Source organism: Wolbachia endosymbiont of Tribolium confusum, from assembly GCF_020405475.1.
In the GTDB taxonomy this organism is placed as follows: Bacteria; Pseudomonadota; Alphaproteobacteria; order Rickettsiales; family Anaplasmataceae; genus Wolbachia.
This window is the reverse complement of sequence record NZ_JAIZNT010000007.1, coordinates 1-107,816: the sequence shown is the minus strand read 5'-3', so window position 1 is coordinate 107,816 and position 107,816 is coordinate 1. Positions and strand designations below refer to the sequence as shown.

General features: G+C 34.2%; 84 protein-coding genes, 1 tRNA gene and 7 pseudogenes. 46 read left to right on the top strand and 46 right to left on the bottom strand.

The window, feature by feature from the left end; genetic code table 11:
• Positions 1-1,416: reverse transcriptase domain-containing protein (locus LEM02_RS05345; RefSeq protein WP_226080370.1), on the top strand; the 1,416-nt coding region annotated here is incomplete at its 5' end.
• A 95-nt stretch (positions 1,417-1,511) separates the two neighbouring features.
• Positions 1,512-1,841 (top strand): annotated as a pseudogene (locus LEM02_RS05340) (nuclease/transposase family protein); the annotation flags it as partial.
• A 385-nt stretch (positions 1,842-2,226) separates the two neighbouring features.
• Here LEM02_RS05340 and LEM02_RS05335 read toward each other — a convergent pair.
• On the bottom strand, positions 2,227-2,982 hold the full coding sequence (locus LEM02_RS05335) for an ankyrin repeat domain-containing protein (protein ID WP_226080363.1): 756 nt from the start codon (positions 2,980-2,982) through the stop codon (positions 2,227-2,229).
• 122 nt (positions 2,983-3,104) lie between these two features.
• Positions 3,105-3,905 carry a CAF17-like 4Fe-4S cluster assembly/insertion protein YgfZ gene (gene ygfZ / locus LEM02_RS05330; RefSeq protein WP_226080361.1) on the bottom strand — a complete coding sequence of 267 codons (801 nt, stop codon included), beginning with the start codon at positions 3,903-3,905 and terminating at the stop codon, positions 3,105-3,107.
• A gap of 113 nt (positions 3,906-4,018) precedes the next feature.
• On the opposite strand from ygfZ, the gene LEM02_RS05325 reads away from it, so the two are divergent.
• The 5 genes from LEM02_RS05325 (at position 4,019) to LEM02_RS05305 (ending at position 10,938) form a co-directional block, all read left to right on the top strand.
• Entirely contained in the window at positions 4,019-4,309 is a 291-nt protein-coding gene (locus tag LEM02_RS05325; protein ID WP_007302813.1) for a co-chaperone GroES, read from the top strand.
• 89 nt (positions 4,310-4,398) lie between these two features.
• Entirely contained in the window at positions 4,399-6,057 is a 1,659-nt protein-coding gene (gene groL / locus LEM02_RS05320; RefSeq protein ID WP_226080359.1) for a chaperonin GroEL, read from the top strand.
• 287 nt (positions 6,058-6,344) lie between these two features.
• Positions 6,345-6,848 carry a protein-disulfide reductase DsbD domain-containing protein gene (locus LEM02_RS05315; RefSeq protein WP_226080357.1) on the top strand — a complete coding sequence of 168 codons (504 nt, stop codon included), beginning with the start codon at positions 6,345-6,347 and terminating at the stop codon, positions 6,846-6,848.
• Between the two features lie 108 nt (positions 6,849-6,956).
• Positions 6,957-8,294, top strand: a complete 1,338-nt coding sequence (locus LEM02_RS05310) for an alanine:cation symporter family protein (RefSeq protein WP_226080354.1) — start codon at positions 6,957-6,959, stop codon at positions 8,292-8,294.
• A 379-nt stretch (positions 8,295-8,673) separates the two neighbouring features.
• Positions 8,674-10,938 carry a hypothetical protein gene (locus LEM02_RS05305; RefSeq protein WP_226080352.1) on the top strand — a complete coding sequence of 755 codons (2,265 nt, stop codon included), beginning with the start codon at positions 8,674-8,676 and terminating at the stop codon, positions 10,936-10,938.
• 19 nt (positions 10,939-10,957) lie between these two features.
• Here the strand turns inward: LEM02_RS05305 and LEM02_RS05300 are convergent.
• A pseudogene (locus LEM02_RS05300) lies at positions 10,958-11,125 on the bottom strand (IS256 family transposase); the annotation flags it as partial.
• Between the two features lie 30 nt (positions 11,126-11,155).
• Positions 11,156-12,388 carry an IS256 family transposase gene (locus LEM02_RS05295; protein WP_226079221.1) on the bottom strand — a complete coding sequence of 411 codons (1,233 nt, stop codon included), beginning with the start codon at positions 12,386-12,388 and terminating at the stop codon, positions 11,156-11,158.
• 111 nt (positions 12,389-12,499) lie between these two features.
• On the opposite strand from LEM02_RS05295, the pseudogene LEM02_RS05290 reads away from it, so the two are divergent.
• Together LEM02_RS05290 and LEM02_RS05285 are read left to right on the top strand one after the other, a co-directional pair.
• Positions 12,500-13,058, top strand: a pseudogene (locus LEM02_RS05290) (IS6 family transposase); the annotation flags it as partial.
• Positions 13,059-13,198: 140 nt separating this feature from the next.
• Positions 13,199-14,326 carry an ankyrin repeat domain-containing protein gene (locus LEM02_RS05285; protein ID WP_226080350.1) on the top strand — a complete coding sequence of 376 codons (1,128 nt, stop codon included), beginning with the start codon at positions 13,199-13,201 and terminating at the stop codon, positions 14,324-14,326.
• 470 nt (positions 14,327-14,796) lie between these two features.
• On the opposite strand, the gene LEM02_RS05280 is transcribed toward LEM02_RS05285, so the two are convergent.
• Together LEM02_RS05280 and LEM02_RS06815 are read right to left on the bottom strand one after the other, a co-directional pair.
• Positions 14,797-14,940 carry a hypothetical protein gene (locus tag LEM02_RS05280; protein ID WP_226080348.1) on the bottom strand — a complete coding sequence of 48 codons (144 nt, stop codon included), beginning with the start codon at positions 14,938-14,940 and terminating at the stop codon, positions 14,797-14,799.
• 42 nt (positions 14,941-14,982) lie between these two features.
• Positions 14,983-15,117, bottom strand: a pseudogene (locus LEM02_RS06815) (group II intron maturase-specific domain-containing protein); the annotation flags it as partial.
• A gap of 335 nt (positions 15,118-15,452) precedes the next feature.
• Here LEM02_RS06815 and LEM02_RS05270 point away from each other — a divergent pair.
• A pseudogene (locus tag LEM02_RS05270) lies at positions 15,453-15,644 on the top strand (IS110 family transposase); the annotation flags it as partial.
• Positions 15,645-16,095: 451 nt separating this feature from the next.
• On the opposite strand, the gene LEM02_RS05265 reads toward LEM02_RS05270, so the two are convergent.
• Both LEM02_RS05265 and mgtE read right to left on the bottom strand, forming a co-directional pair.
• On the bottom strand, positions 16,096-20,466 hold the full coding sequence (locus LEM02_RS05265) for an ankyrin repeat domain-containing protein (protein WP_226080347.1): 4,371 nt from the start codon (positions 20,464-20,466) through the stop codon (positions 16,096-16,098).
• Positions 20,467-20,965: 499 nt separating this feature from the next.
• Positions 20,966-22,336, bottom strand: coding sequence for a magnesium transporter (gene mgtE / locus LEM02_RS05260; protein WP_226080346.1), 1,371 nt, complete (start codon positions 22,334-22,336; stop codon positions 20,966-20,968).
• Between the two features lie 155 nt (positions 22,337-22,491).
• Between mgtE and prfB the strand changes: the two genes are divergently transcribed.
• Both prfB and LEM02_RS05250 read left to right on the top strand, forming a co-directional pair.
• Positions 22,492-23,593 (top strand): peptide chain release factor 2 gene (prfB, locus tag LEM02_RS05255; protein ID WP_226080344.1). Its coding sequence is split into 2 segments (ribosomal slippage): positions 22,492-22,557 and positions 22,559-23,593, totalling 1,101 coding nucleotides; the frame shifts between segments, so codons are not numbered across the junction.
• Between the two features lie 936 nt (positions 23,594-24,529).
• On the top strand, positions 24,530-24,679 hold the full coding sequence (locus tag LEM02_RS05250; RefSeq protein WP_226080342.1) for a hypothetical protein: 150 nt from the start codon (positions 24,530-24,532) through the stop codon (positions 24,677-24,679).
• A gap of 445 nt (positions 24,680-25,124) precedes the next feature.
• Here LEM02_RS05250 and LEM02_RS05245 read toward each other — a convergent pair whose 3' ends face one another.
• Positions 25,125-26,411, bottom strand: a complete 1,287-nt coding sequence (locus tag LEM02_RS05245) for a Na+/H+ antiporter NhaC family protein (protein ID WP_226080340.1) — start codon at positions 26,409-26,411, stop codon at positions 25,125-25,127.
• 173 nt (positions 26,412-26,584) lie between these two features.
• On the opposite strand from LEM02_RS05245, the gene LEM02_RS05240 reads away from it, so the two are divergent.
• Entirely contained in the window at positions 26,585-29,041 is a 2,457-nt protein-coding gene (locus LEM02_RS05240; protein ID WP_410543382.1) for an ankyrin repeat domain-containing protein, read from the top strand.
• A gap of 150 nt (positions 29,042-29,191) precedes the next feature.
• Positions 29,192-30,115, top strand: coding sequence for an RluA family pseudouridine synthase (locus LEM02_RS05235; RefSeq protein ID WP_226080373.1), 924 nt, complete (start codon positions 29,192-29,194; stop codon positions 30,113-30,115).
• A gap of 7 nt (positions 30,116-30,122) precedes the next feature.
• Here the strand turns inward: LEM02_RS05235 and LEM02_RS05230 are convergent, their stop codons facing one another.
• The gene (locus LEM02_RS05230; RefSeq protein WP_226080329.1) at positions 30,123-31,385 is read right to left on the bottom strand and encodes an MFS transporter; all 1,263 of its coding nucleotides are present in this window, start codon (positions 31,383-31,385) and stop codon (positions 30,123-30,125) included.
• A 35-nt stretch (positions 31,386-31,420) separates the two neighbouring features.
• A complete protein-coding gene (aspS, locus tag LEM02_RS05225) occupies positions 31,421-33,223 on the bottom strand; it encodes an aspartate--tRNA ligase (RefSeq protein ID WP_226080327.1) in 1,803 nt (600 codons plus the stop codon).
• Positions 33,224-33,355: 132 nt separating this feature from the next.
• Between aspS and LEM02_RS05220 the strand changes: the two genes are divergently transcribed.
• Positions 33,356-34,555, top strand: a complete 1,200-nt coding sequence (locus LEM02_RS05220; RefSeq protein WP_226080325.1) for an ankyrin repeat domain-containing protein — start codon at positions 33,356-33,358, stop codon at positions 34,553-34,555.
• Positions 34,556-34,617: 62 nt separating this feature from the next.
• Here the strand turns inward: LEM02_RS05220 and mutS are convergent, their stop codons facing one another.
• The gene (gene mutS / locus LEM02_RS05215; RefSeq protein ID WP_226080323.1) at positions 34,618-37,128 is read right to left on the bottom strand and encodes a DNA mismatch repair protein MutS; all 2,511 of its coding nucleotides are present in this window, start codon (positions 37,126-37,128) and stop codon (positions 34,618-34,620) included.
• A gap of 113 nt (positions 37,129-37,241) precedes the next feature.
• Between mutS and LEM02_RS05210 the strand changes: the two genes are divergently transcribed.
• A complete protein-coding gene (locus LEM02_RS05210) occupies positions 37,242-39,776 on the top strand; it encodes an ankyrin repeat domain-containing protein (RefSeq protein ID WP_226080321.1) in 2,535 nt (844 codons plus the stop codon).
• 41 nt (positions 39,777-39,817) lie between these two features.
• Here the strand turns inward: LEM02_RS05210 and LEM02_RS05205 are convergent, their stop codons facing one another.
• Positions 39,818-41,902: a cytochrome c-type biogenesis CcmF C-terminal domain-containing protein gene (locus LEM02_RS05205; protein ID WP_458695373.1), complete on the bottom strand. Its 2,085-nt coding sequence runs from the start codon at positions 41,900-41,902 to the stop codon at positions 39,818-39,820.
• A gap of 155 nt (positions 41,903-42,057) precedes the next feature.
• Here LEM02_RS05205 and LEM02_RS05200 point away from each other — a divergent pair, with 155 nt between their 5' ends.
• Positions 42,058-43,299 carry a hypothetical protein gene (locus tag LEM02_RS05200; protein WP_226080317.1) on the top strand — a complete coding sequence of 414 codons (1,242 nt, stop codon included), beginning with the start codon at positions 42,058-42,060 and terminating at the stop codon, positions 43,297-43,299.
• Between the two features lie 214 nt (positions 43,300-43,513).
• On the opposite strand, the gene radC is transcribed toward LEM02_RS05200, so the two are convergent.
• Positions 43,514-44,194 carry a RadC family protein gene (gene radC / locus LEM02_RS05195; RefSeq protein WP_226080314.1) on the bottom strand — a complete coding sequence of 227 codons (681 nt, stop codon included), beginning with the start codon at positions 44,192-44,194 and terminating at the stop codon, positions 43,514-43,516.
• Positions 44,195-45,049: 855 nt separating this feature from the next.
• On the opposite strand from radC, the gene LEM02_RS05190 reads away from it, so the two are divergent.
• Positions 45,050-46,156: a D-alanyl-D-alanine carboxypeptidase family protein gene (locus LEM02_RS05190; protein WP_226080312.1), complete on the top strand. Its 1,107-nt coding sequence runs from the start codon at positions 45,050-45,052 to the stop codon at positions 46,154-46,156.
• A 378-nt stretch (positions 46,157-46,534) separates the two neighbouring features.
• Here LEM02_RS05190 and LEM02_RS05185 read toward each other — a convergent pair whose 3' ends face one another.
• The 7 genes from LEM02_RS05185 to LEM02_RS05155 all read right to left on the bottom strand — a co-directional run bounded on the left by LEM02_RS05185 (position 46,535) and on the right by LEM02_RS05155 (position 53,791).
• Positions 46,535-47,875, bottom strand: a complete 1,341-nt coding sequence (locus LEM02_RS05185) for a DNA recombination protein RmuC (RefSeq protein WP_226080311.1) — start codon at positions 47,873-47,875, stop codon at positions 46,535-46,537.
• Positions 47,876-48,138: 263 nt separating this feature from the next.
• Positions 48,139-49,305, bottom strand: a complete 1,167-nt coding sequence (locus LEM02_RS05180) for a porin (protein WP_226080301.1) — start codon at positions 49,303-49,305, stop codon at positions 48,139-48,141.
• A 621-nt stretch (positions 49,306-49,926) separates the two neighbouring features.
• Complete coding sequence (locus LEM02_RS06810) at positions 49,927-50,016, bottom strand: hypothetical protein (protein ID WP_226080372.1); 90 nt, start codon at positions 50,014-50,016, stop codon at positions 49,927-49,929.
• Positions 50,017-50,261: 245 nt separating this feature from the next.
• Positions 50,262-50,513, bottom strand: coding sequence for an RNA-dependent RNA polymerase family protein (locus LEM02_RS05170; protein ID WP_226080298.1), 252 nt, complete (start codon positions 50,511-50,513; stop codon positions 50,262-50,264).
• Positions 50,514-50,943: 430 nt separating this feature from the next.
• Positions 50,944-51,180, bottom strand: a complete 237-nt coding sequence (locus tag LEM02_RS06805; RefSeq protein ID WP_226080296.1) for a reverse transcriptase N-terminal domain-containing protein — start codon at positions 51,178-51,180, stop codon at positions 50,944-50,946.
• Positions 51,181-52,050: 870 nt separating this feature from the next.
• Positions 52,051-52,980, bottom strand: a complete 930-nt coding sequence (locus tag LEM02_RS05160) for an AEC family transporter (protein ID WP_015588425.1) — start codon at positions 52,978-52,980, stop codon at positions 52,051-52,053.
• A gap of 253 nt (positions 52,981-53,233) precedes the next feature.
• A complete protein-coding gene (locus LEM02_RS05155) occupies positions 53,234-53,791 on the bottom strand; it encodes a GNAT family N-acetyltransferase (RefSeq protein ID WP_226080294.1) in 558 nt (185 codons plus the stop codon).
• A 16-nt stretch (positions 53,792-53,807) separates the two neighbouring features.
• Between LEM02_RS05155 and LEM02_RS05150 the strand changes: the two genes are divergently transcribed.
• Positions 53,808-54,857, top strand: coding sequence for an MFS transporter (locus LEM02_RS05150; protein ID WP_226080292.1), 1,050 nt, complete (start codon positions 53,808-53,810; stop codon positions 54,855-54,857).
• Positions 54,858-55,407: 550 nt separating this feature from the next.
• On the opposite strand, the pseudogene LEM02_RS05145 reads toward LEM02_RS05150, so the two are convergent.
• A pseudogene (locus LEM02_RS05145) lies at positions 55,408-56,236 on the bottom strand (Mur ligase domain-containing protein); the annotation flags it as partial.
• A 26-nt stretch (positions 56,237-56,262) separates the two neighbouring features.
• On the opposite strand from LEM02_RS05145, the gene LEM02_RS05140 reads away from it, so the two are divergent.
• Positions 56,263-56,931, top strand: coding sequence for a septal ring lytic transglycosylase RlpA family protein (locus LEM02_RS05140; protein ID WP_369409602.1), 669 nt, complete (start codon positions 56,263-56,265; stop codon positions 56,929-56,931).
• Between the two features lie 166 nt (positions 56,932-57,097).
• Here LEM02_RS05140 and LEM02_RS05135 read toward each other — a convergent pair whose 3' ends face one another.
• The 3 genes from LEM02_RS05135 to LEM02_RS05125 all read right to left on the bottom strand — a co-directional run bounded on the left by LEM02_RS05135 (position 57,098) and on the right by LEM02_RS05125 (position 59,095).
• On the bottom strand, positions 57,098-58,330 hold the full coding sequence (locus LEM02_RS05135; protein WP_226079221.1) for an IS256 family transposase: 1,233 nt from the start codon (positions 58,328-58,330) through the stop codon (positions 57,098-57,100).
• A 268-nt stretch (positions 58,331-58,598) separates the two neighbouring features.
• Positions 58,599-58,787 carry a hypothetical protein gene (locus tag LEM02_RS05130; protein WP_226080281.1) on the bottom strand — a complete coding sequence of 63 codons (189 nt, stop codon included), beginning with the start codon at positions 58,785-58,787 and terminating at the stop codon, positions 58,599-58,601.
• Positions 58,788-58,951: 164 nt separating this feature from the next.
• Entirely contained in the window at positions 58,952-59,095 is a 144-nt protein-coding gene (locus LEM02_RS05125) for a hypothetical protein (protein WP_226080279.1), read from the bottom strand.
• A 260-nt stretch (positions 59,096-59,355) separates the two neighbouring features.
• Between LEM02_RS05125 and LEM02_RS05120 the strand changes: the two genes are divergently transcribed.
• Complete coding sequence (locus LEM02_RS05120; RefSeq protein WP_226080276.1) at positions 59,356-59,739, top strand: transposase; 384 nt, start codon at positions 59,356-59,358, stop codon at positions 59,737-59,739.
• Between the two features lie 177 nt (positions 59,740-59,916).
• On the opposite strand, the gene tatC is transcribed toward LEM02_RS05120, so the two are convergent.
• The gene (gene tatC, locus LEM02_RS05115; RefSeq protein ID WP_226080274.1) at positions 59,917-60,675 is read right to left on the bottom strand and encodes a twin-arginine translocase subunit TatC; all 759 of its coding nucleotides are present in this window, start codon (positions 60,673-60,675) and stop codon (positions 59,917-59,919) included.
• A gap of 3 nt (positions 60,676-60,678) precedes the next feature.
• Positions 60,679-61,650, bottom strand: a complete 972-nt coding sequence (gap, locus tag LEM02_RS05110) for a type I glyceraldehyde-3-phosphate dehydrogenase (RefSeq protein ID WP_226080272.1) — start codon at positions 61,648-61,650, stop codon at positions 60,679-60,681.
• A 151-nt stretch (positions 61,651-61,801) separates the two neighbouring features.
• Here gap and LEM02_RS05105 point away from each other — a divergent pair, with 151 nt between their 5' ends.
• Complete coding sequence (locus LEM02_RS05105; protein ID WP_226080270.1) at positions 61,802-62,161, top strand: hypothetical protein; 360 nt, start codon at positions 61,802-61,804, stop codon at positions 62,159-62,161.
• Between the two features lie 218 nt (positions 62,162-62,379).
• On the top strand, positions 62,380-62,721 hold the full coding sequence (locus LEM02_RS05100) for a hypothetical protein (protein WP_226080267.1): 342 nt from the start codon (positions 62,380-62,382) through the stop codon (positions 62,719-62,721).
• Positions 62,722-62,780: 59 nt separating this feature from the next.
• On the opposite strand, the gene LEM02_RS05095 is transcribed toward LEM02_RS05100, so the two are convergent.
• Positions 62,781-62,924, bottom strand: a complete 144-nt coding sequence (locus LEM02_RS05095; protein WP_226080265.1) for a hypothetical protein — start codon at positions 62,922-62,924, stop codon at positions 62,781-62,783.
• Between the two features lie 391 nt (positions 62,925-63,315).
• Between LEM02_RS05095 and LEM02_RS05090 the strand changes: the two genes are divergently transcribed.
• Positions 63,316-64,092 (top strand): enoyl-ACP reductase FabI, encoded by a 777-nt coding sequence (locus LEM02_RS05090; RefSeq protein WP_226080263.1) that lies wholly within the window; start codon positions 63,316-63,318, stop codon positions 64,090-64,092.
• 394 nt (positions 64,093-64,486) lie between these two features.
• Here LEM02_RS05090 and LEM02_RS05085 read toward each other — a convergent pair whose 3' ends face one another.
• Positions 64,487-65,689 (bottom strand): hypothetical protein, encoded by a 1,203-nt coding sequence (locus LEM02_RS05085; RefSeq protein WP_226080261.1) that lies wholly within the window; start codon positions 65,687-65,689, stop codon positions 64,487-64,489.
• 92 nt (positions 65,690-65,781) lie between these two features.
• Here LEM02_RS05085 and ychF point away from each other — a divergent pair, with 92 nt between their 5' ends.
• Positions 65,782-66,876, top strand: coding sequence for a redox-regulated ATPase YchF (ychF, locus tag LEM02_RS05080; protein ID WP_226080259.1), 1,095 nt, complete (start codon positions 65,782-65,784; stop codon positions 66,874-66,876).
• A 5-nt stretch (positions 66,877-66,881) separates the two neighbouring features.
• Here the strand turns inward: ychF and LEM02_RS05075 are convergent, their stop codons facing one another.
• The 3 genes from LEM02_RS05075 to glpX form a co-directional block, all read right to left on the bottom strand.
• Entirely contained in the window at positions 66,882-67,265 is a 384-nt protein-coding gene (locus LEM02_RS05075; protein ID WP_226080257.1) for a hypothetical protein, read from the bottom strand.
• Positions 67,262-68,329: a hypothetical protein gene (locus LEM02_RS05070; RefSeq protein ID WP_226080255.1), complete on the bottom strand. Its 1,068-nt coding sequence runs from the start codon at positions 68,327-68,329 to the stop codon at positions 67,262-67,264. The genes LEM02_RS05075 and LEM02_RS05070 overlap by 4 nt, the downstream gene beginning before the upstream one ends.
• A 143-nt stretch (positions 68,330-68,472) precedes the next feature.
• Positions 68,473-69,396: a class II fructose-bisphosphatase gene (gene glpX / locus LEM02_RS05065; RefSeq protein WP_007302771.1), complete on the bottom strand. Its 924-nt coding sequence runs from the start codon at positions 69,394-69,396 to the stop codon at positions 68,473-68,475.
• Positions 69,397-69,515: 119 nt separating this feature from the next.
• Here glpX and LEM02_RS05060 point away from each other — a divergent pair, with 119 nt between their 5' ends.
• A complete protein-coding gene (locus LEM02_RS05060; RefSeq protein WP_226080253.1) occupies positions 69,516-71,336 on the top strand; it encodes an ankyrin repeat domain-containing protein in 1,821 nt (606 codons plus the stop codon).
• A 66-nt stretch (positions 71,337-71,402) separates the two neighbouring features.
• On the opposite strand, the gene LEM02_RS05055 is transcribed toward LEM02_RS05060, so the two are convergent.
• Positions 71,403-71,476, bottom strand: a tRNA-Arg gene (locus LEM02_RS05055).
• 151 nt (positions 71,477-71,627) lie between these two features.
• Here LEM02_RS05055 and LEM02_RS05050 point away from each other — a divergent pair.
• The 6 genes and pseudogenes from LEM02_RS05050 (at position 71,628) to LEM02_RS06800 (ending at position 75,981) form a co-directional block, all read left to right on the top strand.
• On the top strand, positions 71,628-72,371 hold the full coding sequence (locus tag LEM02_RS05050; protein ID WP_226080251.1) for an ABC transporter ATP-binding protein: 744 nt from the start codon (positions 71,628-71,630) through the stop codon (positions 72,369-72,371).
• 135 nt (positions 72,372-72,506) lie between these two features.
• Entirely contained in the window at positions 72,507-72,674 is a 168-nt protein-coding gene (gene tatA / locus LEM02_RS05045; RefSeq protein WP_006013840.1) for a twin-arginine translocase TatA, read from the top strand.
• 107 nt (positions 72,675-72,781) lie between these two features.
• A pseudogene (locus tag LEM02_RS05040) lies at positions 72,782-73,460 on the top strand (exopolysaccharide biosynthesis protein).
• A gap of 95 nt (positions 73,461-73,555) precedes the next feature.
• Complete coding sequence (locus LEM02_RS05035; RefSeq protein WP_226080248.1) at positions 73,556-74,212, top strand: exopolysaccharide biosynthesis protein; 657 nt, start codon at positions 73,556-73,558, stop codon at positions 74,210-74,212.
• The gene (gene cysS, locus LEM02_RS05030) at positions 74,205-75,599 is read left to right on the top strand and encodes a cysteine--tRNA ligase (protein WP_226080246.1); all 1,395 of its coding nucleotides are present in this window, start codon (positions 74,205-74,207) and stop codon (positions 75,597-75,599) included. The genes LEM02_RS05035 and cysS overlap by 8 nt, the downstream gene beginning before the upstream one ends.
• Positions 75,568-75,981, top strand: coding sequence for a YqaA family protein (locus LEM02_RS06800; RefSeq protein ID WP_369409601.1), 414 nt, complete (start codon positions 75,568-75,570; stop codon positions 75,979-75,981). The genes cysS and LEM02_RS06800 overlap by 32 nt, the downstream gene beginning before the upstream one ends.
• Before the next feature lie 30 nt (positions 75,982-76,011).
• Here LEM02_RS06800 and LEM02_RS05025 read toward each other — a convergent pair whose 3' ends face one another.
• From LEM02_RS05025 to hemJ, 7 genes are all read right to left on the bottom strand, one after another.
• Positions 76,012-78,948: a YhdP family protein gene (locus LEM02_RS05025; RefSeq protein ID WP_226080244.1), complete on the bottom strand. Its 2,937-nt coding sequence runs from the start codon at positions 78,946-78,948 to the stop codon at positions 76,012-76,014.
• Complete coding sequence (gene rnhA, locus LEM02_RS05020) at positions 78,941-79,378, bottom strand: ribonuclease HI (RefSeq protein WP_226080233.1); 438 nt, start codon at positions 79,376-79,378, stop codon at positions 78,941-78,943. Before rnhA ends, LEM02_RS05025 begins: the two co-directional genes overlap by 8 nt.
• 175 nt (positions 79,379-79,553) lie before the next feature.
• Complete coding sequence (locus LEM02_RS05015) at positions 79,554-80,441, bottom strand: heme o synthase (protein WP_226080231.1); 888 nt, start codon at positions 80,439-80,441, stop codon at positions 79,554-79,556.
• 1 nt (position 80,442) lies between these two features.
• Entirely contained in the window at positions 80,443-81,993 is a 1,551-nt protein-coding gene (gene ctaD / locus LEM02_RS05010; protein WP_226080229.1) for a cytochrome c oxidase subunit I, read from the bottom strand.
• A gap of 15 nt (positions 81,994-82,008) precedes the next feature.
• Complete coding sequence (gene coxB / locus LEM02_RS05005; protein ID WP_226080227.1) at positions 82,009-82,773, bottom strand: cytochrome c oxidase subunit II; 765 nt, start codon at positions 82,771-82,773, stop codon at positions 82,009-82,011.
• Positions 82,774-83,318: 545 nt separating this feature from the next.
• Positions 83,319-84,830 carry an HlyD family type I secretion periplasmic adaptor subunit gene (locus LEM02_RS05000; RefSeq protein WP_226080225.1) on the bottom strand — a complete coding sequence of 504 codons (1,512 nt, stop codon included), beginning with the start codon at positions 84,828-84,830 and terminating at the stop codon, positions 83,319-83,321.
• A gap of 154 nt (positions 84,831-84,984) precedes the next feature.
• A complete protein-coding gene (hemJ, locus tag LEM02_RS04995) occupies positions 84,985-85,413 on the bottom strand; it encodes a protoporphyrinogen oxidase HemJ (protein ID WP_226080371.1) in 429 nt (142 codons plus the stop codon).
• A 65-nt stretch (positions 85,414-85,478) separates the two neighbouring features.
• Between hemJ and pdhA the strand changes: the two genes are divergently transcribed.
• Both pdhA and gatB read left to right on the top strand, forming a co-directional pair.
• Entirely contained in the window at positions 85,479-86,459 is a 981-nt protein-coding gene (gene pdhA / locus LEM02_RS04990; RefSeq protein WP_226080223.1) for a pyruvate dehydrogenase (acetyl-transferring) E1 component subunit alpha, read from the top strand.
• Between the two features lie 205 nt (positions 86,460-86,664).
• Positions 86,665-88,095, top strand: a complete 1,431-nt coding sequence (gene gatB / locus LEM02_RS04985) for an Asp-tRNA(Asn)/Glu-tRNA(Gln) amidotransferase subunit GatB (protein WP_226080221.1) — start codon at positions 86,665-86,667, stop codon at positions 88,093-88,095.
• A gap of 213 nt (positions 88,096-88,308) precedes the next feature.
• Here the strand turns inward: gatB and LEM02_RS04980 are convergent, their stop codons facing one another.
• Genes LEM02_RS04980 through LEM02_RS04970 form a run of 3 tightly spaced genes read right to left on the bottom strand, consistent with a single transcriptional unit; the run spans position 88,309 to position 91,713 of the window.
• Complete coding sequence (locus LEM02_RS04980; RefSeq protein ID WP_010401376.1) at positions 88,309-89,229, bottom strand: tyrosine-type recombinase/integrase; 921 nt, start codon at positions 89,227-89,229, stop codon at positions 88,309-88,311.
• A gap of 2 nt (positions 89,230-89,231) precedes the next feature.
• Positions 89,232-90,611 carry a dihydrolipoyl dehydrogenase gene (gene lpdA, locus LEM02_RS04975; protein WP_226080219.1) on the bottom strand — a complete coding sequence of 460 codons (1,380 nt, stop codon included), beginning with the start codon at positions 90,609-90,611 and terminating at the stop codon, positions 89,232-89,234.
• On the bottom strand, positions 90,604-91,713 hold the full coding sequence (locus tag LEM02_RS04970) for an outer membrane protein assembly factor BamB family protein (RefSeq protein ID WP_226080217.1): 1,110 nt from the start codon (positions 91,711-91,713) through the stop codon (positions 90,604-90,606). The genes lpdA and LEM02_RS04970 overlap by 8 nt, the downstream gene beginning before the upstream one ends.
• Positions 91,714-92,035: 322 nt before the next feature.
• Between LEM02_RS04970 and LEM02_RS04965 the strand changes: the two genes are divergently transcribed.
• A complete protein-coding gene (locus LEM02_RS04965; protein ID WP_226080215.1) occupies positions 92,036-93,328 on the top strand; it encodes a cbb3-type cytochrome c oxidase subunit I in 1,293 nt (430 codons plus the stop codon).
• A gap of 112 nt (positions 93,329-93,440) precedes the next feature.
• Here LEM02_RS04965 and LEM02_RS04960 read toward each other — a convergent pair whose 3' ends face one another.
• On the bottom strand, positions 93,441-94,022 hold the full coding sequence (locus LEM02_RS04960; protein ID WP_226080213.1) for a hypothetical protein: 582 nt from the start codon (positions 94,020-94,022) through the stop codon (positions 93,441-93,443).
• A 146-nt stretch (positions 94,023-94,168) separates the two neighbouring features.
• Between LEM02_RS04960 and LEM02_RS04955 the strand changes: the two genes are divergently transcribed.
• From LEM02_RS04955 to LEM02_RS04920, 9 genes are all read left to right on the top strand, one after another.
• Complete coding sequence (locus LEM02_RS04955) at positions 94,169-96,631, top strand: valine--tRNA ligase (protein WP_226080211.1); 2,463 nt, start codon at positions 94,169-94,171, stop codon at positions 96,629-96,631.
• A gap of 299 nt (positions 96,632-96,930) precedes the next feature.
• The gene (locus LEM02_RS04950; RefSeq protein WP_226080208.1) at positions 96,931-97,947 is read left to right on the top strand and encodes a hypothetical protein; all 1,017 of its coding nucleotides are present in this window, start codon (positions 96,931-96,933) and stop codon (positions 97,945-97,947) included.
• Positions 97,948-97,983: 36 nt separating this feature from the next.
• A complete protein-coding gene (gene pyrF / locus LEM02_RS04945; RefSeq protein WP_226080206.1) occupies positions 97,984-98,664 on the top strand; it encodes an orotidine-5'-phosphate decarboxylase in 681 nt (226 codons plus the stop codon).
• Positions 98,665-99,469: 805 nt separating this feature from the next.
• A complete protein-coding gene (locus LEM02_RS04940) occupies positions 99,470-100,642 on the top strand; it encodes a phage major capsid protein (RefSeq protein ID WP_226080204.1) in 1,173 nt (390 codons plus the stop codon).
• 80 nt (positions 100,643-100,722) lie between these two features.
• Positions 100,723-100,920: a hypothetical protein gene (locus LEM02_RS04935; protein ID WP_226080203.1), complete on the top strand. Its 198-nt coding sequence runs from the start codon at positions 100,723-100,725 to the stop codon at positions 100,918-100,920.
• 64 nt (positions 100,921-100,984) lie between these two features.
• On the top strand, positions 100,985-101,119 hold the full coding sequence (locus tag LEM02_RS06720; RefSeq protein WP_255586168.1) for a hypothetical protein: 135 nt from the start codon (positions 100,985-100,987) through the stop codon (positions 101,117-101,119).
• A gap of 256 nt (positions 101,120-101,375) precedes the next feature.
• Positions 101,376-102,170 (top strand): 4-hydroxy-tetrahydrodipicolinate reductase, encoded by a 795-nt coding sequence (gene dapB, locus LEM02_RS04930; protein WP_226080202.1) that lies wholly within the window; start codon positions 101,376-101,378, stop codon positions 102,168-102,170.
• Positions 102,167-102,925: a phosphate ABC transporter ATP-binding protein PstB gene (gene pstB, locus LEM02_RS04925; protein ID WP_226080201.1), complete on the top strand. Its 759-nt coding sequence runs from the start codon at positions 102,167-102,169 to the stop codon at positions 102,923-102,925. The genes dapB and pstB overlap by 4 nt, the downstream gene beginning before the upstream one ends.
• Positions 102,926-102,993: 68 nt before the next feature.
• Positions 102,994-103,899: an ankyrin repeat domain-containing protein gene (locus tag LEM02_RS04920; protein WP_226080198.1), complete on the top strand. Its 906-nt coding sequence runs from the start codon at positions 102,994-102,996 to the stop codon at positions 103,897-103,899.
• Positions 103,900-104,192: 293 nt separating this feature from the next.
• Here LEM02_RS04920 and dxr read toward each other — a convergent pair whose 3' ends face one another.
• Both dxr and LEM02_RS04910 read right to left on the bottom strand, forming a co-directional pair.
• Complete coding sequence (gene dxr, locus LEM02_RS04915; RefSeq protein ID WP_226080197.1) at positions 104,193-105,368, bottom strand: 1-deoxy-D-xylulose-5-phosphate reductoisomerase; 1,176 nt, start codon at positions 105,366-105,368, stop codon at positions 104,193-104,195.
• Between the two features lie 27 nt (positions 105,369-105,395).
• On the bottom strand, positions 105,396-105,890 hold the full coding sequence (locus tag LEM02_RS04910; protein WP_226080195.1) for a hypothetical protein: 495 nt from the start codon (positions 105,888-105,890) through the stop codon (positions 105,396-105,398).
• A 282-nt stretch (positions 105,891-106,172) separates the two neighbouring features.
• On the opposite strand from LEM02_RS04910, the gene proS reads away from it, so the two are divergent.
• Both proS and LEM02_RS04900 read left to right on the top strand, forming a co-directional pair.
• Entirely contained in the window at positions 106,173-107,432 is a 1,260-nt protein-coding gene (gene proS, locus LEM02_RS04905) for a proline--tRNA ligase (RefSeq protein WP_226080193.1), read from the top strand.
• On the top strand, positions 107,429-107,803 hold the full coding sequence (locus tag LEM02_RS04900; RefSeq protein ID WP_226080190.1) for a holo-[acyl-carrier-protein] synthase: 375 nt from the start codon (positions 107,429-107,431) through the stop codon (positions 107,801-107,803). Before proS ends, LEM02_RS04900 begins: the two co-directional genes overlap by 4 nt.
• Positions 107,804-107,816 lie beyond the last annotated feature (13 nt).

The following is a 107,816-nucleotide window of genomic DNA, read 5'->3' as shown; positions in this document are numbered from 1 at the left end:
TATTCTTTAGATATAAAAGAAAAAGCAAAGCCATCAAGACGTGTCTGGATTCCAAAATCTGGTAAGCCATCGGAGCATCGCCCGCTTGGTATACCCACTATATCGTGTCGAGCAAAACAAACACTTGTAAAAATGGCTTTAGAACCAGAATGGGAGGCAAAACTTGAGCCAAACACTTATGGTTTTAGACCTGGTAGATCATGTCATGATGCAATTGAAGCCATATTTGATGTGCTAAAACAGAAAACAGCATATGTATTAGATGCTGATATTGCTGGAGGCTTTGACAATATTAACCATAATAAACTGCTTGAAAAGCTCAATACCACACCAACGTTAAAGAAAATCATAAGAGGATGGTTAGGAGCGGGTATTATGGAAGATGGAAAGCTTCAATCCACAAAACGTGGTACAATTCAAGGAGGGACGATCTCACCGTTGCTAGCTTGTGTTGCATTACACGGATTAGAGCAACATGTCAAAAAAGCTTTAACAAACGAACTCTTTCAGTGCATGAAAAGAAAATATGGTAAGATATCGCATAAAAACGCACAAAAGTCTATTAGTGTAATTTTCTACTGTGATGATTTTGTCATAATACATGAAAATGAAGAGATTATTCTTAAAGCAAAAATTTTAGTTGAAGAATGGTTAGAAACCATTGGACTAAAATTAAAGCCCTCTAAAACAAGAGTTTCTCATACATTAAGAACCATTGACGAAACAAAACCAGGATTTGATTTTCTTGGTTTTTCAATAAGACAATATCCAATAAAAGAAAGTAAGAAAGGTTACAAGTTATTAATCAAACCAAGTCGTAATTCTATAAAACAACATACACTAGCTATTAAACATAAGCTCAGAGAAATGCGTGGAGCACCACAAGAACGGGTGATAAAGGATCTCAATCCAATAAACAGAGGATGGAGTCAATATTACTCCTCGGTAGTTTCATGTAAAATCTTTAGCTCATTGGATAATATTATGCATAGAAAACTCTGGAAGTGGGCAGTTTTTAGGCACCCAAACAAAGGGAGATGCTGGATAAAAAGAAGGTACCTTAAGAAATATAATAACGAAAACTGGCGCTTTATGACAAGTAACAAGATACGTCTTACTATATACAGCGATCATGCTATTAAACGACATATCAAAGTGCAAAAAACCAGATCCCCATATAATGGTGATTGGGTATATTGGGGTAAACGTCTGAGAAAAATACCAGATAAGCCACTAGGAGTAATAAAATTATTGAGGTTGCAACAAAGTAAATGCGATAATTGTAGACTATGGTTTAAAAGTAATGATACAATAGAAATACATCACAAAGACCGGAATAGGCGTAATAATATGATCAAAAACTTATCTTTGTTGCATAGACATTGTCATGATGAATTACACAGGAGGTGTGCATGAAAAGCACCAAATTGGAGAGAAGCCGTATGAGCCGCAAAGTCTCACGTACGGTTTTGCAGTCGAGTGAGGAGGGGCAACCTTCTTCACTTAGACAACGATATGCAGATGAAACTAGTGAAGAAGAGCTAGAGAGAATAATAGGAAGTGATCTAATAATTAAAAGAGCGTATGAAGAACTAAATAGGTTCAACTGGTCTGAAAAAGAATTTATAGCTTATGAGCAAGAAATAAAGCGTATTCGTGATGAAAAGGCTGTTCTCGCTCAAAAACTTGATGATGCTAAACTAGAAGGTAGAGAGGAAGGCAAAAAGACAAGAGAAGTTGAAATAGCAAAAAACCTACTTAAAGCTGGTGTATCTATTGAATTAATAGCTAAATCCACTGGTCTTGCAATTGATGAGATTGAAAAGCTAATACTGAATTGAAGTTATTCACTTTCAGAAAAATTCATGTAAACATAAAATTATGCTTCACATAGTATTAACTCGTATTAAACTTACCATATGGAAATGGATTGGAAATCATATTTATTATAGATCTCCAAAGTACTCAGAAATATAAAATTATGTACTCTACTAGGTTATCAACTTAGTTATTAACAATTCTGTGAATAACTAAAACAAGAAAAAGGGGCTTCTAATCAAATGGAAATAGTGTCATTCTTTAAAGAACGACGCTAAAAACATTGTTTCTGTTCGAGCAATGGTTACACCTATTATCAGATCTAGGTACCCTGAATAGGATTAAGGGTACCTAACGAAGTAAAAAATTTGGAGAAAAGGAAGAAGTCTTTTCTTCCTTTTACTTAATTTAGTGAAGCAAAACTTGTTGTTCTCCTACCAATCTTGATGTGTCAGGATTTTCTATCTTACTAGATATTACATATGTAATACCACCAGCAACAAGTCCTGTTACTATAGCAGCAGCTACAGCTATGCCAATTAGAGCCAGTATTGGTAATTGAGCACCAGCAGCAAAACATCCACCACCAACTGCTAATGCAGCTATAATGCCACAAACACTACCAACTTTCATTGCTTTAGTGGCAATCGACTTTTTCTTTTTAGTTACTTTTTCAGTAGCTATTTCTTCAGTTTCGTCATCATTACCCCTTAATGAAGTAGCACCTCTTGCTAATAGAGCTTCTTTTATCTCTGCTCCATAATCAGCATAATGTAAAGGAGTTCTTCCATGATCATCTTTCGCATTAACATTAGCCCCTTTATTTAATAGAGCGTCTACTGCCCATACTTTACGCATAGCAGCATAATGTAAAGGAGTTCTTCCATGATCATCTTTCGCATTAACATTAGCCCCTTTATTTAATAGGGCGTCTACTACACTTTGACCAGCATATATAATTGCTAAATGTAACAATGTTACTTTACTATAAGAGCTACAGTCGAATTGGCAATTTATGTCAAATCCTTTCTTCTCCCACTCTTGATACACATCTGAGTCTATTGTTTGTAGCTTCTCTTTTATTTTTTCAACTACGTTATTACCATTTAAATCACTGCCATCATTTATCGTATTTAATATCTGCTCCCACTGTTTTAAATCCATATCAAACTTTCCTATTAAAAATATACTTTAATTATTATACATTTAAGCAAGAAAATCAAGAATTTAATTAAGTATCACAAACACTCAAGCAAGAAAAAGGGGCTTTTGCTAGAACAGATATTTTATAACGTCTTAATGCTAACTCCACCGACATATAAATTTGCGTGGCTTTTTCCAGTATTAAGCAATGCAAGTCCAATATTGTCGACACTAGAGCGTAGTTCTCCTACTTCTTCATTATGTTCACTGATTACTTTAGTGCCAATATTTGGAAGTGCATTTTTTCCCTCAACAAGGTAAAGTTTCCTTCTGAATTTTTCTTGTCTGCTCATTCGATTTACAACTTCCTGACCTATATAGCATCCTTTATTAAAGCTTATACCATTTATCTTATCGATTAAATATTGCAGCGGAAATGATGAATTTTGCACCATATCTTTTGCTCCATCTGGGACAAGGTTTTTAATTCTAACTTTTTCATACTGAATAAAATCTCCAACCGGTTCTTTTATTTCATCTTCATGTATGATCCTCATTCCTAGCAGCTTGTGCCTTGGGTCTTGAAAAATAACTTGTGACTTCTTACTACTACACTCCGCCAACTTAGCATCAAACAAAACTCCAACCTTATATAGTGCACTAATGTCTTTAATCCTCACTCTAAGGTAAGTTTTAAGCAAGTCTAATTTTTCAATTATTTGCTGTAGATGGGCATTTTCACACTCCAAATAAATATATTTATCATGCTCAATGAGGAAAAAATCGTACAGATATTTTCCCTGAGGGTTGAGTAATAAAGAGTAAATTGCCTGCTGGCTACTTAGTTTATTAATATCATTTGTTATAACACTCTGAAGAAAATCTCTCGTATCTGGTCCGTATAAAGATATTAGACTACGGTTTGCTAGCGGTATGTAACCCATAAAACTTCTGTTCAAACCTTAAATTATACACTTTTACTAACTCCAACCCTTGAAATGTAACCTTTAGATGACTACATAGAATTGTAGGTTAATCTATTAATGAGGAAACATAAATGTCAAGTGTAAATTTAAATGTATTAGATGATAACGTGCTAATAAAGCCTATTACTGAAGAAAAACAAGGTGGAATTGTACTACCATCAAGTGCTGAGAAGAAGCCTACTAAAGGTGAAGTTATAGCAATTGGTAGTGGTTCACGCAACTCAAGCGGAGAGCGTATAGCTTTAACTGTAAAAACTGGTGATAAGGTTTTCTACAGGCAGTGGGCTGGAACAGAAGTAGAGCATGATAATGAAAAGTATGTCGTGATGAAGGAGTCAGACCTACTTGCTGTTATCAAGTAGGTATTCCTATTTTACTAAACTAATGCGCTATATAGTGCATTATGTACTTTAATATTCTAAATTTTTTATTAATTTAAGGAGTGATAAAAATGGCTAACATAGTAGTATCAGGCGAACAGTTACAAGAAGCCTTTCGTGAAGTTGCAGCAATGGTTGACTCAACGGTGGGAGCAACTGCAGGGCCTAGGGGAAATACAATAGGAATTAGCAAGCCATATGGTGGACCAGAGGTCACAAAGGATGGCTATAAGGTAATGAAAGGTATAAAGCCTGAAAAACCATTACACTCTGCGATAGTAAGCACCATCGCTCAAAGTGCTTCCCAGTGTAATGACAAAGTTGGTGATGGTACCACGACATGCTCAATACTGACTAGCAATATGATAATGGAAGCTTCAAAGTCAATTGCAGCTGGAAATGATCGTATTTGTATCAAAAATGGAATACAGAAGGCAAAAGATGTGATATTAAAGGAAATTACATCAATGTCTCGCACAATTTCTTTAGAGAAAATGGATGAAGTTGCACAAGTTGCAATAATTTCTGCAAATGGTGATAAAGATATTGGTAATAGCATTGCTGATGCTGTTAAAAAGGTTGGAAAAGAAGGCGTCATCACTGTTGAAGAGAGTAAGGGTTCAAAAGAATTAGAAGTTGAACTTACAACTGGTATGCAGTTTGACCGTGGTTATCTCTCTCCATACTTTGTTACAAATAATGAAAAGATGAGTGTGGAGCTTGATGATCCATATTTGCTGATTACAGAAAAAAAACTTAATATTATTCAACCTTTACTTCCTATTCTTGAGGCTATTTTTAAGTCTGGTAAACCTTTGTTTATCATTGCAGAAGATGTTGAAGGTGAAGCATTAAGCACTTTAGTGATCAACAAATTGCGTGGTCTAAAAGTTGCTGCAGTAAAAGCTCCAGGTTTTGGTGATAGGAGAAAGGAGATGCTCGAAGATATAGCAGCTTTAACAGGTGCTAAGTATGTCATAAAAGATGAGCTTGGAATCAAGATGGAAGATTTGACTCTTGAAGATCTTGGTACTGCTAAAAATGTTAAAATCACTAAAGACAATACCACAATTGTTAGTGAAGACAGCGACTGTGACAAACAAAACAGAGTAAATGCTAGAATTAACCAGATTAAATCTCAGATTGAAACTTCAACCTCTGATTATGACAAAGAAAAGCTAAGAGAGCGTTTAGCAAAATTATCAGGCGGTGTTGCTGTACTCAAAGTTGGTGGAGCAACTGAAGTAGAGGTAAAAGAACGTAGAGATAGAGTAGAAGATGCACTTCATGCAACAAGAGCTGCAATTGAAGAAGGGATAGTTCCAGGTGGAGGAGTTGCACTTCTTTACGCTGCATCTGCTCTTGATAAGCTAAAAGCTTCAAGCGATGAAGAGCAAATAGGTATCAACATTGTCAAAAAAGTTCTCAGTGCTCCAATCAAAAGATTGGTTAAAAATGCTGGTCTTGAATCTGCTGTTATAATTGACTATTTGATTAAGCAGAATGATAAAGAGCTTATATACAACGTTGAGGCTATGAACTACGCTAATGCATCAACAGCTGGTGTAATTGATCCGGCAAAAGTAGTTCGTATTGCTTTTGAAACGGCAGTGTCTGTAGCAAGCGCACTTATTACTACTGAATCTATGATAGTTGATCTACCAAACAGAGAAGAAAATGCTTCATCACCTATGGGTGCAGGAGCAATGGGCGGAATGGGTGGATTCTAAGTAAACAAGAGCCTTGGAGCAAGTTGCTCCAAGGTATCTTTCTAGTTCTAAAAAGTCTTACATTTATAAAGGAAATAAATTTGTGATTTTCTATGCAAAGCCACTACTATTTATATTTGTTACGTCTCTTTAATATTATAACTGCTTAAAAATAAAAAAATAATATATGAAAGTTATACTTGCTAGTATATTTGTATTAGCATAATATTATATTAACAAATGATTTATATAATATTTTTATTATAATAGATAGAACTTAAATTATTTTCTTCATAAATAGAGTATTTATGAAAATACGTATATACTCAATCCTACTTTTACTTTTTTCTTGCACTCAATTGTGCGCTGAAGAAGAAGTTGCAAAATTTGATCTGCTCATTGGTAAGGTAAATAAAGCAAACCTTACCATTGAAGGCGCAATAAAGGTTGCAATAAAACCAGGTTGGCATATATATTACAAAGACCCTGGAGATTTTGGCCTTCCTACTTCCTTTGACTGTCAGGGTAACATATCAAATATAGATATTCATTGGCCTACTCCCAAGGAACATGAAGATAAAGTTGGGGAAGTTACATTTGTTAGTAACATATATGAAGATATGGTGTTATTTCCCTTTAAAACCAATATCATTCCAAATCAGGAATACGCTGATATTAACTTTCATATAAAGTACGCAATATGTAAAGATAGGTGTATCCCTAAAAATGCCGAGATAAAAACCAGTCAACAACTAAAGGATTTTATAGATTCTGATATCAATAAACTCATAAATGAGTGGTATGAAAAATAGGATTTTAGCAGGCTTACTATAGCTTTTATAGTGTTACTTCTCATAAACAATAAGTTAGGTATTTTTCAATTTTTGCTATATACTCAAATAAAAATCTCTCTTTTACAGATGGGTACAGTAAAGTTTGTTTTATTACTGCCAACAATACTACTCATACTAGTTGCTGGTGTTTACCTATCGGTTAAACTAAAATGGTTGCAGATATTTAGACTACCGTATGCCGTTTCACTTATTGGAGCTAAAAGAGGAGAAAATAAATTTTCTTCTATAGCCGCCCTGTTTACAATCTTAGGAGGAAACTTAGGAGTAGGAAACGTTTCAGGCACTGCTGTTGCTCTAAAAACCGGAGGACCAGGATCCATTTTATGGATGGCAATAATTATTGTTGTTACTTCTGTGATAAAATATGTTACTTGTTACCTAAGTATAAAAACCAGAAAAGAAAAAAATGGACGGTTTATAGGTGGACCTGTAGCCTACATGACTGATGCATTTAATTCTAGAAAAGCTACAGTTGTGTTTCTAGTTATTATGATGATGGTTTCAATAACAGTTGGTAACCTTGTTCAGGTAAATTCTCTATCAATACCACTCAGCATGGTAGACATACCTGTAGTCATTGGTGGCATTGTAATGGCCATAATATTTTTTGTTGTTGCAGCTCTCAGCTTAAAAAAAATTAAAATTTTTATATCGGCTATGATACCGATAATGACGGTAAGTTACCTCACACTTTGCGGTATCATATTATTTAAGTTTAGTGAAAATATTCTTCCTTCTCTAAAACTAATAACAAGCAATTTTTTTACAACTAGTAGCTTTAACTCTGGCTTATCTTTAGGTTTAATTTTAGAAATGTTGACTATTATTCAAGTAGGAACTCTGCGAGGTATTTTTGCAACAGATATAGGACTTGGCCTCGAAGGAATTGTACATTCCTCGATTACTCCTAAAAAAAATAACAATAAATTTATCATTGAACAGAGTCTAATCACAATAATATCTCCTTTTATAGTTGCACTCATAGTATTCATTACAGCAATGGTACTGCTTGTCACAGATTCTTGGATTACTGATTTAGAGAGCACTAACATGTGCATTTTTGCTTTTAGAAAAGCTATGAATTGGCCCTATACTGACTATTTAATTATGGCCATAATGTTTTGTTTTGCCTTTACTACTATCTTTACTTGGTTTTTTTGTTCAAAACAAACAATACGCTATGTATCTATGGATAATAAATACACTAAAATCTGGACTGTAGTTTTTACCTTAATTATTCCACTTGGTGCAATCGGTGGAGTTAAATTACTCTGGGATATCGCTGATATTTCAATTGCTGCTTTGCTGCTCATAAACATACTTGCTATACTCAAGCTCACTTCTCAAGATCCAGAAGTATTTACTATGAGTAGCAAATACTTGAAGTTGCAAAAACAGAGCTAAAGCAATATTTTAAGTTGTCATCCCAGTCTGGAATCCAGCCTTTCATGAACTTCATCAAAAATGTTATGTTTTAACATAATACTTTTATGCTCACTAACTAAGTGCCACTGAATCCCAGTGTCAGCTACTTGAATGACATACTTTTTGGTGAAAATTACTCTTATATTACAACGTTTGTAGTTATGAATTTGACTATAGGATCAAGTCTAGAAAAATCTAGATTCTAGACTGGAATGACAACTTAATTGCTTAATGTGAACATAAAATAGCTCATGTCATCACGTTAGCAATACAACTTCTTTAATAAAAACTAAATCAATTCCCGTAATAATTGTACTAGCTAAGGCTAAAAGGCAGAGGGTTATTAGTGAGGGAAAATATGAATACTCAAAGCACACAACAATATCATGAATTCATTCGAGGATTTTTTACTTTATTCGATGAAATAAAAAAGGAAGACGACCCAATTTATAATTCCAGAGTTGGTTTTAATGCAGTAAAGTTTCTAATAAAGCACCCCATCTGGAATTTGGAAACAGATGAAGAGAAAAATAAAGCTTATGAAGTTATTCTTCCAGAGCAGAACAAGATAAAGAAAGCCGAACAAAAGCTTGAAAGTGAAGTTAAAGCAAGGTTAAAAGAGTATGTTGATGATATCGCAGGAGTTTCAATATATGGCGATCACGCAAGTATTACACTGGGAGATGACAAAAAAGAGTTTAAAATCAGCGAGTTTTTAAATAGTGACTTTTGTCAGAAGAAAGGAATTTCGGGATTTTCAACGCTGCATAGTGATGGAAAGAGCGGAATGCACGGTTTTGTTGCCGAAGAAGGAGAGAAAAGAATAAGGCATTATGTTGTAACCGATGGTTCATATGAAATGACTTTGAATTGGCATGACAAAAATGGAAAAAAATGTACTATCAAAATCAAGATTGATAAAGACGGTGTAGATCTCACTGAACGTAATGGTGTTACTGAGGAACAATTAAAAGCAAACACAGATGTAAAAATAGGTGGCTTATTCCTATATCAAATACAATTCAAGGAGAAAGGACAAGAACAAGAGAATCAACAATCATCTGAAACTTTCATAGAAAGTGATATTAGTAAAGGTATTGGCGTTCAAGCTGCTCAAGATCAAGAAGTTGAGTTTAAGCATGCAACGACTAGCACTACAAATTCTAATAACGCATCTGCTAAAAAGATTCCACCGTCACTGCCACCTAGAGCTAGTTCATTACCTAATAATCAGAAAAAAGATGAGTATCAGCCAATACGGATTAATAGTAGAAATAACTACAATTCTCCATATTCTGATGCTTCTTCAAGCAGTACTATTTTTACCAAGTCTGTAACCTACAATCAAGATAATACACAAGAGGATGAACGGTATGACAATCCTACATTTGCTACATTTGGACATGTTGTACCTGGAAGCCGAAAATCAGATGAAAGTGAGCAAATATCTAATAATCGGCAAAAAGGTGCAATTTTTGATCCTACAACTACTGAAAGCGCTGCACCAGCACAAGACGTTGCATTCAAAAAAGTTAAAGAGGCATTTAAGTATGAAAACGCTAAAGAATCACGCAATACTGGAAATAAACAACCACTAAATGATGTAGCTTCGATTCTTGCATGGAAAGCAAAAAATGAGTTATTACGTAGTGAAAGTGAGTATGATGAAGAATTTTCTGACTTCGAAGATGGTTGGAGCGATAACGAAGATGAGTATATAACGCTTTCAAATTCTCAATCAGATTATAAACAAGAAAAAGATTATCTTAGCACTAAGGAAAACGAAGAAAGAGGAAACGATAAACAAAAAGAAACCGAACAAGAAAATGAATCGCTAGAATACAGCTCAACAGACATAAAAACAAACGATTCGGGCTATTCATCTCCAACTCACTCTAATCATGAAAAATCTCGAGTAAATTCTGGACAGTTAAAAGCGAGCCTAATGAATGTTGAACAAAGAGATGATACCCTACTTACGGAATTTACCAGTAAGTTGGATAAGGAAACTCAGAAATTCCTGCTAAAACCAGTAAATCAAAAGAAAATGAGTGAGCAAACAAAAGAACATTTATTAGCAGCTGGATTGCTAAAAGACAATGCAGCGGAGAAAGAAATAAACGACTCAGGTTACTCATCTCCAACTTACACTAGCCACGATAATTTTCAGGTAAATCCTGAACAATTAGAGAGGAAATTAGAAACCATTGAACCAAAAGATACATTGGAAAATTTGAATAAAGGATTGAGAGAACCTTCACACCAGGCTACTAAAGATTTATTCTCAGAAAGTATGTTGGAAAAGATAAAAGAAGGTAAAAAATATGACCCTGTGCGTAAGTTGTTAGAAAGAAAAGTGGCAGAACAAGAAAATGATAATACTAATCTGACTATAGACAAAAATAGCGAACTATATAAATTGTTAGAAAAAGATGCAGCACAACTGAAAGCTGGAATAGTAGAAGAGGAAAGAAAAGATACTTTAACAGAACGCAATGATAGTCCTGATCGCAATAGAATTGCATTAGCAAACAAGAATAAAAAATTACTTTGGATTAAACGTATTGCTGAGCAACAGGAAAAAGATGATGGTATTTTATTTGTTACAGGGAGTGTTAAATAAACTGTGTCAAACCACATTTTTAGCTCAACTGAATTTTCAATCTGTTGGGAAAGAAAATATCGAGCTGAGATATAGTTAATGCCCAATTAGGCAAAGCCATTACCCATTTTTGCTCTACTTTTTTTATAGCACAATATACCTGTTTGTACAAGGCGTTTGTGTTGGTAAATGAGCCCTTGGTTTGGGAGTGTTAAATAAACTGTGTCAAACCACATTTTTAGCTCAACTGAATTTTCAATCTGTTGGGAAAGAAAATATCGAGCTGAGATATAGTTAATGCCCAATTAGGCAAAGCCATTACCCATTTTTGCTCTACTTTTTTTATAGCACAATATACCTGTTTGTACAAGGCGTTTGTGTTGGTAAATGAGCCCTTGGTTTTGGTGAATTTCCTAATTTGCCTATGTAGCCCCTCTATGGGATTAGTAGTATAGATTATCCTCCTAACTGGATCGGAATACTTAAAATAACCAGATAGGTTTTCCCAATTATTCTGCCAAGATTTTATAACCATAGGGTACTTTGTGCCCCATTTTTCATCTAATTCCAACAGATAATTCTCGGCAATTTCCTTACTTGAAGCTTGATATACCTTCTTTAAATCACTCAAAAAACTCTTTGCATCTTTACTAGCTACATACTTCAGTGAGTTACGTATCTGATGCACTATACACATCTGCACTTCTGCATTAGGGAACACACCGTTTATTGCTGCAGGAAAGCTTTTTAGCCCATCTACACATGCAATTAGAATATCTTCCACTCCTCTCTCTTTGAGATCATTTAGTACTCCCAACCAGAAGTTAGCTCCTTCACTTTCAGCTAAATAAAAACCTAATACTTCTTTTCTGCCATTTTGATCTATACCTAATATATTATACATACATTTACTTACACAATGCCCGTCCTCCTTGACTTTAAAAAATATTCCGTCCATGAAAACTATCGGATATACAGACTGCAGCGGACGACTACGCCATTCGTTGATTACTGGTAGCAGTTTGTCAGTAATACTTGATATCTCTGCCGCCGATATTTTGTGATCGTAAATTTCCTCAATATGTGACGCTATATCTCTGTATCCCATGCCACTGGCAAATGTGCTTAAGACCTTTGCTTCAAGTTCTGGATGTAGGCTTGTTTGTCTTTTTCTAACTATTTGGGGTTCAAAGCTTCCTTCCCTGTCTCTAGGTGTTAACAACTCAAATGAGCCTCCACTCGTGCGTAAAGTTTTTGCGTTTCTCCCATTTCTTCGGTTATTTTCTTCACTTTTAGCTGACATGTGGCTTTCTATTTCACCTTCCAGACTTGCCTCTAGCAACCTTTTTATAAACGGTGTTAATGCTCCATCTCTTCCCGTCAGCGGCCTTCCTTCTCTTATCGATGATAGAATATTTGCTTCCAGTTCTTTATAGTCTACCAAACCGGTAGTTCTGTTTACTTGACTCATGTCAAACCTCCATTTTTTTATATCAATTATATTTTTATTTCTTGGTTTGACACAGTTTATTTAACACTCCCAAGGATTTAGCTTTTCAGCGGATGTTATCTGTATACATGATTCTCTTTGAGCTATCGAGATTTGGATGAGTATAAGGGGAGCAAAATGCTACGTTACAAAGGTAGATTTGTACCACTGATAGATGAGGCAGTAAGGAAAAGAAAGAAGCAGGTTGGTAGTAGTTGGAGAGACTTACATTAAATTAAACGGTAAATGGGTTTATTTATATAGAGCACTATTGGTAATACTGTAGACTTCCTCTTGTGTGTTAGTAGAGACAAGTCTGCAGCACTTGCATTCTTTCGTAAAGCCTTCAGGAGTAACTATCTTCCTGAGAAAATTGTGATTGATAAAAGCGGCAGTAATACTGCTGCTCTTGATGATTTGAATGCGGAAATTTCTGAAGATTACAGTTCTTCAAATAAAATATCTAAATAATATTGTTGATAGGTTTATCAAGAAACGAACAAAGCCTATGCTTAGTTTTAAAAATTTTCATTCCGCAAAGATTACTATTACAGGTATAGAAAATGTTCGCATGATTCAGAAAAAACAAATTATCGGAGCTAATGACAATGTTTCTACTTTTGAGAATTTTGCTATGTTAATGGCTTCATAACTCCTACATTTAATGATCTTCTTTCCTATGGTTTATAGATGCAACAGAACCATTTCTTTTCATTTTTTTTTTGTAAATTTTACTTGTGCGTACTAAATTGTGTGATATAAAGTCGAAAATGTTATTTTTTTGGATGAGTTATGTTAACAAATACGAAATTTGAGAAATTGAAAAATGATCTACGCTCTGCAGTAAGGGAAGAAAATTTTCAGAAAGTTAAAGAATATGTTAAAAAAACAAGAATAGCAGAGGCTTATATTCTTAAATCCAATGTCATTATTAATTCTAAAGATCAGAATGGTAACTCACCTTTGTCAATTGCTGTTAATAAAAAAAATTTAGGAATAACGAAGTTTTTGATTGTGAATGGTGCTGATGTTAACATTAGGGATTATTTTAACCTTCCTCCTATATATTATGCTGTCAGGCACTGCACTATAAAAATGATAGAGCTTCTAATCGATGAGGGGGCTGGAATTGGTGACTATTTTTTATGTGCTGAAGAGGCGCGCACTCTTGTAGGTTGGGCTATATATGACAATAGTCTGGAAAAAGTGGAGGTCTTACTTAAGCGTAGTGCTAGTCCAAATAGCAAATTTGATCTTTATGATGATTCGCAAGATACATGTTTACATGCTGCTGTTCGAAAAAATCACTTAAAAATAGTTGAGCTTCTTGTTAAATATCATGCTGATATCAATGTTCAAAATGAACAGGGGAACACACCTATGCATTTGGCTATTAGTTTCCAACATACTCAGATAATAAAACTGTTATACGATAATAATGCTGATATTAATATTAAAAATAAAGAAGGCAAAACACCTTTAGATCTTGATAAATATTATTACAAAGATGATGCTACGCAATCTACATCTGTACCAAGCAGTGCTGTCAGACCTTCTTCTTTTATTAACAGTGCGGTTAGTCATTTGAAAGATTCAACTACTACTGTAGTTAATGGCTTATGCAAAAGCATTATTTCTGCACAGCAACATGTTGCCTACTCAGCTGGAGGCTCGATTAGTTCTTCACAAGTTAATGGAACGGTTCTGCTAGTTGATGTAATAGTCAAGATGTTTACGGGAGAAAAAATATTCAGAACCGGTCCGTTTTTGACAAGAAAAGAAAGAGAGATTAGTGCTGTAGAAAGAGACTTAAATGAGGCAATAAGTAAGTTTGAAAAACTCAATCAGTGTCCTGGAAGTTTGCTAAATAACGCAACAATATCTAAAAGCATAGATCATCAAAAATTCTTTAATAAATAAATGAAAAAATATTGTACCCTCTTACGTACCATAATGAATCATCTTCTGTTATATTTTAGGTGTAGTATTATTTCCACTTTTAAAACTTGTCAATCCCTATTTAGAAGTTTTTTTTGATAATCTTTAATGAAAGTTCTCAACGAATTAATACTAACTTAATAGTATATATTACTAATAACTTAGACAACACAATCACTTCCAACCAAAACCAGCTATTGTGTTATTTAAGTGGAGAAAGTCACCTCTTCCCACTCGACTTCAAAACCGGACTTCCCATCATTCGGCTTCTCTCTAATTTGGTTCTTGTCATGCATACTTCCATGTAATTGATCGTGGCAGTGCTTATGAAGCAAGGATAGATTTTTCATATTATTATTGCGTCTATTGTGGTCTTGATGATGTACATGTGTTAAACCTAAACCAAAGATAACAATAATTACATTTACCTTGCTGTAACTTCAGTAGTTTTATTACTCGTGATCTGGTAATTTGCTTAAACGGGTTCTCCAGTATGGCCAATCCCCATCATATGGAGATCTATTTCCATTTACTTTGATACGTCGTTTAATAGCATGATCTCTATGTCTAATAAGATATAGCTTGTTACTTACCATATACCTCCAATTGTCGTTACCATACTTTTTAAAGTATTTTCTTTTAACCCAACACCTTCTTTTGTCATGGTGTCTATAGACAGCCCATTTCCAAAGTTTGTTATGCATAGAGTAGTCTAATAAGTTAAAGACTTTACTTGATACTACCGAGGTGTAATATTGGCTCCATCCCTTTATTATTGGATTAAGTTATTACAGCTTCTTGTGGTGCTGCCCGCAACTCTTTAAGCTTATGTTTAATAGATAACAAGTGTTGACTTATAGATTTACGATTTGGTTTAATCAATAACTTTGTATCTTGAAAAAAGCATCTAGTGTTTTAAGCTTAAACATTAGGCGGAGAAGGGAAAACTTTGTCAATAACTTTAGATATAAAACCTGTGGTACAGGAAAGAGTCCCTTCTCAAAAGTTATAGGCTGGACGGTATCTTAGAAAGACCAAATGGTTCTAATTCTGTATTCACAAGGTTAGCCTTACTTTTCATTTTTAATGGTAACATATGGGGTTATATATGATCAACAACTTTTTAGGTATAGATGTTTCAAAAGAACATTTTGACGTTTCTCTCTCATTCATAAGCAAAAAAGGAAAACGTGAAACTAGGAAAAGGAAATTTAAAAATGATGATACTGGGTTTCAAAGTCTGCTGAACTTTCTACAAAAACATAACGTAGAAGAAGTAAAAGCTTGCATGGAAGCCACTTAATATTTGCTGTCTGTTAGGTGATGATATATCTTCACTTATCAAACTAAGTTGATCAGGTGTTTACTGAAAAAAGCCTAGATTTTTCTCTGCACGATTTACAGAACATGATGCGTTGAACATAATAACCCCAGTATTGGTTATATTGAATATTGCTACATTATGGTCAATAAAATCAGCAGAACAAGAACTTTTTTAGCATTTTATTTTAGTTTGTATTTTTAAAACTAAAGCCAGTGCTTGCAAAAACACTTCTATTTTTTTTACTGCAATGTACTAAATGATATGACTACTTTCAGTACCCAAAATCATCTAGTGAGAGAAGAGTTTTTCTTGGAATGGGTTGGTCTACCGCTTGATTCGTGTGAACTTTTCTTTATATCAATGCATTATTTTATTTCTCGGGTTTTTTAAATATTTCCCTCATAAAATTAAATAGCTTATCATAAAACTAGTCTACTTGTAAGTTCTTGTTATTCACAGGTTCTACAGTAACTCTGTTAAATGAAGACATAAGTGTTCTATTAGTTACACTTTCCATTTTACCCAAAAGACCTTCAAATTGCATTGATATATCTAACGGTAGATTCTGACTACCTTGAAGCAGTTGTATATTTGATGCATTTTCCTCTCTCATATTTTCTAATTTGCCTTTTTTAGATAGTGTATGTTCATCAAATACCTTCTGCCGCTTTTTATATGATTGTGTTTTTAAGTCTGAAGCTAAATATTGCTCTTTAAGGAGGCGCATAATATTTGAGTAACCATTGAAATTAGCATAAATATATAAAAAATCCTTACTTTTTTGACTCATCTTAGCTCCTCGCTCTAAGAGGTGCTCAGCAATATCTAAGTTACCAACGATAACAGCATAGTCCAAAGGAGTATTATTATAATTATTTTTGAGATTCATTTTAGTTCCTTGCTTAAAAAGATACTCAGCGATGTCTAAGTGACCATTAAAAATAGCATAGTACACAGGACTCATGCCATTGTCGTCCTGTAGATCCATATTGCCCTCTTTCTCTACAAGGTATTTAATGATATCTAAGTGACCACCTTTAGCAGCCCAGTGCATAGAACTCATACTATCTTCGTCCTGTAGATCTATACTACCCCCTTTCTCTACAAGGTATTTAATGATATCTAAGTGACCACCTTTAGCAGTCCAGTGCATAGAACTCATACCATCTTCGTCCTGTAGATTTATACTACTCCCTTTCTCTACAAGGTACTTAACAATGCCTAAGTGACCATTTTTAGCAGCCCAGTGCATAGGACTCATACCATCTAAGTCCTGTAAATTTATATTAGCCACTTTTTCTACAAGGTATTTAACAATGTCTAAGTGACCATTTTCAGCAGCCCAGTGTATAGCATCTAAGTCCTGTATATTCACACTATCCCCTTTATCTACAAAGTACTCAACGATACTTAAGTGGCCGTGCTTGACAGCATAGTATAAAGGAACATTACTCTCTTCACTTGACTGATAAAACTCGTTATCAATAAAAAACTTAACTATTTCTAATTGACCGTATATAGCAGCCCAGTTTAGAGGAGTAAGTTCATCATTATTATCATACAAACGACTCCCTTTCTCTATAAAATATTTAACTATCTCTAAGTGACCGTACATGGCAGCATAATCTAAAGCAGTAAGATCCTCTTCATCAACAGCATTAATAATCTTACTTAATTTATTAAGATCTATTTTCTCCAATATAAGCCTAATAACTTCTTTATTACCATCTTTTGCTAGTAAATGTAAGATAGTACTACCTTCATCATAAATAGAATCGATAAAATCATTAACTAACTTGCCATATTTACTTACATGACTCCAAATAGATGTAATATGATTTACATTTGTAAGGCAAAATGATGTCATAATTCCTCTTAAAGTTTCTTCTTCTGTTCCCGCTAGCTCTTCCTCTACTCTTATTGTTTTTTGTATCCCCCTATGAACTTTTGCTGTTGATTCCTCTAATTCAATTACTGAAAATTTATTAAGCAAATCAAAAATATCCAAGACCTGTTGCTTATCTTTCTCTGATTTCTTTCGGAGGAAAATTTCTGTTGTATCAATTTGATCAGGACTCAAATAAGCCATATAGGTCAAAAAATTATGTGATTGCTTTCCAACATGTTTTTCTCCTCTTATTTGATCAAAGGTAACTTTCAAAGTTGTAAATAATTCTTTAGGGATACCTTGTGCCACAAAAAAATCAAAATTTGATTTTTGGACTGCTTCATTATAGCGCTCTAGATACTCACTAATACTGAGCTTTTCTTGTTTAATATGTGCTACTGCTTGTTTTAAGGCTAATGGAAGGTATTTTAATACTTTTGCTAGTTTTATCAGATCTTCATCATATAACCTACCATCTATACCTAAGTATTTTTCTACAAATTTTACAGCTTCATGTAGGAGAAATCCTTCATCCAACTCCATCTTTTCTATTCTTTCTTCCCAATTCTTGCTACGAGAAGTAATTAAAACGTAAGGCTTTTCTCCACCAAAAAACAAATCAGAAAAATTGGATGGTAAGAATTTTTCAACCTCCTTATACTCACTGGCGTTATCAAAAATAACAAGACTTTTCACATCTCGAAAATTCTCATATACATCCTTGATAACAGATTCAATTTCTCTATCTCGGTAATCTACTACATTCTCCATAGAAATCTTTAGTTTTTTAGCTAAATCACAAAATGAAGATGAAAGAGTGTCGTATGTTTCAGCATTTATCCATACAACTTTTGTCCAAATATTACTACCATCACTCTCTTTACTATGCGCATAACTTCTAGCCAATTCACTTTTTCCTGTTCCATATTTTCCATGAATTAAGATCATTCGTGACATTTCTACTTCTTGATTTTTACTACTTAACTTCTTTTCTAATTCGTTTAACACCTCTTCTCTTTTAATAAAGAACTCTGGTAAGTGGCCAAAATTAAAGGAAAATATATTTTTATCTTTGTTTTCACTATATACGTGCAATTTCTCGATCTTTTCATTCAGTTTTTCTATATCTTTTTTTCTCACTGGATCGTTTCCATTAATCTCTTTCAATATATTACTAACTAACTTTTTCTTTTTTTCCTCATCTAAGATATACACATATTCTTCTTTAGGTGGGTCAGCGGGCATATATCTTTCGCTTACCTTCCACCATTCTTCTAATTCCCACGTAAAGGGAAGCCGATAGCCGTATTTTTCCTGCTCATTCAATTGATAATACTTAGTAGCATTACCTTCTATTTTTTTTATTCCTACATTTTCATATAATGCTGAAGTTAGCAAAATTTCACCACTTTGCTTATCTTGTACTCGAAACCCAGGTTGAAATACTTCTGAATCTAAAGATTTCGCTGGTTTACATAAATATTGCTTAGCAAGTGTGTCACTTTTTGATTTACCTAAAACAACACCTTTAGTTATGCAAGAAACGGGAAGCTCTCCTTTCTCATTACTAGCTGAAATGTAATTTATTGCTCTAGATGCAGCATCTATTGCTAACTTCTCAACTCCCCTCTTCCAAAAAGAGGAATCGGCATCCACAATTCCAGTTAATTGCTTCTCAAATTTTTGAAAAATTTCCAAGCTAGACTCTACTAAAACCTCTCTTAGTTGATCTCCTAAAGGCATACATGATGCAGAAACCTTTTTCGCTCCTTTCTTATGTTTTTTTGCAGCAAAAAGACCTATAGCTTCACTTGTTTTACAAATACTTAGTCTCAATATACTTGGTGGAATGGCATTATTCACAATAGAGTTGATATGGGTTAACATTTTGCCTGGTTTTCGTGTTTTTGAATCTGGTTTTACTTCCTCAGAATATTCAAATACCTTTTTCTCGAATTTTTTAACAAAAGTCTCAACAAAAAAAGTTGCTTTTTTCATTACTTCATCACTTGCAGCATCATCCAAAGCGCTATACCATGTACCATCGCTAATATCCTCAGATAATCTATCTTCATAATCAACTACTGTTGACTCAGCAGGCAATACCTCTACATCAGTTTGATAGTCGATTTGATTATCTGCTGCATCATTTTGGGAATTTTGTTGAAGTTGAACGGACTTACTATCTGGATTTTCTTCACTGCTAATCATAATGTTATGGCCATGAGATAACGTTTGCTTTCTTAAGATTAGTTCAAAATGAGAAGCTCCTTTATTTATTATATGTATAGTATTTTCTTCATCATAATCTACACAATCTATAGATCTAGATGTTAGTTCATTAATAAGCTGGTGTGAGTATCCTGAATTGGGCAAGTTTTCAATAATATGTAGCTTAACATTATATTTACTACAAATCATTTTTCCCTCAATATTAGGCCTACCCCAGATAGGAACCAGTAACGTACTTCCATACTTTAAGTTAGTTAACGCTTTATACAAGTGTGGTTCTTGTGTTTCCATTCCTTTCATATCTTCAGCAGTGTATTCTATACCAGCCAAGTAAGCTTTCCATAACTCATCATCATTAATAGTATGGCATGAAGGTATTATTGTAGGATCATGGAAGCTTTTAGCATCTGCTACAATCTGTTTTTTCAATTGTTGATCACTTAAAGCTAGATTCTTACAAATCTGACGTAGAGACTTAATAGTAAATTCCATATCAGGTTTAAGCTGTTTAAGTCCCTGTGCAACTGAATCAAAAAAACAATCCCCTCCATCAATTGCTTTTTTTACTTCAAAACCTTCTGGCAGCTTTAATATTTGCTGACTATTAGGTAGCAGCGTGCCCTCTCTGTTAGATTGATTACCTGCCATCTGTTTCCCTGTATTTTCTTTACTTAACATAAAGCCTCCTATATTTTAACATTCATACTTTGATTGTTTTATCGTAAACTTCTTCTCTGAAGATTGGTTTCAATATCTAATTCATTTGATTCTTATACAGCTGTACTAAACTGCTCTACAAATTTACTGTAGAAACCTCATGGTAATCCTAAGTAACTTTGATTACAGTGTGCCTTTCTTTTGATTTCTTACTAGATTAGGTATTTACTTAAAAAAGTCAGAATTGCTTTTTGAATGATGTACATAATACAATGCATCTAACGCAACACTCCATGTATTCATTACGTTAGACTGTGTTGTAGCTAAAAAGATCTAGCAAAGCAAGAACTTTTTTGCATACTTTAGCATTTTACTTTAGTTTTTACTTTAAAACTAAAGCAGCTCAGTTTCATGTACTTTTACTTCTTTATCGACTGTTATTTTTCTTCTTCAATGTACCTGTGAGTAATGATAACGTGGCCGGTAAAGCTTGTAAAGCAATTTTTTTATATAGCAAGATTCAGCTATTTAATAAAAATATTGTGGCTAGACCAAAAAATATAAGAGCTGAGAGAATGTCAGTTGTTGCTGATGTTAAGATTGAAGAGGAAACAGCAGGATCGGACTTTAAGCGATGGAGCATTATAGGAATGAAAGTGCCGATAAATGTTGCAATAATTGACATCATAATCATGGAGACCACAAAAATCATCTCCACTTTGAAATTGTGAAATCTAATTACTAATACTACGAGTGAAATGGTAGATAAAATTATCCCGTTTATCATACCTATTAAAAATTCTTTTATAAGTATTCTTTTCGCATTTTGCTCAGTTAGATATTTTGTTGCGATTGCCCGGATAGTTAGTGTTACTGTTTGGGATCCTGCATTTCCGCTCATTGATGCAATTATTGGCATAATTATTGGTAGTACTATAAAACTTTCTATTACGTTATCGAAAAAGCCAACTACTATAGAACATATTGTTGCAGCTAAGAGGTTAAATAATAACCAAGGTAGCCTTTTAATTATAGTTTTATGTATAGGAGCATTTATATCAGATTTAGATGATACACCGCTTATTTTAAGTACATCCTCTTCTGCTTCTTGCTGAACAATTTTAATTACATCTTCAATAAGGATTACACCGATAATTTTACCACTCTTATTTACTACTGGAGCTGATAATAGAGAGTAATCTTTAAATATTCTTGCTACTTCTTCTTGGTCCATTCCAGTTTTAATTATTTTCATATCTTGACTCATTATCTCTTTTATTATTGTTTCTCCTGAGTGAGATATTACCTTATTTAAGTTGAAACTACCTATAGGTTCTAATTTCGAGTTAATGATGAAGATTTGGTAAAATGTTTCTGGTATTTTTTTATAATTGCGCAAGAATTCCATTAGCTGACTTATCGTCCAATAATACGGAGCTATAACCATATTTTTATGTATCAACCTTCCTGCACTTTCTTCTGGGTATGATAACAATTCCTCTACTAATTTTTGAGTTGCATTGGGTAAGTAGTTAAGTATGTTTTCTATAGACTTTCTATCCAAATCTTTCACTATGGCTACTATATCTTCTACATCAAGAAGCATTAGTAACTTTGCTGTATTTTCTATTCCCAATATTTCTATGATCTCTAATTGTAAATCTGGTACTACATGTACTAAGGCATTACTTAACAAATGTTGATCGAGGATATTAACTAATTTCTCCCTGTGATCACTGATTGAAGTAGATAAAAAATAAGCTAACTGAACGCTATCTATCGTTTTGACAATATTACGAACACTTTCTAATTCTTGATTATCGAGAGACTCTATTAAATCATCAATAGCCTTTTTGTCTAAACCATAATGAGAACTTGTTTTAATATTCATTACTTTACCTTATTTTTTTAATAAATATACACACTTGATTTTATTGAACATTCAAGTATAATAAAATTATTTTGAATTAACTATTATATGGTTAAATTTCTATTTTGTTTGCTGTTATTGTTAGTGATAATAAATATATTAAAGTCTAAAGTATAATGAAAACCCATCCAGAAATCCTTGAATACTTTCAAGGCTTAAATAAAAGTATTTCTCTTATCAGGAGGTGTCTTTGACATAGAAAAATTGAAGTTGCGTCTTGAAGAGCTGGATTCTCAAGCGTCGAATGATAATCTGTGGCAAGACAATCAAAAAGCACAAGAAATTTTAAAAGAACGCTCTAAAATTAAGCATGAAATAGAATCGTTTTCAAAGCTAGAAAGCGATTACACCGATGCTATCAGCTTGATGAAATCTGCTATTGATGAGAATGATGAAGAATTTTTTTCTGAAGTTAAAGGTGAGTTAGTAAAGCTAGAGAAATTAATCAAACTTAAAGAGACAGAATCCTTATTTACTGGTGAAGCAGATAACAATAACTGCTTTTTAGAAATCCACTCAGGAGCTGGTGGAACAGAGAGCAATGATTGGACTGAGATGCTCATGCGCATGTATACAAGATGGGCAGAAATTTATCACAATTTTAAAGTTGAAGTTGTAGAAAAATTAGATGGTGATGCAGTTGGTATAAAATCTACAACAATAAAGATCATCGGAGAAAAAGCTTACGGGTGGGCAAAAAGCGAAAGTGGAGTTCATAGATTGGTTAGAATATCACCATTTGATGCAAATGGTAAACGTCATACCAGTTTTGCAAGTGTAGGAGTAACTCCAGTGATTGAAGATTCAATAGATATTGTTGTGGATGAAAAGGATTTAAAGATCGACACTTACCGTGCTTCTGGAGCAGGTGGTCAGCATGTAAATAAGACTGAAAGCGCGGTACGTATTACGCATATTCCAACAGGCGTTGTAGCTCAATGCCAAAATGGTCGTTCTCAACATAAAAATAAAGATGAAGCACTTAAACTACTTAAAGGACGTTTATATCAAATTGAATTGGAAAAAAAAGAACAGAAAATGGCCGAAGAATATGGCAAGAAATGCGATATAGGTTGGGGCAGTCAGATCAGATCGTATGTTATGCATCCGTATCAAATGGTAAAGGATTTAAGGACTGGACATGAAGTTGGCAATATAAATTCCGTTTTTGATGGCAATATAGATTGTTTCATAGTTAGTGTATTGGAGTTAAAATGAGATTTATTAAAAAGCTAAGTTTTATGCTCTGCTAATAAGGGAAAAAGAAAACCTATTGAGAAGAATGGAACAATTTTATCAATAGATTTCTTATCCAAGTAGCTCATGGAAACGGCAACTCGTTTCTTATGGGCACATACTGTAATTGCTGTTGAATGATGGAGAGACATACTCCATTATTTTAACACGAAGTAACGAATTCAGTAGAATAAGTTCTTCAAAAACAATTTAAACTTTTACAGTAGAATTAGTCTCATGAAATATTACTTATAACGGATTAGATGTCTCCTCAAAACTTTCATTAGTATCGTTGATGAGAAGAAAAATTAATTAAAGAGGAGTTGTTGCAGAAGCGAAAGCAAGGCAATAGCAGAACTTGCTTGAACAAGGCCAAAAATTACAGGGAAACTATAGGAGGAGTAGAAAAGTGGGATATTTCATGTAAAAAATTAAAGGAGTTTTGGCTTGCCAGTAGTTTGTGTAGATACCCCATATGAAAGCGGCAGCTTTGTCTGCAAGAATCAATAAAACGTAAAATGATACAGAGTATAAACAAATGATGAGGGGCTGAACTATATAAAGAAGTACTGAAATAAATCAGTGAATCTTGTCAAATTAAAATAGCACTTGGAAGTAAGACAGTTAACATGCAGCTACCAGCAGATTGTTGGGACAATAAGAGGGTTATTAAAATATACGGGATAAAGCTCGGTCAAGGGTCAAAATTTGAAAGCTTGTCTTTAAGAATAAACAATTAAGATTTGGATGAAATGGTGAACTTCAATTGAACATTGGTTTATGGTTTAGAGGCAATAAGTCATTGGAGAAAAACGACAGTGCTCTTAGAACAAAACAAAAGATAGAGAGTTAATGGGGTATTAACTACTGCTCAGGTGTTGGTACTATGTTAGCAATGACATATAAAGCAACTTTTGAATGGATAGATTTGAAGATACAGTACAGTTGGGGCGTATGGGGTTACCTGAGACAATATGCTTCTGGAGGGTGATCGGCATGGTAGTATATCAAAATAGGGCCATGGAATGTCAGTATGTTATATGGGCTGCACAGTGCCACCCAAGTTAGTAGAAAAATTTTTAAGTTGAAAAGCTGGGGGTTAAAACTTGCAAGGAAAAAAAGGGATGAAAGAAAGCAATTGTAGCAGTAGCAAGAGAAAAATTGGCTGTAATTATGCACAGGATGTTGGTCAATAAAACAGAATTTTGTTATTACAATTAAGAGGAGTATAAACAATAATTTTTACTCGAGGTAATGCCGATGGAAGGATAAGCAAGAAAAACGAAGCCTAGACTTCGTTGGGCACATGTTGCCGTCCACTTCCACCTAACAAGTATAGTGCGGCTTGACAAGTTTGTTGTCTATCGGACCGCGGAAGAACCATGGAAGCACACTGCTCTTGTATGTAAAATTAAAATGCTCTTGAAATATGTTGGCTGGTTTATATAAAAATTATTGTTGACTTATGTGCAATTAGAGAACAAAATGTAATATGAAGAGAAATCTTCGTACATTAAGTTGTAGCCGCGCAACGTCTGCCATTGATGATTATTTCACCTACTGTAACTGCTGCTAAAATAAAGCAGTAATACACTTGTGTTAACAAAGAAATAGGTGAGACAGAAGCAATGCTACCTGCTAGCAGCAGCTGGGAACCATAAGGCAAAATGCCTTTTGTAACGCAAGCAAAAATGTCTAACAAGTATGCACTACGGTATGACGGAATATTATGCTTTTGCGCGAGCCTTTTTGCAATATCGCCACTTAATAAAATAGCAATGGTATTATTAGCAACTAAAACAGTAAACATAGATGCTATGCCCGCTATTACAAATTCAGCTTTAGTTTTTGTGATATTGCTTTCATCGATAAGTTTGTGTAATGCCTTTTGACCCTGCTTGTACATTATATGACTCAATCCGCCAATAAATAGAGCAAATATCACTATCTCGTTTACTTTTTTGAAACCGTCATATATGTCATGAGAGAGTTGAATGATAGTATAGTCAAAAAAAGTCATCCCTAGTACACTAGCAACAATTATATTTACGGTTATTGTTACTAAAGTAGTAACTTCAAATAACCCCATGATTATTAAAGAAATATAAGGAATAATCTTTATTACTGATAAATAATCTAAATTTGATGTAGGAATAATTTTTGTACTATCTGCCATAACTGCTAGATAGACAAGTGTTATAATGCTGGCAACAAATGCTACTTTAGAATTTACTTTAAGTTTATCCTTTATCGTAGCCCCCTGTGAAGAAACAGATGCAATAGTAGTGTCAGATATCATTGAAAGGTTATCACCAAATACGGCACCTCCAACTACAGTCGCAGTTCCTATTTCAAGACCAAAAGCTCCACTTTTTGCTAAGTTAACAGCTATTGGTACCATCAATACAACAACTCCCATAGATGTACCAATCGCAGTTGATATAAAAGCGGAAGCCAAAAATACTCCAGGCAGTAGTAATCTTGCTGGAAGAAAATTGAGAATTAAATTAGCAACAGTATCTGCACTACCAATTGATTGAGTCACCACAGAAAATGCTCCAGAAAATAGAAAAATTAAACACATAGTAAGGGTATTTTTGTCACCCATACCCTCGATAACAGTATCAACGTTACGTTGAACTTTACCTGCATTGCGTGCAACAGCAAAAAATAGCGCCGGTAGTAGGCAAATTACCGGCGAAATTTGGCGAAGCGGATTATCAATTCCAATAAAGGAAAAATAGACACCACTTCCAAGGTATAAGATTAAAAAAATAACCAAAGGAAAAAAAGCTGTCATTTTACTGCCTTAAAACCTATGATTATAATCAATTAAGTGGTTTCAGGCAAGCTTGGTTTTCTGTAAGTTAATAACAGTCCTTTTAGACTCTCAAGTTACGCTATGGAAAATGTGTTGACTATTCTACTATAATATATAGCATCAAAAAATATTCTATAGTATGAGGTAAAGCTATGGTAATGACATATGAACAGTGGAACATAATATTAGGTGTAATTGATCAAGAGGTAAATTTAAGTAAAGACAATGTAATTGAAAGAATAAAAGAGCGATTAAAGGAAGCAAAGATACTAGGGCAAGCAGAAACATCAAGAATGTTAGAAGAGATATCGCATGGATTAGAAGTATCAAGCGAGAGTACAAGAGTACAAGAGACACAAGAGCCATTAAAAAAGAGGCTAAAGGTAGTAAATGTACTGCAGACAAAAGAAAAAGCAAAAAAGAGACTAAAGGAGTCAAGGGTACCAAATGCGCAACAGATGGTAAAAAGAATGCTAAAAAAGTTAGGTGTACAAGAGACATCAGAAGAACCAAAAGCAGTGGCGCTAGAGGATGTGCTAAATGCACGAAAGATCTCAGAAAGGGTACCAGTGATGCTAGACGCACGAAGGATGCTAGAGACACTAGAGGCACTAAAGAGAGCAAGTGGAAATGTGTATAGAGAGTGGGAGGAAGATGAGTTTGATATAAATCATTGGTTTACAGTGAATTGTTTTAATGAATGTTTTCCATACACGTTATTGTATTTAGCTATTGATTTTAAGCTCAACAATGTAATAAATGCTATGCTTGAAGTAAAAGAAATCAATATTAACGCAAAAGGTCCATTTTCTGCATGGAGTGCTTTACATTGGGCTGCTGAAACAGGCAATATAGAAGTAACACTCAAGCTACTACAAAAAGGGGCAAATGTTGATCAATTGGATTCATCTGAACGAACTGCCTTACATTGGGCTACTGAAAAAGGCGATATAGAAATAACAGAGATCTTAGTAAAAAATAAAGCAGATGTTAATGCGGAGGATCTAGCAAAGTTGACTGCTTTATATGAGGCTGCCAGGAATGGCCATAAAGAAGTAGTAAAGATCTTAATGGCTAATGGAGCAGATGCTAAGAGGAATGGGACACTTAAACTTACTCCTTTACATATTGCTGTCGCAAATAACAATGAAGAAATGGTGGTGTGCTTAATAAAAATGGATAAAAATATTAGCGAAAATATTGAGGCAGTGGATGTATTTGGATGGACTCCTTTATATTGGGCTGCTGCAAAGAATGATACATTAATATTATTTATTGTATTAGAGGCCATGTTAAAATGTGGTGCAAATGTTAATATAGAGGATAATTTAATTGGGCGATCTCCTTTACATATTGCTGCTGTAAATGGTAATGTGGAAGCAGTGAAGCTTTTAATATACTATGGAGCAGAGGTTAACTATAAGGATGCATGGGGATGGACTCCTTTTAATTGTGCTGCTGCAAGAGGCAATATAGAAATAATAAATTGTCTAATAGCCAATGGAGCAAATATTGAGACGAATGATCTACAGAAAATATCACTTTCTATTTGTCCATATAATTATCTAGAAGCAGCAACTACTATAATACAACTTGGAATATGGAAGGATGTGATGAAATTGATGGGAGCTGAGTTTTTACGTTGTGCTGCCGGACATGGTGATACACTAATGGTACATGCTCTATTAGAAGCTGGAGTAAAGGCTAATACAGGTGATGATTTAGGATCAACTGCTTTACATAAAGCTGCCAAGTATAACCATCCGGAAGTAGTAAGGATCTTAATTTTATATGGAGCAAATGTTAATGCGCAGAATGGTTCAAGGGAATCTCCTTTAACTTATGCTGTCGAACGTAGAAACTGGATAGTAGTAATAACCTTACTATGCTATGGCGCAAATCCTTCATTGCCTGATAATTGTTATGAAACTGTAAGAGATTTAGCTGAACGTCAAGGTATAAGTAATCTTCTAGTGGAAGCAGAACAAATAGCACTAGCTATACGTACACAGCTTGACTTAGAATCAAGTATATTCAGAAACAGATCATTACTGATAGTGCAACACATATCATCATATATGTTGAGAGTAATAGAATTACATCTATCTATCAGCTTTGAATTTATGGTAAGAGGTCAAGCTAATCAAATTGAACAATTACAGTATAACGCTAAACTTAATGAAAAAGGAGTAACACTTATAACTGACCGCATTCAATGTATGCAGTTAGAAACTAACACTAAAGCGTGTCCAGCTGAAATGGATGGAGTAAAAGAACAAATATTACATAGTCCTTGCAGGTGGTCATATCGCACTAAAAATGTTAATGTAGGAAGAGTAACACCTTTGGCTAATGGCATTGCGCGTATGCAGTTAGAGCCTAGTACCAAAATGAATAGAATAAAAAAACAAAGATATAGTCCTTACAGGCGGACATATCACACTACAAATGTTAATGTAGAAAAAGCAACACCTTTAGCTAACAACATTGAGTATACGAAATTAGAGCCTAACACTGAAGCGTGTTCAGGCCCTAATACTCATCTTTCTAATATAGAAAAACTATTATTAATGGATTCAAGACCTTCCCCGATTATAGCAAAGTATTAGAATATTATAGGATTTTCTTTAGATCGATTTAACCAATCACGCTCGAATGATAGATGTAGAGGTAACTGATACTGAAAGTACATTAGGTAGAATTGTGTGTTATTAGATTTCGGTGTACGCTACTTTCATTATAAAATTTCTGTAGTTAAGATGTCAGAAGGTATCAAAACCATATTAGTAAAAGACAATAACGTTAGGCTTGATAGGTACATTAGAAGAATTTTTCCCAATCTAAAGCAATCTACAATCGAAAAGTCTTTAAGGAAAGGATTAATCAAGGTCGATAACTGCAAGGCAAAATCCAGCGATAAAGTGAATTCTGGGCAAACTATAACGATAAGATACTTAGATTATATAGAAAACACTAATTCTGATCGTAAATATAATGAAAAGTTAGTGAATCTACTAAGAGAGACCATATTATATGAAGATGAGTACATATTAGCTATAAATAAACCCGCAGGAGTAATCGTTCAAGGTGGCATAAAGGTAAAAATTAGTATTAGTGATTTGCTTAACCAAATAAGAGAAGGGGAAGTATTTAAAATTGTCCATAGACTTGATAGAGATACAAGCGGAGTAATAATATTCGCGCGCAATGCCAGTGTTGCAAGATACCTTATGGAAGAATTTAAAGGACGTAGAATAAAAAAAATTTACCTAGCATTAACTTCTGGTATACCGAGCAAAGATAATGGAATAATAGACTACCCATTGGTGAAAAAATATATTTCAGGGCAAGAAAAAGTAGTTATTGATGAAGACTCACCTCAAAATGCCACTACGCATTTTTCAATTATATCAAGATTAAAACATAATGTTGCTTATTTAAAATTACAACCAATTACCGGCAGAACACATCAGTTACGTGCACATTTAGCTCATATAAATTGCCCTATTCTTGGTGACGGTAAATATGGTGGTAAAAAAGCTTTTATCGATGGGGTAGTAAATCAGATCCACCTTCATTCGCATTCTTTATCTTTAAAATTGCCAAATAATAAAGAAATCACTATTACTGCTCCTATCCCTAGGCACATCGAAAAATCTATTGAAGTGCTATCTTTCAACTGAAACGATTTCACCAATCAACTTTTCTATCTTTGGCTTTAATTTGAAGTACAGATATTAGGCTAATTAGTGCGCAGGCAGTAAGATAAATACCTGCTGCAAATTTTGTTTGAGTTTTTTCTATAAGAAACATGCATATCGATGGAGAAAGGCCGCCAAAAATACCTGCAGATATGTTATGTGCTAAGCTGAAGCCAGTGCATCTAACTTTCGTTGGAAATAACTCGCAGGCGAGAGAATTATATATTCCAAAAGATGCACCTATCGGTATGCTCATCAACAGAAAAGTGAATGTTATAATATAGTGATTAGCATATGATAATAGCGAAAGTACCGGCAAGCTAACACAAGCTAAAGTTACTAATGTAGGAATTATCACATTTTTTCTTCCAATTTTATCAGAAAGTATTGCAAACAGCACTGCAGACGTTCCAAATGTGATTTCAACCATGATCCTTACTAGATTTTTAATATCAATGCCTGAAAGAATAAGCTCTTTTACAGATATGTTGTAAAACATGATTACTGAATAAACAATTGCGTTTTGAGCAATGCCAAGTCCAATTGCTATCACAAATGCTCTTTTATAATTCTTGATTAATTCTAAAAAGGGAGAGTTAGATAAGCTTTTATTTTGGTCATGAGTTTTATATGCTAGACTCTCTTCCATTATGTATCTTATTAAAAAACCTATAATGCCCATAACAGAGCAGAAATAGAAAAGCAACCTCCAGCCCCAAATCTCATAATTTTCACCTGTAAACTTTTTGCAAATAGCTATCATTACAAAACATGTAATAGAACCAAGAGCACCACTAAAAGCTTTTATGCTACCTAAAAAGCCTAAATTCTTTTTATCGCTTGAATGCTCTATTAAAAAGGCTGAGTTAATGCTCGTTTCCCCTCCTGTTGCCATTCCTTGTATTATTCTACAAAGCAGAAGCAATATAGGAGAAAATATTCCTATTTCTCTAAAACTTGGTATAATTGCAATTGCAGTAGACGATATTGAAGCTAATATTACGGAAGTCAGTAAAATTTTTCTCCTGCCATACTTATCTCCAATGTAACCAAAAATAAACGCACCAAGTGGTCTAAATCCAAAGCCAATTGCAAAACTGCCAAGAAATTTGATTGTGCTCAAATAATTATTTTCTGAAGGAAAAAAAACGTTGCTTATTATATGAGTTAAAACTCCAAACAGAGTTACTTCATACCATATAATCATATTGCAGATTATGCTTGATAGTATTGCTTTTTGAATATCGTTCATGACTTCCAGCTTACCACACTCCGCTATAAAAATTTTTATTCAATAACATTTAAAGACAACTCACGTAAATGTTTATTGTCCACTTTAGAAGGAGCACCCATTAGAACATCTTCTCCTTGCTGATTCATAGGAAAACAGATTACTTCACGAATGTTTGGTTCATCGGCAAGTAGCATAACCATTCTATCAACCCCCGGTGCTATTCCACCATGAGGAGGAGCACCGAATCTGAATGCACGCACAAGTGCGCCGAATTTTGTATCAACTTCTTCTTTGCTATAACCTGCAATAGCAAAAGCCTTATACATAATATCCAACTTGTTATTACGAATCGCCCCACTTGACAGCTCTATTCCATTGCAAACAAGATCATACTGGTAAGCAAGGATGTCCAGCGGATCTTTTTCTTCTAAATCTTTCAAGCCACCATGTAGCATGGAAAATGGGTTATGAAAGAAATCTATTTTTTTGCTTTTATCGTCATACGCAAAGTAAGGAAAATCAATCACCCAACAGAATTTGAAGATATTGTCATCTATAAGACCTAGTTCTGATCCCAAAAGAATACGCACTTTCCCTGCAATTATTGCTGCCTCATTTTCCTTATCAGAAGCAAAAAATACACTATCTCCAGGTTCTATATTTGTTATTTCTTTTATGGAATTTAACCTATTGTCATCAAGGAATTTAGCAATTGGTCCTTTTGCAATTCCATCTTTATCGAACGTTATATATCCAAGACCTTTAGCACCGAATTCTTTTTGTGTATGTTCTATTTTTTTATCAAAAAAGCTACGAGGTTCTTCTGCTGTTTTAGGAGCAGGAATGGCTCTCACTACCATACCACGCTCGATATTGCTTTTGAAAATATTGAACTCTGAATCACGGAAAATTTCTGTTACATCACTAATCAATAGTGGATTGCGCAGATCTGGTTTATCAGAACCGTATTTGAGCATTGCTTCTTTGTATGTAATACGTGGAAAATCTTTATCGACAGACTTGCGAGAAAATTTCGCGAACACTTTATATAAAGTAGATTCAATAACCTGAAATATATCCTCTTGAGTCACGAAAGACATTTCAAGGTCTAGCTGATAAAACTCCCCAGGAGAACGGTCAGCCCTTGCGTCCTCATCACGAAAACAAGGTGCAATTTGAAAATATTTATCAAACCCCGAAACCATAAGCAACTGCTTAAAAATCTGCGGAGCTTGTGGTAATGCATAGAATTTACCAGGATTTAGTCTGCTTGGCACTAAGTAGTCACGTGCACCTTCAGGAGAAGAGGCAGTAAGTATTGGAGTTTGAATTTCCAAAAATCCTTGCTCTATCATGAGCCTCCTGAGCTCTGAAATGAGCTGTGAACGCAGAATAATGTTATTACGAACCTTTTCACGTCTTAAATCAAGAAAACGGTATTTAAATCTCATGTTTTCTGGGTATTCTTGCTCGCCGGCGATACTTGCTAATATACTCCTTTCTTCTTTTGCTATTTCTTCATCACAGTGGAACTCAACTTCCGATTCAACTTGTAAATTACTAACTATAACTTCAATTTCTCCTGTGGAAATAGAGCTATTTACCGTATCTTCAGTTCTAGCTTTGACTATTCCTGTGACAGCAATCACACTTTCTGATTTTAAATTTGAAATTTCATCAAAAAAGTCTTTATCATTATTGAATACCAGTTGAGTAATTCCATAAAAATCTCTTAAATCAACAAAGATTAGGTTACCATGGTCACGTTTACGGTACAGCCACCCAGAGAGAGTAACTTCCTTTCCTACATCATTCTTCCTCAGTTCATTACACGTGTGAGTTTTATATCGGTTCATTTAATTCAAATTTCTAGAATACAGAAAGATTATAAAATAAATTAGTCTTTGGGCAAGTAATACAAGTAAATGCTTGCTCCATTTAATTTGAATCTGTTATACTAACACAGGTATGATAATGGGGTTGAGGTTATGAGCAAAGAAAATTTAGTAAAAAGTGTTTTTGAGGCAATTGAAAATAAAAATCTAGCAAAGTTAAAAGAAATCTTTGAACCACTTCCTTATAAAGTAAAAAGGGAAGTCTTAAATGGCAAGTCTAGTTCTATTACATTACTGGAATATGCTATTCAACCTCACTTTTTTTCTGATGAGATAGTTGAGTATTTGATAAAGCAAGGAGCAGATCCTAATAAAATGCTTGATAATCAATGCTTCTTGCTGCACATCGCAGTCCTAAAAGGCAATCTTAAGAGTGCGAAAGCGCTAATCGATCACGGTGCAGATATAAATGTGAAAAATCAAGGTTTTGAAGCATTAGAGAATATGAAGCTTTCAAATGGGATAAATGGTCGAACTGCGTTGCACTTTGCTATTCAACTATACAATGAGTATAAGGTGAAAGTTGAAGTATATCATGAAAGTAAAGCAGAGTTTGATAAGAAGGTAGAAACTGGTGGCTTATCAAAAATAGATAGCAAGTATGAAGCAAAGCTCAATGAAATTAAAGAGCTTCAGAAAGATGAAGAAAAGACCTTTAAAGCACAATTACAAAAAGCAAAGGATGAGGCGAATTTGAAAACGTCTTGTAGATTACAAAAAGAACTATATGCTGCTCATAATCCTAAGATGGAAATGTTTCCTAATCAAAGAAAAGAAGCTGAAAACAGTAAAAAGGAAGAAATTAACAAATATACAAAACTTGAAGAGGATGCAAAAAAATATGATGAGTATTTAGCAAAAACTGATGAAGCTATCGAATTTGTAAAGTTTTTAGTCAGTAAGGATGCAGATTTAACTGCTCAGGATGAAGTGGGAAAAACTTCTCTTGATCTTGCAAAGACAAGATCTGACAATCAAGAACTGGTAAAATTTCTAGAAAATGCTTTTGTTTTTCAGGAAAAGAAAAAAGATGATCCAATAAACAAACAACAGCCTAGTAATATACAAATAGGTCTTTGCCTAAGAAAATTCGCTGTTATAAGTGTAACTGCAATAACTTGTGCTTTAGCGTTATATCTTCTTGCCCCATTGATAATCGGCTCCTCCGCCGGAGTTGGTACTCAATTGGCATTGGGGGCTGTAGGTGCAGTTGTAGGTGCTGGAATTGGACACTTGACCAATGTGGCAATAGATCAATGCTACGTTAATTCAGCTACTCAGAAAGCTGACTAAAATTAAAGCGCCATAGATTGCTAAAACTCCATAATTGTGGAGTAATATAAATGTTACTTTCCTCAAGCCTTTAGCTCCTCAAATACTTCTCTTGCTCTGTTTAAAACAGAATCAGGAAAACCAGCAAGTTTTGCTACATGTATTCCATATGACTCATCTGCAATGCCTTCAATTACTTCATGTAAAAAGATGACTTCTCCTTTCCATTCTTTTATTTTCATACAAAAACATTTCACATTTTCTAAGTATTCACCTACTTTAGTCAATTCATGATAATGAGTTGCAAAAATGGCGCGGCACTTATTTATGTTGTGAATGTGTTCAATCACCGCCTGTGCAATAGATAATCCATCATATACCCCTGTGCCCCTACCAATTTCATCAAGTATCACCAAGGAACGATCTGTTGCCTGATTTACTATCGTTGCTGTTTCGATCATCTCTACCATGAAGGTGGAATAACCAGCTGTTATATTATCTGTTGCACCAACCCTGCTAAATATCTTGTCAATCACTCCAATATGCGCACTCTCTGCTGGCACAAATGACCCCATGTGAGCTAAAACTGCAATGAGAGCGTTTTGCCTCAAGAAAGTGCTTTTTCCAGCCATATTAGGACCAGTAATTAGATGTATACCAACTAAATTTATGCTATTTGCAATAAATTTATCGTTAACTTCAACCACTGGATGTCTTCCGCTACAGATATTGAACTCTTTACTGTCATCAATAATGGGTTTTATGTAATTATTTTGCACTGCAAGCTCTGCAAACGCGGTTCTAATATCAAGTTTTGCCAAAGCATTTGCAGCAAGAGCAATTTTTTCAGATTCTTTAGCGACTTCACTACACAGTTCACTAAAAATTTTCACTTCTAAGCCGATTGCAGCATCACGTGCCGTAAGAATTTTATTTTCTAGTTCTTTCAATTCATTAGTAGTGTAGCGCATGCTATTTGCTAAGCTTTGCCTATGAATAAATATGTCCGAAGTTATTTTGTGATTTGCTGACACTTCAACGTAATAACCAAGTATATTGTTGTGTAATATTTTGAGTGCGGCAATGCCAGTTAGGTCGCGATAAGACTCACGGAGTTTGGTTATTAGTTTATTACTATTATTTAATATGTAGGATAACTCAGATAGTTCCTGGTTATATTTTGGATTGATAAATCCTCCTTCTTTCACGGAACTGAGGTTATTATTAAGTATAGCACTATTTAACAGTTCAAATAGGTCTTTATGATTGCCAAGACTTTTATGTATTGTGCTGAGTTCACTCTCGTCACTATTTATCACCTGAGTGGTAGACACTGACTCTTTTTCTCTAGTCAAGCACTGGAATGACATCTGAGAGTTAGCTGCTGGTTCTTCACTTAAACAATAATTATGCAAGATAGACAAAAGCTCAGATAACTCCGAAGTTTTTCCTAGGCCTATTTTTAATAGGTTCATATCCTTTGGTGAACCACGTCCTAGTATTAAGCGCGACAATGACCTCTCAATGTCTGGAATGTTAGATAATATCTCTCGTGTTTTTCTGCGTGGCTCATGATTATTTACAAAAAATTGAGCGGTGCTGAGCCTCAAATTAATTGCCTTAGAGCAAGCAAGTGGTGAAGCGAGCATTTGTTTGAGCAGGCGTCCACCAGAGGCTGTAACTGTGTGATCAATAACTGAAATTAGTGAACCTTTCTTTTCACCAAATTGAGTTGAAAACAACTCAAGATTTCTCCTTGCTGAAGCATCAATAAGCATGAAATTTTGTTGCTTATAGGTTTTTGGGAATTCAAGCCTTGGAATGGAGCCCCTTTGTGTTACTCTGACATATTCAAGCAGTGCACCGCATGCCATGATTTCTATTTTGCTGAAATTTCCTATACCCCCAAGTTCCCTGATTTTATAAAACTCGCATAACGTTCTGTGAGATTTACTATATTCAAAAAAACTCTGTGCGTGTTGTGTAATTGATATTTTATAATTTTTTAAAATCGATCTAATTTTTTCGTCCTCAGTGAATTTTTCAGAAATTAATAATTCTCTTGGTGATATACGCAATAAATCACTATCTAGAGCCTTCAAACTCGTTAAAGTGTGAAAAAATTTTCCCGTCGATAATTCAAGCCAACTAATAGCATATTCGTCATTTTGTTCAACTATGGATGCGAGATAATTATTGCTTTTATCCTCCAGTAGTGAATCTTCTATAATTGTACCTGGAGTTACAACTCGCACTACATCACGTTTTACTATGGATTTATAGCCCCTCTTTTTTGCTTCATCAGCAGTTTCTAATTGGTCACAGATTGCTACTTTGAATCCTAAATCTATTAGCTTGTGCAGGTAAGACTCACTACTGTGTGCTGGCACTCCACACATTGGTATTTCTTGCCCATTTGAATTGCCCCTCTTGGTTAGCACTATATTCAGCAATTTCGCAGCTTTAATAGCATCATCGAAAAACAATTCATAAAAATCGCCCAGTCTATAAAACAATAAATGATCCGTGTATTGAGCTTTCAAATTTAAATATTGCTCCATTACAGGAGTATTTTTTTCTCTTATTAAGTTCATAACATTTTTAAATATGTTAGCAGCAAACCACTTACTCTGGTGTTGGTTGTTTTACTATGGATAAATAATTTTTCTTAGCTATAGTACAAAAACAAATAGTTTGAGGTAGAATTATGGAATATGAACAGTTGTTAAAAATATCAAGGACAATAAGTGACTTAAATGAGAACAATATAATCGAAAGGGTAAAAGAGGAATTGGAAAAAGAAGATCCAGACACGTATAAAAAGTGGCAAGATAATGGATTTAACATAAATTATACATTCGATGATCAAAGTACATTGTTACATATAGCTGCTAGAAATGATCTTGTAAAGATAGCAGAGCTTTTAATAAAAAAAGGGGGTAATGTTAATACAGCAGATCAAGATGGATGGAATCCTTTACACTTTGCTGCTGCAAGTGGCAGTATAGGAGTGGTAGAAATTCTCATAGCAAACGGGGCTAATGTTAATGCAGCAGATCAAGATGGGTGTACTCCTTTGCATTGTGCTGCTCACAATGGACATAAAGAGATAGTAGAACTCCTGTTAGACAAAGGGGCTAATATTGATGCAGTAGATAAAGTTAAGATAACTCCTTTACACGCCGCTGTTCACTTTAGTTATACAGAGGTAATAAAAGTTCTCATAGCAAAATGGGCTAATGTTAATACAGCAGATCAAAATGGGTGTACTCCTTTACATTGTGCTGCTGTCAATGGACATGAAGAAATAGTAGAACTCCTATTAGACACGGGAGCTAATGTTGATGCAGTAAGTCAGGCTGAGAGTACTGCATTACATCATGCTGTTTCTGCTGAAAATTGCAAAACGGAAATAGTAAAAAAACTCATAGAAAAGGAAGCTAATGTTGACGTAGCGGATGAATACGGGCGTACTCCGTTATGCTGGGCTATTAGAAATGGCTATTCAGAAGTAGCAAGAATTCTACTTGAAAACAAAGCAGATCCTTTATTGGGACATAAGAGTTTTAACACATTAAAACTCTTGATTGAATTAATAAAAAATGATTTTAAGCACTCTAAGAAAGCAGAAGAAACACAGCAACAAGAAGATGATGAATATGAATTGATTAAATACTCGTTGCTACTTCGCAATGACTGCTCCTTAACGGATGTTGTCGAAAGAAGTGCATTTGGCAAGCTGATATCTACGTGGCTTGTTGACATGTCCAACTTAACAGAGAGTCAGAAGGAGTTGAATAAAAAATTCTTAAGTATTTTTAAAGACTTTCCACATGTTACTTATAAGGATTATAAGAACGATGTTAAAAAAATTAAAAAATTTTTATTGGATCATAAAAGTAATCAAGATCTAAAAACCATTCTCAACCTTAAAAGAGGAGAATCTAAACTGACAATACTGCATGTGCTATCAACTATGGAATGTAGCAATGCGGGAGAATTCATGGATTTACTTTTAGAGGCAGGGGCTGATCCTAATGAAAAGGATGGTACAGGAAGAACGCCTTTGCATTATGCTACTCGTTCTGGTCATTGTGATACAATTATCAAATTGCTTCTAAGGAAAGGAGCTAATCTTGATATAAAGGATAAAAAAGGTAAAACCCCAATAGAATTTGCAGTTAATAATCCCAACCTTAATATTAAAGAGCACTTTTTAACTGATGATGTTATTTATGAAACTCTTCGTAAAAAAACACAAATTGACCTTAATGGAAAAGATGAATGTATAAATTTATGGAGTGATTTCACGCTAGATAACCAAAACCCATTGAAATATTTAGATTCATTAAATGAAGCTCAAGATATAAATCAGCTAGAACAGATTGTAAATGAAGCTATAAAATCTGGTGTAAGGCTCAATTTTACTTATAAGGGAAATATATATGAAAATACTTATGAGAGTAAGTATAATTTTACAGATTATGTAATAAGAAGAATTAGTGAATTAAAGATTTTTCAAGTTGAAAGGGACATAGAAGTTGCTAGTCGCATAGTATGTAATTTGGTAAAAAGAGGTGCAGTATTTGAAACTTTAAGTAGTATAATTGTAATTGATAAACTAGAGAAGTTTAAAGACCACAAAGCTAATCTGAAAGAAGCACGTAAAAGCTATATACATTATTCTCTAAGGTTTTTGGAAGCTGCAAAAAATGCAACTACTGGTAAGGTAAAAGAGGCAAAAATGGACAGCTTCACTTTCTACTGGAAATACTCAAAGAATAGTGTAGTCGAGGTTGCAAAAGTCACAAATGGAACAGATGAAAGTACAGAATTGCGAAGAGACGTGATAGCAATTGGTAAAAACGAGGTAGAAATTATAACGAAAGGTAGGGTAAGAAATTATACTGACCTTATAGGTAATATAGTACTGACTTTTCATACTGATTTGTTGGGAAAAGTAGATGTCAGATTGTATTCTGATGTGCAAGATGAAGGAAAAATTATAGTAGAAGTGAGTAACAAGGAGGAAATATTGGAAAAGTTTAAAAATTATAAAGAAGAGTTAGGTGAGAACTGCTCGCTTGGTGGTTCTCCTGTCTACGACGCTATTAAGCAGGGATATTTTAAAAGGCCTGAGGAAGTTTCAGAAAAAGATCATGTAAGTTCTTCATTAGAAAATATATTTTTATTTCCTATTGTACAACAGAACATAGAGAAAATTCGCTCGCAAGGTTATTAGTGTTGCTTAGCTTAAGTTTAAATTGCCAAAAAATGCAAACTTTATGATGCTGAAGGAACTACTTTTTTGCTAGAAGAAAAAGCAGCAAGTAGTGAACCAAAGGCAATGAGAAAAGATCCAAGCCAAACTATAGACATTCCTGGTTTATAGTGTACTTTGGCTGCGATTTTGCTTTTATTTTTGTCAATTTCACCAATAACAACATAGATATCAGAAAATAAATTGTGATAAATGCTGCTTTCAACATTTTTTTGACCTTCTGCAAGGTAAAATCTATATTCAGGAGTTACATCACCTATTACCTTACTATTAAGCAAATTCCTGATATCCATTGTACCTCTTACTGCATGGAAGTTTTTTTCTTTTATAAATTCAATGTTTCGTAAAGTGACTTTGAATTTATTGACTGTTATGCTGTCTCCTATTCCCAAGTAGTTTTCTTTTTTTTCCTGCCAACCTACTGAGCAGGCTATACCAAGCACAAGGATTGCCACTCCAGCATGAGCAAGCATCATTGCATAGTAGGATTTAGAAACTCTTCTTGCTAATAAAATTGATTCGCTTTTAAATAAACGAATTCTTTTACTGTATGCTTCTAAAACAAAGATTAATAATGCTATGGAGATAGTAATTGATAGCACAATTATTAGCTCCATGTGAAAGATAAACGGCAAAATAGCTGCAGCACTGCAGAATGAAAATCTATATTCGTGGAATATTGGTAATAGACTATTTCCCTGCCAACGGCAGTATTGCCCGATTATGGTGAGCACTAGAATAGTGAGTGCAATAGGATTAAGTAAAGAATTGTAATATGGTGCTCCAACTGAAATTAATTCACCGGTTAAATACTCAAGCACTGTAGGGTATAAAGTGCCAACGAACACGATGAAAAAAGCTGTAATAAATAATAGGTTGTTTATTAACATCACTGTGAAGCGTGAGAAGAATCTTCCACTTTCCACTACCTGAATAGCTTGACTGCTCATTTCTTTTTTTCTGGATTCCAGTGTCAAGCACTGGAATGACACCAAAGATGCACAATTCTTTCTCGTAAATACTATGAATATTACTAAGCTACCAATTGTAATTACACCAAGTAGAGCTAATATATATAGCCCATACCTTGAGTCATCTGCAAACGTGTGCACTGAGGTGAGTATTCCTGAGCGGACTAGAAATGTTCCAGTTACACTCAATATAAAAGTTGTAAGCGTAAGTAAAATAGCGAAATTCCTTAAAGTATTGAAATTTCGTACAACAAGCAACAAATGTGTCAGCGCCACTGCAATTAGCCACGGCATCAAAGAAACGTTTTCCACTGGATCCCAGAACCAAAATCCACCCCAACCGAGTTCACGATATGCCCACCAGCTACCCAAGCTGATGCCCAAAGTGAGCAGCGACCAAGAAATAAGTACCCAAGGTCTGACAATTTTAGCCCAAACATTTCCTTCAGTATTTAAAATTAATCCAGCTATAGAGAGCGAAAAAGGAACGCTAAATCCAAGGTACCCCAAATATAATATCGGTGGATGAATAGCAAGGCCTATATCCTGCAATATTGGATTAAAACCAAGACCATCTGTTTCGATGCCTGGCATTTTAGTGAAGGGGTTTGATTCAAGTAAAGTGAACAGTAAAAAACAAAAGCAAATCAGCCCATGAGTGATAAGAGATATTTTTTTTAATTTACTACCATTAGTTCGTTCTGGTGTCATGCAAGTAGCTGACACTGAAATCCAGTCTTTATTACACTGCCATTTGATGTACTCATTTGCAATTAAATTACAGTGTCTGGGCACTGGGATGACAGAAGGTATATAAATATCCATTAGTAATAAATACATGACAAGCACTAAGGTCCAAAGCAACATAGACCCTTCTTTATTTCCCCAAACACCACAAATCTTATAGATCAAAGGTTTTGTTGTGTGTGAGTGGTAATATACGTTTTCAAGTGAGAAATCATTTTTAATGTGGCAGTAGATCAAAATAGCCATTGATGCTGACACACAAAAAAATATGGCAGAGGAGACGAATCGGTAAGAACTAAACGGTAGAAACAAATACGTTAAAGATAACAAACAGGCTACCAATAACAATATATTCCCAAATTCAGGCATAAGATTCATATAATGATATTACTAATAATAAATTGGGAGTTAAAGTTTTAATATAGGAACAAAGTTAATCTTCAATTATATTAATAGTAAGTAAAAATTAAACATTAAGCTTTTATACTTTATATTATATAATATTAATATTGTGAGGTAATATTATGGGCACAACTAAGATTAGTGAATTTCTATTCAATATAAAAGGTAAAGTGGCAAAACAACATGCTGAACCAATAATTGAAAAAAATCTCTATACTATTTTAGGATTCAAAGATGTAGAAGATTTAGAACATAAGACAAGTAAGTCTGTTAACAAAAAAATTTGGCAGCTATTTATTGATTGCTTTACAAAGGAAATAGATTATGTAGCAACTAAGCAAGTTGTAAAAAACGTTGTTTGTAATATTGCCAAAAGTGCCCAAGGCAATGCTTTTACTGAAGCTGAAAGCTTAATCTTAAACGGAAAACAAGATAATAAAAAGAGAGAAAGAGCGATTAAAAAAGCTACTAGTATTTTAAAAAAAATCAATCCAGAAAAAGCCTTCAATGAACTTTCAGTAATAAAAAAACAAGCCGAAGATTTTTTACAAACCGATTTTTATAAGGCGCAGAGCAAACCACTGCCAGGATTTGCTACATCTGGTGCGCAGCTTTTTGCGGAAACTTTGAAATATATAGAAACACTAGAAAAATTATCAGAAGTTAAAAAGGAGGATTTAACTAAGAGTTTCCTATTAAATTATATTAGTTCACTGAACAAAAAGTATCCTAAATCACAAGGTAAAAGGGAAGATGCTATACGAATACTATCAAGCGATGAGTTGAAGAATTTTTATAATAAAGGTGTAGAAGAAGGAATACTACAACCGCTGTTATCATATAAAGAATGCAGAAATCTGTATGATAAAATGAGCCAAACAAAGAATGAATGTATAATCAAAAAAGAAGAGCAGGAGAAAGCAAGTAAGTCAATAACCAGTATAATTAGTGACATAAAAAAATGTAGAGAAGCAGTCCTTAGTTGCAAAAATTTTCAGAGCTCCTACATAAAGGAAAAAGCAGAACACCCATTTAGAGGCACCTCATGTCAAAAAATGATTGATATATATCAAGAGAGAATTGCTGGATATCAGGAAAAAATTCGTCAAAACCTAAACCAAATAAGAACAATATTAAAAGATACGCCGCAAGATGTGGAAGAATTTAAGGAAATAATCAATTGTGTGAATGAAGCAGAGCAGTATGATAAAATTTTTGATTCGGTTTTAATTTGTTTACCGAACATACAGAATAAGCTAGATATTCAACCAGAAAATCCCCTAACAGAACTCAGAGCTTCACAAATTAACGTTGAAATTGAGCTAACTAGGCTCTGTGAACAAAATATTAGAGTAAGCATGTGAGTGCTTCAACAAAATTCAAAAAACCAATAAAGACCTCATAAGTCTTATCAAAACAGGAGGTTTCTAATAGTGGCAAATACCATGTATTTCTTTCAATTTGCCACTACCTAAATCACACATTGTCTTCCAGAAGGAAAATTTTTGTTCCACTGGCAACCACCTCATGTATAGATTTACTTCCATAATAAGAAAAATGGCAAAAGTAATTTTAGATCTACTCTAATAAAAGCCTATTTTCCTTGAAACTAAAATAGCTACTAAATGTGATAATAATGTGATCTATTAATTCTATCCCTACGCTTTTGCAAGCTTCTGCAAGCTGTCTAGTGAGAAACATATCGCTGCTTGAAGGCTGTATATCTCCACTTGGGTGATTGTGGGATATTACAATCGATGTTGAGCCAATCAAAAGAGCGCGTTTTATGATCTCTCTAACATAGAGAGGAGTTTGATCTATTGTACCAAAGTTTTGTAGATCTTCTGCTATTAGACGATATCTTTTATTCATATAGATAACACGAAAATTTTCTTTATTAAGGCTTCCTATACTTGCTTTTAAATAATCAAGCAATTTTTTCCAATTATTGATTATAGGTAAGTCCTTTATTTCTTCTCGTGCAGAACGAACAAAAGCCTGTTTCACACAAAAGATAGCAGATATGGCTGCATTATTCACTCCTTCAATATTCTGCAGTACTTCTAAATCGGCATTAAAAACTTTATTTAAACTGCCAAAATTTTCTATCAAACTCTTTGCTACTGGCTTTACATCAATTCTACTGTATGCTGAATATAAAATGTGTTCTAAAATCTCATAGTCAAGTAATGATTGTCCATTATCTAAAATAATTCTCTCTCTTAAGCACTTTCTATGCCCTTTTTTGTAATCTTTCATTATTCATGAATTGCTTATCTCTTATAATAAGAAATTGAATTTTTAAGTAAAATATTTAATAAAACACATGAAGCATAATTGTAAATTTTTGAAGACAGCAAATGAAAGTAGCCCCTCTCTTGTCATCTCCTGCTCCCTCCTTCTTGTCATTCAAGTAGCCTCTATCCCAGTGTCCCTTCTATATATCATCCCAGTGCTCCTTCTATGTCATCCCAGTGCTTGACACTGGTTTCTTACCAACAAAAACCTAGCATAACTTTTGTGCTCAAAAAATTTCCAGCATCAAGTGCTGGAATGACATAGTAGAATGTCATGCAAATAGCCCCTTTGATATCATTCCAGTGCTTGACACTAGAATCCAGACTTTAATTGTTATACTTGTAAATAACTCTGGTAAGAACAAATGTTCATCTCAAATGCAGTATTTTTGTTGAAATAGCTCAACTGGATCCCAGTGTCAAGCACTGGGATGACACCTCAAATATTAATAAATTTACTAGTTATAAAAAAGGCAAAAAATCCCCGTGTAACGAGTTGTTGACCCTATAATAATGTAAATTGGCGCTGTAATAATGTGCTAACGCTTAAAATAAGCGCGTTTTGGCTGAATGTAGAAAAAATAAAAAAGACATGCAGCTGCTATAATTTTTATGTAATTTGCCAATAAATATCTGAGTTTTTTACTGAATTTTTGTTGTTGAACCCGCGCGGATCGAAAACAAGGATAAATACTCTTATTGTCATAAGAAGGGGGCTGGCGCAGTTTGTCAAGGAAGTTTTATGCGAGAGATCTATTGAAATGCTCGTGCAAAATCATACTATTAATTAGTACACTATAAATTTAAAATTATAAATATGTTAAGCAAATTAGTAACTTTGCTATTAATTTTTATACTCCCTTTTAATTCGTACTCATATCAGTTTAGAACTAAAGCAAAGCAAGCAGTTGTTTTAGATTTAGCTTCAGACTCTTTCATTTTTGACCATAATTCCAGTGAAAAAATGGCCCCATCTTCAATGAGCAAGTTAATGACTTTATATGTAGCTTTTGACTACCTAAAAGCTGGAATAATAAAAATGGAAGATAAATTTCGAGTAAGTAGAAAAGCATGGGAAAGGAAAGGCTCTTCTATGTTTTTGAAAGAAGGTCAATTTGTTACGGTAAAAGAACTACTTGAAGGAGTTACAATTGCCTCAGGTAATGATGCATGCATAGCGCTAGCCGAGGGTATTGCAGGATCAGAGGAGAATTTTGTTGCTGAAATGAATGAAGTTGCACAAGATTTAAATCTTAATGATAGTCATTTTGTTAACTCAAGCGGGTGGCCAGATGAAAACCACTTTATGAGCGCAAAAGACTTGGTAACACTGGCAAAAAGGATTTTTACTGATTTTCCTGAATACTATGATCTATTCTCTGAACAATATTTGACATACAACGATATTGTACAAAAAAATAAAAATCTTTTACTTTTCCATGATATTGGAGTTGATGGTCTAAAGACAGGTCATACAAGTGCTGGTGGTTATGGCATTATAGCATCTGCAAAACGGAACGATAGAAGAATTTTTGCTGTCGTGAATGGTTTGGACACCGAGAAAGAGCGAATAGAGGAAGCAAAAAGACTAATACAATATTCCTTAAATCATTTTAATACCAAGAAAATATTTGCTAAGGATAGCGTAGTTGAAGAAATAAATATTGTTTATGGAAAAGATAAAAAAGTGCCCGTTACAGTTGCAAACGATGTTACCATAACTTATAACCGCAGATTACATGATAAAATTAAAGTGCGTATTGAGTATAAAGATATGGTACCCGCACCAATTAAAAAAGGTCAAGAAGTGGGCAAAATTTTTGTAGAAATACCTGGTACTGAGCAACAAACTATACCTGTTTATGCAGCAAATGATGTGCAGGAATTGAGCTATATAAAAAAAATTTTTAGAAAGTTATTTTAATCAGCAAACATAAGTTAAGGAGACCAGAAAGAATATCTAAGTGACAGCTAGGTACCCGTTCAGATGCATGGCAAATATTGAAACCCGTGCTTCTTTTCTTGTCACCTAAGTAGCCTCTATTCAAGTAGCCCTTTTGTTGTCATTCCAGTGCTTTGACACTGGGATCCAAGAAAATTCACAAGCAAGCTATTCGGTAAGCTTATGCTAAATTTGATGAGCTTAAATGGAAAAATGGATCTCAGTGTCAAGTTCTGGTTAATGTTCGTACAGTTGTGTGCTTAACGCTGGGATATTTGTTCCTATTTTCTCGTCTATCTTATTTTGCCACTCTGCTGAACAGATACAGTTAAAGAGACCAGAAAGAATATTTAAATGAAGCTAGTCTACTTTCAACCCCTCAGCATGTAAACTGCGTGGTAAAGATTCCAACTCTTTTGCAGCAGTGAGTTCTTTATTTTTTGCATGTATACCAAGCTTATTGAATTCTCGGGCAGCAGGAAACACTCTTGCCTCAAGCGAACCAGCAGTTTTATTGTAATGATCAACAGCACTTTTTAAGCTTCTGCGTAAATTATCAAAATTTTCGCCCATTGTGCAGATTCGCTCATATAAAATATGGCCTAGTTCACTTATTTTCTTTGCATTTTCAGCTATCATCTCTTGCTTCCATCCATAGGCTACTGCCCTAAGTAGCGCGATTAAAGTGATTGGTGTTGCAATAATTACTTTTTTTTCTATTCCAATTTCTATCAAAGCTGGTTCACATTCTAGTGCTGCGCTGAAAACCCCTTCTCCTGTTAAAAAAAGCACCACAAGCTCTGGCGTATTTTCAAATTGGTTCCAATATTCCTTTCTGCCTAGATCATTTATATGTTTTTTTATTGCCAGAGAATGATTCTTCAATTTTTCCTTTTGTATCTGTAAATCATTTTGCGACATAGCATCCATGTAAGAATCAAGTGGTACTTTAGCATCTATTATTATTTGCTTTCCTGATGGCATTTTTACTATTAAATCAGGACGTAACAAATTGTCCTCATTTTTATCAATTACTGAGGCTTGAGTAAAAAAATCGCAATATTCAATCATTCCCGCCATCTCTATCACTCTTTTGAGCTGCATTTCACCCCACTTACCTCTAATGTGAGGTTTCCTCAAGGCGTTAGCAAGGCTAGAAGTTTGGTTCATTAATGCTCCAATTTGCTCCCTTAAACCTTCGTAGGCCCCTACCCTCTCTTTCTCTAGCTCACGTATTTCACTGTCGAATTTTTCTAATTTTTCTTTTATTGGAGTGATAACTTCGTTGATCGTTGCTTGCCTTTTTTTGAAGTCACTTTCTGTTTCTTTTAGCTTATTATCGATCACTTCTTTTGCTAAGTTCAGAAAATTATTATTGTTTACCTGAAGAGCATCAAGAGAAAGTGCTTTAAAAGTGTTCGTAAGCCTCTCCTCTGCTTTTGTTAGTAATTCTATTTCCTTTTTCTTTTCTTCACGCTCTTTTTGAAGAATTACTTCAAGTTCTGCGTTCCTCACTTTCAAATCAACTATTTCCCTATTTTTATCTACTAAAGCCTGTTTTGCCTCTTGAAGTTCATGTTCTACTTTAAGTAAATTCTTCTCAAGATTCTCACTAAATTTTCTGTTCTTTCTTACAACAATATAGAGAAATAGTAGTAAAAAAAGGAAATTCAATACAAAAGCTATAGAATTGAAAAGCATCAGAACACAGAAAAAACCGCACTCACAATACTATCTAATTTTTTTATATATAAAAAAGAAAAAAAGAGCACCTGAAGAGATGCGCTTACTGAAGGGCTTGATTTGCTAATTAATAACCGTTTTCTCCTACACTTGGATTAGTAACAGAATGTCTTTTTATTGAAAATCTTGTGTAATAGTTATTTTTATAATATCAAATAGCACATATATTAACAACTCAATTTTACTCTCATTATTACAATACTTACATACCAGTTACTTCACTAAAAACTTAGCTTCAGCCCAGCCAAAAGCACATACCCGGAGTTATTACTTTCGATTTCAGGTTCTTTGGTACTAAATTTTACAATATCGAAGTAGTATGAAGTGCCAAGAGCTAATGGATATTCAAGACTGAAAGCCTGTGATGTTAATTCGTTTGTACCTTTGCCTACAATATCCCTGCTACTACTAAAATATGTTAAGCTCACTTTACGAGAATCAGAATGATAAGCAACACCTGCATTTATATAATGCATATTACTTGTTTCAGGACTACGTTTCTCACCAGATTTACCGCCATTACCGTACGAAAAAATGCAATCAAGTTCAAAAAGTTTTAGCTTCAAGCCAAAATTCCAGTGTAGCAATTGATTACGGCATTTATAATTTTCAGAAGTCCCACCTTCGCAATCAGTTAAATTTTCCCTTGCAAATTCACCAGTCAAAGCAGTAGTAAAATTTATTTCATCTGATAAGCCATTTTTATAGGAAAGACTAGCGGCTATTAGATTATTATATTGTAAATTATTTTTTCCTGGAACATAACTGAATCCAAGTTGAAAGTTATAGATTTCAGGAGAAATATAGTTTATTGTTGGTTGTTTTAACTTCAGCTCTAGTCCATTATAGTCGCTGTAAACATTGGGTTTTACCCAAAATACCTTGTCCTTATCATACCCAGAGTCATCATCTTTTTTTCCATTACCGCGCAGATTTGCATAGTTTGTCCAATGACCATTTATTCCTCCAGCAGCTGTATAAATTTTTGAAGTGTTAATTAACATACTCTGACTAACTAAACTTCCTTTACCATATTCAAATGATCCAAACTCCTGATTCTTTATGATAAAATACCACTTCTCCATTTCTAACTTTTCTATGTCTAGTGCCTTTAAGTTTGCAATACCAGAAACTCCTACTCCTGCCTTAACATCAAAACCCATTTTAGTATTTGGATAAACTTGCTGTAAATAAAGCAAGCGCAGGTCTGAATAACTTGAGGTCTTGTCTTTGGTAGAGCTAAAAGAATCTCTATTGAAAGCGTAGCCAAATCTTAAATCTACTTTTCCATCTAGTTCTACATAAAACATCTCCTTATCCAGAATTACCCTAGCATTAGCACTTCCTCCCACGAGTAATGATAAAAATAGTGTGATTAGTAACCTCATAGGTAAGCTTAAATTCTTAATATAAGCTTAACAGAAATAAAAAACAATCCTTATATTGTGTAGAACTTAGATACTACAAACCAATTAATGACAAAAGCGTTTAAGCATTCTTCACAGTTATCTAAGTGAGGAAAGTCACCTCTCCTCACTCGACTTCAGAACCGTACTTGAAACTTTCACCTCATACGGCTCCTCTGTAATTTGGTGCTTGTCATGCACACTTCTTATGTACTTGACGACACGCCCATGTAACAAAGATAAATTTCTCTATATTATTGTTATTTCTACTTATCTTGATGATGTACTTCTATAATATCATCATACCCAAAAGTAGTTGACAATGCTTACATTTCATTTTGTTGTATCTTTCAGTAATTTTAGTTTTGGTGATTTTCTCGAGATTCTACTTAGCCGTTTTCCCCTAATATAACCAATCTCCATCATATGGCGACTTGTCTTGCAAGACTTTGATGTGCCGTTTAATAGCATGGTCTCCGTGATTAATAAGATACATTCCGTTATTTGACATAAACCTCCAGTTATCATGTTCTTATACCTTTAAAGTATTTATCTTTGATCCAGAACTTTCCTTTGTTATTGTGCCTAAATACCGCCCATATTTCAAAGTTTGTTAAACATAATATTATCCAAAGATTTAAAGATCTTACTTGATACTACTGAATTGTAATAATATCGACACCATCCACCGATGACCGATTAAGATGCCTTATTACAGCTTCTTGAGTTATTCCTAAGCATTCTTTGAGTCTTTGTTATCATTCCACGTATGCTGTTTCACAGATTTACAACTTGGGTTTATTATTAACTTGTATGGTCTCTTTATGCCGTTTTCTTTGATAATGTCGTATTGTAAACTGAGAAAATCAAAACCTGGTTTCTCATATTCAGGGATTTAATGCTGCTTACTTTTGCTTTGATAGGTTCAATTTTAATCCCTATGGTTTTAACCATTTTCCAGCTAAACCTTTGCCTTCAAAAACAACTTTCACCTCATGTAAAATTACAAAATCATCAGCATACGTACTATGCTTATTGTTTTTGTGCATTTTATATGATAAGTGACCATATTTCATTTTTGCAAATTGGAAAAGTTCTTCCTTAAGTTTTTCTTTGATGTGCTGTCCCAACCCATGTAATGCAACATTTGGTAAGTAACGGAGAATTGTCCCTCCTTGAATTGTACCCACATTTAGTGGGTTCAAACTTTCTATCTTCCATAACTCCTGCTCTCAGCCATCCTTTTATTATTTTCTTTCAAAGTTGGTGTGGTATTGAGTTTAGCAGTGTTATGATCAATGCTATCAAAGCAACTAGAAATACCAGCATCAAGTATGTATGCTGTTTTCCTTCCAAGTGCGATGAATATACTTTATCGCATCCTGACATGATCTACCAGGTCTTAAACCATAAGTGTTTACTAAATTCTTGCCTCCCATTCTGGTTCTATTTTTTCGCCATCTTAACAAGTGTTTGCTTTGCTCGATCTGCTATTGTGGGTATCCTGCGGACGTTGCTCCAGCGGTTTGCTAGGTTTTGGAATCCAGACTCGTCTTGATGGTTTTGCTTTTTCCAATATCTAAAGAATGTGCTAGTTGCAGCCTTTTCTTTTGATTGAGATTATTTTCCGTCAATACCTGCAGTCTTTTTTTCCCTATTGTCTTGGGTTACTTTTCTGACAGCGAGCATTCTTGTACTTGTTGATTTTAGTAATAACCTTTTGAAGATTGTGCATCTTTTGATATTGTTACATTTTGAAGCTCGGTAAATTCGCTTTTGTAGCTTAAACGAAGATTTCTCTAGCTTGGTGCCAGGGGGTTTCCTGTTCCATTCATACCTAACATTTTGTTGGTTCATAACATATTAACCACTACTTAGCAACTTTACCTCTTCCAAACTATAGTGTCCATGTCAGCATCCTAAGTATTACCTAGGCATTGGCTTTTGGACAATCCTTTCACATAGAAGCTATGGTTAGCTACCTGCTCATTACACTAAAAGTGATAATAAGAACTTTTATGTGATTACCCGTTCCATAAAACCGTTTCATGTTAGACTTAGTTCTTACTTTTGCCGGGAGACAAGTTATTATCTTGATCAATCGCATAAACATTGGATCACCTATTTTCTCCGTACCTTTGGTTTATCAACCTTTTCGCATATTCGATAACGACAATTCAAACATAAGTTCCTTTTCGTAACCTTATCTAACTCTTCTTGAAGGGATTTCACTATTGGGTTTGGTATTACCCTTTAACCCATGCTTGCATCCTAAAGGTTGCCAATCTTTAAAATATGGGTTACAATTTCAACCAGATGTTATGGTGGATGGAATTTAACCATCACGATTTCATGACTCCCAGGTCGCACTTATGCTTCCAAATCTTATTAAGTTTAGTTTTCCCTTTAGTATTACTAATGATAACAAAGATATGGAAATGTCAAACGAATACCTATTCGGTTAATAGCATCATATAGAAAAAGGCAAGTTACATTTATTTGTTGCTGCTCATAGAACATCCAAATTCAACTATAGACCTGCTAAAAGGTGTAGGAAATCTTACTGCTATTGACATTATTGCGAAAATTCCATCAATTGATAACTTCCTATTCTGTGTGAAAAAATAAGAAAGGAGAGGAAAAAAAGGATTAGTTTCTTTTATGATTATCCAAGAAGTCTAGTCTAAATTCAAGTTTTGTGAATAGGCCTAGCGCTTAAATTTTTGATCAAAAAGGGACAAGTTTAGTAAAAAATAATGATATTATAAGTGGAACATAAAATAGTCCCACTGCAGTACTAATTAGGAGCAATAAAGTAGCTTTATCTGGTTGGTAATTTAAAATATTAGCAAGTATTATACTGGATCCAGAAATCGGAATAATAGCCAGTAACATCAGTGCTTTATAGATGCTTTCATCGTATATACCTGTAACATGCTTGTCTAGCAAGACAATTCCCAAAACAAATAACGGCCAGAATATGTACTTTGCTACAATAGTGGTCAAGGCAAGCTTCCAATCTACTTTAAAATTTGTAATTTGTGCAATACTTACTCCAAGCAGCACCATTCCTAATGTGATAAATGTACTTCTGATATTTATCATAACATCCGTCAAAAAAGTGGGTATTTGTATATCATATATACTTAAAAAGAAACCCAGAATCATTGCATATAATGAGGGAAGTTTGAGTAACTTTAATACGCATTCTTTTGCAGTATAGATACCATTTGCAGCTATATAAAATCCCAAGCTATTTTCAAATAGTGCCATTCCTATGTAACAGACAACATACACAGACACTGAATCTTCATCAAATAAAGCCATGGCAATCGGTAGACCAAAATAACCCATACTTGTGCTGCCCGAGCTAAACGCTAATATATTTCTCGTGTTGTCCTTAAATAAAAAAGAAGAAAGATAATACACTGATAAGGACATAGTACTACCTATAAACCATATCAAAATCGGCAGAGAAATTACTTTTAAATTAACTTCTGTATGAGATACTCCGTATAAAATCACTATTGGATTAGCTATATAAAAGAGTATTTGAGATATAGTATTTCTATCAATTTTAAGATATCTTCCTGCTAAGTAACCAATAAGTATTGTAATGTAAATAGGTAATATTTTGAGGAAAAGAGTAAAGAACATACTAGCCTATTGTGATATCTTTGCTGATAAAGTGATATTAGATTTTAAGGTATTGTAAAAGTAAGTAAAATTTATTTTCCAATTAATCAAGTTCATAGTTAGTTAAAAAAGATTCACTGAGTGCCAAAATTTGTTCTTATATAGGACTTAATAATGATATTTTTATGATTAAATTATGTTAAGTTTGTATAAAGCTCCTTGTATATTTTTATAAACCACTTGTAGTAATTTAGGTAGATTGTTGAAAAAACACTCATCTTGAATGGTTGTCAGGAATTCTTGCCTTAATCATTAAAATTGCACTATTACTTTCCATAATTTTTTTAAAGCCAACTTTTTCGTAAACACGGATTGCACAAACATTTGCTATACCTGGGTCGACAAAGGCATTCTCATAAACTTTAAAGACAAATTTGTTTAAAAATGTATTCAAAGCTTGTGAACCAACTCCTTTACCTACATAATTCAGCTCTCCGATATACCAGTCTATAGCAGCACAACTTTCTGGAAGTTCTAAAGTGTTATAGACCTGTTCAGGTGGGAAATCATGTTTGTTGTAATATTGAATATAACCAATATCAACTCCATCACAATTAATAATGAATGCGTGCATTGGTTTTTCAATAATTTGTGTCTTAGATTTCAAACGTTTGAATCCTTTAACGTAGTTGCTATATTTTTTCTCAATTAACTTTGGTGTCCAATTTATATCCGCATCCCACCACTTCTTTATATGGGGCGTTTCTACCCATTTTAATAATAGTGAAAAATGTTCTTCTTTCAACGCTTTAAATGTGATATTTTTATTCATTAATTAAAGATTTTAAGTGTTACTACCGTTTTTATTAATTCTATCTCTAATTGCTAAGTTCATTGAAATTGATATTTCTGTACCTAGTTTTCCTGATATAGTACGCTATTTTAACGTACCAGAAGGCACAATTCAATTAACTATTGCTTATAATTTTTTAGGCTTTTGCATAGGAGGGTTGTTTTTTGGTCCATTATCCGAATGTTATGGTAGAAGGAGAATGATGATCATAGGTAATACTTTTCTATTAATTGGTGCTGTTGGTTGTGTTGTTGCACCGTCAGTTTTTTATCTTCTAATTTCCCGATTTATTCAAGGCATTGGTGCAAGCGCATCTGTGGTTGTGTTTGCAATTATTGCAGACAGCTATAAAGGTGAAGAAGCGGTGAAGTTTATCGGTATCATGAATTCTGTTCTAACAATTATCATGGCAATTGCACCAGTGTTAGGCAGTTTCATCAACGAAATTGTTGGGTGGCGTGGCAATTATGCAAGTGTTGCAATACTTTGTTTTATTTCTTGGGTTTTGCTGATTTTTCTGTTACCAGAAACAAAAAAGGACCGCGATGTTTTTAGTCTAAAAAAAATGATGAAAGATTACAAAAAATTATTATCGAGTTCAAAATTTATGGTTCTGTCTTTGCAGCAGAGCCTCTTCTCTGCTGCTTATATGTCATTCATTACTTGCGGACCTTTTTTGTATATGGAAACTTTTGGCTTATCCAGTACTATTTATGCACTACATCAAGGTGCAATAGTTGGGTCCTTCTCACTAATTAGCCTATTTTTCATTAAGATCCTCAAAAAATTTGGAGCAGTATGGTGTGTAATTTCTGGTACGAGCGTGGGTGCTATCGGATCTCTATTGCTTGTAATACTCAGTGTAATTATGCCTCATTCTTTCTACTTAGTAACACTATCTATGATTATTTTTTCTATTGGTTGTGCAATATGCCAGCCAGTGGTTTTTAACGCATCAATAAACGTTTTTCTGAAATTAAAGGTACGGCTTCTTCTGCACTCTCGTTCATTAGAGCTTTTGTTATGGCTATTTTTATCGGCTTAACAAGCTACGTTTACAACGGTCAAGCAATCAGTGCAGCTATTCTTGTTTTTTCTTCAGTAGCTCTAATTTACTGTCTACTTATTGTTTTCAAGGTTTGGAAAAATCTATAATCACCATATAGATCCTTCTCATTTCTAGTTATTGCGGTAATATGTATTGTAACTTTGCCGGCTGCTCTAGATGTATCTCTTCCAAATCACCTAATCTATATTAGTTAAAGAGTATTATCTTGCTCATGCATCTAAAGTTTGAGAGCCAATTTTCAGCAATCCAATCAAATTCCAATTTTTTTCAAACAACTGTTTCTTGCTATTTTTGTACCTTAAAAAATTTAGCTTACTTTTTCGCTAGCTTGTTCAAATAGCATTAGTACGATTTACTTTTTTTGAATGTAGAGATTTTCTAGGGATTGTCCTCTTAAATTCTATAGTATCTTGTTTAACATTGAAACGAGAATCCAGTTTCAAGCATTGAGGTGATGAAGAAAGGGCTGCTTTTATTCCACCCCCCTCAACTACTCGAGTAGTGGACAATGGAATACGATTACTTTCGTTTATACTAATCAGCACGTCAAATTCTATGCTATTATTGTGTTGTTTGATGTTGCTAGCTCTAATTTTACCATTTCCGAACCCAAACGTTATAGAATTACTCGCATCATGATTGATGTTTGCAGAATCAGGCAAAATAGCAAAATTCGCGTTGTTTACAAATCGAGAAAACGCATTTTTGATGTCGTTAAATGTACCGTAATGGTCTATATGGTCGTCATTAATACTTGTTACAACAGCAATATCTGCAGGAATTTTTAACATAGTTCCATCAGACTCATCAGCCTCAATTAAGAAAATGTCACTTTTGCCAAGTTTTGCATTACTCTGATAGGAATTTAATATTCCTCCAACAATTACAGTGACGTCAGCACCAGAATGATCAAAAATGGAAGCAATCATAGCTGTCGTCGTCGTCTTGCCACTTGAACCTGAAACTGCTATCACATATTTACCTTTCATAATTTTAGCCAGCATGTCTGACCTATGCAAAACGGTTTTATTGTTATTTCTTGCTGCAACTAGCTCCACATTATCAGGTTTTATTGCGGAAGAATGTACAACTATTTGAGCTTGTCTAATACTACTTGCATCGTGACCAATATAGACCTCTATACCTAATTTTTGTAACCTGTCTATATTGTCGTTTGATCGCGTATCACTACCTTGAATTTTATAACTGGAATTATGAAGAATTTCAGCAATTGCGCTCATTCCAATTCCACCTATACCGATTATATGTATTACTTCTTTTTTAGTGCTGTGCATATTTGGCAGTAGACGTTTACTTATTACTAAATTTATTATAGTATAATTTAAAATCCTCATGGTATCGAACCATTTCACTAAGTACAATGATAAAAAAACTAGCCTTTCTATGTCTAATATTCGTTTTGATGAGTAGTTGTAGTTCTAGCAATAGGTGTAATCACACTGCAGGTCATTATAAAATTGGCAATAGCTATACAATAAATGGTATCACCTACCACCCAAAATACTGTAGCTGTTACGAAGAAGTAGGAATAGCATCGTGGTATGGAATAGAAGATCATGGCACAATTACAGCCAACGGTGAAGTGTTTAATCGTCACTTGATTTCTGCAGCACATAAGACCTTGCCCCTACCCTGCTTCGTTCGTGTTACTAATTTAGAAAACGGAAGAAAGCTTGTTGTAAGAGTGAACGATAGGGGGCCGTTTGTTGAAGGTAGAATAATAGATCTATCAGAAAAGGCAGCACAAGTTTTAGGATTTCATAAATCTGGGCTTGCAAAGGTAAAAGTAGAGTACTTAAGAAAAAGGTCTGAACAATTGATACAAAGTACTCCTCACTACAAAAGGCAATATGAAAAAGAAATGCAGAAACGTTACCCAAAACAAAACAGTGCAGAAAGCAAGGGATATGTTGCATTTTTTGTAAACGCTCAGGCAGCTAAATCAGCTGCATCAAAGCTTCGTAATCAAGGAATAAAAAATGTTAGATTGCTTTTCAAGAATGATCAATATTGCGTAAAAGTAAGTTAAAACCTGCATTACAGATTGTGTAGCATGCCAGAAACTATTTGACAAATGAGAATGTTCCAAAAGCATGTGCGTCAAGTTGAGAAATTACCGTGAAATATAGCAATATTTAAGATTGGTATTTTATTTGTTACAGGGAGTGTTAAATAAACTGTGTCAAACCACATTTTTAGCTCAACTGAATTTTCAATCTGTTGGGAAAGAAAATATCGAGCTGAGATATAGTTAATGCCCAATTAGGCAAAGCCATTACCCATTTTTGCTCTACTTTTTTTATAGCACAATATACCTGTTTGTACAAGGCGTTTGTGTTGGTAAATGAGCCCTTGGTTTTGGTGAATTTCCTAATTTGCCTATGTAGCCCCTCTATGGGATTAGTAGTATAGATTATCCTCCTAACTGGATCGGAATACTTAAAATAACCAGATAGGTTTTCCCAATTATTCTGCCAAGATTTTATAACCATAGGGTACTTTGTGCCCCATTTTTCATCTAATTCCAACAGATAATTCTCGGCAATTTCCTTACTTGAAGCTTGATATACCTTCTTTAAATCACTCAAAAAACTCTTTGCATCTTTACTAGCTACATACTTCAGTGAGTTACGTATCTGATGCACTATACACATCTGCACTTCTGCATTAGGGAACACACCGTTTATTGCTGCAGGAAAGCTTTTTAGCCCATCTACACATGCAATTAGAATATCTTCCACTCCTCTCTCTTTGAGATCATTTAGTACTCCCAACCAGAAGTTAGCTCCTTCACTTTCAGCTAAATAAAAACCTAATACTTCTTTTCTGCCATTTTGATCTATACCTAATATATTATACATACATTTACTTACACAATGCCCGTCCTCCTTGACTTTAAAAAATATTCCGTCCATGAAAACTATCGGATATACAGACTGCAGCGGACGACTACGCCATTCGTTGATTACTGGTAGCAGTTTGTCAGTAATACTTGATATCTCTGCCGCCGATATTTTGTGATCGTAAATTTCCTCAATATGTGACGCTATATCTCTGTATCCCATGCCACTGGCAAATGTGCTTAAGACCTTTGCTTCAAGTTCTGGATGTAGGCTTGTTTGTCTTTTTCTAACTATTTGGGGTTCAAAGCTTCCTTCCCTGTCTCTAGGTGTTAACAACTCAAATGAGCCTCCACTCGTGCGTAAAGTTTTTGCGTTTCTCCCATTTCTTCGGTTATTTTCTTCACTTTTAGCTGACATGTGGCTTTCTATTTCACCTTCCAGACTTGCCTCTAGCAACCTTTTTATAAACGGTGTTAATGCTCCATCTCTTCCCGTCAGCGGCCTTCCTTCTCTTATCGATGATAGAATATTTGCTTCCAGTTCTTTATAGTCTACCAAACCGGTAGTTCTGTTTACTTGACTCATGTCAAACCTCCATTTTTTTATATCAATTATATTTTTATTTCTTGGTTTGACACAGTTTATTTAACACTCCCGTATGAGGCGCAAAGTCTCACGTACGGTTTTGCAGTCGAGTGAGGAGGGGCAACCTTCTTCACTTAGACAACTACTATCTACTAGAGTTTTAAGCTTCTCATCTAGGTTTTCTCCGTAAGCTTCTACTGTCACCTGGTCTATACCGCAAGCCTTGTTGCGCTTTAGTTCCTTATAACACTCCGCCAGATTTTCTGCATTAATTAGATGCACCAGCGATGTAAATTTTAACCGCTTGTCTCGCTTTGTTCTTATCGCTATCTGGTTTAGTTTCTTTTGCATATTCCTCCAATCTCTGTTGTATTAGTCTTGCAATCCCTATCCCAGTTGCTATATTGCTGATCGCTTCCCCTTGTATGTGGCTTTCCCACACTCTGAGTATTATCAATCAGTCCGACTTCCTTTGTATCTTTCGCCAGTCCTCGCCTTTGTTGGCTTGTTCTAACGTACCTAAATAGGAATACAAAGGATCTCCCAAGTTCATTTAGAACCCATCTCAATACATGATACGGCCTTAGATCCCGATAGAGTGAGTGATAACTTGCCTTATCGTTATCCTTCATGCTGTCTTCCACTAAAATGCACAATGTCGACCTCTATGATGTCGGAAATTTCGGGACTCAATACCTTCACTTTCGTTGCACCCTGTATTGTCCGTTCCATTAGCTTTACTACGTTCGTTACCTTACGCAGCATAATGGTTCGTTTTAGGCTGTTGGCTAGACTTTGCCTAAGTTGGATTTTCACCAACTGTTCTCTAAACGCTTCTCTTGGCGCACGCATTTTGCTCCCCTTATACTCATCCAAATCTCGATAGCTCAAAGAGAATCATGTATACAGATAACATCCGCTGAAAAGCTAAATCCTTTGAAATATGGCAACAATTTTTGATTGATACGAAACATCTTTGCTTTTTTTTAGACAATTATATCTTTCTTCTTTCTACTTCCCTACAAATGCGACAGAACCAGATTAAGCCTCTTTGTGCAGATGGAGCTTATGATACAACAAGTTTATATAAATTATGCAATAAATATAATTTGAAACCAATTATAAAGCCAAGAAAGAATGCAAAAATCTGTGACAATATAGACCACTTCTCGGAAAGAAATAACAACATTAATATAAGAAAAAGATGCAATTTAACTCAATGGAAAAGGCAGACAGGGTATGGAATACGGTCACGTATTGAGAGTTTTTTCTTTAGACTCAAAAAAACATTTGGATTTAGTTTTAAGAATAAATCTGAGATAAACCGCTCTCAAGAGATGCTCTTAAAATGCTACTTGATTAACAAATTTTCTGATATCGGTATGCCTATTTTCGAACTTATCTCATAAATCTCTTCCATCACTCTTTCACATTAGTAGCCATGCAACAAAGCCGCCATGCCCTTCACAGATTCAGTAGTGTTTAGTCGTTTGCCAGTGTCAGTTTGCAGTTTACATAATTCCACTTTAATGTTCAAGAAAAAGCGCTCCGGTGCTCATTCTTTGTTTATAAATAATATTCTTGATTTAATCCTTTACTTTCTTCTCAATATATCTACATATCAGAATAGACAGCTCATATAATACCAGCATTGGAATTGCAAGCCCTACCTGGCTTAGTACATCAGGTGGAGTTAAGATTGCAGCAATAATGAAAATTACCACTATCGCAATTCTACGTTTATTTGACAAACTTTGTGCAGTGATTAGCCCTACTCTCACCATTAAGGTTAGTATGACTGGAATTTGAAATGCAGTACCAAACGCAAACATGAATTGAAGAACAAGGTCTAAATATTCACTAACTGATGGCATAAACTCTATTGGTATACCGAAAGATTTACCACTATGTTCAAAAGCAATAAAAAATTTCCAGGCTAGGGGAAATATGTAGTAGTAAACTACAGCGGCTCCCGTTACAAACAAAACCGGTGTTGCAATTAAGTATGGCAATAACACTGCCCTTTCTCTTTTATATAAGCCAGGTGCTAGAAATATATAGAATTGCCATGCAAACACAGGAAAAGAAAACAACAGTGCACTCATTATTGCAACCCTGAGATATACAAAAAACGCTTCTGTTAAGTCTGTATAGATTAGAGAAAAATCATTGCTATCTTTTGTAACTTCTATTAAAGGTGCAAGTAAAAAGCGGTATATATTTTCTTTAAAGTAGTAACAAAACCCGAAGGTAACACAAAAAAATAGAAAGCAAAAAATAACCCTTTTTCTAAGCTCCGCAAAGTGCTCATAAAATGAAGCATATTTTTGTGAGTTTTCGTTCATACTTTACAATAACGCTATGTCTAACATTCTCAGTGAAAAAGCCCATTCATTATCGTACCACGCTGCAACTCTACAGATATCACCTGTGACATATGTACCAGCTAAATCCACAATTGCACTATAAGGGTTATGGACAAAGTCTATTGAAACTAAAGGCTCATTACATACGGAAAGCACATGATTTGCTGAATTCTTAAATATTTCGTTTATTTCCTTAGTTGTTGCTCTCTTATCAGCTAAAAATTTAAAATCAACCATAGAAACGTTGCTAACCGGAACTCTAATAGCAGTACCATCTAGCTTACCCTTTAACTCAGGAATAACAGAACCAATTGTTTTTGCCGCTCCGGTTGTAGTTGGCACCATAGAAAGGCCACAAGCTCTTGCCCTACGTAAGTCTCTATGGTTGCCATCAAGAATATTTTGATCATTTGTATAGGCATGTATAGTGGTCATAAAACCGCTTTTTATACCTAAATTGGAGTGTAAAATGTGTACAATCGGAGCCAGACAGTTTGTAGTACAAGAACCTGCTGAGATCACTTTATGCTCCTTTTTGAGCATATCATTATTTACGCCGTAAACTATAGTCACATCAACATCTGAAACTGGAGCAGAGACAATTACTCTCTCTGCATTATGTTTTGCTGCTTCCGCACGCTTGTTGAATGCACCAGTGCATTCAAGTACTACATCAACATTCCAAGGAATATTTTCAGGACCACGTTCTCTATATAAAGAAAATTTCCTGCCATTTATAGATAGCCAATTTTCAGACTCGTTAAAATCAATATCACCACTGAATTTACCATGAACAGAGTCATATTTAATCAAATGTGCATGCTGCTCAGCACTGAGCGACCCATTTACCGCCACAACTTCTATTTGCTCGCTATAGTTTTCTACTTCAAAAATAGCACGCAATACACTTCTGCCTATTCTACCAAGACCATTAATTCCTACACGAATTGTCATTTTTCCATCTTAAAAGTTTAATTATAGAGAATATTGCCTGATATTTCATTCTATTCTTTCAACTGTTAATTCTAATGTTATAATATATTGATTGACTAAAGAAACTGTATCACTTAATTAATAATATCTAAATTTTAACTTGGAGTAGGTTATGCATGGATTACCAATGACAAATTCAGATAATCAGTATCAGCAAAGAAAAATAGAAGCATTGCAAAAAGAAAATAAAGGACTGTCAGAAAAAGTGAAAACACTACAGAAAATGTCAGTGCTGCAAAATGAAATGCTAGTAGTGATACAATGGAAAGCAATGACAGAGAAACTGCGCATAGAAATATTAAAAACACTGCTAGAAGCACCTCAAGGAGCAACAGCATTACAATTAGAAGAAAGAGATGAAGATCAGCAAGTGATAGAAGACATACTGGATCTGCAAGAAGAACTTGAATCTTTACAAAATTTGGAAAGTACTACTATTGAACAAACAAATATTCAAGGACAGAGCATATAAACTTGTAATAGTTTCAAACTATTACATATAACTTTCCCTACTTCCTTCTTTATCGTTGCCCAGTGTTGTGGCACTGGGTGCTCCGCTATTTTTGTATTTTACGACTAAGGAAAGGATATTATTTTTTAGTACTTATTTTTTAATATATTAATATATATCTTGGTTAAGTAATCATGTTACTATATTGTTTAATTATATATATATTAATGTTAATTATTATGGACTTAGAACAATTAAAAAAATTACAACAAGAGTTGCTTGGAATAATTTTTCTCATACTTGCACCAGATAGTGCAGAAGAGGAAAAAGATATGAAAGATCAAGCATTAGAGATTATAGGTATATTAAAAGATCATATTAATGATGATATAGAAATGAATAATCTGAGAATGACAATTTTAGATCGGATTATCTTTTGTGATAGTCAAGATAACGTAAGGTTAAATAACAGATCATTGTTAGACTTAGAAGATACCGTTAAAAGTATTGGAGGGCTTTTACAACAATTCGATAACGTAAAGACTCTGAGTTATCAGTTTTATAACCTTACGTTATCTTGACTATCACGTTGTAGCTTGCTGAGATGAATAAGATCCTGTCTATCTTCTTCTAAGGTAAATCAATGTGTTGCCTTGTGGTTTTCCAAAAAAATAAGCTCCCATGAATCTTTAATAATAATTAATGCTGAATCCTCAATAATCCTTTTTCCATTGTATAATTCTTGTTTTTGCTCTTGACTTAATATAATAATCTCAACCTTCATCCTCACCTTCCTTATCGACAAGGTTTCCTTCCGCATCACGCTTCATTTTGTGATGTTTAACAACCATGCGAATAGCGCCAGTTGTTTTTATTAGCTATAAATTAAAGGTCAAGTATCTGGAATTCTGGACATAAAATCCTCCTGTGTAAAAAAAGTTAGAAAAAAATGCAGTGCATATACGACAGATATACACTGAAGAATATATTTTTTAATAAGTTTGATTAAAAAGTCTGCAGACTAAAGATAGATTTTGAGCTCTTAAAATATCTCTAATTGTAATTATAATGAGGTTGGAAATATGCGGAAGTAATTTTTATACGTTAGCTACAGTTAAAACATAATTGACTTTGCCTAGTTAATATTTCAAATTATAAAAAAGGCAAATAATTCTATGATATTGCAGGGCAAAAAAGGGTTAATAACCGGAATAATAAATAAGAGGTCAATAGCATATGGTATAGCAAAGACCCTCTCAGAACATGGAGCTGAGCTTGCAATCACTTATCAAAATGAACCAATAAAAGAGAAATTATTACCAATAGCAAGTGAATTAAATGTAGAATTAATATTGCACTGTAATGTTTCAAATGAGGAAACTATAGATAATGCTTTTAAGGAAATAAAGGGGAAGTGGGGTGCTATTGATTTTTTGGTACATGCAATAGCATTCTCCGATAAAAATGAGCTAAATGGTAAATATGTCAATACTTCACTAAACAACTTTATTAATGCAATGCATATATCGTGCTATTCTTTTACTGCTTTAGCGCAAAGAGCGGAAAGAATGATGTTAAATGGCGGTAGTTTACTTACTTTATCTTACTATGGTGCTGAAAAAGTTATGCCAAATTATAATGTGATGGGTTTATGTAAAGCAGCACTTGAAGCAAGTGTAAAATATATAGCATGTGATCTCGGACCACAGAACATCAGAGTAAATGCAATTTCTGCTGGTCCAATCAGAACTTTGGCATCTTCTGGAATAAGTGACTTTCACTCCATATCGGAATGGAATAGAAGTAATTCTCCACTTAGACGCAATGTTACAATAGAAGATGTTGGCAAGGCAGCACTATACTTATTAAGCGACCTGAGTAGTGGTACAACTGGAGAAATTTTACATGTTGATTCAGGGTATAATGTTGTGGGAATGAAGATAGTAGACTAATACAGTACTGCAGATGCATGTGAAGCCTGTGTTTTTTTGTTATCCGAGTAATTGACATTGGAGCCTAGTATCAGCTACTAGAATGACAACATTTTTTACTTAAATCTTCGCATATTAACCATAGAGTTATTATTTTACAAGTATTTGTTGCCGCTGATCTTCTATTTTTACTTCTTCCATTTGGGTTAAGAGATTGTGCGTGAGGGTTGCTCTTGAAGTTGCCTTGCAAGGAAAAAGTCTTTTTCCTCCCGATCTTGGAGTTGCTTTGCAAGCAGGAAATCCTATTGTTCTTATGTTTGTTTTGCTAAGACTTTATTCTTATTAAGCAGTGGTTAAAATGAGCATAGCTTTTATTATAGAATGCTCCCTATAGAAGTATATAGACTATGAAGACTTATCTTACAGGTTGTGGTACTTGTTGTTGATAAAATGTTTTTTCTACACGTGCTTCTTCCACACTGCACCTTCTTGATAAGACTGGCTCCTCAAGGCATTTTATACGTTGCTGTACATCATTAATGCACTGCCCTATAACATCACCAATTTTTCCATCAGCATTTTTTGCCAATAACTCATCAAATCTCTTCTCAACTTCTGCTCTCTCAGAAATATTTTTTGGAATATTACAATATTCTAAAATCTCATCTATCTGAAACCGTTTTGCTAATAGGAAGTCTTCTTGTTCTTGAATTTCCTTAGTTTTAGCTCTAGAGTAGTGATTTCCTTCAAGATATATTGTTTCTCTCTCTTTACTACCCCATAACTCGTCATTTAATTTATAACTCTCACGATTCAAGAATTCATTTAGTTGATCATTGTTTATCATTTCAGGATTTGGTTCAAACTTTTGTTGTTCCTCTCTACCATCCACTTCACAATGGACATTAATTTCAATATTAGCTAAAGAAGCTAATACCTGAACTTCTTCAATGAAAATAAAATAATTTGGGCTTTCTATTGCCTTAAGGTAAGCTTGGTAAAGTTTAGATTCATTAAGAAATGAGCGTGTAATAAATTCACTGTTATATTGGTCATCGTACTCATCTTCACTATGGTTATTAAGAGCCTCCGCATATTCTCTTAAATTAAGCATAGCTTGATCACGCGGTATATTAAGTTTGCTAACAGCTTTATTCACTAACCTCTTCACATTATCTTCAACATTTTCAATTTTCCTTTTTGTTTGCTCAACCAACTCCTTTATTTTATCAGACTCGCCAGTTAAATCTCCTGGCTTGTTTAAAAACATATAAAAAACTTTTTCTAGCTGACTCCTTAAAGAATCTGGCATATTGTGATCATCTAAAGACGTAAATTGACTTAAGAATTTGTGCCATTCCATTCTCATATCTTGTGCTCTTTCAGCTTTATATGGACCGGAACTATTATCACCAAACACTGCATGGAAAAAGCAATTGCCATCACCTGTAGTACTATATTTAACTACTTGACTGCTAGAGAGTTTTTGCTCCACATCGCTAACAGATCGCCCTATAACAGGATAAGGAGTTATTTCTTGTCCTGAATTTTTGAATCTTTTTAGACTTTGAACATCAGAAAAATCATTTGGTAATTTTCGTTCTCTAAATTCAACCATACTTTTACCTTCACTTAAGCTAAGCAAGTAAATAATTTAAAGTATAGCAAAATTTTTAAATTATGCAATAATTATTGCTTTAAATAGTAAACATGAGCTTTAACTGTGGCATAGTTGGACTGCCAAATATAGGAAAATCAACCTTATTTAATGCACTTACAGAGTCAAGTGCAGCCGAAGCTGCAAACTATCCTTTCTGTACAATCGAGCCAAATGTTGGCAAAGTGCCAATACGAGATCAGCGTTTGAAACAAATTGCCGCGATTGCTCACTCAGGGAAAATAATCTACAATCAACTGGAAGTTGTCGATATTGCCGGCTTGGTTAAGGGTGCAAGCAAGGGTGAAGGACTAGGAAATAAATTTTTGAGTCATATCAGAGAAGTTGATGCCATTGTTCATCTGCTCAGATGCTTTACGGATGACGATATCAGCCATGTAAACAGTAAAATAGATCCAATATCAGATGCTGAAATAGTGGAAATGGAGTTAATTCTAGCTGATATTGATAGCATAGAAAAAAGGCTTCCTCAATTGGAAAAGAAAGCAAAGCAAGGTGATAAAGAGCTAAAGAGACAACTTGAATTAATGCAAGAGGTATTAGCTACTTTAAAATTAGGTAAACCGGCAAGAAGCTTGGAGAATATCGATGGAGATGAGATGAAGTTGCTTCAATTGCTAACAACAAAGCCTGTTATGTACGTCTGTAATGTTGAAGATACTAATATCATAACTGGTAATGAACTATCTAAAAGGGTGGAAAAAATGGCGGAAGAAAACAAAAGCAAATTTTATTGTATTTCAGCAAAACTTGAAGCAGATATTGCAAATCTTGATAGTGAAGAGGAAAAACAGAATTTTTTATCAGAATTTGGCTTACAAGAATCAGGACTTGATGGAGTAGCACGTATTATGTATGAAGTGTTAAGTATGATAACCTTTTTTACTGTGGGACCCAAAGAAGCACGTGCATGGCCAATAAAGATAGGATCAACAGCTGACAAAGCAGCAGGTGTAATTCACACTGATTTTGAAAAGGGCTTTATAAAAGCAGAAACCATAAGCTTTGAAGACTATATAAAATATGGAAGCGAATTAGCTTGCAAAGATGCCGGGAAAATTCGCTTCGAAGGCAGAGATTATATCGTGCAAGATGGCAATATAATGCACTTTAGGTTTAATGTCTAATTAGTCTAGCACCTTCCTGATGCAGCCCATGAATTTTCATATTCTCTTCTCTCTTCTTCCTCTATCTCCTCTTCAGATAAAGGAGAGAAAGGGAACCGCCCTATCTCCAGATTATCAAGTTTAGTTCCAGGAGTTTCATCACATCTCTTTATTATCTCTTCCTGTGATTGTACATCTTGCTCCAGATATCCTTCTAAAAATTCATGTAAAGCTTTACCTTCCATAAGTACATCCTTATTTTGCCTAGCTAATTCTAAAATTTCCTTTACTTGAACAGCTTTACCATTAATAATTGCCTGATCAACCTCAATTTTAGGATTTGCATTTAAACTAATAAAGCAGTCAACAGAATTACCTTTCTCATCTTCTACACTCCACCTAATTTTCATGTTGCATCTTTTGCAAAGCGGTAATTTCTTTTTCCATTATCATTCTTCTCAACCGTTGCTATTCTTTTATCGTTACTGTATATTTCTACTATCTTTACCTCATTTTTATTTCTTTCCATCCCTTCAATTTTGTCAGTGAAAAGACGGCTGATTTCTAAGCTACACCCAGGCTTAGAAATATTAATACTAAGATGATCATAATGATTAAGAGAACGTTTTGCATATGCGCATGGCACATAACATCCATCAAAAAAGGCAACTGCACTATCAGTTTTGAGAAATTCCTGTCCGTTACTCATCCCTTCTTCGACTCGAAGAAGATATCTACCCAACCTCTTTTTAAAATTCTTTCGCTTGTCTTCAGGAATAGACTTTTCATTCAATATACTTATTATTTCTTTTTGCTTACTTAATACTACATAATTAAAAAGGAAAATGTTCTTATTCCATCGATAATAATTCGCTATTTTGTCAAATGGATCTGCAGGCCAGCCTTTATTATAATTTACGTTATCCTTATCATCTTTACACAAATTATCCTTAAGGCCAAAATTCAATTTTCTAAAATCTGATAATACTTCTTCTACCCTATCTTCAAAAAATTGAAGTTTATTTTGAAATTCTTTCCCATAATTCATTTTCTCATTTATTTTAAGAAGATATTCACTAAATTTCTTCCTAAAATTTTCTTGATCTTTGTGGGCAAGCCTCTGATCTAATATATCTGTTATGTATTTTCGCTTATTCAATATTACGTAGTTAAAAAGGTCACTTTTTTTCCTCCTTTCATAATCTTCTGCTATTTCGTTAAAACACTCATTACTGTTCTTAAAATCCAATTTTTCGAAGTCTTGGAGCACGTTTTTTACATCATCCTCACTAAATTGAAGATTTGTTTGAGGAGACGCGTCAGTTCTACTTTGATCATCAAGTTGAGGATTTTTTTTAGTAGATTGGACTAATAAACTTTCTGTGCTGTTAGAGAAAGAATGATTATTTTCTTCAGATTGAGAACTTTTCTTTTTAGACGTATTAGTAAAAAAATTAGTTAGTGAACTAAACATTAAGCACCTCTTAGTATTACTATTTAACTATAACTTAATGCCAAATATTGTAAAGCTAAAATTAATATATAAATTCATTTTTTTAAGACAATTATAAGTATCTTCCTTCTATAAAAATTTTATAATCAGCATATGACAAATGTTTAAGATATTGATTTTGTTTGTATTTTTATTACTTTACCAGGCAATATTATTAATGAATTAGTCAGACAAATATCTTGGCCAAACTTTACTCCATCCACAAACTCTCCATTTGTTACTCCAGTTGCAATGAACACTGATTCACTTCTTGCCATGTCTTTCACGGTGTAGATTTTTTCTGGGTCAGTGATATTCAAATTTTTTGCTCTTTCTTTTAATTGATCCGTGTCAAATATTAATCTTCCTTCTATCTGCCCACCGATTGAGCTTAGCGCTGCTGCTGCAAGCACTCCTTCTGGAGCTCCTCCTGTGCCGATATACATATCGTGATTGCCATTTATTAGCGAAACTATGGCTGCAACATCACCATCATCTATTAATTTCACTTTTGCTCCTAGCTTCCTAATTTTTGCTATTAATTCATCATGTCTTTCACGTTTAAGTACAGTTACTATAAGATCACTTGCTTTACATCCTTTTGCCTTGGCTAAATTGTCCAGATTCTTCTCAATCCTATTTTTTAGTGAGACTACACCCTCTGGGAGATTTTTTCCCACTGCTATCTTTTCCATATAAACATCAGGTGCATGTAAAAAATTACCTTTTTTTGTTGCAGCAAGAACAGACATTGCCCCTTGTTTATAATGAGCGCAAATCGTAGTGCCTTCAAGTGGATCAACAGCAATGTCAATCTCAGGGCCACTTCCTGTGCCAACTTTTTCTCCGATATATAGCATCGGTGCTTCGTCCCTCTCCCCTTCCCCAATCACAATTGTACCATTTATTTCCATTGAGTTTAGCACCGTACGCATTGCATCAACTGCAACCTGATCGGCCTTTTTTTCATTACCAAGGCCTGCCAATTTATATGCAGCAAGTGCTGCAGCTTCGGTTACTTTCACTAACTTATAGGCTAAATCTTCTATCATTTGCTCGAGAATCATAAATCAATATATATCATGCCATTTGATACTGCAAGATTACTTGACTGAATAATGAAAAAGTTGATATAATAAGCGTATAGCAATAATAGTAAGATTTGAATATGATCGGTAATTTAACTTATGAAGATGTAAAGAAATTTGTAACTGATAATCCTAATATAGCTGCTCAGGAATTTGGTGAGAAGCTAAAACAAAGTGGGCCAACAGATGCAAAGATTTGTGATTTGTTTATGGATATTCTCCGCTCAGGGAAAAGCAGTATTTTAAATGATTATGATACATTTCTAAAAATTGTTGAATTGCTCGCAAAGTCAAATATTAAAATTGATATTGGAGATACTACTTCTAAAACTGTATTAGATTACGCTGTGTCAGGTGAAAAACCTAACGTTATAAAGATATTTTTGGATAGCGATAAATTTGATCAAGAAAGAAAATCGAATGCTTTGTTGACCGCCGTTAATGAAGGTAAAGTTCAAGAGTTTGAGATATTTTTAGATTACATAGATCATACGAAAATACTAGAGGTTCTTAACACAGCTCCTCACAATGAGAGCACTGAAGTTATGAAGATACTCTTGAATAACAAAAGATTTACTGGAGAAGAGAAAGTTCAGGCTTTGAGTCATGCCTCTATAGATGGTGAACTAACAAAAGTTAGGTTACTTTTAAAGTATATGAAAGGCGTACCAGAAGATGGCATAAGAAATCTTTTAGAAATAATTGAAGAGAAAAAATTATCACTTAGAAAAGAACTTCAAATAGATTCTGAATTTAAAGTCGATTTCAGCAATTCTGATCACAATAAATATCTCTCAAGCTGTGTAATAATTGCACTGCTTAGATCAGCAATAAACAAGAAGCAAAACACACCTGATGGAGCGGAGTCCAATGTCAGTAATACAAGCACTGGTCTCACGCTAAATAATGATGACATTAGGAATCTGTGTCTTGATATAGATAGGGTTACAAAACAGGATAGCACAGTTACTAGTTTTGAAGATTTGCAAAAAAGGTTAAAAAGGAAGGGAATTAATCTTCAGAGCAAATGTGAAAAAAATGCTGTACTAGAATATGCAATTAAAGATCAAAATTTGAACGTTATAAAATTTCTCTTACAAAATGGAATGACCATCATCAATGCAATCGGTCAAGAAGGAAGGTATTACGTTAGCAAAATTGAAGAAGACAAATCTATATTATGCTCTGTTGTTCATTATACTGATAACAGTAATGCTGAGATTCTAGGCACGCTACTGCGAAATATTAATGCAGAGCAATCAAAGTTAAATCCTGAAGATGAATTGTACAGATTATACCAACAATTAAAAGATGATGCATTCTGCACTGCTTTTGCAGAAAAGAATTCTGTAGCAGCGACAGCACTGATACAAAATGATCGAGAAATAATTGTGCCGCATGGATCAGCAACAAATAAGGAACAAGAAACATTCCACATAGAAACAAATAGTGTATCCAATAGTAATAGAAATGTTATTAGTAGACCTGTAGCAACAGCGCCTCCAGTTAGTACTAATGGTAATAATAACAAAAATGAAGCACCTGTATCAACAAGGACTGGCCCAACTGTCACACCAAATAATGATAAGAAAGCTAACGGCTTTGTAGAGGCTCAATTTTCTCCACCACATGAAAAAGAAACTAAATACAAAAAAAGTAAGGAGAGTTTTTACGCCTCATTAAGGAGTGATGTTGTTGGAGTTGTTATTGCAGGATTGTTTGTTGCTGCTGCTGTGACGGTTCCATCTTTAGCTGGTGCATTAGTTTGCAGTGTCCTAGCTATTTTAGTTGTAATGGTAACTGGATTACATGTAAAAAATTTTACACTTCCAAGTTACAGCGAAATGAGAGAAAATAAGGTTGAACCTGTAAATTCAAGTTTGAGAAACCATGCAATCTAGCTCCTAGAATCACTTTTCAAACCAATTATAATTTCTTGATTGTTAAACCACTTTATCAAAATTAAGTGGGACTAGTGCGATTCGAACGCACGGCCTTCGGATTAGGAATCCAACGCTCTATCCTACTGAGCTATAGTCCCATGTCTTATGCTATTTATGCAAAATTATAGCAAAAAGTCTCGCATTTTTCTAGGCACCCTGTACAATTAATTCACAATAATAAAAAATATTTCTGTATTTCTTGAATGTAATACTGTTATATTTAATAATACGATTCCAATTGAAAGATTAATGCTAGTTAACAATATTAGTTACTTTTATAGCAATCAAGATGGCTTTGCTTTAAGCAACATCAACATTCAAGTGAAGAAAGGAAGTGTTGCCTGTTTACTAGGTCATTCTGGCTGTGGCAAGTCAACAATTCTAAAATTAATCGCAGGAATAGAAAATCCAAAATCTGGAACCATTGTTATAAATGATAAATTAGTTGCAAGTAACAAAGTGTCAATTGCTATAGAGCGTAGAAATATCGGATTGATTTTTCAGCATTCTGCATTATTTCCTCATAAAACAGTAATAGAAAATATAACTTTTGCTATTTGCAGTACTTCTAAGAAAGAAAAATACCTTACTGCATTGGAAATCTTAAAGCTATTTAATATAGAAAAATATGAAAACATGTACCCTCATGCTTTATCAGGAGGACAGCAACAATTAGTTGCAATAGCAAGAGTAATGGCGCAAAATCCTGATGTTGTTTTGCTCGATGAACCATTTTCTAATTTAGATATACTGCTCAAATATCGAATAAGGCACCATATATTGTCACTTTTTAGAAGCAAAAATATTCCTGTACTCATGGTAACTCATGATCCGCAAGAAGCGTTGAAAGTTGCAGATTTTATTTACGTGATGAAAAATGGTAAAATTATTCAATCAGGAGTTCCTAGCTACATATACCACAGACCTAAAGATGATACGTTAGCAAAATTTTTCAATGATCTTCCTCCTACTTTACAGTTAAACGAAACCTAGTCTCTTCAAGCTAGCATGAAACTGTTACAAAATAGATCAAAAATTTTGACCTATAATAAAATAAAGGTGATATAATTTATGCATTACCTGGCTCTTTGTCAGGTTTTAATATATAAAAGTTCAATGGAGGTACAAATGAGTTTAGGACCATGGCAACTGTTTCTAGTCTTAATAATAATCTTAGTTCTGTTTGGTGCAGGTAGATTACCACAAGTTATGGGTGATTTAGGAAAAGGCATTAAAAACCTTAAACAAGAACTTAAGGATTCAGAGAAACTATCATCTAACGAACCAGATCGTTAGCGTCCTTATGTTTCGTGACACGCACTCTAGTGCGTGTCATTTATTTAAACAAGGCTAAAGAATTGAATAGGTATAACTGAAATATATTAATAATTACGTTAGTTAGAATGTTATTAAAGGGCAATTATGCAAAAAAGTGTGAAACTGTGAGCGAAGATAAAAAATTGGCTTCTGATATTCTCAAAGAGGTTGCAGATACCAATAACAACGATAGTGACAAAGTAACATTGTTCGACATCAAAACAGCTTTACATGAGCGCGGTTTTGGTATTTTAATAAATCATCTTCTCTTTACCGCTATCAGTACCTATACCTGTTCCACCTGGCTATACAAGCATTCTTTCTATACCTTTAATCTTATTTTCACTGCAGCTTCTATTTGGGTTTGATTCTCCTTGGATGCCTAATTGGCTAGAAAGGAAATCTTTTCAACGTTCAACACTAGCTCTCGTGGTAGAGAAAACTTCACCTATATTAAAAAAAATAGAAAAGTTCATGAAACCAAGAATGTCTTTTATTTTTCTTGGTCCGGGTGAAAAGATTCTAGCTTTTATGATGTTGCTTTGTGCAATAATAATAGCTCTTCCATTACCTTTTACTCACTTCCTTTCTGCAATTGGTATAACTCTTATTTCACTCGGCATTATGGGTAAAGATGGATTTTTATCTACGTTAGGAGTGTTAGTTTCATTCTGTGCGTTATTGGTTACCCTTCTTGTAATAACCAAAGGACTAAAACTTATAACCGTAACACTTTCTCTTCTTAAAAGCTTTACAACACTTTAATAAAAGAATGAAGTACAGCATGAAATGAATAATAGATATTGAAATATAGCAATAACTATGTTAGTTAGAAGTTATATTGTTATTAAAGGGTAACTGTGGAAAAAAGTGAGAAATTGACTGAAGATAAAAAATTGGCTTCTGATATTCTCAAAGAGGTTGCAGATACCAATAACAACAATAGTGATAAAGTAACATTGTTCGACATCAAAACAGCTTTACATGAGCGCGGTTTTGGTATTTTAATAATCATCTTCTCCTTGCCGCTGTCGATACCTATACCTGTTCCACCTGGCTACACAACTATTCTTTCTATACCTTTAATCTTATTTTCACTGCAGCTTCTATTTGGGTTTGATTCTCCTTGGATGCCTAATTGGCTAGAAAGAAAATCTTTTCAACGTTCAACACTAGCTCTTGTGGTAGAAAAAACTTCACCTGCATTAAAAAAAATAGAAAAGTTCATGAAACCAAGAATGTCTTTCATTTTTTACGGGCCTGGTGAAAAAATTCTAGCTTTTATAATGCTGCTTTGTGCGTTATCAATAGCTCTTCCACTACCTCTTACTAACTTTATTCCCGCAATTGGCACAACTCTCATTTCACTTGGTCTTATGAGCAAAGATGGACTTCTCTCTATACTGGGAGTCTTATTATCTTTATGTGGGATATTACTCACCCTTGTTGTGATAGTTAAAGGACCACAGCTTATACTTGGAGCATTTTCTTTTCTTAAAAGCTTCATATATGGTTAGATTCTACAATACTTTAACAAAAAAAAAAGAGCCCTTTACACCGATCAATAAAGATCATATAAAAATGTACGTCTGCGGACCAACGGTATACGACACGGCACATATAGGCAATGCACGTTCTATTGTTGTTTACGATGTGTTATTTCGGTTACTTAAATTTTGTTATGGCAAAGTTACTTATGTGCGTAATATAACCGATATTGATGACAAAATAGTCAATGCAGCAAATGAGAAGAGTAGTAATATAGAAAGCATCAGCACATATTACACCAAGACTTTTCATGAAGATATGAGAAGCATAAATTGTGCAGAACCAACATATGAACCAAAAGCAACAGAAAACATAAATAACATTATCAAGTTAATTGAGTCTTTACTGCAATCTGGTCATGCTTATGAATCCAATAAACACGTATATTTCAGTATAGAGTCTTACCCTGAATACGGTGTGCTATCAGGAAAAAAAGTTGATGAATTGGATCATGGCAGTAGAGTGGAAGTTGATGAAAGTAAAAGACATCCAGGAGATTTCGTACTGTGGAAACCTGCAAACGATACTGACTATAGACTTTCAAGTTACTGGAATAGTCCATGGGGAGAGGGAAGACCAGGATGGCATATAGAATGTTCAGCAATGTCATATGCTTATCTTGGCAAGGATTTTGACATTCATGGTGGCGGTATAGACTTGCAATTTCCTCATCATGAGAATGAAATTGCACAAAACAAATCTGCATTTCCCGAGTCAATATTTGCAAAATATTGGATACATAACGGTTTCCTTACGGTAAATGAAGAGAAAATGAGTAAATCCTTGTTTAATATAGTTAAAGTAAGGGATTTGCTAGATAGTGGAATAAAGGGTGAAGTAATACGTTATGCGATGCTTAAAACTCACTACAGAAAACCGCTTGATTGGACAGAAAGTATTATCTCTGAGTCGCAAGAAACTTTAAATAAGTTTTATCGGTTATTACGTGGTACATGTGTTAAAGAAAGTGATGCAGAAGTCTCTAAAGACTTTATAGAGGCTTTGAAAAATGATTTAAATATTCCTGAAGCTTTAGCTACATTACATGAAATGGCTACAGCAATCAACAAGACTAGTAATGAATGTGAGAAACTTAAATTAACTGAGAGCTTCGTTAAAAGCGCAAGGTTCATCGGTCTTCTTGAATCAAGTTATCAAGAGTGGTTTGCAAGTAGTGTAAGTCATCAAGAAATAGAAAGGTTGATAGACTTGAGAAGAGCAGCAAAACAAAATAAAGATTATGATACTGCAGATAACATAAGGGAGCAGTTGAAACAAATGGGGGTTACAATTTCTGACAATGAAGACGGGACAACAACTTGGTATGGAAAATTATCTCCTGTTATTCACAGATAGCCTAGTATCATCGCTTATCTTACCCATACATCAAGGTTTTGTACTTCACACTATGTTATGCTTTAGATCACATTACAATCCACTACTTATATTAATTTTTGGAGTATTGGGATCTAGTCTTGGTGGAATAGCTAACTGGTATTTAGGTAGAATAACAATTTTTACCAGGAGGTTATACCACAAATTAGAGAACGAAGATAAAACATCAAAAACCGTAAAGAATTTACTGATTTGTGCAGTTATGTTGCTTTCTTGGGTACCAGCGTTTGGAAGTGTGATTGAGGTTTTATCCGGTTACTTCAAGTTAAACCTTTATATTCTTGTTCCCTTAATTATTTTATCTAACTTCCTCTGTTTATTGTATCTAATATTTGTCATCTAACTAAACATTAATAAACAACTTTCCTTCCAGTCATATCGAGCTAAATTTCTTCTTCACACTACCTTTTGAAATGCTTTCATTAGTTTTTGTCATAATACGATCAAATATTCCTAATAACCTCTTAAATAAGCTTGGAGTTAGCGAAGAGATAGGATTAACAGATACGTTATTGTTCTTATCATCACCATTTGCTTTGTAGTCTATTGAAATAATCCCCCTACTTTTTCCACCAGTCAGAAGTTTCCCGATTATAGGGATTTTCAACAAAGATTTGTTAATTGAGTATGCTGGTATTACTTGTCCTTCAACCTGGAATTTATAATCTTTAATATCGAGCCTACCACTAGTGCTAATGCCCAGTTCCGCTCCTTCAAGCCAAGACTCTTCAATTTCAACAGTGCCATCTTTATATGAAAAAGGTGCATTACACTTATGAAAATGCACACCTTCGTTCTTGATGGCATTTACAATACCAGGCAGTGAAGACATCGATAGTAAAGTAGTAAGCAGTGAAGCATCTTTGATATAGAAATTGCTAATAGATAACATGCCGTAATGCTCCCCATTTTCTCTCTGAGAAGATAGATAAAAAGATAACTTGCCGTTTTTAATTGATTTACCAATACCTAAAGAACGCAAAAGCATACCTGAATTATCTGCATATACTTCTAGCCCTATTTCACTGTATTCTGCTAGTACACTACTATTATCCTCTGAAAACTTTCCTGTAAATTGACTTCCACTACAATCACCTTTAGTACATGTTACATTCAGCTTAGCATTTTTGATCACAATGCCCTCTTTCATAATTACATTGTCAACATTCATAGTAACTTCTACGTTGTTATTTAATCCATTACTATCTTTGCCAAGTAAACCTAAAACATCACTTAAGTTGATTTTTTCACCGTGAATAGTTATGGCATTTTTCTCCTTACCTGATTCAATTTCTATACTAAAATTATTATCAGGTAATTTAAAGTTGCTAGAATTTAGATATAAATTTCCATTTTCTACTCTTCCACTGAACTTTATATCTAAGTCGTTTCCCACAACGTCTAGTTTGTCTATTAATAACTCACTTACTCCTTTTAACCTTGTAGAAAATAAAACTTTATTGTGATCTTCAAAATGGTTTCTCCACCCTAAGTAGCTTGAACGTGACTTAAGCTCTGATAAATCTATATTACCATTAATATATCCCATCTTATCTTGATTTACCACTGATTCTATATTTACATTGATGTAACCATCACCGAAATTAAGCATTTGAGCAGGCAAATCTCCAGTCAAACTCCAGGCAAAATTTTCATTTTTATTTCTACTTTTTAGATCAAATAATAGCTGTGTATTATTCACCATACCACTGCCATTTAAATCAACGAAACCTTCACCAAAATTAAGTTTAATATTATATTTACCAAGACTTTCATTATATACGACCAAATTATCAATTTCAGAATAGAAATTTGCTGAGAAGTCCACTTTTTTACTATCACCATTTAGATTAAAAATACGAAAATTGAATATAGAATTTGCTATTCCACCTACTTTATCTCTTTCAAATTTTACCACATCATCCAGCTTAAATTTTATAGGCTCATATAACCCATAAGCATCACTTACAGCCTGACCATTAATGGTAAGAACAGAATCCTCCCTACTGAGAGAGTTCATTTCAATACCACCACTATCGATAGTGAAATTCTGAAACTTAGCGCTATTTACAGTAATTGTGAGGTTGTTATTTTTGAGAATTAGATTACCATTTAATTCTCTCACTTGCTCAAAATCTTTATCAAATTTTACGCTGCTATTTTCTATATCAGCAGCTATCACAATACCTGAGAAATCATTATCAACTAAATTGTTAATTTTGCCGTTGAAGCTTATGATTGTATTTACAATATCCCCATCAATATTATCACAATACCATTTTTTAAATCTATTGTTCACTATACCACCTGGTACATAAGTACATAAATCCTTCGCGGCAAACTTACTAATGTTGACCCTAAGCAGAGTATGATTTGTACTAAAGTTCATTTTGCCAATCAAAGAAAGGTACATACCATTTAACTTAAAATGAAAGTTTTTTACGCTGATGATTTCATCATTATATGTCAAATTTACATTTACATTAGTTAAAGCTAAGTTTTTGTCCGAATAATTCTCTGTATTTAATACATATATGTTTCCATCTACAACTTCATCCTGTCTATTAATTCTCATTGAGAAGTTCCCTTTGAATCCTATTTCCTTGTCCAAATTGTAACTTTTAACTAGTGTGGAAAACTCGTTAAACAGCCCCAACTTTAGGTTATAAAATGTTCCATACAAATTTAACAAATTATTGCGATTTTTTATCGTGATAGATAAATCATCTAGAAACCCTTTATCTTCTTTTGTATGGATACGAATATCCAAAACATTGAAATCTTCCCCCTTCCCTGCATATACTTTATCAATCAAGAATTCACCTTCCGTATTTTTATTAATGGCAATATTAGTAATTTCAATCCTTGAGTCTGCATTGAAGTAGAAAAAAATTTTTCTTATTGCCTTCAGCAGATTTTTTGTACTACTTGCCTTGTCTGTCATTACAGATGTTGTTATCCCTTTGCTCTCCTCCATTTTGATATATACGTGTACATTATCAGCTAAAACCTGAGAGAATTTTCTGGAGCTTAACTTAAAGTGTACGAGAAGCTCAGGGACTTCTATGGTAAAATCAGTATTTTTTATTTTTAAATCTGTAATGACTAGTTTGCCATCTTTCTGCCAAATAACCGAGGTACTCTCCATGTTGACATCTGAATTGGCAAATATTTTCGATATTTTTTTCTTTATATAAAAATTAATATAACTAATATTGATTTCTAAAGGACCCTCGCCTTTAAAAAAGATAAAGAAGCAGAATATAAATAATAAAATTATAGAAAATGATATAGCGACTTTTTTAAGCATCGATTATTGCTTTTCTTGCTAAACTGTCGGCTTCTTCATTGTATTTATCACCATTATGCGCTTTCACCCACTTCCAGTTAATCTCATGTTGCAAAGCAATATCGTCTAATTCTTTCCATAATTCTATATTTTTTACTGACTTCTTATTACTTGTCTTCCAGCCGTTCATTTTCCACTTATTTATCCATTCTGTTATACCGTATTTAACATAGAGGCTATCCGTATACAAACTGATATTACAAGGAAATTTTAATACCTTCAGTCCATTGATCACTGCTGTTAACTCCATTTTATTATTTGTAGTATTTTCTTCTCTACCACAGATGTTCTTTCTATGATTTTGAAATAATATGATTGCTGCCCATCCCCCTAAACCAGGGTTACCAAGGCATGCTCCATCTGTATATATTGTCACTTCCTTTTTATTCATCTTTACTATAGTGAATGAATTAAAGTATACCGTTACTTTTATGAAAATACTATTTTTATAGATATAGAGGCAATTTAAGCCACACCTTTAAATTTTATTATGGAAATAAAAAAAAGTGCTATAACGAGTATTATTAGAAGAGAAAGTAAAAGATAGTTTTTATGTTCTTTCATAATTAAAACAAGTCAATAGAACAAAAAATAATACTAGCAAACAGAGAAAATAGATAAGAAATTGAGTAAGAAAACATTTTTTTCTGCGAGCTATGACTCTTAAGCCTTATAATTGATATAGCATACCAAATAAAAACGCAACCTTCAATCATTGCCATACTGAGGTACAATAGAGGCTTTTTCAAAAATAGTGCTGGAAGTAAGCTAGTTAACACCAATAATACACTATAAATTAATATATGTTTTCTTGTCTTTTCCGGACCATGGATAATATTAAACATTGGAATTGATGCTTTTACATAGTCCTTAGAACTATTTAAAGATAGAGCCCAAAAATGTGGCGGAGTCCACATAAAGATTATTAAAAATAGAATAAAACTTTCCCAACTTACAGAGTTAGTCACAACCGCCCAGCCAATCATTGGAGGAAAAGCTCCTGCTGCACCACCAATAACGATATTCTGCGGAGTACGCCTTTTAAGCCCAATTGTATATACGAAAACATAAAATAATATACTAATTGCAAGCAAAACAGCAGAAACATAGTTCACCGCTATTGCCATGATAAATACTGATAATACCCCAAGAGTTATACCAAACTCAAGCGCACTTTCTGCAGAAACTCTACCTGAAGGTATAGGGCGGTTTTTTGTCCGCTCCATAAGCAAGTCTATATCTCTGTCATACCACATATTTATTGCACCTGCAGATCCTGAGCCAAGAGCAATACATATCAGAGATATTAGTGCAAGAAAAGGATGAATGCTACCCGGCGCAGCAATCATTCCAGCAACTGCAGTAAACACTACAAGGTACATTATCCTTGGCTTTAGCAAATGCCAAAAATCCAGTATTGTTGATTCAACATTTAGCAAAACACTTGTGTACATTCTATTTTATCACTGGTGGTTTTTCAAAAGTATGAAAAGGCGGCGGTGAAGATACCGTCCATTCTAAAGTATCACCTTCCCAAGGATTATCTACAGCTTTTTTGCCCCATTTGAAGAGATGTATAACTATAAACACAAAAAACATAACTGAAACAAATGACATATATGAGCCAATTGAGGATATATAATTCCAAGGAATAAATGCGTCAGGATAATCAGGTATACGCCTTGGCATGCCAGCTAACCCCAAGAAATGCTGAGGTAAGAAAGTAACATTGGTGCTAATAAAAGTGAGCCAAAAGTGTATCTTTCCTAAACACTCGTTATATTGCTTACCTGACATTTTACCTATCCAATAATAAAAACCAGCAAAGGCCCCAAATAATGCAGCAAGCGACATGACGTAGTGAAAGTGAGCAACGACATAATAGGTATCGTGCAAAAGCTTATCTATTCCACCGTGAGAAAGAATTATCCCTGTTATACCCCCACCAACAAACATAAAAATAAAACCCAGTGCAAATAGCATAGGGGTTTTAAATTCAATCGCCCCACCCCACATAGTTGCAATCCAACTAAAGACTTTTACACCAGTTATAACGCCAATAAAAATTGTTGTAGTGCTGAAAAATACAGCAGCATCTTCGCTAAGTCCAACAGTAAACATATGGTGAGCCCAAACCATAAAACCAAATGCTGCTATACCTATCATGGCATAAACCATTCCCTTATAACCAAAAACTGGCCTATGGGAAAAAGTTGACACGACTTGGCTTATAATGCCAAATGCAGGAAAAATAATTATGTAAACTTCTGGATGACCAAAAAACCAAAACAGGTGTTGAAATAACACAGGATCACCGCCACCAGCAGGATCAAAAAAGGAAGTACCAATATTGCGATCTGTTAGCAGCATAGTTATAGCACCAGCAAGTACCGGTAAGGCAACAATTAACATAAATGACGTTAGTAAAACAGACCAAACAAATAGTGGCATCTTAGTGAGCGACATACCTTTTGCACGCATATTGAATATAGTGACTATAAAGTTGATCGCCCCAACAATTGATGACATACCAGCAACATGAAGTGCAAGTATAGCAAGATCAACTCCTACACTTGGGTGAGACATGATTTGCGATAGAGGTGGGTATAAAGTCCATCCTGTCCCAGGACCTTCGCCAGCAAACACCGAGAGAATGAGCAAAATAAAAGACGATACTAATAACCAAAAACTTAAATTATTCATACGAGGAAATGCCATATCTGGTGAACCAATCATGAGAGGTACGAACCAATTACCAAATCCTCCCATTAAGGCTGGCATTATCATAAAAAACACCATTATTACCGCATGCCCTGTAATCATTACGTTATATAGCTGGTAATTATTGTTAAGTATATTAATGTGCATTAGCTGAGTACGAATAACTACCGATAATAATCCACCAATAATTCCAGCTAATATGGAAAAAATAATGTATAGTGTCCCTATATCTTTGTGATTAGTAGAAAACAGCCAACGTCTTATACCTTTTGGTACATCACTCATATCTATACTCCAAACTTAACTTACTAATTTTTTATCTTCAATCCACTTATTAAAATCTTCTTTACTCACTGCTTCAACAACAATTGGCATAAATCCATGACCTTGACCACATAGTTCATAACATTGCCCATAATAAATACCGGACTTTGTAACGTTAAACCATGCTTCATTCAGCCTACCTGGTATTGCATCAATTTTTATACCAAAAGCCGGTATTCCCCAGCTATGTATTACATCTCCTGCTGTCACTTGTAAACGAATATTAGTATTGATAGGTAAAATAACGTTATTATCAACAGAGAATAGTTTTAAATCTCTTTCGGTAAAGTCTTCTTTTCCTTTTATATAGCTGTCAAATGAAATACCTTGATATTCTGGGTACTGGTAACTCCAATACCATTGATGACCAACAACTTTTAGTGTTATGTCAGCTTTTGGCACTTTCTCCTGTAGTTTAATTAATTCAGCATTTTTAAAAGCCAATACCCCAACAATAATCGTTGGTATAACAAACCAGATAATTTCTACAAAGGTATTATGAGTTATTTTACTGACATTTTTCACTTTACCCTTACGAAAGCGAAACACTACATAAGCAAGCAGGGCCCATACAAAAAGCATAATTGCAATCATTACACTCACCACAAACGAATGTGACTTAACTACAACCTCCATTATCTCAGTTGCAGGCGCAGGAAATCCAAATTGCCAAGAAGTAGGAGCAGAAGCAATTGATATGTTTGAGTAAAACATTATCAATAATGCAAATAACTTCACCATATTTTTTGCTGTAAAACTAACTGTATAATAATATATATAAACTTACTATGCAAACAGAGATTATAAAATGTACACAAGTGTTTTGCTAAATATTGAATCAAAAGTAAATGATGATTAATGTTTTTTTAGCATTTAATAAATATAATAATACGATACTAACTTGAGGAAAAAGCATTTACATGAATCTATTTTAAGTTAAAATATTATAATATTTTAAGTTAAGTATTTACTTTAAGGAAGTTCTATAATAAGTTTAATAGTGTCTGTTATTGCTAATAACCCTCTAGCCTCACACCTAAAAGCAGTAACAGACACTATTAAACTTTAGGTAAGTTTACCTATTTATAATTCATTGAGGTAAAAATCTTACTAATTCCTTTAATTCTATTATACAGCTGAGTTTACTAATTAACCTTTAATGTTTACGTTAGCATTTGCATCTTAAATCAAAGATTTACATATTATAGAAAATAATACACTACTTGTGTGTAAATTTTTTTGCATATCAAACTCTGTAAACAAATTTTTTAGAAAAGCCAAATAAATTATCTCTCTATGAAAGATCTATCGAATGTTGCAATTATAGGTGTAAACAAGAACGATAAAAGAGTGCGGGATTGAGTAACTATATATACTTCTACCGGCATACCAGGATATAGGTATACGTTTTTAAATTGAGCAAGTTCTGATTTTGGTATCACCACTCGCACTGAATAATAACGCCCCATCCTTGGATCATCAAGAGCATCAGGGGAAATATGGTTTACTATACCGTTAATTAAACTTAAGCGACGTGCACTATAAGCGCTCAGCCTTACTTTAACTTTCAGCCCTTCTAGTCCGTCGATAGAGACTATATTGCTATCTTTCTTGCTTGCTGACAGTATCTCTTCTATGTTTCTGGTTAGAACTTTAGCATCTATTATTAGATCATCATCTGATGGTACTATACTCATGATTGGAACTCCAGATTGTATAACACCACCTTCAGTGTGGTATCTTATATCTGTAACTATACCATCTTGAGGTGATTTAATTATTGTACGTGCTAACGAATCTTCAGCAACCATCAGCCTCTCTTTTAAGTCTGCAATAGATGTATTAACTTCCTTAAGCTCAGCATTTGCTCTTTCTTGAGCATCATTCTTCACATTTATAATCTCTAACTCATTTTCTCCAATCTTTTGCTGTACTTGAGATATTGCAGAACGGTAATGTCCAACTCTACCCTCAACTTCAGCAAACTGTTTTTCTAAAGCTAAAATGTGTGGTTTGCTTATATGGCCACTATCAAGCAATTGTCTTTTTGTTTCTAACTCCTCAGTTATCAAGTCATATTGCTTATGGGCTGCATTTAGTTGAAAATTTAGCCCTGCTAATTCAGCATTTAACTGCTTTATACGTTGTTGCAGTATGTCAGTTTTTCCTAATATACTCTTTCTCTGAGAGTTGAACAACTTTACCTGATTCTTTATCGCTTTATTTACAAGTTCATCGTTAGATAATCTTTTAACCTCATCAGAAAATTCTAGCGTATCTAAGTCTCCCCTAATTGCAATAAGTCTTGCTTCAGTTGCCAAAAGTGATAAGAGTTTTTCTTTAATTATACTCAAATTTGCCTTTTCGTTAACATCACTTAATAAAACTAAAGGCTCATCTTTTTTAACTGTTTGACCTTCTTTTACTAAAATTTTGCTTATTATTCCCCCACCCAAGTGTTGCACTATTTTTCTATTTGAAGAGACAATAACTTCTCCACTTGCATGCACTGCTCCGTCAATTGGAGCTATAGCAGACCAAATACCACCTATTCCAAAAAAGATGAACATCACCACTAAACCAAAAAACAGTGGCCCCCATGTGACTTTTAGGACTTCATTTGCGTTATTACTCTCACGTTTAAAAATAAAATTTATCATCGCATTAATCCATGCGAACGTCTTATCCAAAAATTGATATTTCTTCTTTCTATTTCCTGCCCTTTGCATATCTATATCATCACTACCAATCAGGCCTGTCAAAGAAAGTCCAGCACTAAGCTTTTTTAACTTACTCATTATAATACTATTGCGAATTCTTGTTAATCAGGATAACACACAAAAACAAAGAATCTATATCTTAAGTACTCTACTTAGACTATGGAACATCAGAATAAACTATTTAGTAACAATTCTTATACTCTATTGAATGGTTCAGCATTAGGCTAGAAAATCAAAAAGGTTTTACAATAACCATAATAACTATAATTATTATTAACACTGTTACTGCTTCGTTTAAAACACGAAAATAAACGTGAGTTTTCTTATTCAAGCCCACTACAAAATTTTTCCTATGCTTTGCAAGTAGGACATGAATAGCAAACATTAAGAATAATGCTAGCGCTTTTACATGAAACCACCCTTCGTGATATGGTTCCCTAATAATCATTAGCATAATTCCAAAACTAAGGGAGAAAAGCATTGCAGGGTTTATGATATATCTAAGGAGTCTCTTCTCCATTATTTGAAGTAAGCTGTCATTTTCTGACCCTGGTTTTACAGATGCATGGTAAACATAAAGCCTTGGCAAATAGAGCATACCTGCCACCCACATAATTACAGAGATAACGTGAAAAGCTTCAAACCAGTGATAGTAGTCCATATAGATAGTATTATAAAATGTTAAAAATTTCTGGTATGATCTCAATTTAATAAAAGAAAGTCAATATGAAAGCAGAAAATTTCACTAAAGAACAGGTGATTGGATTCTACAGAAAAATGCTTCTCATACGCAGATTTGAGGAAAAAGCAGGACAATTATACGGAATGGGATTAATAGGCGGATTCTGTCACTTATCAATAGGGCAAGAAGCAGTTGCAGTTGGAACTCAAGCTGCATCAAAATCTGGTGATGCTTTTATCACAAGCTATAGAGACCATGGCTTAATGCTTGCATGTAATTCTGATCCGAATGTTGTGATGGCAGAACTAACCGGCAAAGAAACAGGGTGTTCAAAAGGCAAAGGTGGCTCCATGCACATATTTGATGTTGAAAAAAATTTCTTTGGTGGACATGGAATAGTAGGTGCACAAGTCCCAATTGGTACAGGAATAGCATTTGCTAATAAATACAAGAAAAAAGATAACGTTGTATTCACATATTTTGGTGACGGTGCTGCAAATCAAGGACAAGTATATGAATCATTTAATATGGCATCTTTGTGGAAGTTACCTGTGGTTTATATCATAGAAAATAACGAATACGCAATGGGAACTTCTGTGCAAAGATCAACTTTAGTAACTGAACTATATAAAAGAGGAGAGAGTTTTGGTATTTCTGGAAAACAAGTTGATGGAATGGATTTTTTCTCTGTCTATGAGGTAACAAGTGAAATAGCTGAGCACGTACGTGGGGGAAAAGGACCTCTCTTGCTTGAAATGAAGACATATAGATATCGTGGCCATTCGATGTCAGATCCTGCTACTTATCGCTCAAAAGAAGAAGTTGAAGATATGAAGCAAAATCATGATCCTATAAGCACCTTAAAGCAGTATATAACAGACAATAAAATCGCTTCTGATGAAGAATGCAAAGCTATTGATAAGGAAATACGAGATTTAGTAAAAAAGTCAGAAGATTTTGCTAAAAATAGTAAAGAGCCAGGCATTGATGAACTATATACTGATGTTTATAAATTTGTTAGCTAATCAGTTGCCATCAAAATTATGTTTTGGCCTACTATAGATATTTTTTGGCAGCACTTAACTTTATTATATAACATCCTAGTCAATAGAAACTGTAGTAACTCTTATATTATTGATATACACCGCTCTTGGATCATAGGTTAAATGAGTTTTATTTGACTTTTTGCGCTAGTTTGCAGAATATAAAGTTATTAATTGAATAAAATACATGACAAAAGAAAACTGGGAAACAGTAATTGGACTTGAGGTACACGCTCAGGTTTCTTCTAAGACAAAGCTATTTTCTAGTTCACTAACGGAATTTGGCACTGAGCACAATACTCAAGTTTCTCTAGTTGATGCAGCAATGCCAGGTACACTACCAGTATTAAATTATAGCTGCATAGAGCAAGCAATATGCACCGGACTTGCAATTTCTGCAGAAATTAATAAATGCTCTTACTTTGACCGGAAAAATTATTTTTATCCCGATTTACCACAAGGTTATCAAATAACCCAGTTCTTTGAGCCAATAGTTAAAAATGGCAAAGTTTTTATCAATAATAATGAAAAAGAAATAAGAATCGCAAGAATTCACTTAGAGCAAGATGCAGGAAAGAGTATTCATGAAGAAAGCAAAACTTACATAGATTTAAATCGTGCAGGTGTTGCTTTAATGGAAATTGTTTCAGAGCCAGATCTTCGTTCATCTGCAGAAGCTGCAGAATTCATGAAAAAATTGAGGCAGATTTTGCGTTATATCGGTTCATGTGATGGTGATATGGAAAAGGGATCACTTCGCTGTGATGCAAATGTTTCCATTCGCCCAAAGGGTAGTAGCGTATTTGGCACTCGCTGTGAAATAAAAAATTTAAATTCAATACGTTATATTGTACAAGCTATAGATTATGAAGCACAAAGGCAAATCAAAATTCTGGAAAGCGGAGGAGAAATAAGTCAAGATACCTTATTGTTTGATGTCACTTTAGGAAAAACAAAAGTGATGAGAAGCAAAGAAGATTCAAGTGACTATAGATATTTCCCTGAACCTGATTTGCTACCTATTGAAATAAGCCAAGACAAAATTGATTCTATTAAATCATCTTTACCCGAGTTACCAGATCAAAAAAAACTGCGGTACATTAATGAATTAGGTATAAATGAATACGATGCAGATGTTATCACTTCTGATAAAGAAATTGCCGATTATTTTGAAAAATTGGTAAGAAAGCACGATTCAAAGATTGCAGTTACCTGGCTAACCGTCGAGCTTTTCGGTCGTTTAAACAAAGCAAATATTGATATTGTTAGCTCCCCAATTAAAGCAGATGCTTTATCCAAGCTCCTCGACTTTATCGTCGATGGAACGATCTCTGCTAAACTTGGTAAACAAGTTTTTGATATTATGTTTGAAACTGGAAAGCCTGCATCCGTTATTATAGAAGAGCAGGATCTCAAGCAAATAACTGACACATATCAAATCTCAGAGGTAATAGATAAAATCATCAATGACAACCAAGATAAAGTTCAAGAATATAAGGGTGGTAAAACAAGATTGTATGGGTTCTTTGTTGGTGAAGTCATGAAATCCACCAAAGGAAAAGCCAGCCCTGATGTCGTAAACTTGGTTTTGAGTGAAAAATTAAAATTGAGTGCCTAGGTGTACGGTCCCAGATCTTTTGCTATTTGCTTGACTTGTTTCTTTACATAGATTCTAATTTAAATTCTGCTTTCTATTCTCTTTCATTCACAACCTTTTGCAAAACGTTTTTGCTTTTTCCTCTGCTGGTCACTATTGCTTATATAAAGCAAGTACAGTACTGAATGATGTTGCAAGCACTCAGTTCGGCAATATTATCGATTTAAGACGAAGTTAAGATTTCGATTTTTTATTCAAACTCTTCTGAAAGTTTTTATACATATTAAAGACATCTTGATAATTTAGGTGAGTGTAAACTTGAGTAGTTTCAAGGCTTGAGTGGCCAAGCAGCTGTTGTATTGATCTTATGTCAATATCTTCCTGAAGCAAATGAGTAGCAAAACTATGGCGAAATGCATGTGGAGATAAAATTTCTGGTAAGTTTAAAAATCTTCTTATTTTTTGCAAACGATTAGCAACATAAGTTCTTCCCAATTTTTTTCCTCTTACCCCCACAAAAAGATGTCCCGCTTCGTCAAAGTGGGGACAAGCTTTTATATATTTTTGTATACACTTTTTTACTACTGGAAGAATAAATACCTGCCTTTGTTTATCTCCCTTACCTGTTACTATTAAACTTTCATTGCTAATATCACTAACCTTAAGATTCAATGCTTCAGTGATTCTTAAACCCGTACCATATAGCAGAACGACAATTGCAATTTCTCTTTTTACCACCCAAGGCTCGCCTAGATCAGGCAATTTCATTTCTTTCAATAGAGTTTCTATGTTAGATATTGAAAGTGCTTTAGGTAGAGTTCTTCTCTGAATTGGCCTTGATAAAGAAAATACCGCTTCATTATTTATTTCATAATTGTTTTTTATATATTTGAAAAAATTTCTGATTACTGACAATGCGCGAGTGTTAGATCTCGCATTTACACCTCTTGCATAACGAGAGGTAAACCAACTTCTCAGTTCAGGTATGCTTAATTTTTCTAAAGAGCCAACATTTACTTCTTCACCAATGTGAGTATTTAGGAAACTTATAAGATCCTTGAGGTCCCTCATGTATGACTCCAAAGTGTTTGGTGAGTAAGACCTGTTGTACTTTAGCCAATCATACCATTTTTCAATGATTGAACCGAGGTCCACAGTTACTTTTTAAAGAAAGCATCAATGCACGCATCCCTAAAGGCTTCATTTATATCAGGATGAGAGTGACAAATTCTGTATATATCCTCTGCTGCTGCACCATATGCCATTGCAACCGCTGCTTCATTGATTAGCGTATCAGCATATGCTCCTATGATATGTACACCGAGTATTGTATCTGCTTTGCTATAAGTCAGAACTTTCACGAATCCCTCGGCATCGTCAGTGACTTTTGCTCTACCGTTTGCAGCAAATTGACATTTACCAACTTTATACTTTCGACCAGCACTTTTTAGTTCTTCTTCAGTTTTACCGATTGAAGAAACTGCAGGGTGGGTGTAAATGACTGACGGTATGATTTCATAATCAACGTGAGGCAATTGCCTTGCTAGTATCTCTGCAACTGCCACCCCTTCTTCCTCAGCTTTGTGAGCAAGCATTGCTCCGCCAATGACATCACCAATAGCAAATATTCCTTTTACATTGGTTTCATACCTACTATTGACTTTAATAAAGCCACGACTGTCTTTTTCTATTTTTTCAAGACCCTCAGAGCATGGTTTGCGTCCTACTGCAACCAATACCTTATCCGCCTCTATAGTGTTTGTTTGATTATCTTTTACAGAGCAAACTTTCACACTCAAAGAGTTACTACTTTGTTTTATCTCTTCAACTTTTGTGCTGAGTAAAAATTTTATTCCCTGCTTTTGTAGACTAGAAAGTAAAGACTTACTTAGTTCGCCATCCACTGCTGCAGCGATTCTATCAAAAAACTCTATTACAGTAACTTCAGACCCTAGCCTATTCCACACAGAAGACATTTCAAGTCCTATTGCCCCGGCTCCAATTACAACAAGTTTTTTTGGCACTTCAGTAAGAGATAATGCGCCAGTCGATGAAATAATATTCTTCTCATCGATGTCAATTCCTGGAAGAGAACTAACATCAGAACCAGTTGCAATTACTATATTTTTTGTCTTCAGTACCTTACCTTCAACTGAAATTTCAAGATTGCCTTGATCAAAAGAAGTAATTTTTCCAAGGCCATTGATTTTAGTGATTTTATGAAGGTTAAACAGATATTCTATGCCTTTTCCAAGTTCCTGAACTCTAGCATCTTTATAATCTAGCATTTCTTTTAGATCAAAACTTACATCCTTAACTTTTACACCAAGCTTTGATAGATTATTTTTCGCGCTAGCATACTGATAAGAGGAATGGAGTAATGCTTTTGATGGTATACACCCAACTCGCAAACACGTGCCACCAAAAATGCTATTTTTGTCTATACAAGCAACTTTGAGTCCAAGTTTTACAGCAGCAATAGCGCATTTGTAACCACCTGGACCACCACCTATAACAATCAAATCGTAATCAGTCATAAAAAACAAACCTATTTTCTAAAGAATAAACACCATTTCCTTCAGTTGTTATGTATATCTTATCGTGAGTAAACACTGGAGTGTGAAACACATTACCAGGTATTTTAATTACCTTTCTTGTACTTTCAGATCCAGGAAAAGCAAATATTGAACCTTTATTACTTGTTACCCAAAGCGTATGAGCATACATAATTGGAGCAAACAATTGCACATTTTCTATTAAATCAGACGTCCAGACTGTTTTTCCACTTTGTATATCGATGCCGATTATTTTATTATCTTTAGTCACTATAAAAATTCTTCCGCCTTCTTTTTGTTTCTCTGCAGGAATAAGAGGGCTATAATATGACTCTATGTCTGATACACTTTTTACTTGCAGTGGTTTTGACCATAAGATATTTCCTGATTTTACATCAATGCCATAAATATAAGAATTACTCGTAGCTATTAAGATGTTATCGTGTACTCTAGGTGTAGTAGTTACATCTGTAAGCTGTGTATCTAAAAGATTTGTAGCTAATTTTTGGCTCCATAATTTTTTACCTTCTTCATTAAAAGCTATTAACTCACCATTTGAAAATGGTGCTATTATTTTATCATTAGAGATTGCTGGTGAGATGGAATATAAACCTCGAACCTCATTTATACCATTTTGATAAGCCCAAATGGGACTGCCATCTTTTATATAAAATGCATGCAGATAGTTATCAATAGTCAATACTACCAACTTATTGTTTATTACTATTGCTTTCCCTCTTGCCGGAGCCCTCAATTCTTTTTCCCATTGAATCTCCCCTGTCTTTGCGTCTATTGTGTGTAGAATGTTATTCACTACAAAGAAAACATTTTTTTTGTAGCTCGATAGACTCATATTACCAATTTTTTTTCTACTTGAGAGGTATAATTTCCAATTTATAACTCTTGGGTTATCGATATCAAAGGAATATAAGGTACCGTGCTTGTCTGGTAAAATAATGCTATTTTCTGTAAGTATTGGAGCTACATATCCTTGAGATGATTTTTTATCTATTAAACTTATTCGTTCGCTTGCCATTGTATAGTTACTATACAATAACATTATCATGACAATTATTATTTTCATTATTTAGTGAAAACAAGATTCATTAATATACATACTAGAAACCTAAATCACAACGAAAATGTTCTTAATTGTGGATCAAAAGCATTAACGTAATGTCATGCCATTATGTAAAGATGCTCTTACTATAATAATTTTTATCAAGTATTGATTAAAACACATTCGATAGCCCAGACTAACGCTGTCAGTAATACTACCACAATATGAAATGGAAATGGACGCAGCATTTTCAGGATGAAAGATATTGTTGTAATGTCATTCATTTAAACTATGCATATCAATTTGAAAAATGTACACTGTCTTATGCTATAGTACCTAAAAGTAAATGCTCAACATACAAGATAACGCTCCACTTTGTAGGCAATGGGTATTCTTGGCAGTATGTGCCCTTGCTTGCTCTGGTTTGCTATCAATAATTGTTATCTTTCTACGATTGCCTTTCATTTCCTCTCTCATTCCCTCCGCACAATATATTTTTGATAATGCACTGGTGATACATGTGAATTTGTCAATTTTGGTGTGGATGTGCTCTATAATATCTCTGCTCTTTGTTATAAACCTACAAAATACCAGTAAATGGCTCAATTTTTTATGGGCTCTATCAACCCTTTCTATGCTGCTGATGTTTATATCCGCATTTGTTCCAAACACTGAAGTTATCAAAAGTAACTATATTCCCGTATTACAAAACAAATTATTTTTACTTGGACTCAGTCTTTTCATTACCAGCATATTGATAAATGCAGCCCTAGCCTACATATCAAATAAACAAGACTCATATCTTTCAATCGGACAAATTGGCTTGGTCATTATACTTGTGTCATCATTTCTTTGTGTTGTTTTAGCACATAAAAATATGCCTCCAGGTCTATATCATTCAAACAAGAATTTATTTTATGAATATCTCTTTTGGGGAGGCGGACATTTACTGCAGTTTGCTTTTGCTCAAGCAATGTTTTTAGTTTATTTGACCATACTGAATGCTCGTTATATTAGTCTAAATAAAATTACCATTTTACCACTATCTATAAACACAGTTTTGGCCGTAGGTGCGCCGTTTATATACTTTATTTATTCGGTAGATAGTGCTGAATTGATACAGTTTTTTACCTGGCATATGAGAATTGCTGGAGCAGTTCTGCCGTGCTTTTTAACAATATTAGTGTATTGCAACATAAAAACTCTGCTCAATGATAAGGGCAGTTATCTGCTCCTCTCGTTTGTATTGTTTATTTATGGAGGTGTACTTGGAGTGCTAACTATTGAAGGAAATGTTATCATTCCTGCGCATTATCACGGTTCTGTGGTTGGTATTACTATAGCTTTTATGAATTTTGTCTACTGGCTGTTACCAAAATTGGACTGTGAAGAAATAAAAAGCTCCATAGTAAGATTACAGATTTATGCATATAGCTTGGGACATTTTTTCCACATTACTGGACTTGTTTGGCTTGGTGGGTATGGTGCCTTAAGAAAAGTTGCAGATCTGCCAAGTATTTCATCAATGTTGGCACGTGCTTGTTTTATTACGGGTGGAGCTATATCAGTTATTGGTGGAATGTTATTCGTAATAATTGTGATTTTACATCTTCTTAAAGGCAAGGCTCGTACCAACTAACCCACAGAAACAAAACTAAAAATTTTAGTGTAAAATTACTATATTTACTTTGTACTATGGCTCAAACAACCTGCTTCAAATTTGGAAAGGCAGTGAAATGAAAAAAACTATATCAAGCTACTGAATTCTTATTTGCTACTCCTTGTGGTTCTTGCGTTTCACTTACTTGAGAACTAGGTTTAAGTGCTAAGTATGTCAGACTAGTAGCTATGAGTGCAGGTACTACTGCTATACTAACCATTAACCATATATCTAATTTAGTTGTATGTTCAAGTGCAGTATATACTACTAACCCAACAGCAAAACAAGTACTAGCAGTAGCGATGTATGTTGTTTTTTTTCTTAGTTGTCCAGTTGCTTCATTTTTGGTTTCTAATATTTTCTTTTCTTGCTGTAACTGCTGGATTTGAGTATTTAGTTTATTTTTTTCAGCTTTTAATTCTATATTTTCATTCTCTAGCTGCTTAAATTTATTTATCTTTTGTTTCATTTCACTTCTCATTTCATTTTTTAGTTCATTTCTTATTTTATCTTTCAATGTAGCTATTGCCTCTTCTGGGCTTTTTTTACCTTCTAATTCCAGCACGTCTTCAAGCAATTCTGCTAATTTTATCTTTCCGTTGGAGGGTAAATAGTATGAATCGTATAGAGCATTAACAAGATCTTGTAAATCAGAAAATTCAAAATCAGGCATAATAAACCTCAATACTAAAAATTTATCGTGTAATACATAAAAAACTAAAATCAAGAAAATTTTGCATTATAAACTAAATGGCAGACATTAAAATTGCTGTATTTGCTCAATTGTGCTAACTTAAAGCTTAAAACTGAGAAATATTTATGTTAGAAGAAAAGTATAGCTTTAGGGAAATTGAAGACAAATACAACATATTATGGGAAGGAAGTAAAGTTTATAAATGGAATGGTGAAAGGGATAATACTTTCACTATAGATACGCCTCCACCAACGATATCTGGAAAGTTGCATATTGGTCATATATTTAGCTATTGCCATACGGACTTTATTGCAAGGTTTCAACGTATGCTGGGAAAAGATGTATTTTATCCAATTGGTTTTGATGATAATGGTCTTCCGACTGAAAGGTTAGTTGAGCAAACCTATAAAACCCGTGCAAAAGAAGTTGGCAGAGAAAAATTTATAGAGATGTGTCATGAAGTCATTGAAAAGTCAAAACAAGAATTTAAGGAGTTGTTTAAATCAGTCGGTATTAGTTATGACTGGAATTTAGAGTATCACACAATCAGTAAAGAAGCTGTGACACTTTCTCAAATGTCATTCATTGATCTATATAACAAAGGGTATGCCTACAGGAAAATGCAACCCATTCTTTGGGACCCAGTTGATAAAACTGCAATTGCGCAAGCGGAAATAGAGGATAAAGTCTTTGAATCATCTTTAAATACAATAGTTTTTTTCACTGAAGAAAATGAGCAGATCAAGATTGCAACTACACGACCTGAGTTACTTCCAGCATGTGTTGCGGTTTTTTGTCATCCAGAGGATGAACGCTACACTCAGCTGATTGGGAAAACAGCTATAGTGCCAATGACAGGAGCAAAAGTTCCAATAATAGCTGATGATAAGGTAAAAATAGATAAAGGTACTGGACTTGTGATGTGCTGTACATTTGGTGATGAGCTCGACATATATTGGCAGCAAAAGCATAACTTGCCGATGAAAATTATCATCGATCAGAATGGAAGAATGGACCTGCATGCTGGTGTCATTCAAGTAGCTAACACTGTAATCTATAGTGAAATAAACGGACTAAAAGTAAAAGAAGCAAGAAAGAAAATAATTGAAATCCTAACTGAAAAGGGCCTTTTAATAGAAAGCACTAACATTTCTCATTCTGTTAAGTGCGCAGAAAGATCTGGTGCACCACTTGAGATATTGCCTACTTATCAATGGTTTATCAAGACTTTAGAGCAAAAAACTCAAGTATTAGATAAAGTAAAAAAGTGTAGCTGGCATCCAGAATCTATGCGTAAACGCATGGAGGTGTGGATAGAAGGATTAAGCTGGGACTGGTGCATTTCAAGACAGCGTTATTTTGGTGTACCATTTCCAGTTTGGTATTCAAAACGTAAGGGAGAAGAAGACAAAATCATTCTAGCTGAAGTAAAGGATTTACCTATAGATCCACTAAAAGGTTTGCCGAAAGGATATAGTAAAGAAGAGGTTGTTCCAGATCAAGATGTGATGGATACTTGGGCAACAAGTGCGATCACTCCTCAGCTAAGTGCACTAGCAGTAAACAGTGAGCTCAGTTTACCAAGCCATCGGTATGACAAGATATTTCCTGCAGATCTACGCAGCCAAAGCCATGAGATAATAAGAACTTGGGCTTTTTATACGATTTTGAAGGCGCATTATCATGCAGATTCACTGCCGTGGAAAAATATCATGATTAGTGGTTGGTGTTTAGCTAATGATAAAAAAAAGATGAGTAAATCAAAAGGTAACATCATCACTCCTCATGTAATGCTTGAAACCTATGGAGCTGACGTAGTACGCTATTGGGCAGCAAACTCAAGACTTGGAGTTGACACAGTCTACTCTGAAAATATCTTCAAAATTGGCAAACGACTCGTTACGAAACTTTGGAATGCTAGCAAATTTGTTTCCATGTTCATGGAAAAACACCAAGTATTGAGCATAAATTCTATCAGCGAGACGATGGATAAGTGGATATTGTCCAAATTATATAAAGTGATAGAAAAAACGACGAACAACCTATTACAGTTTGAATACTGCGAAGCTTTGAGCGCAATAGAAGAATTTTTTTGGAAAGATTTTTGTGATAATTACTTAGAGTTAGTTAAAAAACGTGCATATGGAGATGCATTGGACAGCGAGGCAAACATGAGTGCGAAACAGAGTTTGGCATATGTACTTAATATTATTTTGCGGTTATTTGCACCATTTTTGCCATACATCACAGAAGAAATATATCATCAGTTGTATAGTTATAATTCCGTGCACAATAAAAGTAATTGGCCTAGTAAGGAAGAGTTGATCTATGATAAGCATTTTGAGGAAATGGGAGATAATTTTGTGCAGATATTAAACCTCGTCAGGAAAGTAAAAGCAGATAATAATGTATCAGTTAAGTATCTGATAAAAAAGTTGATGATAAAAGCAAGCGTACAAGAGGATAAGTTGGATCAGTCTGCACAGGATGATTTGCAGGCAGTTTGCAATGTGGAAACAATAGAGTGGATGCAGTCTAAGCTTGAAACTGAAGAAGAGAAATACATAGTGGATATAGATTTACATTGATTTTATATGTTAAATTAGTTTGAATACAAGTATCAGCAGCACTAATTTATCACCTTTAGAAGATACAATAAATGTTACATATATGCAGTAGATAAGCTACAGTAAGACAATTTTAATCAATATACACAAAACTGCAGCAGTTTTGTGTATAAGTTATGAGCAATTTACTTAATAAATATAATACATTTTATTTTATAGCTAGTTCTCTGGCTACTCTTACATTACTTACATCTTTAGCGCTTATTAATGTACCTAGTTCTTTAATTCTCGCTTTAGCTGTATTATCTGTTTTGGCTTTTATGATTTTGTATAAAATAATTATTGACACTAGAAAAGTGGGAAAGGAATTTGCTCACAAAGAGCGTGAGTTGACTCAAGAAAAGCACAATTTATACGAGGAAGGAAGAAAATTTGGTCAAAAAATAGAAGCTGAGAGGAAATCTTTTCTTAAAGAAAAAAAATCTTTGGAGGAGAAATTAGAAGCAAAAATTATTCATATAATTGGAATAACAGAAGAATTAGAAAAAGTGACGAAGGAGAAAGATGAGCTTGCTGCACAAGAAAAAGAACTACTCCATAAAATCTCATATTTGTGTAAACAGTTACAGGAAAAAGAAGCTAATCTAACTGAGAGGAAAAAACTCATAATCGAATTGAAAAGAAAAATAGACAATGATAAATATGAAGAATTATATAAGGAAGTAGAGAAATTATCTAAAGAAAAAGAGGAGTTATCTAAAGAAATAGACAAATTACGTAAAGAGAAACATATGCTATATACACAAAAAGAAGAATTATATAAAAGGCAAGAAGAACTTTGTGTAGAATTAGGTGAATTACAATGTAAATTTAAAGAAATTAATCAGAAAAATAAAAACTTATCTCAAGAATTAAAAAGGAAATTTGAAGAGCTAGATAAAGCAGATGGTTTAATTAAAAATCAATCTTTTGAGTTAGACAGAATAAGACAAGATTGTAATAACGAAGTGAAAAATTTAAGAAATTCACTTTTAGAGCGAGACAGCCAAATAAAACAACTTCAATATGTGATAGATAAGATAGAAGAATCGATAAGAGAAAATGAAACAATTAAAGATTATAGCAAAAAAATAATATTAGGAGAGACTCAGAAAATAAAATTTATATTAGGGCAACTTGTGCAATTCACGCCAGGTGAAGATTATAGACCATTAGAAGAAACTTTACCGGGAGATCTTAGATATGAATCACTACCTGCCACCCCAACCAAATCGCCAAATTCACTATTAACAGAATCTTATGAACTTAATCAGAGTGAAGGTATTTGCAAAACATAATAACTAGCTTTATTATAAAAAAAATTATACAAGATAATGAACCCAATAATATGCGCACTAGATACACAAGATTTGAATAAAGCTATATCTTTAGCTAATGCTCTGCGTGATAAGGTTGGCATGGTAAAACTTGGGTTAGAATTTTTTGCTGCACATGGTCCTTCTGGAGTGAGAGAAGTTGCAAAATGCAATGTACCAATTTTTTTAGATCTAAAATTGCATGATATTTCAAACACTGTAGCTAGAACGATTGAAGCAATCAAGATTCTAGATGTTGAAATGCTAACATTGCATATCAGTGGTGGAACAAAAATGCTTCAAGAAGCGCTAAGTATAGTGCAAGGAAAGAAAATAAAGCTAATTGGAGTAACAGTACTAACTAGCCTGAGCAATGAAGATCTAAGCGAGCTTGGAGTGGCAAGAGAAACGAAATCACAGGTAATTTTGCTGGCAAAGCTTGCAAAAAAGATTGGGTTACATGGAATAGTTTGCTCTGCACTAGAAGCTCAAGAAGTGCGCCAAGAATGTGGTAAAGACTTTAAAATTATTACTCCAGGAATCCGTATGAATCGAGGTCATGATGATCAAAAAAGGACAGCAACACCAAAAGAAGCAATAAATTCAGGAGCGAATTATATCGTAATTGGTAGACCCATCACAAAAAGTGACAATCCCGCAAGTAGTGCAGAGTTAATATTGAAATCTTTTTTTGATTGAAGCAGGGCAGATAAGGTAGAATATGGTAAAAGCAACAAACGGTATGTATCCGTTCAGCAGGGTGGCAAAACAAGGTAGACGAGAAAAGATAACTAAATGGGTGTCATCCCAATGCTTGACCATTTTTCTTTTTTTTCTAGATTCCATCGTCACGCGCTGGAATGACAGGGCTGTGAGTGTCATCGAAGTAGCCGATACAGGCCTTTTTCTCCTGTCATCCCAGTGCCCTGACACTGGGATCCAGTTAAATTTACAGGTATAAAAGTAATCAACGTTTCTGGTGATGATAGAAAAATGGATCCCAGCACAGGATACCATTTGTTGTTTTGGCAAACAGCTACGTACTTTGTTGCACATTCTCCTGAATAGATACGCAGCAAAAAAAAGTGCTTGACACAAAAAAATGGATGCTGTATAGTGCTGACAATTAAGTATAATACTTAGCGTGGTGTAACACTACACTACTTTTTTTACTTCAATAAGTAATCAGTATCATTTTTCTCTTGTTACCAAGTAGCTTGCGTTCATTTGTATCTACCATGAAGCCAATGCTAGAATCCAGAAAAAAGACCGGTGAATGGCAGGTACGAGCATTATACGTATACAGTTGTATGAACGTTGTTTACCATAAGGGCGCCTCCCAGCACTGGGATCCATATTGTAAACAAGCGTTTGAGTTATACTAAGCTGCCATTCACCGGTCTTTTTTCTGAATGCAGTTTGCATAACAACGAAAAGGTACTGAGATTAAAGATTACCTTCAAATTACAATACTATTCTAATTTTATTTTTAAAGGAGGCTATTATGTCACTTACTGATATCGCTCACCGTGTTAATGAACTCGCTTCATCATGGGAGCAATTTAAATTAATAAATGATCGCAAACTAAAAGAAATCGAAAGCAAAGGACCTGCAACGATCGAACAGCTATGCAAGATAAATAGTAATATTGATAATTGCAAAGAGCGCCTAGATTTTATTGAAACCTCAGCTCAACGTCCAGAGATTAGCACAGATTTTAACACAGGTGATAAATATTTTTCTGATTATATCCGCAAGGGAATGGAAAGTAGATTATCACACAAAACCCTAAGTGGAGATGACAATGATATTGGAGGGTATTTAGTTACTCCTCATATTGTAAAACGCATAAACAAGCGTATAGCTGATTCATCTCCAATGCGGCAGATATGTTCCAATCAAAGAATCTCTACTGAAACGCTGGATTATATTATAGAAGATTGTGACCGTGCTGGTGCAGGTTGGAGTGGTGAAGTAGTAGACGACGAAGATGGTGGCTATAAATCCAAGTATGATTTTGCACAAGACACAAGTACACCTAAAATTCAAAAGATTTCCATCACAACTTATGAGCTCTATGCTCAGCCGCAAATATCACAAAAATTGCTCGATGATGCATTTGTCAATGTTGAAAGTTGGCTTGTGGAAAAGGTTGCCGAAACTTTCAGTAAGAAAGAGAATGAAGCCTTTATTAAAGGTGATGGCACTTTTCAGCCTAAAGGAATTTTAACTTACGAAAATGGAAATGGTCATAATAAGATAGAGCAAATTAAAGCTGATAAGCTAGACAGCGACGCCATAATGATATTGTACTATTCTCTAAATGAACATTACTCTAAAAATGCATCATTTTTGATGAACAGGAGTACGTTAAAGGACGTAAGGCTACTAAAATCTGAAACAGGTCAGTATCTTTGGCAGCCGAGTTTATCGCTTAAAACTCCAGATACTTTAATGGGAATACCAGTATATCAATCTGCTGATATGCTACCTACAATGATTGCAGTAGCGGATTTCAAACAAGCTTATAAGATCGTAGATAACAGAGGAATGAGAATATTGAGAGACCCTTATACAAACAAACCTTATGTTAGATTTTTTGTCACTAAGCGTGTCGGTGGGGAGGTTGTAAATACCAGCGCTATTAAATTGTTGAAAATTGCAAATAAGTACTAAAACTTTATATTATTTTATAAAATAGTTGACTTACCATGCTTTTTATATAATAATAAAATTATTAATTTAAGGAGTAAAATATGTTTAAAAAAATAAAAAACTTTTTTAAGTGGATTGCTGATCACATAGGAATTTCATGGATTGCAAGAAAAATTTCATCAGGCTGTAAGCGGCTGTTTGGTAGTAAAAAAAGTAAAATAAGTGTTGCGAAACAAAGTATATCACAGCAAGGACAATCTTCAGGTAAAACTACTATTGAAGAAAAAAACAAGAGTTAATAAATGCTTTTACTGCATCTCTTTCTAAGTTTAGAGAAGATTTATCTGATCTTACTCTGAGGAAGTGACTACTGAATCAGAGGAGTTTCATGATGCACCAGAGGACTTTTGTAATCAATCTCGCTCAATAACTGGAGAACCAGAAGCACAAATATATTATATCTCTAATCCGAGCAAAGTAGGAAACGGTTATTATTAAAACAAACCCTTCACAAAAGAGCACCAACTTTGGTGCTCTTTTTTTCTTTGTATGTTTTTTCCATATGATAAAGTTGATTGGTTACAATCACAATTTGTATCTTCCTCGTATCAATTTTCAATAGATTCATCGATGTATAGCTATTTCATAATGAGTTTTGTCAGCGTAAGGCATTGGGCAGTGTTCATAAAGTTATGCTATAGCTTATAAAGATGACAAAGCTTCAAAAAAAGCCTAACATAGTGGAAAAAACTTTATGAAAATCAAAGTTGGAGTAATAGGCTGCTTAGGCAGAATGGGTAAGAAAATACTCAATGAATTAATTACGAATACCAAAGTGGAAATAGCAGGTGCTGTTGCTCGCTTGGGCAGTGAGTATATAGGCTTAGATATTGGGCCTATTGTAGGCAATAATTGCAATTTAGGAATCAAAGTTACAAGTTCTATTAGTGAGGTATTTGAATCGTCCGATGTTGTAATAGATTTTACAACTAAAGAATGTATGCTAAACTGCCTTAAGGCGGCCGTGAAATTTAAAAAACCGCTAGTTAGTGGCACAACTGGAATAGAAGGTCTAAATTTAAAAGAATATGCTGCTAAAGTTCCAATATTATGGTCAGCAAATATGAGTATAGGAGTTAATGTGTTGCTGAAATTGGTAAAAGAAGCTGCCAAGCTTTTAGGTAATGAGTATGACGTTGAAATTTGGGAAATGCATCACAATTTAAAAAAGGATTCACCATCTGGAACAGCTATAGAGTTTGGTAAAGCAGTTGCTAACGCTGCAAAAGTGGATTTTGAGCTCAATCAATATTCACATAATAATTCAAACATAAGAAGGAAAGGAGGAATAGGCTTTGCAGTATCTCGTGGAGGTGGAGTAATAGGAGATCACAGCGTCATGTTTGTCAATTCCGATGAACGAATAGAATTAAATCACAAAGCAATTGATCGTACAACGTTTGCTAGAGGGGCGGTTCAGGCAGCAATATGGTTGTACGAGAATAAAAAGGAAATACCAGGACTTTATTCAATGCAGGATTTAGTATGAGCGATAAATACGCTTTCGTTAAAAATTTAAATCTTTGGTATGGCTCTAAACAAGCTTTATTCGATATAAATTTGAATATTTGCAAAAAGAAAGTCACAACTTTTATCGGACCTTCTGGGTGCGGTAAATCGACATTTTTGCGTTGTTTTAATCGTATGAATGATTACGTACCTGGATGTAGAGCGACTGGTGAACTGGTAATCGATGGGCTGGGTAATATATATTCACGTGATATGGATGTTGTATTGCTCAGAGCAAAAGTTGGTATGGTATTTCAAAAACCCAATCCTTTTCCAAAGTCAATATATGATAATGTTGCTTATGGGCCTAAGTTGCATGGAATGGTGAAAAATAAGCAAAAATTAGATGAAATAGTAGAGAGTAGTTTAACTAAGGTTGGTTTATGGGAAGAGTTGAAAGATAGATTGCAAGATAGTGCACTAAATTTATCTGGTGGCCAGCAACAAAGATTATGCATTGCTCGTGCAATTGCAGTAAAGCCAACTATTTTACTAATGGATGAACCATGCTCTGCTCTTGATCCAATGGCAACCAATGCAATCGAAAACCTTATACAAGAGTTGAAATTGAGATTCACCATAATTATGGTAACTCATTCGATGAAGCAAGCTAAAAAATTAGCTGACAACATAGTTTTCTTTTGCAATGGCAAGATTGTTGAATTCGGAAGTACTCAAGAAATCTTTGAAAATGCTCAGTCTCCTTTAACGAAGGAGTATATTCTGGATCATTAGCTTAATAGTTGATATTTTAATTTTTTCTATGTATAATTTTATCAAGTTTGTTGTGATAGGGGGTTAAAATGTTTAGTACAAGTGAAGCAACAAGAAAGTTGTTTAAAGCTATTGAATTGCAAAATGCTAGTGGTGAAAGAATAACACCTGAGGAAGCTTGGAATCATTTTCAACAAGCATTGAAAGAAGGAGCGAATGTTAACGCTTTTGAGGATGGGATGACACCTTTGATGTGCATTACTTCAGCTTTTGTTACTAGTAATAACGAGGAACATCAATATTTAGAGCTTATGGCTAAGTTGCTTGTAGAACATAAAAAAATCGATTTAAATATTAAAAGCAAGCAAGCTGTTATTGAGAGAAGACCAAAGGAACATGATGGTTATCCAGTGTACGAATTTGAGGGGAGAGAAGTAGTAGATATGGGTGAGAGGGGTTGTGTGTACCTTGATAATCAGCAATCTGTTAGTAGAGCATTTTTACCTGACACTTTTACTCGTGTAAAGGAGGAAATTGAGACCGGTAAGAAGAAAAAAAACACAGCTTTACACATTGCTTGCGAGTTGGGAAATATAGACATGGTAAAAATATTACTTACACATCCAAATATCAAAACTGGTATTAAAAACTATGAAAACAAAAGTCCAAGAGATTGTATTGCAGAATATGTTAAGGAAGTAATAGAACCAGAGTTCATAAAGATAGAGAAAAGGAATCAGATTTTAGAACCAACCACTCAAAAAAGTAATTGTGCTTATGCTTTTTTGTTAACTGGAGCACTTGCTGCTGGTCTATGTTTCACAGTTGATAACCCAGTTCCTCTTGCTGCAGCTGCATTGCTGTTCTTTATAATAGGGGGTAGTTATCTGTATAGAGCAAATACAGTTCTTAACGATGTAAACTTCCCTCAAGTCATTGCGAACGAACGTGCTAGTGATGTATCTGTTCAGGTAAGGTATCATTCCCGCACTTGATGCTGGTTTTCATTTAATCTCATTGAATTTAGCATAAGCTCAGTTTACTTGTAAATTTTTCTGGATCCCAGTGTCAAGCACTGGGATGACATTATGGAATCTGGATGCCAGTGTCTAAGCACTGGCATGACAACGGAGGGCAATTTCCAGTAGGTATTATGGTGTCATTCCAGCACTTGATGCTGGAATCCAGTTTTTTGATCGAAAATGTTGTCTTGTTTGCAATAAATTTTCCAGTGTTACGTACTGACCATTTATTCCTATAGTTGTCTTTTCTCGTCTACCTTATTTTATCACTCTGCTGAACGGATACCTTTACTTTCAATAATTTTGTTGGCAATAATACGGCTTTCAAAATCGATACTTGTTATGTCGGATAGTGAGTTAATATCAGAGTACTTGTCAAAATTTTCTATTGTTGATTTTACCACCTCTAATATTTCTAAAAAACCGATTCGTGATTTCAAGAATTCATTAACAGCTACCTCATTTGCAGCGTTCAAAACAATACTGTTTGTATGTGGAGAAGAAGAATTCAACACTTCCATACTGAGCTTTAGTGCAGGAAAACGTTTATGATCTGGTTCTTGAAAGGTCAATTTTTTTTGTTTTGTTAAGTCTAACTTGTAGTTCAAAGTTGATCTTTCTGGCCAAGACAAAGCATATGCAATGGGAATTTCCATATCAGTTTCTGCAAGCACAGCAAAGCTAAACCCATCCTGGTAAACTACAATGCCATGTACTATCGATTCAGGATGCACTATTGCTTCAATTCTATTTGGACTGATATTGAACAAATGATATGCTTCTATTATTTCTAGTGCTTTATTCATCATTGTTGCACTATCAACTGAGATTTTCTTTCCCATTTTCCAAGTAGGGTGACTTAGTGCCTGATTTACTGTAATACTTTTTAATTGTTCAAGGCTATAATTTAAAAATGGTCCACCAGAGGCAGTGAGTATAATCTTTTCTACACATTTATCATCATTTTGCAGAACTTGAAAAATTGCGTTGTGTTCAGAGTCAATAGGGATTATTTGTACGTTTCTTTCTTTAGCTTTTTTAAGTAGTAACTTACCACCGCAAACAATACTCTCTTTGTTTGCTAGAGCAATAACTTTAGTACCGCTTTCTATGGTCTGCATGACTGGCTTAAGGCCTGCAATGCCAACTATTGCAATAACTGAGAGATCAACAGGTAGAGAAGCAACATTTGCTAGACCTGGAGCACCAACTTCTACTTTGACGTTTGTACCAAGTAGATCTTCTTTTAAATCTTTGTAGAATCTTTCATCAGAAATGGCAGCATATTTTGCATTAAGCAGTTTTGCTTGATATGCAAGTAAATTAAAATTCGAATGGGCACTAAGTGCCTCCACCTGATATTCTTCCTTTCTCTTTGAGAGCAAATCTACAGTCTTTTTTCCAATGCTTCCTGTTGATCCTAAAACTGAAACTTTTTTCACTAATTACAATAAAATCTTCTTAGTTATTTAGTAACCAAGTTCATGGTCATCACCAACAGACGGTGAAGAACCAGGTGAAAAAGATTGGCCATGATGATCACCTGCATCATGCATGTCATGCAAACCATCAGCACTATGAGCCATTTCATTGCTAGCGTGGGGATAATCATCTGGATTAAGTCCTCCATCACCGTGATCCATATCCATTCCTTCCGATGGCATATCTTCTCCACCTCCACCTGAAAAATATTCCGCAAGGTTTTCAAGAAATTTTATGCCAAACATATTACCTGATTTCCCAAATAAAGTTACTAGACTGCTACCACTAACCAAACCTTCAAACACATTATTATAAGCAGCAATTGCTCCTTCATGAAAGTTGAATATCCACTTCATTCCATCCACAATTGTTGCAACAGAGTCACTATGACCAAGACCGAAACCACTTTTTTCACTAGCGGCTTCCTGGTGTTGCTGCTGTGCCTGCCATTCTGCAATATTTGGACCTTGTGCTTCACTCATAAACTTTTATTCTAAGCCTTAAGCTACTATTTTACCAAAAACACTGTAAAATATCAATTGTCTAAGAGAGGTTATCATAAAAATAGCTAACACTAAATTCTGATTACTCTATACCAAAACATTGATAATTTGCTGTAGTAAAAAAGTGATGAAGGAAGGTCTTGAGGTTTAAGACAGCTTCTATTTCTTCTTAGAAGACTGCTCCTCTCTCTTTCCTTTTTAAATAAGTTTACCTACAGGTCTGATTGTATTAAGATTACTTAGTACAATCAGATTTATCAAATGCGCTTATCTCAATATTACCTGCCAACTTTAAAAGAAACCTCTGCTGGTGCTGAAATTATTTCTCATCAATATTTGTTACGTGCGGGCTTAATCAAGCAGACAGCATCTGGAATTTATTCTTGGTTACCGCTTGGCCTTTTGGTACTTAAAAATATTGAAAATATTATCAGAGATGAAATTGGTGCTATTGAAGTGTTGATGCCTTGTGTGCAGCCAGCAAGTCTTTGGCGAGAGTCAGGACGTTACGATGATTACGGCAAAGAAATGCTACGTATTAAAGATAGGCATGAAAGCGATATGCTTTTTGGTCCAACACATGAGGAGGTGGTAACTGATTTGATTAGAAATACAGTAAAAAGTTACAAAGATTTGCCACTTTGTTTATATCAAATTCAGTGGAAGTTTCGTGACGAAGTAAGACCTCGTTATGGCGTTATGAGAGGCAGAGAATTTTTGATGAAGGATGCATACAGTTTTGATGTAGATTACGAAGGTGCACTGAATTCATATAATTTGATGTATAAAACTTACATAAAAATCTTCAAACGCATGGGACTTACTCCAATTGGAGTGAGGGCAGATACAGGACCAATTGGAGGAAATTTAAGTCATGAATTTCATATATTGGCAAGCACCGGTGAGAGCACTTTATATTATGACAATAAATTTTCTGAACTACTAGAGAGTGAAGATATTGAAAGTCTGAAGAGCATATATGCAGTTGCAGACGATATGCATGATCCCAAAAGTTGTCCTATACCGCAAGAACAGTTAAATGTTAGTAAGGGTATTGAAATAGGGCATATTTTTTATTTTGGTGATAAATATTCGAAGCCTATGAAGGCAAGTGTTACCTCTCAAGATGGAAAAAATGTCAATATACATATGGGTTCGTATGGCATTGGGGTTTCAAGGCTTGTTGGTGCAATAATAGAAGCTTCTCATGATAATAAAGGAATTATCTGGCCAGAGGCAGTAGCTCCTTTTAAAGTTGGTTTAATTAATTTACAAACGAAAGTAGTGGAGGCTGTAGATAAAATATACAAAGCTTTGAAAAGCGATGAAGTGCTTTATGATGATACGGACGAAAGTGCAGGAGTGAAATTTGCTAGAATGGATCTGATAGGCTTGCCATGGCAAATAATTGTCGGAAGGAAAGCAGTAAGTGAAAATATAGTTGAAGTAAAAAATAGAGCAACTGGAGAGATAGAAGAAATGCAAATTGAAGAAGCAATAAATCGTTTTAGCGCAAAGTGATATACGGTATTGGCACTGACATAGTATATGTACCCAGAATATTGAGAATATTACAAAAATACAGGGAAAAATTTCTCAATAGAATCTACACTGAAAAAGAAATAGAGCTAAGTAGAAAGTATAATAGTCACGAAATGCAAGCAAAGTATTTTGCTAAGCGCTTTGCTGCAAAGGAAGCTTTTGTTAAAGCGCTAGGCACTGGATTCAGCCAGGGAATTATAATGAAAGATATAGAAATATACAGTAATATCAGGGGAAAACCACATCTTGCTATCACAAAGGATTTCATCTCGAAAGACTACAAGATACACCTTTCTCTAAGTGATGATCAAGATTATGTTACTGCGTTTGTTGTAATTTGCGTTGAGTAGATATTGTTTAGTA

Excerpts from the sequence above, each read along its gene's own strand:
- LEM02_RS05335 (WP_226080363.1), bottom strand. The coding sequence starts at position 2,982 with ATGGATTTAAAACAGTGGGAGCAGATATTAAATACGATAAATGATGGC.
- ygfZ (WP_226080361.1), bottom strand. The coding sequence starts at position 3,905 with ATGGGTTACATACCGCTAGCAAACCGTAGTCTAATATCTTTATACGGA.
- LEM02_RS05325 (WP_007302813.1), top strand. The coding sequence starts at position 4,019 with ATGTCAAGTGTAAATTTAAATGTATTAGATGATAACGTGCTAATAAAG.
- groL (WP_226080359.1), top strand. The coding sequence starts at position 4,399 with ATGGCTAACATAGTAGTATCAGGCGAACAGTTACAAGAAGCCTTTCGT.
- LEM02_RS05315 (WP_226080357.1), top strand. The coding sequence starts at position 6,345 with ATGAAAATACGTATATACTCAATCCTACTTTTACTTTTTTCTTGCACT.
- LEM02_RS05310 (WP_226080354.1), top strand. The coding sequence starts at position 6,957 with ATGGGTACAGTAAAGTTTGTTTTATTACTGCCAACAATACTACTCATA.
- LEM02_RS05305 (WP_226080352.1), top strand. The coding sequence starts at position 8,674 with ATGAATACTCAAAGCACACAACAATATCATGAATTCATTCGAGGATTT.
- LEM02_RS05295 (WP_226079221.1), bottom strand. The coding sequence starts at position 12,388 with ATGAGTCAAGTAAACAGAACTACCGGTTTGGTAGACTATAAAGAACTG.
- LEM02_RS05285 (WP_226080350.1), top strand. The coding sequence starts at position 13,199 with ATGTTAACAAATACGAAATTTGAGAAATTGAAAAATGATCTACGCTCT.
- LEM02_RS05280 (WP_226080348.1), bottom strand. The coding sequence starts at position 14,940 with ATGGTAAGTAACAAGCTATATCTTATTAGACATAGAGATCATGCTATT.
- LEM02_RS05265 (WP_226080347.1), bottom strand. The coding sequence starts at position 20,466 with ATGTTAAGTAAAGAAAATACAGGGAAACAGATGGCAGGTAATCAATCT.
- mgtE (WP_226080346.1), bottom strand. The coding sequence starts at position 22,336 with ATGAATATTAAAACAAGTTCTCATTATGGTTTAGACAAAAAGGCTATT.
- LEM02_RS05250 (WP_226080342.1), top strand. The coding sequence starts at position 24,530 with ATGGATAGATTTGAAGATACAGTACAGTTGGGGCGTATGGGGTTACCT.
- LEM02_RS05245 (WP_226080340.1), bottom strand. The coding sequence starts at position 26,411 with ATGACAGCTTTTTTTCCTTTGGTTATTTTTTTAATCTTATACCTTGGA.
- LEM02_RS05240 (WP_410543382.1), top strand. The coding sequence starts at position 26,585 with ATGGTAATGACATATGAACAGTGGAACATAATATTAGGTGTAATTGAT.
- LEM02_RS05235 (WP_226080373.1), top strand. The coding sequence starts at position 29,192 with ATGTCAGAAGGTATCAAAACCATATTAGTAAAAGACAATAACGTTAGG.
- LEM02_RS05230 (WP_226080329.1), bottom strand. The coding sequence starts at position 31,385 with ATGAACGATATTCAAAAAGCAATACTATCAAGCATAATCTGCAATATG.
- aspS (WP_226080327.1), bottom strand. The coding sequence starts at position 33,223 with ATGAACCGATATAAAACTCACACGTGTAATGAACTGAGGAAGAATGAT.
- LEM02_RS05220 (WP_226080325.1), top strand. The coding sequence starts at position 33,356 with ATGAGCAAAGAAAATTTAGTAAAAAGTGTTTTTGAGGCAATTGAAAAT.
- mutS (WP_226080323.1), bottom strand. The coding sequence starts at position 37,128 with ATGAACTTAATAAGAGAAAAAAATACTCCTGTAATGGAGCAATATTTA.
- LEM02_RS05210 (WP_226080321.1), top strand. The coding sequence starts at position 37,242 with ATGGAATATGAACAGTTGTTAAAAATATCAAGGACAATAAGTGACTTA.
- LEM02_RS05205 (WP_458695373.1), bottom strand. The coding sequence starts at position 41,902 with ATGCCTGAATTTGGGAATATATTGTTATTGGTAGCCTGTTTGTTATCT.
- LEM02_RS05200 (WP_226080317.1), top strand. The coding sequence starts at position 42,058 with ATGGGCACAACTAAGATTAGTGAATTTCTATTCAATATAAAAGGTAAA.
- radC (WP_226080314.1), bottom strand. The coding sequence starts at position 44,194 with ATGAAAGATTACAAAAAAGGGCATAGAAAGTGCTTAAGAGAGAGAATT.
- LEM02_RS05190 (WP_226080312.1), top strand. The coding sequence starts at position 45,050 with ATGTTAAGCAAATTAGTAACTTTGCTATTAATTTTTATACTCCCTTTT.
- LEM02_RS05185 (WP_226080311.1), bottom strand. The coding sequence starts at position 47,875 with ATGCTTTTCAATTCTATAGCTTTTGTATTGAATTTCCTTTTTTTACTA.
- LEM02_RS05180 (WP_226080301.1), bottom strand. The coding sequence starts at position 49,305 with ATGAGGTTACTAATCACACTATTTTTATCATTACTCGTGGGAGGAAGT.
- LEM02_RS06805 (WP_226080296.1), bottom strand. The coding sequence starts at position 51,180 with ATGAACCAACAAAATGTTAGGTATGAATGGAACAGGAAACCCCCTGGC.
- LEM02_RS05160 (WP_015588425.1), bottom strand. The coding sequence starts at position 52,980 with ATGTTCTTTACTCTTTTCCTCAAAATATTACCTATTTACATTACAATA.
- LEM02_RS05155 (WP_226080294.1), bottom strand. The coding sequence starts at position 53,791 with ATGAATAAAAATATCACATTTAAAGCGTTGAAAGAAGAACATTTTTCA.
- LEM02_RS05140 (WP_369409602.1), top strand. The coding sequence starts at position 56,263 with ATGATAAAAAAACTAGCCTTTCTATGTCTAATATTCGTTTTGATGAGT.
- LEM02_RS05135 (WP_226079221.1), bottom strand. The coding sequence starts at position 58,330 with ATGAGTCAAGTAAACAGAACTACCGGTTTGGTAGACTATAAAGAACTG.
- LEM02_RS05125 (WP_226080279.1), bottom strand. The coding sequence starts at position 59,095 with ATGCTGCGTAAGGTAACGAACGTAGTAAAGCTAATGGAACGGACAATA.
- LEM02_RS05120 (WP_226080276.1), top strand. The coding sequence starts at position 59,356 with ATGCGACAGAACCAGATTAAGCCTCTTTGTGCAGATGGAGCTTATGAT.
- tatC (WP_226080274.1), bottom strand. The coding sequence starts at position 60,675 with ATGAACGAAAACTCACAAAAATATGCTTCATTTTATGAGCACTTTGCG.
- gap (WP_226080272.1), bottom strand. The coding sequence starts at position 61,650 with ATGACAATTCGTGTAGGAATTAATGGTCTTGGTAGAATAGGCAGAAGT.
- LEM02_RS05105 (WP_226080270.1), top strand. The coding sequence starts at position 61,802 with ATGCATGGATTACCAATGACAAATTCAGATAATCAGTATCAGCAAAGA.
- LEM02_RS05100 (WP_226080267.1), top strand. The coding sequence starts at position 62,380 with ATGGACTTAGAACAATTAAAAAAATTACAACAAGAGTTGCTTGGAATA.
- LEM02_RS05095 (WP_226080265.1), bottom strand. The coding sequence starts at position 62,924 with ATGAAGGTTGAGATTATTATATTAAGTCAAGAGCAAAAACAAGAATTA.
- LEM02_RS05090 (WP_226080263.1), top strand. The coding sequence starts at position 63,316 with ATGATATTGCAGGGCAAAAAAGGGTTAATAACCGGAATAATAAATAAG.
- LEM02_RS05085 (WP_226080261.1), bottom strand. The coding sequence starts at position 65,689 with ATGGTTGAATTTAGAGAACGAAAATTACCAAATGATTTTTCTGATGTT.
- ychF (WP_226080259.1), top strand. The coding sequence starts at position 65,782 with ATGAGCTTTAACTGTGGCATAGTTGGACTGCCAAATATAGGAAAATCA.
- LEM02_RS05075 (WP_226080257.1), bottom strand. The coding sequence starts at position 67,265 with ATGAAAATTAGGTGGAGTGTAGAAGATGAGAAAGGTAATTCTGTTGAC.
- LEM02_RS05070 (WP_226080255.1), bottom strand. The coding sequence starts at position 68,329 with ATGTTTAGTTCACTAACTAATTTTTTTACTAATACGTCTAAAAAGAAA.
- LEM02_RS05060 (WP_226080253.1), top strand. The coding sequence starts at position 69,516 with ATGATCGGTAATTTAACTTATGAAGATGTAAAGAAATTTGTAACTGAT.
- LEM02_RS05050 (WP_226080251.1), top strand. The coding sequence starts at position 71,628 with ATGCTAGTTAACAATATTAGTTACTTTTATAGCAATCAAGATGGCTTT.
- tatA (WP_006013840.1), top strand. The coding sequence starts at position 72,507 with ATGAGTTTAGGACCATGGCAACTGTTTCTAGTCTTAATAATAATCTTA.
- cysS (WP_226080246.1), top strand. The coding sequence starts at position 74,205 with ATGGTTAGATTCTACAATACTTTAACAAAAAAAAAAGAGCCCTTTACA.
- LEM02_RS06800 (WP_369409601.1), top strand. The coding sequence starts at position 75,568 with ATGGAAAATTATCTCCTGTTATTCACAGATAGCCTAGTATCATCGCTT.
- LEM02_RS05025 (WP_226080244.1), bottom strand. The coding sequence starts at position 78,948 with ATGCTTAAAAAAGTCGCTATATCATTTTCTATAATTTTATTATTTATA.
- rnhA (WP_226080233.1), bottom strand. The coding sequence starts at position 79,378 with ATGAATAAAAAGGAAGTGACAATATATACAGATGGAGCATGCCTTGGT.
- LEM02_RS05015 (WP_226080231.1), bottom strand. The coding sequence starts at position 80,441 with ATGTACACAAGTGTTTTGCTAAATGTTGAATCAACAATACTGGATTTT.
- ctaD (WP_226080229.1), bottom strand. The coding sequence starts at position 81,993 with ATGAGTGATGTACCAAAAGGTATAAGACGTTGGCTGTTTTCTACTAAT.
- coxB (WP_226080227.1), bottom strand. The coding sequence starts at position 82,773 with ATGGTGAAGTTATTTGCATTATTGATAATGTTTTACTCAAACATATCA.
- LEM02_RS05000 (WP_226080225.1), bottom strand. The coding sequence starts at position 84,830 with ATGAGTAAGTTAAAAAAGCTTAGTGCTGGACTTTCTTTGACAGGCCTG.
- hemJ (WP_226080371.1), bottom strand. The coding sequence starts at position 85,413 with ATGGACTACTATCACTGGTTTGAAGCTTTTCACGTTATCTCTGTAATT.
- pdhA (WP_226080223.1), top strand. The coding sequence starts at position 85,479 with ATGAAAGCAGAAAATTTCACTAAAGAACAGGTGATTGGATTCTACAGA.
- gatB (WP_226080221.1), top strand. The coding sequence starts at position 86,665 with ATGACAAAAGAAAACTGGGAAACAGTAATTGGACTTGAGGTACACGCT.
- lpdA (WP_226080219.1), bottom strand. The coding sequence starts at position 90,611 with ATGACTGATTACGATTTGATTGTTATAGGTGGTGGTCCAGGTGGTTAC.
- LEM02_RS04970 (WP_226080217.1), bottom strand. The coding sequence starts at position 91,713 with ATGAAAATAATAATTGTCATGATAATGTTATTGTATAGTAACTATACA.
- LEM02_RS04965 (WP_226080215.1), top strand. The coding sequence starts at position 92,036 with ATGCTCAACATACAAGATAACGCTCCACTTTGTAGGCAATGGGTATTC.
- LEM02_RS04960 (WP_226080213.1), bottom strand. The coding sequence starts at position 94,022 with ATGCCTGATTTTGAATTTTCTGATTTACAAGATCTTGTTAATGCTCTA.
- LEM02_RS04955 (WP_226080211.1), top strand. The coding sequence starts at position 94,169 with ATGTTAGAAGAAAAGTATAGCTTTAGGGAAATTGAAGACAAATACAAC.
- LEM02_RS04950 (WP_226080208.1), top strand. The coding sequence starts at position 96,931 with ATGATTTTGTATAAAATAATTATTGACACTAGAAAAGTGGGAAAGGAA.
- pyrF (WP_226080206.1), top strand. The coding sequence starts at position 97,984 with ATGAACCCAATAATATGCGCACTAGATACACAAGATTTGAATAAAGCT.
- LEM02_RS04940 (WP_226080204.1), top strand. The coding sequence starts at position 99,470 with ATGTCACTTACTGATATCGCTCACCGTGTTAATGAACTCGCTTCATCA.
- LEM02_RS04935 (WP_226080203.1), top strand. The coding sequence starts at position 100,723 with ATGTTTAAAAAAATAAAAAACTTTTTTAAGTGGATTGCTGATCACATA.
- dapB (WP_226080202.1), top strand. The coding sequence starts at position 101,376 with ATGAAAATCAAAGTTGGAGTAATAGGCTGCTTAGGCAGAATGGGTAAG.
- pstB (WP_226080201.1), top strand. The coding sequence starts at position 102,167 with ATGAGCGATAAATACGCTTTCGTTAAAAATTTAAATCTTTGGTATGGC.
- LEM02_RS04920 (WP_226080198.1), top strand. The coding sequence starts at position 102,994 with ATGTTTAGTACAAGTGAAGCAACAAGAAAGTTGTTTAAAGCTATTGAA.
- LEM02_RS04910 (WP_226080195.1), bottom strand. The coding sequence starts at position 105,890 with ATGAGTGAAGCACAAGGTCCAAATATTGCAGAATGGCAGGCACAGCAG.
- proS (WP_226080193.1), top strand. The coding sequence starts at position 106,173 with ATGCGCTTATCTCAATATTACCTGCCAACTTTAAAAGAAACCTCTGCT.